The following is a 115343-nucleotide window of genomic DNA, read 5'->3' as shown; positions in this document are numbered from 1 at the left end:
ACAGACCGCATGCGGTCACCAGCGCGAACATGTACACCGCGACACCGGCAAGCACCGAGGAGAACTCGGCGGCGGACACGCTCATCGGCTGCAGGGTCATGGCGCCCGCGCGATCGACCCACACCTGCACTTCGTCGCCTGCACCCTCGGTACCGGTGATCTGCACGTCGCCGTGGTGCGAGACGCCGCGGAACTCCCAAGTGGCGGGGGCGGTCGAGGGCGCGATGTAGGAAAACTCTCCCCAGCCCGAGTCGGCCACCACGGGGTCGGCGTCGAGCGTGGCGGTGACCATGGTGCGTTCGGCAAGTTGCTGCTGCGCCATCGCAACCTGAGTGTTCTGGACGTTCGCGACGACGATCGCGGCGACGGGGATCATGAGGAGCATCGCGGCGACGAGCAACGAGAACAGACGGGCTTCGACGCGGTCGGTGCGGCGGACGAGAGGGCTGCGCCCACGCAGACTCCTACGTGTGCGTCGTAGATATCCTGCTGCGGACGTCATCTCGGTACCCCGATCCCTTCCCCCACTCGGCACTCCTACCCTCCAGAGTGCTCGCCGACCGGGTGAAATTCAAGGAGTGCCAACCGATCTCACATTGTGCGGTTGAACACAGCGCTACTATGCCCCGAGACCGACCGGGCAGCTCACACCGGTCGCGTGAACCGGGCAGTACCCGTTGGGATTCTTGGCGAGGTACTGCTGGTGGTAGTCCTCGGCATAGTAGAACTGGGTGAGGGGTGCGATTTCGGTGGTGATCTTGCCGAATCCCGCTTCCGCGAGGCGTGTCGCGAACGATTCTGCGGTGGCCTCGGCCGCCTCGATCTGCGATTCGTCGAACGTGTAGATGGCCGACCGGTACTGGGTTCCGTGGTCGTTGCCCTGTCGCATGCCCTGGGTGGGATCGTGGTTCTCCCAGAACTGCTTCAGAATCCCCTCGAAGTCGATCACGTCGGGATCGAAGACGACCAGCACGACCTCGGTGTGCCCGGTGCGACCGGAACACACTTCCTCGTACGTGGGGTTGGGGGTGTAGCCGCCTGCGTATCCCACAGCGGTCGAATACACGCCGTCGAGCTGCCAGAATTCCTTCTCGGCTCCCCAGAAGCACCCCATACCCACCACGGCGGTGGCGAGGCCTTCGGGGAAGGGCGGCACGATGCGGTGACCGTTGACGTGATGCGTCTCGGGAACCGGCATGGGCTCCGACCGTCCGGGCAGCGATGCTTCGGCTGCGACCATCTGGGACTTCGAGCCTGCATGGGCGAGGATGTCGTCGAACCAGGACATGACCCGATGCTACGCGTGTGTCCGCGCGGCGACCTTTTCCACGGCCGCGGGCCGCTTCGCGTGCAGCCACCTGCTGCCGATCCACCGGGCCGCAGGCACTTCGACGCCGCGATATACCAGCTCGGAGACCAGCGCGACCCCGATGATCAGGCAGATCACGGCACCTGTCATACCGACGAATCCGACGGTGTTCTCGTAGATCCGGTACATGACGAGCGTGTGCACGAGGTAGATCGCGTAGCTGCGGGTCGAGACCCAGTGCACGACGCGCAGACGACCGAGTCTGCCGTCGTACCGGGACAGCAGGACCACGACCGCGAATACCACGCTGATGGTCCACAGGTAGTGGCTGCCTGCCCAGTACACCTGCATGTCGGTGGCGAGAACGATCACCTGAACCTGGGCGATCAGAGCCACGAGCAGGCCGCGAACGGAGATCAGCCGCGCCCACGCGAGATAGGCGATCTGACCCAGGAACACGGTGGGCAGCGTCGCGGCGATCTTCGAGAGGAACGGCACCGTGTACGGCTCCGGGACGTACAGGTTGTAGATGATCACGAGCATGCACAGCGCGGCCCCGAGCAGCGGCATGACGATGGGCTTGGCCCGCAGCAGCGATCGCCCGCTCACGCAGAACAGGTAGAACATGATCTGCACCGCGAGCGTCCACGCGACTCCGAGCACCGCCACCTGCGGTTTCAGGAAGAAAGCACCGAGGAAGAAGCTGAGTGCGGCCTCGCCGTCGGTGACAGTGGTGTGGCCGCTGAACATACCGTTGATGCCGAAACGGACCAGCAGGATCGCGGCAAGGATGCACACCCAGAACGCGGGGACGAGCCGCGCCGCACGTGCGATGAGGAACTGCCCTGGCGGCTGGCGGATCGCAGAGCGCGTGATGAGCAGCCCCGTGAGCATCATGAACGCCGAGACACCGACGAACGACAGGTGCATGTTGAGACCCGCGCCCTGGGTCAACACGATGTGGGTGACGTCGATGAACCACCAGCCGGTGCCCAGATCGTCGATCAGGTAGAAGCAGATGTGCGAGTACACGACCGCGATCGCGGCGAGGAATCTCAGCAGGTCGAGCCCGGGCAGCTGGACACGTGGTGCCTCGGCTCCGCGTGCCTGAACGTCGAAGAGCGGCCGTGACACCCCGCAATGTTAAGGTCCCGTTCACCAACGCTCCCAATCGCACACCCGATCAGGAGAGTCGGCGCAGGTAGGAGCGATTCCGTTCGGTTTTCTGCGCATACCGTTCCCCTCACGTTCCCGGTAGGGCCCGATGTCCCGCGTGAGGCCGAATGTTGCGCAGCGTGTAGTTATGGGTTTGGGTGGATACCCATATAGGCACGGAAAAAATCGAACGGGCTCACAGGCCCGCAAAGAAGGGACCCTTCGTGGCTGAGTACACGCTTCCGGAACTGCCCTACGACTACGCAGCGCTCGAGCCGCACATCTCGGCGAAGATCATGGAGCTGCACCACGACAAGCACCACGCGACCTACGTCGCCGGCGCCAACACTGCACTCGAGAAGCTGGCCGAGGCCCGTGAGAACGGCACCATGGCCGCTCAGGCGACCAAGCTCGAGAAGGACCTCGCATTCCACCTCGGCGGCCACACCAACCACTCGGTGTTCTGGCAGAACCTCTCCCCCGAGGGCGGCGACAAGCCGACGGGTGAGCTCGCAGCAGCTATCGACGACGCATTCGGATCGTTCGACAAGTTCCGCGATCACTTCTCTGCGAACGCGAACTCCATTCAGGGCTCCGGCTGGTCGATCCTCGCGTGGGATTCGATCGGGCAGCGTCTGATCATCGTCCAGCTCTACGACCAGCAGGGCAACATCTCGATCGGTCTGACCCCGCTGCTCATGCTCGACATGTGGGAGCACGCGTTCTACCTGCAGTACCAGAACGTGAAGGCCGACTACGTCAAGGCGTTCTGGAACATCGTCAACTGGGCCGACGTGCAGGCTCGCTTCGAGCGCGCGCGCACCCAGACCGCAGGTCTGATCGTCTAGTCACCGGCACCATGTGGAAGAGGGTCACCCAGCGGGTGGCCCTCTTCAGCGTTGCGGGACACCGTTGCCTAGGGCCGACCGTTATCCTGTGCGGCCATGACGACTCCCTCGCTCGACACCGTGTGCTCCGGCCTGGCATTTCCCGAATGCCCACGTTGGCACGACGACCGGCTCTGGTTCTCCGATGTGTACGCGAACGACGTACATCGCCTGGATCCGTCCACAGGATCGTCCGAGATCATCGCCCACATCGACGGGCACCCAGCGGGGCTCGGGTTCCTTCCCGACGGGCGCCTGCTCATCGCCGTCGGCCACACCCGCACGGTGATGCGGCGCGAATCCGACGGCACGCTCACCCCGCACGCGGATCTGTCGGGGCTCGCGACCTGGCATCTGAACGACATGTACGTCGACGGTGCCGGTCGCGCATATGTGGGCAACTACGGCGATGCCAGCGCCCCACCCGACCCGGTCCGTCCCGCGGTGCTCACACTCGTCGAACCGGATGGAACCGTCCGGCCCGTCGCCGACGACCTGCTGTTCGCCAACGGGATGGTCGCGACCGCGGACGGTCGCACGCTCGTCGTCGCCGAGACCCGCGCGATTCCGGGCCGGCTCACCGCCTTCACGGTGGGCGACGACGGCTCCCTCACCGACCGTCGCACGCTGATCGAGTTCGATCGGTCGGTGTTCCCGGACGGGCTTGCCATCGACCGTGACGACGCCGTGTGGGTCGCATCGCCGTTCGGCAGCGAGGTGATCCGGGTGTCGCAGTCCGGGGTGATCACCGACCGGATGCCCGTCGCGAATCCGTATGCGGTGGCACTCGGCGGTCGTGACGGCCGCGACCTGTTCGTCTGCACCGCCGAGAACTGGCAGCCCGAGGTCGCGGCGCGTGAACGCACCGGGGCGATCGTGCGGCTGCGTGTCGACGTGCCGGGAGTCGACGTGCCGGGAGTCGACGTGTCGGGCCGACCACACGCTTAGCGCCGAACACACCGGGCACCGAATGCACCTGGCACTCGGCGCCTCTTGTGTGCCAGCGAGAAAAACGGGCATTCTTCCCTCATCGCCCGAGCGGGAGCGGAGGAACGCCATGAGGGATCAGATCGGGATTGCCGCGTTTCATTCCGGTGGGTCGCTGCGGGGATTCGTAGTGACGGGACGGTGGCCTTCGACCACGCGCGAATGGGCACAGCTGCTCGCACTGACGGTCCGTGTGGCATCACTGCCGGGACTGCTGCCGACCTCCACGGTGTTCGGGGTTCGTGAGGAACTTCCGGACGATCCGGAGCCGGGCACCGTCGGCCTGGTCCTCGCCGCCGGGCCGGTCCTCGGGGAGACCGCCGTGGAGCCGGGATGCTTCGCGCAGCATCAACCCCCGGCACTGATCATGCTGCATCCTCCGTCGGAGACCACGCCGTCGCTGCCAGAGAATGCGGGCGCCGCATCGGGGTGTGTGCTCCTACCCGGGTTGCCGTATCTCGGTCTCGATCATCGCGCCGCGTGGGTGGAGGCCGAAGCGGATGGAACCGTGACGTCGCTGGTCAGTAAGGTGAACGTGGATCCAGGCAGGGACCCCGACACCGCAGTTCTGGCCATGCTGCTCGCGGCATGAAGCTATGCCGTAAATGAGAGTTCGGTTCTACTTAACTTAGCATTACCTTTACACCGGGTACTTTCGCGCGCTAATGTCGTGGCAGCGAAGGGGAGTAGCCCCCAATCGCCCTGTCGACACACTGGCCGCCATCGGCCCGGCACGGCGAACCGGACGACCTCCGGTGGGCGAGACCTTCGGCCGTCGGCGCACCACGCGTCCGACGTCCGGAGGAAGCCCGATTCCTCCACAGACGAAGGAGGAAAAGCCGCTCATGTGGTCCGCAGTCGTTCTGAGTTTCGCAATCATCTTCATCGCCGAACTCGGCGACAAATCCCAGTTGATGGCCATGACGTTCGCGTTGCGCTACCGCTGGTGGGTGGTGTTGTCGGGGATCCTGTTCGCCACCACCGCCGTGCATCTCGTCTCAGTGGCGGTGGGCCACTATCTCGGTGTCGCGATCCCGACCGTGGCCATCTCACTCGTCGGTGGGGTCGCCTTCCTGTTGTTCGGCGCGTGGACGTTGCGTGGCGATTCCCTCGACGACAATGAGCAATCCAAGGCGGGCCGCGTCACCCGGTCGGCGTTCCTTGCCGTCACCTCGGCGTTCTTTCTCGCCGAGCTCGGCGACAAGACGATGCTCGCGACCATCACACTCGCGACCGACAACAACTGGATCGGCATCTGGGTGGGGTCGACGGTCGGCATGGTCGCTGCCGACGCGCTCGCCATCGTCGCGGGTGTCCTCCTCGGACGACACCTGCCGGACAATGCGATCCGCTTCGGGGCCGCGGCACTGTTCTTCGCATTCGGGGCGTGGATGCTCGCGGCCGGTATCGCTCCCGACTCCCCCGTGATCGGCCTCGGCGCCTGCGGTGTCACTCTCGTGATCTCTGCCCTGGTCATGTTCCTGTTCGCCCGTCGGACCAAGCGGACCGACCCCACCGAGGCGACTCCCGCCACGCACGTGTGACCTTCGACGCCGACCGGCGGCGCCACGGCGACCACAGGTATATGCTTGCCGATAGGCAAATACTTGGAGGTGCACACACCGGTGAGCAGAGAATCATTCGATCCCGATGAGGTCAACCGCCTTCGCATCGCACTCGGCCGCATCGCACGCCGCGTCTCACGACCGGCAGGAGACGGCAGCCTGACCCCGTCCCAGGCGTCCCTCCTCGGCACCGTCGCGCGACGGAAAACCGTCGGTGTACGCGAACTGGCCGACCTCGAAGGCCTCAATCCCACGATGTGCTCGCGCATGCTCGGCAAGCTCGAAGACGCCGGGCTCGTGTCGCGTTCGTCGGACACCGACGACAAACGCGTCGTCCTCGCCTACATCACCACCGACGGCGCCGCGCTCGCCGAAAAACTGCGGATCCGACGTACCGCCCTGTTCGCCGAACACCTCACCGAACTGAGCGAACACCACGTCGACGCACTGCACGACGCACTCCCCGCCCTCGAAGCACTCGCCGACAGCATGGGATGCGGCAGAAACGAGGCGCGCAATTGACAGTCCTCGCCGATATCCGTGGAAACACATTCGCCGCCCTGCGCGGCCCCAACTTCCGCCGCTACATCACGGGCCAGGCAATTTCCCTCGTCGGGACGTGGATGCAGACCGTCGCACAATCGTGGCTCGTCCTGCAACTGACCGGATCTGCCACAGCGATCGGCATCGTGCTGGCTCTGCAGACCGTCCCGATGCTGCTGCTCGGTCCGTACGGCGGTGTCGTCGCCGACCGCTCCGACAAACGCAAGCTCATGATCGGGCTGCAGTCGATGATGGGGCTGCTCGCGCTGATCCTCGGCCTGCTCGTCATCACCGACACCGTCCAGCTGTGGCACGTGTACGTCCTTGCCCTCGGACTCGGACTCAACCAGTGCTTCGAGAATCCGGCGCGCCAGTCGTTCATGCTCGAGATGGTCGGGCCCGAGGACCTGCGCAACGCGGTGAGCCTGCAGTCCACCCTGGCCGCGTGTTCGCGCATGATCGGCCCAGCGGTTGCCGGCATCGTCATCGCCGCAGGCGGCATCGGGATCTGCTTCCTGCTCAACGCCGCGAGCTTCGTCGCCGTGGTCACTTCGCTGCTCACCCTCGACGTGTCGAAACTGCGACCCTCTCCCCCGACCGCGCGGGCCCGCGGCCAATTACGTGAAGGACTCGCGTATGTGCGGCGGACACCAGATCTGGCTGTGCCCTTGGCGATGATGGCGCTCGTCGGCTGTCTCGCATACGAATTCCAGGTGGTGCTCCCCGTCTTGGCAGACCACACCTTCGAGGCGGGCGCCGGAGCGTACGGTTTTCTCACCGCCGCGATGGGTGCGGGCTCCGTGGTGGGCGGCCTCGTCGTCGCCACGTGGGGTCGCACGGGCATCAGACCACTCGTGCTCGCCGCACTCGCATTCGGCGTGGCCATGGCCGTCGCAGCCGCTGCACCGTCCCTGCCGGTCCTGATCGGGCTCATGGTGATCGTCGGCGCCCTGAGCGTCACGTTCACGACGAGCGCGAACAGCACACTGCAGCTCGCCTCCTCGCCGCAGATGCGGGGCCGGGTGATGGCACTGTGGGCGGTCGCATTCCTCGGATCCACAGCGATCGGCGGCCCCATCGCCGGATGGGTCGTCGAACAGTGGGGTGGGCGCGCCGGATTGCTTCTCGGTGCCGGTGCGTGCGTGGTGGCCGCGCTGATCGGCACCGCCGTACTGCGGCGACCGGCGCAGCAGAGCAGCGACACAGCGGATTCGGGGACGTTGTCGCGCTAAGGTTCGACGCGAAACGCGTGTCCCCCGGAACAGGAGCAAGACTGTGGAAATTCAAGGTTCTGCCGCGCTCGTCACCGGCGCCGCATCGGGTCTCGGTGCCGCCACCGCTCGCCGTCTCGCCGACGCCGGAGCCACGGTGTTCGGACTCGATCTCGAGCAGTCCATCGAACGGGTCGGCGACAACGCACCCGCGGGCGTCACCCTCATTCCCACCGACGTCACCAGCGGTGACGAAGTGCACGCCGCGATTGCGCGCATCACCGAGTCCGGAGTACCGCTGCGCATCGTCGTCAACTGCGCCGGTGTCGGCTGGGCAGGCCGGATCCTGTCCAAGAACGGCCCGCACGACCTCGAGCTGTTCCGGACGGTCATCACGGTCAATCTGCTCGGCACATTCAACGTCATGCGTCTCGCTGCCGACGCGATCTCCAAGACCGACACCGTCGACGATTCCGGCCAGCGGGGCGTCATCATCAACACCGCGTCCGTCGCCGCGTTCGAAGGCCAGATCGGCCAGATCGCGTACTCGGCGTCCAAGGGCGGCGTGCACGGCATGACGGTGCCCGCCGCACGCGACCTCGCGCAGTTCGGCATCCGCGTCAACACCATCGCCCCCGGTATCGTCGACACCCCGATGCTCGCCGGTGTCACCGAGGACTACCGCAAGGGTCTCGAAGCCGGTGTTCCGTTCCCGTCGCGGCTCGCACAGCCCACCGAGTACGCGCAGCTCGCGCAGATGATCGTCGAGCACGACTACCTCAACGGCGAGACCATCCGCATGGACGGTGCGCTCCGCATGGCACCGCGGTAACGCCGCTCCGCTGCCCGTGCGGATCGTGCTCGTAGTCGTACTCGTCGCCGTGATCGCCGGTGTCGCGGCGTGGACGCTGCAACGACGGTTGATCTATCTGCCCGACACATCGGTCCCGCCCGCTGCCGCGACCGTACTGCCGGGTGCCGAGGACGTGGTCCTGACGACATCGGACGGCCTCGAACTCGGAGCGTGGTTCGTGCCCGGCCGCAATCCGACCGGTCCGGGTGCCGACTTCACAGTGCTCCTCGCACCGGGTAACGGCGGGAACCGATTGGGGCGCGCGGAGACCGCCGCCGACCTCGCCGCCGCAGGATTCTCGACGCTGCTGTTCGACTACCGCGGGTACGGCGGTAACCCCGGCCGGCCGTCGGAAGACGGCGTGGCCCGCGACGCACGTGCGGCTTTGCAGTACCTGCGGGGCAGGCAGGACGTCGAACCGGATCGAGTGCTGTACTTCGGCGAGAGTCTGGGCTGCGCCGTCGTGACCGCACTCGCCGCCGAATCACCACCGGCCGGAATGCTTCTGCGGTCTCCTTTCACCGACCTCGGATCGGTCGCGCGGCACCACTACCGGATCGTGCCGGACATCCTCCTGAAGGACAGGTTCCCGGTCGCCGACATCGTCGCAGGACTCCATGTGCCCATCACCGTCGTCTACGGCACCGCCGACCGCATCGTGCCCGCCGCGCAGAGCGCTGCGGTTGCCGACAGTGCGCCGAATCTCGTCGAAATCGTCGAACTGCACGGTGTCGAGCACAACGACCCACCGATGTTCGGGGCACCCGTCGTCGACGCTCTGGGCAGACTCGCCGACGCCGTACGGTAGGCGAATCTCGCCGACCGTGGGCTCAGAGATCGTCGATATGCGGAATGTCGAGCACCGAACGGTCGCTCATCCACTCACGCAGCACCTTGGTGGCGATCACGTCGTCCTCGTTGTACTCGAGCAGGCGAGTCCGCTGGGACAGCACCGCCTCACCGCCGTCGTAGCCGACCGCCTCCCGGTACCAGGCCATCGATGCTTCCCCTCCGGCTTCGTCGTCGCGCCAGTGATGACCCGCGATCGGCGCTATCTTCTTCAGGCCCTTACCGTTCGGGCACACGAACTGGTCGGTCACCGCCTGATAGATGTCCACCCACTGCGGCGACGAGATGAACTCCTTGACCTCCGCCTCGGACGGCACCCCCGGATATCCATGGAAACGCCGGGCCGACGACAACAACCACTTGTCTTCCGCCGACCTCGAATAGCAGTAGGCAGCAAAGGTTTTCCCGCGGCGCTCTGCTGCGCGCCGCTCGGCCGACAACCACGTCCAGAACTCACCGAACGACCGGGCCTCGTCGGTCGTGGGCACCGGCTGCCAGGTCGAGAACGGTCTGTACGCCGACTGCACGTCGGTGTTGAGCAACGTGCCCCACAGGTATGCGCCGTGTTCGTGGTAGCTCTCCATGTCGATATCGATTTCGACATCGGCGCGCGCGACATGCACCTGCCGGTAGCGGCGCACCAGGGGCGCCCCCGCGAGCCATGCCTTCGCGATCACCACCGCATCCTCGAACGGTCCCTGCGGCCACACCTCGGGTTGTTCGCCGGTCCAGCCGGCCAGTCCCTCGATCGTGGTGACCCCGAGTTCGCGCAGCACGTCGGCGCGCTGCCCCGGCGCGACCAGCGACACGTCGCGCCGTTCGGCCAGCTCGGAACGGCACCTGTCCCACCACGGGCAGGTACGGCACTCCCCTATCTGCGACGGCACCGTCGGCACGTTGCCACGCGCGATGTCGAGGCGATCGGCGAGCCGCGCGTCGTAGTCGTCGAGGACGGCGCTCAGGTCGTGGACGAGCATGCAGTCGGCGTTGTATCCGATCGCTCCGGCCACCTGCGCGGGACTGGCCAGCCCGTGGCGTTCGAGCATCCGGTACAGGTGGGCGACACGCATCTGATCACCCGAATGCGCCCGCACCTTGCGGCTCTCATCGACCGCAGGCGCCCAGCCGAACAGATCGGTGGTGACAGCGCCCCGTCCCGGGTCGGTGACCTTGTGATTGACGACGATCACGGGAATGTAGCCGCCGCGTTCCGCGTCGCGGAGCAGGATCTCTGATCGTCCCCGCCTGCCCGTGTCGGGCTCGACAGGCAGGACCGCACCCCAGATGCGGTCGGCACCCGATCGGCACGCCTCGAGGGTCCGGTCGGCGCGCTGCGCCATGGTCCCCTCCGCAACGATGTGCACCCAGCCGTCGGGGTCGGCGTCGAACATCCGCTGCCGGATCGCCTCGCGGTGCGCTGCGGCGGCTTCCTGACGTTGGACAGCGCCCGGGTTCCTGGGAGCCGCGGACAGCTCCTCGGGAAACGTGGCGTCGAGAAACACCCGGTGGCGGCACCGCGTCAGCGCGCTCGCCTCGATCGAGACGGGCCTGCGTCGCTGCTCCCCGGTCTTGTCCACAACAGTCCAGGGTATTCGCTGGACGTGCGGCGCCTCGAAGCAGCACCGTCACGTTAGGCTGACGACGAGCGCGGGCGCGCTGCGGTCGTACCGAATGGAGGGTGCTGTTCGATGGGGTTGTTCACACGGCGGAAGCGGCGTGCCACCCGCAAAGCGGAGGCCAATGCTCTCAAGCACAAGGCGAAGCTCGAGGCAAAGCTCGGCGCGAAGAACCAGTACAAGAGTGATCGGCGCACAGCGAAGTCCCAGGAAAAGCTCGCCAACAAACTCGCGAAGTCGCAGGCCAAGCTCGACAAGGAGCTCGTGAAGTCGCAGGCCAAGGTAGAAAAAGAGCAGATCGCCACCCTCAAGGCTCAGAAGAAGGCTGCCGAGAATCAAGGCCTGACCGCGGCGAAGATCCGTCGCTACCTCGGAGTCGCCCGCCTGCTCGTGCCCGTGCTCGCGCCCCTCGTCTACCAGGCCGCGACTGCCGTACGCGGGCAACTCGACGTCCGCCGCGCCCACAAACTCGGTGTAGGTGTCGAACAGCTCGGCGAGTTCACCGGTCACGGAGCACGGCTCAGCGCCCGCATCGCGGCGGCTGAGCAGTCGGTCACGAAGACCGAGGAGCTGCATTCCAAGGACGCCGAGACGAAGAAGTTCGCGGAGGCCATCCGTGGTCGCCTCACCGACCTGACCGCTGCAGTGTCTGCCGCAGAGCAGATGCCTGCCGCGCGTCGTAAGGCCGCGCACACCGCTATCGGCAACGAGCTCGACGGAATCGAGGCGGACCTGCTGGCCCGTCTCGGCGTGCGCTGACACCCGAGTGACGACGAACCCGGCCCTGCTCGGCGGCACCGCGGGGGTTTCCACCGCGGCGCTCGCCGTCGCAGCGCATGGTGCGGCCGGAGGTTCGATACCGACGAACCCCGCCGTCGCGTTGCTGACGGCGGTTGCCGTCGGGGTCGGCATCGTGGGGGCCGGGCGACCGAGGACGTCACCGGCCGTGCTGCTTGCCGCCGGCCAGCTCGGAACCCACCTCGTCCTGTCGTCGCTGACGGACGGGCACCTGCATCTTTCTCCGGCGATGCTTGCCGCGCACGCGGTCGCCGTCGTCGGGTGCGCACTGCTGATCGGCATCGCCGACCGCCTCTACGCTGCGTGTACCTCGGTTGTTCGGCGCATGCGGGCGTGGCGTCCCGCGATCACCGCATCCACGGTTCTCGTACCGCGCATCGACACCGACAGCTACATCGTCAGGTCTTTCCCTTCCGGCATCTCTCGACGAGGTCCACCGGGCGCACGGTTCGCCGTGTCCTGATCCTCATTCGAGAAAGCAACCACATCTTCATGAAGAACACCCTCACCCGGACCGTCATCGGCTCCGGTGCCACCGCGGCGCTGCTCCTTGCCGGTTCCGGCATCGCCGCCGCCCACGTCACCGTCGTCGCTCCGGGCGCCGAGCAAGGCGGCTACTCGGTCCTGACATTCCGCGTCCCCACCGAGTCCGAGACGGCAGGCACCACCGCTCTCACCGTCGAGCTGCCCGATCTGCGGTCCGCTCGCACCGAGCCGCTGCCCGGCTGGACGGCGACAGTGGAGAAGAACCCCGAGACGCAGCTCGCAACGTCGGTCACCTGGACTGCCGACCCGGGAGTCGAAGTCGGACCGGGCCAGTTCCAGCAGTTCGTTCTCTCCGTCGGCCCGCTTCCCGAGGAAGACGAAGTCACGTTCGCAGCGACCCAGACCTACAGCGACGGGGAAGTCGTCGCCTGGGATCAGATCGCAACCGGCGACGAGGAACCGGAGAAGCCCGCACCCTCCCTCACGCTCGCAGCGAGTAGCGGTGACGGGCACGGGAGCAGCAGCACCGACACGCACAGCACCGAAACGACCGCCACCGCCGAATCGGACAGCAGCACCGACAACACCGCGCGGTGGCTCGGCGGCATCGGTCTGGTGCTCGGAGCGCTCGGCGCCGCGCTCGGCCTCGGTGCAGTGATCCGGGGACGGCGCGCATGAAAGCCACAGCACCCATGAGGAACACCGGCGGCATCGGACGTCTCGTCACCGTTCTCCTCGCGCTCGTCGGTGCGCTGACGCTCGCGGCAGGCCCCGCCGCGGCGCACTCGGTGGTCCTCGGCAGCTCTCCCGAGCAAGGCTCGGAGATCGCGGAAGCACCCGAGCAGGTCAGCGTGACGTTCAACGAAGCGTTGCAGGAGCAGTTCGCAGCGCTCACCGTGGTCGGGCCCGACGGGAACCTGTGGTCCAAGGGCGACCCGGTCGTCGACGGACCCACGGTCAGCGTCGAGATCGACGGCCTCGGCCCGGTCGGCGAATACACGATCGCCTACCGCGTGACGTCGGCCGACGGGCATCCCGTCAGCGGCACCCGCACGTTCACCCTCACGCAGGAGGGCACCGGCACCCCCGGTGAGGCCGCGGCCGGCGATGCCGCGCCTGCATCCGACACCGACACCGACAGCGGTGGGGGTCCCGCCGTGTGGTGGTTCGTCGTCGCAGGTGTGGTTGTGGTCGTCGCTGCGTTGTGGTTCGTGTTGCGCAGGCCGAAGGCCTGACACTCGTGCCGATCGTTCGCCGGCGGTGGCTCCTCGGGGCCGCCGCCGGCGCCGTCGCGGGGGTCGCGCTCGGCATGCTGCTGGCCGCGCCGGAGCTGTCGGCATGGATACGGGCGCTGTCGCTCGGGGTGGGCTCGACTGTGCTCGGTGTCGCCACGCTCGCGGCGATGATGCGCGGTCGACGGCGCCCCGATGTGTCCGGCGACGACGTGTGGCGCGCACTCACCGTGCTCGGCGGGGTGTGGTTGCTGCTCGAAACCGTCCAGCTCGTCCTCGAGGCCGCCGCGACCGTCGACGTGCCCGTGGTCCGGCTCAGCTCCGGACTCTTCGTCGAATATCTGGGCACCGCAGGGTCGGGGCGGGTCGCGGGAGCCGCGTGGGTCTGCGTCGCCGCCCTCACCGTCACCGCTGCCCTCGCCTTCCGGCTCGAAGCGTCGTGGTCGAGCGCGCCGGTGCTCGTCGCTGCAGCTCTCGCTCTCGTCGCGCGACCCGTCACGGGGCACATGTCGCAGCAGCCGTTCGGGTCGTTGCTCGACGCGGCGCACGTCCTCGCGGCCGGGGTCTGGCTGGGGGTGCTCACCGCGCTCGCTCTGCTGGTCCGGGGCCGCGGGGCCTGGTCCCGGCTACTGCCGCGCTATTCGAAGCTCGCGACGATATGCGTCGTCGTGCTCGGCGTGACCGGCGTGATCGACGCGGCGGTTCGCCTCGAATCGGTCGCCGCGCTCGTCGACACCGGCTACGGGCGCGTCCTGCTCGCCAAGGTGGTGGTGCTCGTGGCGTTGCTCGCGCTGGCGTGGATCTGGCGCCGCACATGGGTGCCCGCGGCCGAAGTCCACCGAGCCGCCGCCGATACCTCTCTGCGCAACGCCGTCATCGAAGTCTGCGCGATGTCGGTGGCGTTCGGGCTCGCAGCCGCACTCGCCACCACCGCATGATCGCTGCTCAGAGGAATCCGGCGGCACGCTGAAGATCGCGCACGAGTGATTCGAAGACGTCGTCGCGGTCCACGTGGGCGCGCAACGCCGCCGACGGATGGATCGTGGCCACCACCGCCGGGTCGATCGTGCCCCGCACCTGCTCGTCGAGCTGCAGCACCTCACCCCGATGCGCGGTGAGCTTGAAATCCTTGTCGATCAACGCGCGGGCAGCCGTCACACCGAGGCACACCACGACATCGGGTCGCACCACGTCGAGTTCCGCGACGAGCCATGGCCGGCACGCGATGATCTGCCCGCCCGACGGTTTCTTGTGGATGCGCCGCTTCCCGCCCGCCGCCCGGTCGAATCGGAAGTGTTTGACGGCATTGGTGACATAGACGGTGTCCCGTTCGACACCGGCCGCTACGAGCGCCTTGTCCAGCAGGCGGCCTGCGGGCCCGACGAACGGCTCCCCCTCCAGGTCTTCCTCGTTTCCCGGCTGTTCGCCGACGAGCATCAGACGAGCATCGGTGGGCCCGTCTCCGAAGACGGTCTGCTCTGCGGCCTTGAACAGGTCGCACCCGCGACACCCCCGGGCCGCTGTCTCGAGCGAGAGGATGTCGAGGGTGTCGGGGAGATAGTCCTCAGCCCCTGGATAGGTGACCATGGCGGTGGCATACCCCTATCGCAGCTGAGAAATCCAGGTCCGGGTGTGGGCAGGGTCGATGACGTCGTCGAGTTCGAATATCGTCGCCGCCTGCAGTGCCTTACCTCGCTGATAGGCAGCCGCGACCAATTGCCCGAACAGTTCCTCGCGGGCCTCCGCGGTGGGCGCTGCATCGAGTTCCTTGCGGAAGCCGAGCCGCACCGCGCCCTCTAGTCCCATTCCTCCGATCTCGCCGGTCGGCCACGCGATCGTGAACTGCGGTGAGTGGAACGATCCACCGGCCATCGCCATGGCACCCAGCCCGTAGCCCTTGCGGAGGATGATCGTGCCGAACGGCACCGTCAGCCGGGCGCCCGCGATGAAGAACCGGCCGAATCGCCGCACGGTCGCCTGTTTCTCCGATTCCGGTCCGACCATGAAACCGGGCGTGTCGCACAGAGTCACCACGGGGAGCCTGTGCTCTTCGCACAGTTCGAGGAAGTCAGCGGCCTTGTCGGCGGCTTCGGCGTCGATCGCGCCCCCGAGATGGTGGCTGCTGTTCGCGAGCACACCGTAGGCCCTGCCCTCGACCCGCACGAGTGCGGTGACGATACCGACTCCGTGGTCCGCACGCAGTTCGAGCACCGAATCGACGTCGGCGACAGCAGTGAGAGCGGCACGGACGTCGTAGGCGCGGAGGCGATTCTCGGGGACCACGTGTCGCGCGAGACGCGGATCGGGCGCCTCGAATCCGGTTGCCTCGACAGTGAAATACGACAGGTACTGCCGGGCAAGCGCGACGGCATGTTCCTCGTCGCGCGCGGCGAGGTGGACGACGCCATTGCGGCGTTGCACGTCGATCGGACCGATCTCTTCGGGCCGGTGCTCTCCGAGTCCGCCGCCCTCGATCATGGCCGGCCCGCCCATCCCGATGTTCGCGTCGGGCGTCGCGATGAGTACATCGCACACACCGGCGAGTGCGGCGTTGCCCGCGAAACACCGGCCGGACACCACCGCGACGGTGGGCACACGACCGTGCAGCGCCGCCATCGACCGGAAGGTCGACAGGTCCAGACCCGCGCCGTGCGCTACGTCGACATCGCCCGGCCGGCCGCCGCCGCCCTCGGCGAACAGCACCACCGGCACCTCACGGCGCGCGGCGAGTTCGAGGAGCCGATCGGTCTTGCTGTGGTTGTACCTGCCCTGGGTTCCGGCGAGCACGGTGTAGTCGTACGACATGACGACGACGTCGGCACCGTCGATACGTGCCGTGCCTCCTACAAGTCCGTCGGCGGGGGTGTTCGCGATGAGGTCTTCTTCGCTGCGGCGTGCGCGTTGCGCGGCGAGGACGAGACCGCCGTATTCGACGAAGCTGCCGACGTCGACGAGGTCGGTGATGTTCTCGCGCGCGGTGCGCCTGCCGCTGTGGTGCCTGCGGGCAACCGTATCGGGACGGGCGGCATCGAGGGTGGCAGCGTGGCGCGCGCGGATCTCGTCGAGATCGGTGCGCTCGCCATCGAGGTCGAATGCCTCTGCGATGGCGTCCGAACCGGGCTCGGCATCGAGGTGAACCACGGCGAGGACGGTTCCGGGTTGCACGGTCTGCCCGGGATGCACGAGCATCCGAGTCACGCAGGCGGTCCCCGGTGTAGTGACGGTGTGCTGCATCTTCATCGCGTCGAGGATCACGACGGGTGCGCCGGCCTGCACGGTGTCGCCCTCGGCAGCGGTTTCGACGACGGTGCCCACCATTTCGGCGCACACCGCACGCTCACCGGCGCTCAGTTCGGGTACTTGCTCCGGGCTTGCGGTGTCCACGTGCGGGGCGACGAACTCTGCAAGACGCTCACCGAGCCACGTCGTTGTGACCTGGCCGGACAGAAATTCCCTGTCGCTCAGAATCTTCCGGAGCACATCCCGGTTCGTGGCGACACCGTCGACGATGAACTCGCCGAGCGTGGCATCGAGTTTGCGGAACGCGGCGGCAGGATCGGAGACCCGCACGTGTGCGATGACCTTCGCGAGCAGCGAGTCGTAGCGGGCACCCACTTCGAGCCCCGGGCGGGCGTGGGTGTCGACGCGAATCCCGGGCCCGGAAGGCGGAGTGAATGCGGCCAGGGTTCCGGTCGCGGGGACGGTCTGCCCGTCCGGGCGCAGCGTTTCGGTGTTGATGCGCGCCTGCACAGCCACTCCCCTGGCACGGGTAGGTGCTCCGGTGACACCGTGGGAGTCCGCGGTGATGCCGTCGGGCAGGTCGAGTTCGTCGAACACGGCGCCGCGCGCGACCGCGATCTGCACGGTCACGAGATCGATGCCGGTGACTTCTTCGGTGACGGTGTGCTCGACCTGGATCCGCGGGTTCACCTCGAGGAACACCATCGTCGTCCCTGCCACCAGAAACTCGACGGTCGCCAGCCCGCGCAGGTGCGTGCCGACGCCGAGCCGGACGGCCGCGACGTGCAGGTCGCGGCGCAGCGCCGCGCTCAGCGCGGGGGCGGGAGCGATCTCGACGAGTTTCTGGTGGCGGCGCTGCACGCTGCAGTCACGGTCGCCGAGTGCGCGCGCGACGGTCCCGCCGACGCCGTCGGGTGCGCCCACGATCTGCACTTCGATGTGGCGGGCCGCCGTGATGAGCGCTTCGGCGTAGAGGCGGTCGTCACCGAAGGCACCCAGCGCTTCGGCTGCGGCCGAGCGGTGGGCGTCGATGAGGTCGTCGGCGTCGCGCACGATCCGCATTCCTCGGCCGCCGCCTCCTGCTCGAGCTTTGACGACGATGCCGTCGGGGTGCTGCGCACGGAATGTGCGCAGTTCTTCCGGGTCACCCGAACCCGACGCGGGCACCACGGGAATGCCCAGGCCTGCCGCAGCGTCGCGGGCGGTCTTCTTGTCGCCGAAGGTACGCAGCGAAGCCGGATCGGGTCCGACGAATGTCAGGCCCGCGTCGGCGCAGCGGTCGGCGAACGCGGCGTTCTCGCTGAGGAAGCCGTAGCCGGGATGAACGAACGCGCAGTCCGTGTCGCGGGCGATGCGAAGGATCGCATCCTGGTCGAGATATGCGGCGGGACCCGAGCCCGGAAGCGCAACTGCCCTGGTAGCGGCCGCGACATGCGGGCTTGCGGAGTCGTCATCGGCATAGATGGCAACGGTGTCGAGGCCCAGCTCGGTGGCCGTACGGATGATTCGCAACGCGATCTCACCGCGGTTGGCTACGAGCATCATCCCTGCGCACCTCCAGGTCGAATCGACATCGACCTCAATTCATACCGCAGCTCACTCCTGCACGACCGGACGCACCCGCAGACGTCCGAGACCGATCGCGAGGACCACCGCGGTGATCGATCCCGCCGCCATGATCGCCGCGAGCACCACCACCTGGAAGCGACCGGCCTCGAGGGGCGAGAGTCCGCCGAAGATCGCGCCGACGAAGGCTCCCGGCAGCGTCACCAGTCCGGTGGTCTTCGTCTGGTCGAGGGACGGGATCAGCGCTGCCCGCACCGCGAGCCGGGCGTGGCCGAGCGTTGCCTGCCGCATGGTCGCGCCGAGCGCGAGCCACCCTTCGACCTCGGTCCACCGGTCGTCGACGATCTCGGTGAATCTCCGGCCGGCAAGTCCGGCGACCGTCATCCCACCGCCGATCACAATCCCGCCGAGCGCGAGGGCGTATCGGGGCGTGAGCTCGATGGCACCGCTGACGAACACGATGACAAGGGCGGTACCGATTCCGAAGAACATGGCCACACCGACCATCACTGTCGTCCCGATTCCTCGCCCGACCCGCCGCGACGCAGTCCACAGCGCAACGCCGAACATGATCACGAGCACCAGCGCGACCCACCGAGCGTCGGCGATGACTCCCGTGAGCACGAGGGCAACGAATGCAAGTTGCACTGTGCCGCGCGCAATTGCGTACACCGGTGCAAACCGGTGGGGAACACCGAACGCCCACAGGACGGCGGTGGCCACGGAAGCGAGCGCGGTGACTCCCACCAGTGTCCGGATGAGTTCGAGCGGATCGTCGACCATCGCCGAGCAGCGTATCCCGCCGATCGACTCGACAAGACGTCGCAGGATACGGCCGCGTGGTGTTCATGCGCGATACGGTCGATGTATGTCTGCCCGCAAGATCGCCGCGCCCCGGCCCGCCCTCGAATCCGACGACTATCTGTACGAACACAGTGAGCGCAGGATCCGGGGGAAGTGGTTCGGGCGGACGGTCGTGGACAGCACCCGCGCGGTGCTGGTGTGGGCGCCGGGGAAACCCGTGCCGTTCTATGCGTTCCCGCGCGACGACGTGCGCTTCGATCTGCTGTCCGCATCCCTGTCACCGAGCCGCAGCCGCCCCGATGTGTGGCAGTGGTACGACATCGTCGTCGACGACCAGCGCGCGTATTCGCCGGTGTTCCAGCTGGACATCGACGGTCTCGACGATCGGTTGGCATTCGCATGGTTCCGGCAGGGCGAGCCCGAGCCGGGCGACACGGTCTACGTCGATGAGGACGAGCACTGGTTCGAGGAGGAGGCCGAGGTGTTCACCCATCCACGCGACCCGCATCATCGTGTCGACGCGCTTCCCAGTTCCCGGCACGTCCGTGTCACGGTGGACGACACGGTCGTCGCCGAGACGCGCAACCCGGTGCTGGTGTTCGAGACAGGATTACCGACGCGCTACTACGTCCCCCCTGCGGATGTGGATTTCTCTCAGCTCGAGGAGTCGGCGCTGCGCACGGGGTGCCCGTACAAGGGCACGGCGCACTACTGGTCGTTCACCGGGCAAGCGGCTGCCGAGAACGTGGCGTGGTCGTACGAGGAACCTCTCGCCGGGATGGAACCGATCGCGGGGCACGTGTGTTTCTACGACGACGCGGCGGACGTGTCCGTATCGGTATGAGAAGTCCTCTTCACAGACAATATTTTAGCGCTAAGATAGTCGGCGAACCGCGACCCGACCTCAGGAGCGATCACCGATGTCACTCACCTCCGTCAGCTCTCACCATCCGTACAGCCCCGCCTATGTCGCCGGCGGACTCGTCTTCGTCTCCGGCGCGCTGTCCATCGATCCCGAGGGCATCGCCGTCGAGGGTCGCACCGAAGCCCTCGACGCCGCGATCGACCGCATGACCGACCGGCTCGCCGTCGTCGGAGGAAAGCTCTCCGACGTCGTCAAACTCACCTACTTCGTCACCGACCTGTCGCTGAGAGAGGAAGCCAACCGCCAGTTCGAGCGGCTCTTCGCAGAACCGCGCCCGGCTCGGACCTTCGTCGAGGTGAGTGCACTTCCCTACGGCGCGACCGTCGAGATCGACGCAGTCGCCACTGCCACAGCACCACGCTGATCCCTGACATCCCCACGCGCCCCGCGCAGGCCGTATCGTGAACAATGCTTTGGCGCTCAACAATCGAGCGGCAAGCCGAAGACACGAGGAGGCCCGCGTGGGGCGCGACAACGTTCCCGACCATGACGCCGTCGACGACATCGTGAGTCAGTGGACTCGCGAATGGCCCGGCCTTGACGTCACGCCCCTCGAGGTACTCGGACGCCTTCACCGCACCTACCTGCGCTATCAGAGCACCATCGCGCGGATCTTCGACGAGTACGGCATCAACATGGCCTCGTTCGACGTCCTCGCTGCACTGCGCCGCGCAGGCGAGCCCTATCGCATGACCCCCGGACAACTGGCCGAAAGCTCGCTGGTGACCACCGGTGGCGTCACCCTCCGCATCGACCGTCTCGAGAAGGCGGGATTGGTGAGACGTGAACGCGACGCCGACGACCGGCGCATCGTGCATGCCGAGCTCACCGAGGCAGGAAAGAAACTCATCGACGAGGTCGCGGTTGCTCATTTCGAGAACGAAACCCGCATGCTCGCCGAGCTGTCGAAGGACGATCAGAGCGAGCTGGTGCAGTTGCTGCGAAAACTCGAGTATTCACTCGCCCGGCACCAGGGCGACTGAGACGTACAGCGGGTATACCGCAGCACAAGACAGAAACACCCTTTGCGGAAGGGTGTTTCTGTCTTTTCGTGCCGCGGCTGCCGGACACGCTGTCTATCCGGCCAGCTGCTTCGCCAACTCCTCGGCGCGACCCCGGTACAGGCGGCGCAACCGCATGACACCGAGGTCGTGCTGGTAGAGGTTCTCGGCCTGATCTGCGTCGGGCGCCATTGCCTCGAGCATGATCCGATCCTGTTCGAGTACCTCCCAGTGCCGCTCTTCGAGGACGGTCCGATACAGGAAGCGCCACACGTCGCGTTCCCAGCCTTCGACACGCCGGTATCGCCAGAAGAACACCGCGGTGGTCTCGGAGTCGATGGGGGTGCCCATACCGACGATCCCGAACGACCCTCCCGGCCCCGCGGTGGGCGGGTAGGGAATCTCGAGGTCCACCCAGTCGGCTCCGGTGCGACAGTATTCGACCCAGTCGAAGTTGACGCCGCGCTGGTCGGTCTTCTCGAAGAAGAACCCGCGGTCGGTCTCCCGGATGCGGAACTTCGCGGTCGTCTCACCGCCGAACATCGAGTGCGATTCGTGGTGCAGGAACGCTCCGTGCATCGGGTCGAGCAGGTTCTCGAGGGCGAAGCGCCACGGCGTCTCCCACTCGGCGTAGCAGAGAAACGCGGAGACCTTCTCGTCGACGAGCGGATCGGGGAGTTCGAGCGGGCCCGGCTCGGCTTCGGGGTCGGTGCCGAACCACGCGAGGATTGCACCGCCGGCCTCGCGCACGGGCAGCGACGTCACCAGCCGCTTCCCCTCGAGGTTGCAGCCCGGCATCCCCGGGACTTTCGCGACGGTGCCGGTTCCGTCGACCTCGACCCCGTGGTACTTGCAGGCGATGCGGTCGCCGAGGTGTACGCCCTGCGACAAGGGAGCACCGCGGTGGGGGCACCGGTCTGCGAGCATCCGCACCGTGCCGTCCGATCCTCGGTACAGGACCCAGTCGTCGCCGAGGCGACGCAACTTCTTGATGCCGCCGCGCTCGACGAAGTCGGACGGGCAGACCGCATGCCATTGGTCGCGCATGCCGGTCGCGAAGATCTCGTCGGCGGACAGTGGCGCGGTGCGAAGTCGATTCACCATGGTTACGCTCCGATCCGTTGCATTTCGGTGGTGAACGAGATGGGTGTCCAGGGCTGTCCGTCGGGCCCGTGAATTCCGGAACCGTTGAGGCCCTCGACAAGTCCTTCGAGGTCGTGAACTCCTGTACCGAAGACCTGCTCGATGGCCTTGGCCAGCTTGATCTCGTAGGGGGTGAGGTCGGCCGATCGGGCCTGATGAATCTCGAGATACCGAGTCATCGAATGATCCTTTCTACAGATCCAGCACCAGCTCGTCGGAGCGGGCACGGGAGACACAGAGCATGATGGTGGCGCCGGACTCCTGCTCGGAGGCTGTGAGCAGGGAGTCGCGGTGGTCGGGAGTGCCGCAGAGGACGCGGGTTTCGCACGTGCCGCAAATTCCCTCACGGCACGAATTGGGCACGTCGACACCGGATTCCTCGAGTGTTTCGAGAATCGTCTTGTCCGGCGAGACGGTCGCGGACACGCCGGACTGCTCGCATACGATCCGGAACGGCGCATCCCCTCCCGTCTCCGCGACGCGCTCTTTCGCTTTGAACCGTTCGAGGCGGATCGCGTCCTGCGGCCACACCTCGGAATACGATTCGATTGCCGTGAGCAATCCGTCGGGGCCGCACGCGTATACGAGTGTGTCGGGTCGCGCGGTACCGAGCAGGGACGCGAGATCGAGGATGCCGTCGGTTTTCTCGGTGACGATGTGGACGCGGTCGCCGTAGCATTCGAGTTCGTCGAGGAAGGCCATCGTGGTGCGATCCCGTCCGCCGTAGTGGAGTTCCCATGTGGCGCCTGCGCGCTCGGCCTCACCGATCATGGCGAGAATCGGCGTGATTCCGATGCCACCGGCGATGAACACGTAGCGCGACGACGGGAGCAGTTCGAAGTTGTTGCGCGGGGCGCTCACCGCGACCGAGTCGCCGGGACGAAGAGCCTCGTGCACTCGACGTGATCCGCCCCGCCCGGCGCGCTCGTGCAGGACGGCCACGCGGTATCCGGACTTGTCGTCGGGGTCGCCGCACAGCGAGTACTGGCGTACGAGCCCGCCTCCGAGGTGGAGGTCGAGGTGAGCACCCGGAGTCCACCGGTCGACGGCAGCGCCGTCGGGGTGCTCGAGACGGAGCGAGACGACGCCGGTGGACTCGACCCGCATCTGACGGACCATGAGGTCGACGGTGTCTGTAGTCATGATTCTCCTCGGAGACGCTTTACTTCAGTGCTCATTATCTTAGCGCTAAGATGTTATCTGCGCCACAGCCGGCGGAGAATTCTTTCCGCGTCAGGGTTCTCAGTCGGCCGGAACGGTGACCGGCGGGGTGAACGGCGTGGGCATCTCGCCGTACGACACGAGATCGACCTCGACGATCACGGGTGCCTGCAACGACGCCGCGTCCTCGAGCACCGCGTGCGCCTCGGACGCTCCACCGATCCGCCGGTACTCGACGCCGATGGCCCGGGCGAGCAGCGCGAAATCCGGTGTCGTCAGATCCACGGCATAGGTGCCGCGACCTGCACCGGACTGCATGTTACGGAGGACGCCGTAGCCGCCGTCGTTGCACACGAGCAGCACCAGCCAGGGCTTCTCCTGCGCCATCGTGAGGATCTCACCGAGGTGGACGGCCAATCCACCGTCGCCCACCAGGCCGAGCGTCGGCCGGGTCTCGTCTGCGAGGGCAGCACCGATCGCCATGCCGAGCCCCTGACCGATACCACCGCCGCGGGGAAAGATGTTCGAGCGTGGATCGAACATCGGCAGCAACCGGTTTCCCCACGAACTCGATGCAATCGTCACGTCGCGCGCGATCACGGCGTCCCTCGGCAGCACCGCGCGCACCGCGTCGCACAGGACAGCATGGTCGCCGAGTCCGGCACGCTGGTTCGCGCGGACTGCGGTTCGAGTATCCCGAGCTCGTTCGGTCCATGCGGTGTCCACCGATCCACCGAGTTTTTCGACGCCGGACGCCGCGTCGAGGAAGGCCGCGATCTCACCGACCACGGGCAGATCGGCAGGAAACACGCGGCCCGGTGCGGCCGGATCGAGATCGACCTGGATATGGTTGCGCGGCATCGGAATCGAATAGTCACCCGTCTCGTTGGAGCGGAAGTGCGTACCGAGGGAGAGCACGAGGTCCGCATCAGCGAGCAGTCCGCGTCCGAGCGGTGACGATGCATAGTTTCCGATGCACAGCGGATGATCCTCCGGAACCGCCCCCCGACCGGAATTGCTGGTCAGCAGTGGCACGCCCCATGTCTCGACCAGCGCGGTGAGCTCGCCCCCTGCGCGTGCCACACCACCCCCGGCCCAGATCACCGGTCGACGTGCCGCCACCATCGCAGCGAAAGCGGCCTCGAGCTGCGCCGGATCCAGGGCCTCGACCCGTTCTTCGATGACAGGAGCGGAATCGAATCGGCACTGCGCATACTGAAGGTCGATCGGCCACTCCACACTGACCGGACCGCCGGGTGTAGCCAGGGCCCGGGCGACGGCATCGCGCAACACCTTTCCTGCACTGTCCGCATCGCGCACGGTCTCCGCGTGCGACGACACCGCGTCCAGCATGCCCAACTGGTCCTTGGTCTCATGGATGAATCCGCGCCCCGAACCCAGGTACTGCGATTCGACCTGTCCGGTCACGTGCAGGACCGAAGTTCCGGCGCTGAGTGATTCGATGAGCGAACCTGCCGCGTTGCCCGCGCCGGTTCCGGTGCTCGTGAGCGCGCATCCGAGGCCGCCGGTGGCCCGGGCGTATCCGTCGGCCGCATTCACCGCGGTCGCTTCGTGCCGTACCGGCACGAACCGCAAGTGCTTGCTCACCGCCTCGACAAGAGGCTGGTTGTGCACGCTGACGATGCCGAACACGGTGTCGACACCCGCCTCGCGCAGCACCTGCACCAGAAGATCGCCACCGTTTCCGACCCGGTTTCCGATGGACATGTCGAAGGTCCTTTCAGACATAGCGCGCGACACCGCCGCACACATCGATGCTGGTGCCCGTCACATACGACGAGCGAGGAGAAAGAAGGGTGACGATCATGTGGGCCACTTCGTCCGCGCGGCCGAATCGTCCGAGGGCGATCCCGCGATCCGCTGCGATCTCGGCTTCCCACTGGTCGAAACTTCCTGCATATCCGGAAGTTTCGTAGCGGCGACGCCATTGCCCGGTGTCGACGAGTCCGAGCGCCACCGAGTTCACGCGAATGCCGTCGGCCGCCAGTTCCAGCGACAGCGACTTACTCAGGTTGAGCAGGCCCGCACGTGCCGCACTGGTGGTGACCAGTCGTGTCTCCGGCTGCCGCGCCAGCACGGCCGAGATGTTGACGATCGACGGCGCCGACGACTTCCGCAACGCGGGCAACGCGGTCTCGACGGTGTTGAGCACGCCCGCGAACTTGAGGTCGAATTCGTCGCGCCAATCGTCGAGCGTGGTTTCGGCGCGCGGCTTCATCCGCGACGCACCCGCATTGTTGACCAGCCCGTCGAGACCTCCGAACCTGTCCGTAGCAGCATGGACGAGCGCGGCGACACTGTCGCGGTCCCGGACGTCGCACGCGGCGGTCAGGACATGGTCGCGTCCCGGCAGCCCATCGAGTGCTGCGTCGAGCCGATCGACGTCGCGGGCGCAGGTTACGATCTGTGCACCTTCTTCGAGCAGCATCCCGACGGTCGCGAGACCAACGCCGGAACTGCCTCCGGTGACGAGATAAGTGCGGTTCTTCAGATTCAGGTCCACGACCCGGTCCTCTCAGGTGCTAGTGCAGGACGAAGCCGCCGTTGACGACGAGTTCTTGTCCGGTGATGTACGACGCCTCGTCACCCATCAGGAAGGCGACGGCACCGACGAGATCCGCGGGCCGCTGCGGTCGATCGAGGGCCCGGTTCAATCGGTACAGTTCGTGCCGGTGCTCCGGAACATGCTGTGCAGATTCACTTTCCGTCAGGCCGGGCGAGACCGTGTTGACGGTGATCCCGTAGAACCCCAGATCGCGTGCCATGGTGCGCGTCAGAGCCGACACGCCACCCTTGGACGCGATGTAGTGCGTCAATTTCGGCGAGCCGTACAGTGCCGCATCGGATCCGATGGAGATGACGCGCCCTGTACCGTTCTGTTCGCTGTGTTCGATGATCGAGGGAATCAGCGCGCGGCTGACGAGAAACGTTCCGCGTAAGTTCACGTTCAGCACGCGGTCCCACTCGTCGACAGTGAGTTCGTGCACGGCCCTGCCGCCCACTCCGTCGGCGAGCGCGGCATTGTTGACCAGGCCGTACACGGGCCCTTCGGCGGTGACGGCCGCGGCCATCTCCGCCACCGAATCCGCATCGGCGAGATCGACGCGCACGAATCGGGCGGTGATGCCGTCGGTCCGCAGTTTCTCAGCGCTGTCCTCACCGCGGCTGATGTCGATGTCGCAGAGCTGGATACGGGCACCGTCCATTCCGAGTCGGTGAGCGATGGCGAGACCGAGTCCGCGTGCCGCACCGGTGACGACGACGGTGCGGTCGTCGAGTGCCCCCACGGTCAGTCCCGGGAGATGCCGAAGACCGCGGACGTCTCCGGGTAGGTGGGCACCTGAGGCTTCTGCGTCCCGATGATCACGCAGAACAGCGCGTCGACGCTGCCGGTGTTCTTCAGACTGCGGGGCACACCGGCCGGGACGACGATCATGTCGCGATAGCCGAGGGTGCGCTTCTCGACGACACCGTCACGGTGGATGCCCACCTCCACCTCGCCTTCGAGGACGAAGAAGGCTTCCTCCGCATCGTGGTGTGTGTGTTCGGGGCCTTCCGCACCGGCGGGAAGAAGCATGTTCGAGAAGGTGAATCCCTGCGACGCGATGGTGCGGTTGTCGTTCTCGTGGTTGCCGGTGGCGCCGGATCCGACATAGCGGATCTGTGCGCGCCGGAAGCGATCTCCGGCCTTGGCCTGGAACCCGAGAGTATCCCAGTCCTCGTGGCGGGTGCCGCGGCTGAGGATCAGCGAGTCGGTGAATTCCTTCAGATCTGCGGCCTGGTAGTCGAGTGCCATGACGGTCTCCAATTCAGTGGGTAACGGCGGTGTGGTTGCGCAGTCGTTCGGTGATCTGCACGAATGATTCGGTCCAGGCGTTGAATGCCTCGGGCTGCTCCTGGTTGGCGAGGTGCCCGGCGCCTCGAAGGGTGACGAAGACTGCGCCCCGGATTCCACCGGCGAGCACCTGGCTCGCAGGAATCCCCGTCACGCGATCGGCGTCGCCGCACATGACCAGGGTCGGGACGTCGATCTTCTCGAGATCGTCGGTGTGGTCGGTTGCGGCCATCGATTCGGCGGCGTAGCCGTAGCCGGGCAGCCGAACCGCATCCGCCATGATTCCGGTGGCTTGTTGCACGAGGTCGCCGGAGGCTTCGGCCGAGAGCAGACGCGGTGCGCGGCGGACTGCGAAATCCTCGGGTCCGCTGCGGTCGAGGTCTGCGATCCGCGATCGCATGGCCGCGGCGCTGTCGGCGTCGGCACCCGAGCCGACGGTCGAAGCACCGAGAACGAGGCTGCGTACGAGCTCCGGGTGGCGAAGTGCCAGACGTGTCGCGATCACCCCTCCCCACGACATACCGAGTACGTGTGCTCCTGCATCCGAACACTTCTCACGAACGAGTTCGGCGGCGGCATCGGCGTAATCGTCGAGGTCGAGTGAGCGGACCGGATTCTCACTTCGGGCATATCCCGGTGCGTCCCAGGCGATCATCCGGAGCGAATCACCGAGACCTGCGATCTGCGGCGCGAAACTGTCGGAGCTACCGCCGATTCCGTGCAACATCACCACGGCAGGCCCGGTCCCGTAGTCGACGGCGTACGTCATGATGCCTGTTCCAGGTCGTGGCGTTCGAAAGCGCCCGGGTCGGGGATGCCCGCCATGTGCTCGCGCACCTGGCGCGACGGCGGACCGGCCGTTCCCCACAGGTCGGAGAGCTCCGGCACGCGCCGCCACACCCGGCACAGCCAGCGGTCTTCGTCGACCTGCGCGATACCGGAGGTGTATTCGCACACCAGACCGGCCGGATCGGCGAAGTACGAGAAGGTGTTGTCGCCGGGGCCGTGCTTACCCGGCCCCCAGAGCGGAAGCTGCCCGTGATGACGCAGCCGCCCGATGCCCCGCATGAAGTGGTCCACCGTCGGCATCTCGTAGGCCACGTGGTTGATCGACGTCCACTCCGCCTGATTGAACGCGATGCTGTGATGGTCGGAATTGCATCGCAGGAAGGCCATCTGATGCTCCGACCAGTCGGACACGCGCATTCCGAGGACGTCGCAGTAGAACTGCACCGCGGCGTCGATATCGATGGTGTTGAGCACGACGTGGGTCACACCCACCGGCACGGCGTCATCGCGACCGAGCGCCGGGACGGCGAGGGTGTCGGCGATGAGCTCGATGATGCGCCCCTCGGGGTCGACGATGCGCAGGCCGTATCCACCTCCGGCGTCGTCCACCGGGCCGGGTCCTTGCACGACGAGGATGCCGCGTTCCGCGACACGGCGTGCCGCTTCGTCGACGTCGGCCGGCGTGGCCACTGCGAAGCTGATGCGCCCGAGACCGTTTCGGTCCGCCTGGGTGAGCTGGAGAGCGTGGTGCTGGTCGCCGGTTCCGCGCAGCCAGGCACCTTCCCGGCCCGATTCGACGACACTCAGGCCCCAGACCTCGGAATAGAATTCGGCGGAGTCGGCGGCGGCGTGGGTGCGCAGTTCGACCGAGCGCAGGCGCCGCAGCCGGGCGATGGGTTGATTCATGAGAATTCCTCCGATGGAGTGATGCATATTATCTTAGCGCTAAGATATTTGGTTGTACAGACCCCCCGTGGCCGAACGTCACCTTCGGTCGATCCACATGACCGAAGGTGACATTCGGCCATACGTTGGTGTCAGTCGGCCCAGCAGTCCGGTTCGTCGTCGAGCCCGAGATACACGCTCTTCTGCCGCGAATACGCTGCGATGCCGGCACGCCCCTTCTCGGTACCGAGACCGCTCTCCTTGATACCGCCGAACGGGGTCGAGATGCTGAACCGCTTGTACGTATTGACCCACACGGTGCCCGCCTCGAGCTGTCGCGCCAGTCGCCAGGCCCGACGGTAGTCACGAGTCCAGATACCCGAAGCCAATCCGAACACCGAATCATTGGCCTGCGCAAGAAGATCCGATTCACCATCGAACGGCAGCGCAATGAGGACGGGGCCGAAGATCTCATCCTGGCACACCGTGGCGTCGTTGCTCAGACCGTCGATGACGGTAGGCAGGTAGTACGCGCCCTCTGCCAGCTCCGGGTCGTCAGGTGCAGTGCCGCCGCACAGCACGCGGCCACCCTCGCAACGGGCGAGGTCCACGTAGCGGGCGACGGAAGCGCGGTGCGTGTGATGCACGAGCGGCCCCACCTGGGTGTGCGGGTCGCGCCCGTTACCGATTCTGAGCGAGCGAGTCCGCTCGACCAGCCGCGCCATGAACGGCTCGTACAGCGACCGGTCGACGAACAACCTCGATCCGGCGATACAGCTCTGCCCCGTCGACGAGAAGATCCCGTACATCACACCGGCCACCGCGGCTTCGATATCGGCGTCGTCGAGCACGATGGTCGGCGACTTACCCCCGAGTTCTAGCGACACCGGCATCAGCTTCTCGGCACCGGCATGCGCGACGGCACGCCCGGTGCGGGTGCCGCCCGTGAAGGTCACCTTGCCGACGTGCGGATGCTGCACGATGGCATCTCCGACGATGGAGCCCTTGCCCGGCAACACCGACAGCAGCCCGGGTGGCAGCCCGGAGTCGTGGATCACGCGGGCGAGCGCCATCGATACCAATGGCGTCCATTCTGCGGGTTTGAGCACGACGGCGTTCCCGGCTGCCAGCGCAGGTGCGATCTTCTGCGCATCGCTGGCGATCGGCGAGTTCCACGGGGCGATCGCACCGATCACGCCGATCGGCTCGTGAATACTCATCGTCAGGTAGTTGCCGCGCTGCGTCGTGAGGTCGTCGTCGGAGGTTTCGAGAACCGCCGCGAAGTACCGGAAGGTGTTTGCGGCACTGCCGACCAAGGCGGTCGTCTCGGTGAGGGTCTTACCGGTGTTGTAGCTCTGGAGCAGCGCGAGTCGCGGTGCATGCTGCTCGATCGCATCCGCGATGCGATGCAGGTAGCGGGCGCGTTCGTGCGGAAGCATCCGGCGCCAGGCAGGGTCCGCTGCCGCTGCGTGTCCCGCCGCCACGGCCTCGTCGACATCGGCCGCCGTGGCCTGGTGGACGATCTGCAGGGTTTTGCCGTCGGCGGGGTCGGTGACGGCGAACGCTGGGCCTGCAGCCCGGCGCCAGGTGCCGCCCACCAGGATCTCGTCGGCAACCGGTACGAAGTCGATTGCGGTGTCGGTGCAAAGTGCCGCGTCGGCACGAAGTGCTGTGGTCACTGGGAGATCTCCTCGAGAGTCTTTTCGCGAGTCTCGACCGCGAAGAATCCGACTACGACGGCACCGATCAGCGCTACGACACCGAACATTCCGAACACGAGTGCCAGGGTTCCGCCGGCTCCGAGGATTCCGCCGACCACCAGGGGGCCGACGATGATGCCGAGCCGGCCGCTGGCTCCGCCGATCGCGCATCCGATCGCACGCATCCGGGTCGGGTAGAGCTCTGCGGTGTAGACATACAGGGCCATGTTGACTGCGAAGACGAACAGCGCGGCGCCGGCGGACCAGGCAAGCACTGCCAAGGCCGATCCGGTCCCCGTGGCAGCGAGCAGGAACAACAGTGTCGAGCAGAGCACCATCGAGGCCGTGATGCAGATGCGGCGACCGAGGTTGTCGATCAGGAACGCCACCACGAGACACCCGATGAGACCGGCCACCGTCGTGAAGATGCTGTAGTGCAGCGCCGTGTCGACGCTGACCTCGAAGACAGAGCGGTAGAGGGTCGGCAGCCATGACGCGATGCCGTAGTTGACGAAGTAGGCGCAGCCCCAGATCGCCGCGAGCATGAGTGTGCGGCGCAGATAGACGCCCTGGAATGCCTCACGGAAGCGCCCACGAGTCGTGTCGACGATGCCGGTGGCGAGAGGTGCCGGTTCTGGCAGAGTCTTCCCGGAGCGCTCGGTGATCTCGGTTTCGATCCGTCGCATGGCGGCATCGGCCTCGTCGTACTTCCCACGCGAGGCGAGCCAGCGCGGAGATTCGGGGAGCTTGAACAAGGCGGGCAGCAGAAGGATCGGAATGGCGCCGAGTGCGAAAAGGATCTGGTAGCCGAAGCGGGGTACCACCCACGCCGAGACGATCGCGGACATCACGAGTCCGACGGGGAAGATGACCTCGTAGAGCAGGACGAAGCGGCCTCGCTTGTGGGCCTTGGTGATCTCACCGATGTAGGTCGCCGCGACGGGCACCTCGGCTCCGAGTCCGATGCCTTGGACGAACCGGAACGCCAGGAACAGCATGAGCGAATCGGTGAACGCCATACCGAGGCTCATCACGGCGTACAGCGCGAGCGAGACGATGATGACGTTGAGACGACCCATTCGGTCTGCGAGCCAGCCACCGCCGAGCGCTCCGACCAGCATGCCGATGCCGCCGATGGCGATCACCCACGCGACGCCTGCCGGAGTGAGATTCCACTTGGGGATCAGGACGGGTAACGAGTAGGCGATCATCAGTTGGTCGAACCCGTCGAAGAACGTGACGGCGCCGACGATGACGCGAGCTTTGATGTGCCATCGGCTCATCGGCAACCGCTCGAGGCGGGCGCTGATCATCTCGGCACTAGTGGACATGGTGGTCGATACCGGTGTCATCGGGGTCCTCGGTGTCGGAGGCCATTACTTAAGCCCTAAAAGACTTACCGCTAAGATGTAACCTCGAACACTGGATCTCGTCAACCATTGACTTTGAGCCGAAGGTCGCATATAGGGACCGTAGACCACCGGGCATCAAAGCGCCTCGGCCGAGAGCACTGTCAGTGGATCCACTTTGCGAGATTCGAGAATCCGATTTGCATCCACCGGTAGTTGCCATAATGTAAATATTCATGACTGCAACCGATCAGGTATCGCATCGCGAGCGCAAGCGCGCCCGCACGTGGACGGCAATCCACCTCGCCGCCGCGAACGCAGCCGCGACGCACGACCACCTGTCGGACATCACCATCGAAGCGATCGCCGACGCCGCCTACGTCTCACCACGCACCTTCTTCAACTACTTCAAGTCGAAGGAAGACGCCGTGCTGGGTCTGCGCGCCGCCGTCATAAGCGACACGGTCGTCGACGAATTCTTCATCGAACCGGGTGACGACCTCGTCGAAAAGGTCGCGTTCCTACTCCTGACCGTCTTCCGCACCACCAACCACAAACAGATCACGCAGACCGAATACGCCGATCTGATGGAGCGCCATCCCGAACTCTCGCGCCGACGCTTCCGGTACATCGACGACGTGCAGGCGCTCGTCACCGAGTTCGTCACCGAACGCCTCGTCGCCTCCGGCGGCTGGACAGCGGCCCATCCCGACGAATCCCCTGAAGAGGCAGCGCAAATGGTCGTCACCGTCGCGGGCGCCGTGATGCGGGCGGCCATGCGCCCGATCCTCACCCGCGCAGACCTCGAGGAAACCGATGCCGATGCAGTTCTGCGTCGCAAATGCGCCCAGTTCAGAAACGTCACGCGATCGTGACCACGGAAACCTCGAAGTCCGAACAGGAATCGTCGGCACCCCCAGTCCGGATCGCCTTCATCTTCGCGGGGCTGCTCCTGGCGATGCTCTCGGCCTCGCTGAGCCAGACCGTCCTCAACCCCGCGCTGCCCACCATCGTCGGCGAACTGCACGGTGCCGACCTGATGCTGTGGGTCATCACCGCCTACATTCTCGCGTCGACGATCATGATGCCGATCTACGGCAAGCTCGGAGACCTCCTGGGACGCAAACCGATTCTCATGGTCGCCATCTCGGTCTTCGTGATCGGATCGGTTGTCAGCGCGACCGCTACGAACATCGTCTGGCTCATCGCAGGCAGAGCCATCCAGGGCCTCGGCGGCGGCGGGTTGATGATCCTGTCGCAGGCGACGATCGCCGACGTCATTCCCGCCCGCGAACGCGGCAAGTACATGGGCATCATGAGCAGTGTCTTCGCGCTGTCGTCGGTGAGCGGTCCGCTGCTGGGCGGATTCTTCACCGAAGGCCCCGGATGGCGATGGGTGTTCTGGATCAACATCCCGATCGGGCTACTCGCGCTGCTGGCCGCAGCCTTCTTCCTCCGCCTCCCGGAGCGTCGACGCTCGCGGCCCCGGATCGATGTCGCCGGGATGGCCGTGCTGTCCATCGCGACAACACTTCTCGTGTTGGTTGCGACGCTGGGCGGCGCGCAGTTCGCGTGGGCATCACCCACCATTGTCACAATGATCGCCGCGACCCTCGTGGCCGTAGTGCTGTTCCTGTTCATCGAATCCCGCACCGCGGAACCCGTCATCCCGCTGCACCTGTTCCGCGACCGCAACTTCAATCTGTGCACCCTCGCCGGGCTCCTCATCAGCGTCTCGCTGTTCGGTGTCGCGTCATACATGCCCACTTATCTGCAGATGGTGGCAGGCATGGGAGCGACCGCCGCAGGCCTGATGATGCTCCCGATGATGGGCACCCTGTTCGTCACTTCCACACTCCTCGGCCGCCACGTGACGCGCACGGGCCGCTACAAGAACTGGCCGATCGTCGGAGCGATTCTTGTGGCAGCCGCCATGGTCCTACTGTCGACACTCACCGTCGACAGCCCCCTGTGGCTGCTCGGATGTTTCGTGGCGCTCCTCGGCCTCGGCCTCGGCACCTCGATGCAGCTGCTGGTCCTCGTCGTGCAGAACTCCTTCTCCATCGATGAGGTCGGTACAGCAACGGCGAGCAACAACTACTTCCGCCAGATCGGCGCGACGCTCGGCGTCGGCGTGGTCGGCAGCGTGTTCACCACCCGGGTGGCAACGCTGATCACCGAACGAGTCCCCGACGCGGCCGACAACGGGATCCACGCGGATTCGCTCACACCGTCCATTGTTCATGCCCTGCCCGACTCACTGAACCTGGCGGTCATCGAGTCGTACAACGAGGCGCTCACCCCGATCTACCTTGCGATCGCGCCGCTCGCGCTCGTCGCGGCAGTGTGCCTGTTCTTCGTGATCGAGAAACCGCTCGCGACGACCATCGAGCGGAAGACTGTGACAGAGAGCTGACCTGTAGTCACGGCCCCTCGGGGTCCTGTCGATATTTCACCCGAACACCCTTGGATTGAACGTGAGGGCGTTCTACGATCGAATGGTGTCCACGGATACGTCCGCGACATCCGGCAGGTCCACCACTCGCCCCTACCGATCTCCGCGGCGTCAACTGCAGGCAGCCCGGACGCGAGCCGCCGTGCTGGCGACCGCCACTGAACTGTTCACCTCGCACCATGAATATCGTCCACAACGCACTCCGCCGCGACCTCACGCGCGCACAACACGCACTCGCGTCCGCTCCCCCGCCGAACGACGAACGCCGCGCCGCACTTTCCGACCATCTGGACTGGATGATGCACTTTCTGCACGTGCATCACGACGGTGAGGACCGCGGACTGTGGCCGATGGTGCGCCGACTGAACCCCGGCGCGGGGCCGCTGCTCGACCGGATGGACGCCGACCACCGGCTGGTCGCACCGGAGATCGCCGGGGTGACCGCGGCCGTCGCCGCCTACCGATCGAATGCCGTTTCCCAAAAACAACTTTCGCATTCACTCGAACGATTGTCGGAGGTCTTGATACCGCATCTGGGACGCGAGGAGAACGAGGCGATGCCCGTTGTGGCCCGGACGCTGTCACAGTCCCAGTTGGACGAATGGGAGGAACGGTTCTATCTCGCGCCGAAGTCGAAACAGGAACTGGGCGTGGAAGCGCACTGGTTGATCGACGGAGCAGACCGGCAGGACTACGACATCATGGCCCGCAAGGTCGGTCCCGTCACCCGTTTCATTCTGCTGCATGCGTTCGCGCGGTCGTATCGACGGGCATGCGCGTCCCGCTGGGGCGCCGACGTCGACATCCGCCCTCTGCACCGTCGGCCGGCCCGCACCGAGGGATCCGTCGACGTACACATAGATGCCCCGGCCCGATCGGCGTACGAGGCACTCGCGGACGTCACCCGCACCGGCGAGCGCAGTACCGAATGCGTCTCCTGCACACCACTGTCAGGAAAGCCCGCGGGAGAAGTGGGCGCCCGGTTCCGAGGGCACAACCGGTCGGGTCACATCCGTTGGTCGCGGCTCTGCGAAGTGACGGAAGCCCACCCTGGCAAGGCATTTGCGTTCCGCACTGTACCGAGTTCACGCAACCCCGCATACCGCGACTCGACGCTCTGGTCGTACGAGCTCACTCCCGACGGCCACGGCACCCGGGTGCGCCACTCCTACCGCGTGATCGAGAAGCCCTATCGTCCGTTCGAATGGATCTACCTTCGCCTTCATCCTCAGCACCACGACATGCGTCCGCAGATGCGCGACAATCTCGAGGCACTGCGGCGGCAGTTGGAAAGCGCCCCCTCGACCCCTACCTCCCCGGCACCCACTTCATCGCAGCGACGAACGGTGCCAGCACCTTCGCCCACACCTTCTTCGGCAACCCCCGAGGGCCGTCGAGGTTGAGTACCCGCGTGGATGAGTGCGGCGATTTCCTGACCTCGGCTTTGGTGCGCGCCCACACCGTGGCGTTGAGGCCGTATTCGGTGTCGTTCGCGCGACGGATCGCCTTGGTTCACCTGCACACGGTGGTGCCCCGCAATAGGAACGGGGCGGTCGACTCCGGTCAGCTGCAGGTGTCATTCAGCGGCTGGCCTGCGAAACGGTCGCTCACCCATTGCTGAATCTGGGGCTTGAAGCTCGGAACGCCGTGGGGTTCACCGGCAAACTCCTGATAGTCCACCGTCGCTCCGCTGGCACAGAGTTCGTCGCGAAGCTCGCGGCCGACGCGTACGGGCACGTCGGTGTCGGCTTCACCTTGAACCAGGGTGACCGGGATGGTCGATGCAACGGGAGTGAAAGCGTCGTTGGCTGCGAGCATGTCTCCCCAGGGATGGCCCGGTTGCAGAGCCTGCTCCTGAGCGAACGGACCGGGCCGTTGGGCCGATTCCTTCCAGGGCTCCCAGCACTCCCCGCCGAGGGTGTGCAGCAGTTCGAGGCCTGCGGGGGTGAGCACATCCTGTAGTGGAAGGTCCTTACCGACGCTGATACCGGCCAGTGCCGAGACGAGGTAGCCGCCTTGCCCCCAGTCTTCCCGGGTGTTCGGGGCGGTGGACTCGTAGATCGCCAGGTCGTGGTACTTGGCGGCGGCACCGATGCCGAGCACACCGACGATGTCCAGTTCCGGAGCGTACTCCGCGGCGATGTGGGCAGACCACAGACCGGTCTGGCCGCCTTGCGAATAGCCATATACAGCAATGCGATTGCCGAGGTCGTCGCCGAGGAATCCCTGTGCGGCGCGGGCCGCGTCCAGAGCGTTTCTCGCTTGCGCCTGGCCGTTCATGTACACGGTCTTTCCCGGTGTGCCCAGTCCCTCGTAGTCCGGCACCACCACAGCGTGTCCGTCGCGGAGGATCTCGGCTACGGACTCGCCTTCGTAGCGTTCGGCCAGGGTCGTGCGGGAGGGTGCGCAGTCATCCGCGGATCCGGCTGTTTCATGTGCCCATACCACCAGGCCGGGCTCGATGTCGCGGTCGGGAACGTAGAGGATGCCCGAGACGGGGGCCAGGCCACCGTGCACGCTCTCGGAGGCGTAGATGACGGTGTAGGCGGAGGCGCCCTCCGGGGCGTCCGTGCGGGGCTTTGCCCACACCACCGAGCCGGGCTCGGCTCCGTCGGGCAGTTCCGCAGCGTAGAAGTCGGCGACCGCATCAGGGCCTTCTTCCACTCCGAGTTCGGCGAGGCGGTTCTCGGACGCAGCAGAACTGTGGGCGGCCGGTTCTGCGGTATCTGTCGGTGTCCCGCATGCCGTCAGCATCGCTGCCGTTGTGAGCGTCAAGGCGGCCAAGAGCACCGGGGTCATGCCCCGCATAGAGCGGTACCGGGTTTCAATCATGGGGATCGTCATTCCTCACAAGATGTGATCTGCAACTCAGACCATCTGTCGATGTGTCGCGCTTCATGTAACCGGTAAGGCAGAATGCTCGTCAACGGCGTTGACATAAGGAGGAAAATGACCGGCAGGAAGACCGCAGAGGCCGATCGGCAACGTCGACGATCCACCAAGTCCGGCGTCGTACTCGACGAGCAGAAGATCGTGGACACAGCCCTTCGGATGCTCGAAGAACACGGATCGTCAGGACTGTCGGCGCGTCGTCTCGGCCGAGCTCTCGGCGCGGATCCGACCACCATCTACCGTTACTTTCAAGGGATGGACGATCTGGAATTGGCGGTTGCCGACGAGCTGATCGCCCGGGTCACGCGCGATTGGCATCGCACCGGGGACTGGAAGGCAGACCTTCAGCGCTGGGGAGTGAGCGCCTACACGGAATACCTGAAATATCCTCACGCGGCCCAGATCTCGGCCGCCCGAATATCCGGACGTCCCGCCGAGTTGGCAGGGGTGGAGGCGATTCTCGCCGCACTGCGCAGCGCGGGTTTCCCCGACCGTCTCGCCGTGCTGTACTACCGGAGCTTCATCGCTCAGATGCTCTCGTATGCGGCTCGGGACGGCGCCAAGAAACTCGTCTCGACGCTCCACCGAGGTGCCGATACCGAGCGATGGACGAGCGTCTACGCCGGCGTCTCTGCCGAGCAGTATCCGAACATCGCGGCCACCGCAGACCTGCTCGAGGAGTTCGGCACCCGCAACCTCTATCCGATCGCACTGCAGATCCTGCTCACCGATATGCAGACCGCTCTCGAACGACACCGAGACCGAGCCCCTGCACGCAGGCCCGCCTCGAACGAGACCCGGAGAACGTCGTCATCGACCTCAACGGTGCCGATATCTGGGACGCGTCGACCGTTGCGACCCTAGACGCGATCCGACACAAGTACGCAGCCAAAGCAAGACCGTCGAGATCATCGGGATCGACGGGGCCAGCCGCGAACGCCTCGAACGCCTCTCCGGGCAACTGCGTCAGGGCCACTGACCCTCCACCTCACGACGGGGCATGGGCAGCGGACGTCAGCCCTACCTTCCCGGCAGCCATTTCATCGCAGCCACGAACGGTGCCAGCACCTTCGCCCACACCTTCTTCGGCAACCCCCGAGGACCGTCGAGGTTGAGTACCCGCGTCGTCGCAATGGTCTGCGCCTCGGTGTACTTGAGCAGACCGTCCGGTCCGTGCCGCCGCCCCACACCGGAAATACCCATGCCGCCCATCGGGGCGTCGGTACTCCCCCACGCCGGTGCATATCCTTCGTCGACATTGACGGTGCCAGCGTGGATGCGCGCGGCGATCGCCTCACCCTCGGCCTTGGTGCGTGCCCACACCGAGGCGTTGAGTCCGTATTCGGTGTCGTTGGCGCGTCGGATCGCCTCTTCGACGTCGTCCACGGGGTACACCGACACGAGCGGACCGAATGTCTCCTCGGCGTAGCACTCTGCGTCCTCGGGGACGTCGGTCAGGACGGTGGGCTCATAGAACAGCGGACCGAGATCGGGGCGCGCTTTCCCACCTGCTACGACGGTCGCGCCCTTTGCGGTCGCGTCATCGACGTGCCCCGACACGGTCTTGACCTGGTCCTCGTTGATGAGTGATCCCATCTCGGTACCGAAGTCGTAGCTCGCACCGAGCGCGACCTTGCGCACTCGATCGCCGAACATGCGCAGGAACTCGGGTGCAATCGACTTCTCGACGTAGATCCGCTCGATGGAGATGCACAGCTGGCCGGAGTTCGAGAAGCACGCGCGCATCGCGGCCTCGGTGACTTCGCGCAGGTTTGCACCTTCGGTGACGATCATCGGATTCTTGCCGCCGAGTTCTGCGGAGAAACCGATGAGACGTCGTCCGGCCTGCTCCGCGAGCAGCCGACCGGTCTGTGAGGAACCCGTGAACATCAGATAGTCGGTGTTCTCGACGAGTGCGGTGCCCACCACCGAACCCGGCCCGGGGACGACCGCGAACACGTCACGCGGAAGTCCCGCCTCGTAGAGCAGGTCGGCGACCGCGAGTGCACAGTACGGGGTCTGACTGTCGGGTTTGAGCACCACCGCGTTGCCCGCGAGCAGCGCAGGGATGGCGTCGGAGACGGCGAGGGTCATCGGATAGTTCCACGGCGCGATCACCCCGACGACGCCTTTGGGATGGTGCCGCACGGTGGTCTTCGTCAGGATCGGGAGCATTCCCGTCGCATTGCGTGGGCGCAGCAGTTTCGCGGCGGTGCGCGCGTAGTAGCGCGCGGTCATCGCGATGTCGAGCACTTCTTCCTGCGCCGATGCCCGCGACTTGCCGGTTTCGGCCTGCGCCATGTCCATGAGCGACTCGCGCTTCGAGATCAGCAGGTCGCGATAGCGGTGAAAGATCTCGGCGCGCTCCGCAGCCGGCGTCTTCGCCCACGCGACCTGCGCCTTGCGTGCGCGGTCGATCGCGGCTTTCGCGTCGTCGGCGGTGCCGACGGGCACGGTCGCGATCTCGCGGCCGGTGAAGGCCTCGACGACGGGTCGCGTGGGTCGAGAGGAGATGTCCTCGATCGCGATGAGCTCTGCGAGCCTCGTGAAGGTCGCAGTGTTCGGAGCAGGCATATCGCACCCCTACCGGTGAGTAGAAATCGGAGTTACACCAAACTACCGCGCAGGGGTGGCCCTCGCCATGGGTCTCTCATTCCTGGATCAGGTGCCCGAGAAGAAGGCGATCGTTCGATCGGCTCGCGCGCGTGCCGCATCCGGCTCGGTTCCCGCGGCCACGTCGGCGTCGCACCAACCGTTCCCTGACTCCCGGACGTAGCCGAGGCCTTCAGGCGAGAGCGACCACTTCTCGAACTCGGCGGGATCGACCGCCGCACCCGAGTCGAGGTGCAGTCCGAGACCGAGGAGCGCCTGATCCCAGCCGATACCGACGGCTCCGGGACCGTACGTCTCCCAGTGGTCGCCCTCGGGATGGGCGATGTGCGCCAGTTCGAAGCGGGCATGACCGCCCGGTTCGGGGATCACCGCCACTTCGATCCAGCTCTTGCCGCCTCCGAACTCCCAGGTCGCGGAGAACGACTTCGGCGGGTTACAGGTGAGGATATCGCCTCCGGCGTTGCCTTCGAGCTGGTATCGGCCGCCGACGCGCAGCTCCCCGGTGACCGGCAGGAACCAGCGCGGGATCCGCTCGGGGTTGGTGCAGGCATCCCAGAGATCGTCGGCGTCGGTGGGGTAACTCTGCGACACCGTCACGACAGCGGCGTCCTTTCCGTCGACGACGCGATGCCCGATCGTGCGCCGCAGGGTCTCGGTCCTGGTCTTCACGTCCTTCATGGTGTTCTCCCTTGCTCGTCGGCAGGAGTGCCCGTGACTGAATTCTTCCCCCACTTGCACGAGTTTCCGTTGCCTCACGACCCACGGGAACCCGTGCAGACGGGGGAAAGTTGTCTCCCTATGTTGCCCGGAGAAGCGTGCCCGGAGAAGCGCTGCTCAGGACCGGGCGGACTCCTAGACTGGGGCAATGACCACGATGCGCGCGTCCGAAGAAAAGGTCGACCACGCCAAGATCGAGAAGCGGGCGCCGTCGGTCGCGCGCCTGTTCATCGATCGCGTCACCGCGACACCGGACGAAGAAGCCTTCCGCTACCCCGACGGTAAGGACGGGTGGACGAGCATCACGTGGGAAGAGACCGGCGAGAAGGTCCGGCTGCTCGCGGCCGGTCTGCTGTCGCTGGGCCTCGGTCTCGAAGACCGCGTCGCGCTGGCGTCGTCGACCCGTTTCGAGTGGGTGCTCGCCGATCTCGCGGTGATGTGCGCCGGCGGAGCGACCACCACGGTGTATCCCACCACCCACGCACCGGATGTCGCCTTCATCGTGGCCAACTCGGGAAGCCACATCGTCATCGCAGAAGACTCCGTACAGGTCGACAAACTCGCGGCGCATCGCGGCGAACTACCCGACGTCGCCAAGGTCGTCGTGATCCACGGACAGGGCGACGGCGACTGGGTGATCGGATTCGACGAGCTCCTGGAACTGGGCAGGGCGCAGCTCGCCGAGGACTCGAGCGCTGTGCTCGACCGAATCCACAGCATCGAGCCCCACCATCTGGCGACGGTCATCTACACCTCCGGCACCACCGGCAAGCCGAAGGGCGTGCGCCTGCCGCATTCGGCGTGGACGTATGAGGCGGCCGCGGTCGACTCCGTCGGTCTTCTCGGATCCGGCGATCTGCAATACCTGTGGCTTCCCCTGTCCCACGTGTTCGGCAAGGTGCTGCTGACGCTGCCGTTGCAGATGGGCTTCCCCACCGCGGTAGACGGGCGGGTCGACAAGATCGTCGAGAATCTCGCCGTCGTGCGCCCCACGTTCATGGGCGCGGCTCCTCGCATCTTCGAGAAAGCCCACGCGCGCGTCGAAGGGATGATGAACGAAGAGGGCGGCATCAAGAAGGTGCTCTTCGACTGGGCCATGGGCGTGGGCACCAACGTGTCGAAGGCACGCCAGGGCGGTCGTTCACCGGGCTTGCTCGACTCGGCCCAGCACAAGGTTGCCGACAAGCTGGTGCTCTCGACCATCCGCGAACGCTTCGGCGGTCGGCTCCGCTTCTTCATCTCCGGCTCGGCAGCACTGAATCCCGACGTGGCCCAGTGGTTCGACGCCGTCGGAATTCCCGTACTCGAGGGCTACGGACTGACGGAGACCTCGGCGGCGTCCTGCGTCAACCGCCCCCAGGCCAACCGGCTCGGCACGGTGGGCTGGCCACTCCCCGGCACCGAGGTGAAGATCGCCGACGACGGCGAAGTGCTCATCAAGGGCCCAGGCGTGATGACCGGCTACCACGACCGTCCCGACGCGACCGCCGAAGCGCTCGAGTCCGACGGGTGGTTCCACACGGGCGACATCGGCAGCCTCGACGACGACGGCTACCTGAAGATCACCGACCGGAAAAAGGACATGTTCAAGACGTCGCAGGGCAAGTACGTCGCGCCGTCGGCGATTGCCGCGACCTTCAAGGGCATCTCTCCCTACGCGGCGGAGATCATCGTCCACGGTGAAGGCAAGCCGTACTGCGTCGCACTGGTGGCGCTCGACGCCGAGGCCGTCACGGAATGGGCGAGCAAGAACGGCCTCGATGGCAGTTCGTTCTCCGAGATCACGCAACACGACAAGACGCGCGAACTGATCTCGAAGGACATCGACACGCTCAATCTGCAGCTCAATCGATGGGAGCAGATCAAGAAGTTCACGATCATCGAGCGCGAGCTCAGCGTCGAAGAAGGCGATCTCACGCCCAGTATGAAGCTGCGAAGGAAAGTGGTGGTCGATACATTCTCGGACAGCCTGACGCGCCTCTACGAGTGAGGCTCTATCCTGGGCAATATGAGTAGCGCGCGACCTAATTTGCCTCAGCGGATCGGTTACATGTTCGGTCGCACGCTGCCCACCGAGATGCGCGAGTGGGTGCGCGACGACATCGTCGGCCCGGGGGCAGCCCGACGATACCTGCTGCGGTGGAACCTTCCCCTCATCCCGTTCCTGCTGCTGTTCCTGCTCATCCCCGGCCCGGTCTGGATGCCGCTGTCGATGATGCTGCTCCTACTGCTGCCGTGGATCTACTTCTCCGTCGCACTCATGCCGATCTGGCAGCGTCATCGCCTTCAGCAGCACGGCTTCGATCCCGCGCTGCTCGGCGCGAAGGCCCGCGCCCGCGCGGACCGCGAACGCGCCGACTACGAGCGCCGGTTCGGCCGCTGAACACGACGCGCACAACGGCAACTCCGCGTCTGGCCGCACTCCTCGGCCCCGCCTTCGTCGCGGCCGTCGCCTACGTCGATCCCGGTAACGTCGCCGCCAACCTCACCGCGGGAGCCCGCTACGGCTACCTGCTGCTGTGGGTACTCGTCGTCGCGAACGCGATGGCGATCCTCGTCCAGTATCTGTCTGCCAAACTCGGTGTCGTCACCGGCCGCTCCCTCCCGGAACTACTCGGCGACCGGCTCCGCACCCCGTCGCGTCGCGCATTCTGGATCCAGGCCGAGGTCATGGCAGTCGCCACCGACGTCGCCGAAGTCATCGGCGGGGCGATCGCCCTGCACCTGCTGTTCGGGCTCCCGCTGTTCGTCGGCGGCCTGATCACCGGCGCCGTGTCGATGGTCATCCTGTCGGTGCACAACCGTCGAGGTCAGCGAACATTCGAGTACGTCGTGGTGAGCATGCTGGCCATCATCACCATCGGGTTCCTGTGCGGTCTGCTGTTCACCGACGTCTCCCCCGCCGATGCCGCCGCCGGGCTCGTGCCCCGATTCGCAGGCACCGACACCGTCCTGCTCGCCGCGTCGATGCTGGGCGCGACCGTGATGCCGCACGCGATCTATCTGCATTCGGCGCTGTCACGCGGACGGCACGGCAAAGTCGAACCAGGACCGAAACTCGACCGCGTCATACGCGCGACCCGATGGGATGTGGCCGGGGGCCTGTTCGTCGCGGGCAGCGTCAACATCGGCATGCTGCTGCTCGCAGCGTCCGCCCTGCGCGACACGCCCGGCACCGACACCATCGAGGGCGCACACGCTGCAATCACCGATACCCTCGGTCCCGCAGTCGCGACGGTGTTCGCGGTGGGCTTGCTCGCGTCGGGACTGGCGTCGACCGCGGTGGGCTCTGCCGCAGGCGCCGAGATCATGGCGGGTCTGCTCCACATCCGGATCCGCCCGTTCATCCGGCGCGTGGTCGTGATGATTCCCGCCCTGATCCTGCTCGCCGTCGGCGTGGATCCGACGTTCGCGCTCGTACTCAGTCAGGTGGTGCTGAGTATGTGCATCCCGTTCGCGGTGATTCCCCTCGTGCGGCTGACCTCCGACGCAACGGTGATGGGCGGGATGCGCAACGCCCGGGCGGTGACCGCAGCCGCGTGGCTCACCGCGGGCCTCATCGTTGCGCTGAACGTCGCACTGGTGTGGCTGACCGCGACCGGCAGCTGATCACGACAGCACTTCGACGAGAGTGGTTTCCGAGTCGCCGGTCATGTAGCGCTCGACGCTGTCCAGGTGACGACGCCAGAACGCCTCCGCTGCACCGGGTTCCCCTTTGCGCAACAATTCGACGAGTTTGTGGTTGGCGCGCAACGCGACAGCCGTCCCCGGGCTGTCCCGCTCCGTCCGCGTCGACAGGAACAGCGCGTTGTGCGCGTCCATGATGTCGAGCAGCATGCTCGCGAGCGTCGACATCGTCTGATTGCGGCCGAGTTCCATGATCGTGCGGTTGACATCGCTCACATATCTGACGAACGCGTGCGGGTCGTCGACCACGGCGTCGCCGCGGTCGACGACCTCGGCGAGTGTGTCGATGCGGTCGCCCGGGTCTGCGGCGATCAACCCGACGGCCGCGACCTCGAGTTCGGTGCGTGCGCGGTAAACGTCGGCGAGGGGAACACCGCGGTACTGCAGGAGCAAGCCCGTGTACCGGGCCGCCGTCGATCCGTCGGGTGCCTGGACGCGTGCGCCGCCGCGCGCACCGCGGAGCACGGTGATGATGCCTTCGGATTCGAGGATTCGGAAGGCTTCGCGCAGCGTAGGTCGCGACACCCCGAATCGCTCCATCAGAGCGGCCTCGTTGGGCAGCGGTTCGCCGGCCTCCAGCTCACCGGTGATGATCTGACGGCGCAGGCTCGCCGCGATCAGCTCACCGGCTTTCGGCACGCGAACAACGGCCGAGCGGGCGTCGAGAGGCATGTCACCGTCCTGTATCCGTCATGGGCGAAACCGGCCAGTAAGAATACAAGAATCTACCCATTTGCGGCGAAGTGGGCCCGTGGCCGTCGTCACCATCACCGAGGGGCGCCTGCACACGCATTATCCTCGCCCCATGAGCGAAGCCATCGAATTCACCGCGACCGCCGACCTCGCCGACGAGATCGGCCCCGACATCCGCAGCTGCGACACCCAGTTCATCCAGTTCGGAGGCCGCGCCGAGTTCGCCGGACCGATCACGACGATCCGCTGTTTCCAGGACAATCTGCTGGTCAAGCAGACATTGTCCGAGCCGGGCAACGGCGGTGTCCTGGTGGTGGACGGCGACGCGAGCATCCATACCGCCCTCGTGGGCGACATCATCGCCGGACGCGGCGTCGACAACGGCTGGTCCGGCGTGATCATCAACGGTGCCGTGCGCGACTCCGCAATCCTGCGCACCCTCGACATCGGTGTCAAAGCGCTGGGCACCAACCCGCGCAAGAGCACCCAGACCGGGTCGGGCGAGAAGAACGTGCCGGTCGAGATCGGCGGGGTGACGTTCAACCCGGGCGAGATCGTCTACAGCGATCATGACGGCGTGGTAGTCCGCGCGGCAGACTGACCGTTCACGCGTCGCGGGCCACCCGCGCGCTCACTCCACCGATCTCGACGACATCACCGGTGTGCAACTGCCTGCCTCTGCGCACCTCGATCTCACCGTTGACCGAGACGAGACCGTCGGCGATCACCTCTTTGGCCTCGGCGCCGGACTCGATCAGGCTCGCCAGTTTCAGGAACTGGCCGAGCCTGATCGTGTCGTCACGGATGGGAACTTCGAACGCATCGGCCATGTTCGCCATTGTCACCCATCCCCCTCCACGCACACTGGACGGGTGAGTACCACCGAAGTCGTCTGGTTCCGCCGCGATCTGCGGCTGAGCGATCTGCCCACCCTGTCGAGCGCCGCCGACGCCGACCATGTGGTCGCGCTGTTCGTGCTCGACGACACGTTCGCTGCCACCGGGCCCCGCCACACTTTTCTGCTGCGCTGTCTGCGCGCTCTCGACGACGACCTCGGCGGGCGGTTGCTGGTCGCCCACGGCGACCCGGCCACCGTGGTACCGAAGATCGCCCGCGAGTTCGATGCGGGTGCCGTGCGCATCAGTGCCGATCACGCGCCGTACGGGTCGCGCCGCGACCGAGCGGTCGAGACCGCGCTCGGTGAGGTGCCGCTGGTCCGGACCGGCTCGCCCTACGCCGTCTCACCCGGTCGCGTCCTCAAGAACGACGGCACACCGTATCGGGTGTTCACCCCGTTCCGGCGCGCCTGGCTCGACCACGGGTGGCGGTCCCCCGCGACCACCGACGTCTCCACCGTGTCGTGGCTGGACCCGGACGGGGCCGACCTGCGTGTCGACATCCCGGACGACGACACCGACATCACGCTCCCGCCGGCCGGTGAGCAGGCGGCACTGCGTCGCTGGCGGGAGTTCCGCGACGACGAGCTCGAAAGATACGACACCGACCGCGACCGGCCCGATCTCGACGGCACGAGCCGACTGTCCGCCGCCCTCAAATTCGGGTGCCTGCACCCGCGCACCCTGCTCCACGATCTGCGCGGCCGTTCGGACCCCGGCGCCGTGACCTTCCGCAGCGAACTGTGCTGGCGCGACTTCTACGCCGACGTCCTCCACCACCGCCCCGACACCGCATACCGCAACTACAACCCCCGGTTCGAGAGCATCCGCTACGACACAGGACCGGACGCCGAGCGTGCCTTCGCCGCGTGGCAGCAGGGCCGCACCGGATTCCCGATCGTCGATGCAGGAATGCGGCAACTACTCGCCGAAGGCTGGATGCACAATCGGCTCCGGATGATCGTCGCGTCGTTCCTCACCAAGGATCTGCACCTGCCGTGGTGGTGGGGCGCGAAGCACTTCATGACACACCTCGTGGACGGCGATCTCGCATCCAACCAGCACGGATGGCAGTGGACGGCCGGCTGCGGCACCGATGCCGCACCCTATTTCCGCGTCTTCAACCCGACCTCACAGGGCGAGAAGTTCGATCCGAAGGGTGACTACGTGCGCCGCTGGGTACCCGAGTTGGGCGACCTCGCGGGTAAAAGTGTCCATCGGCTGCCGGACGGCCCTCCGCCCGGATATCCCGAGCCGATGGTCGATCATGCCCACGAACGACAGGTGGCGTTGGCACGATACGGAGAGATCTCCGCCCGAGACTGAACCATCCGCCGAGCGACCGGCTCCGAATGGAACGCAGGCGGAACACGATCCACGGAGGCACGATGGGAATCGAGTACAGCAGCGTCGTCGATGCGTCCCGCGACGACGTCTTCGACTGGCACTCCCGGCGCGGCGCGATCCATCGCCTGCTGCCGCCGTGGCAGCCGATGAACGTCGTCTCCGAGGCCGGATCCCTCGCGGACGGACGTGCCGTCCTCGGGCTACCCGGGGGCTTGCGCTGGGTAGCGGACCACCAACGCGATGCCTACGATCCGCCGGCTCGCTTCGTCGACGAACTCGGCCGCAAGGGGGTGATGTCGCTACCGGCGGGGCTTGTGGGCTCGTGGCGCCACGAACACCGATTCGAGGAAGTCGACGGCCACCGCACCCGTGTGACCGATCGCGTCGACACCCCGATCCCGGAACGTCTGCTGCTGCCGACCTTCCGCTACCGGCACCGTCAGCTCGCCGAAGACCTCGCAAGCCACCGCTGGGCGCGTGAGCAGGGAGTGCGGCCCGCCACCGTCGCGGTGTCCGGCACGAGCGGGCTCGTCGGCACTGCACTGACCGCGTTCCTGAGCACGGGCGGCTACCGCGTGATCCACCTGGTGCGGCGAACGGCGCGCGGCGACGACGAGCGACGTTGGGATCCCGAGTCGCCTGCCGCCGACCTGTTCGAGGGCGTCGACGCCGTCGTCCACCTCGCAGGCGCGTCGATCGCCGGACGGTTCACCGACTCCCACAAGGCCGCGATACGCGAGAGCCGCATCGAACCGACGAGGCGGCTCGCCGAGCGCGCGGCCAGTACCGCGAACGGGCCGGCAACGTTCGTGTGTGCATCGGCGATCGGTCTGTACGGCTACAACCGAGGGGACGAACCACTCGACGAGCACTCCACGGGTGGAGGAGGTTTCCTCACCGATGTGGTGACCGACTGGGAGGCTGCCACCGCACCCGCCGCCGACGCAGGACTGCGCGTGGTCAATGTGCGTACCGGGGTGGTGCAGACCCCGCGCGGCGGCACTCTGCAGCTGATGCGGCCCCTGTTCACCGCGGGTCTCGGTGGGCGCCTCGGCAGCGGAAGGCAGTGGTTGTCGTGGATCGATCTCGACGACCTGCTCGACGTCTACCATCGCGCGCTCTACGACCCGGCGTTGGCGGGACCTGTCAATGCCGTTGCGCCGGAGCCTGTCCGAAACGAGGAATACACGCGAGTTCTGGCGGATGTATTGCATCGGCCTGCGTTGGTGCCGGTCCCGGGCTTCGGCCCGAAGTTGCTGCTCGGTGAGCAAGGTGCCCGCGAACTGGCGACCGCCGACCAGTACGTCGTACCCCGGCGTCTGCTCGATGCCGGGCACACATTCCGAAGGGCTTCCCTCGAGGACTGCCTGCGCCACCAACTCGGCCACCTCTTGGCGGCGTCATGACCGAAACGGGTCGCGTCGACTCGCCCGGTCGGTCGCTGCGCATCCTCGTGACGGGGGCGACCGGGTACATCGGAGGCAGGCTCGCACCTCGCCTGGTCGCAGCGGGCCATCGGGTGCGGGTTCTCGCGCGCAACCCCGACAAACTCCGCGACGTGCCATGGGCCGGCGATGTGGAGGTGGTACGCGGCGACCTCGGCGATCCCGAATCGCTCGAGCGAGCATTCCAGGATATCGACGTTGTCTATTATCTGGTGCATTCGATGGGAGGTCGCGGCGAATTCCTCGACGCAGAACGACGCGCGGCCGAACATGTCGCCGCAGCCGCGCGCAGCGCAGATGTCGGGAGGATCGTCTATCTCGGTGGCCTGCACCCGAAGTCCGCGGAGTTGTCGACGCACCTGGAGTCGCGAGCACAGGTCGGCCGGATCCTGCTCGAGTCCGGGGTGCCCACGTTGGTGCTTCAGGCGGGCGTGGTGATCGGTTCGGGTTCGGCATCATTCGAGATGATCCGGCATCTGAGCAATCGCCTGCCCGTCATGACGACACCCCGATGGGTGAACAACCGGATCCAGCCGATCGCGATCCGGGACGTGCTCCACTATCTGGTTGCCGCAGCGACCGCCCCGCTGCCGCGCAGCCGCACCTACGACATCGGCGGACCCGATGTGCTGCGGTACGGCGAGATGATGCAGGTCTACGCAGACGTGGCGGGATTGCACCGTCGCAGGATCCTGGTGCTTCCGGTTCTCACACCGAAACTGGCCGGCCTGTGGATCGGCCTGGTCACTCCGATCCCGCCGTCCCTGGGCCGCACCCTGATCGAATCGCTGGGAAACGATGCGGTGATGGACGATCACGATGTCGACGAAGTGATCGCGCCGCCGCGCGGCGGGCTCACCGGGTATCGCGACGCCGTCGCATTGGCATTGGGGCGTATCGAACGCGGCGAAGTGGAAACCACGTGGGCGAACGCGTCGCCTGTCGGCGCGCCTGCAGACCCGTTACCGTCGGATCCGGAGTGGGCCGGGGAGGTTGTCTACACGGATGAGCGCAGCCTCGACTGCGACACAGACGTGAACGCGGTGTGGGATGTCGTCGAAGGAATCGGCGGCGAGAACGGCTGGTATTCATTCCCGTTGGCGTGGACGATTCGCGGCTGGCTCGACCGCTTCGCGGGCGGAGTGGGACTGAACCGCGGACGGCGGAACCCCCGCACCCTGCACACCGGGGATGCACTCGATTTCTGGCGGGTCGAGCGCATCGACCGCCCGAAGTTGTTGCGACTGCGAGCGGAAATGCTTGCGCCGGGCGGCGCATGGCTCGAATGGCGGGTCGAACCCCTAGGCACCGACCGCACCCGCCTGTACCAGCGCGCCGTCTTCTTTCCCAAAGGCCTTGCCGGCCGCGTGTACTGGTACTCACTACTTCCGTTCCACGGAATCATCTTCGCCGGCATGCTCGAGAACATTGCCGGAACAGCGCGGAAAGACCGGTGACGCTGTGCGCCACCGGTCTTTCCGCATCGCTCATACAGTACAGAGCGGCTTGATCTCCTGAAGCCCTTCCGTCGTAGGAGAGGTGAGCATCAGGCACGAGTTGTAGCCTTCGCTCTCCACGACTGCACGGATCTCCTGCCAGCCCGCCGCGTCCACCACCGGGGACCGCGACAACACGAAACCGGAAAGCCTGCTCGGGTCACCGACCAGCGCCCACGAATAGTCGTCCGCGAGATGCGCGACGATGTAGTTGCTCGGCCCGTCCAATGAATCCTGTGTCGGCACGCCGGGGAACGACACATGAAGCGACGCAGTGTCGTTGACCCGCGCGTTGCCCACGATTCCTCGGCGTTCACCCGTGATCGTGGTGCACGAATTCTCCACGCGGATGTTCTGTTCGTCGATCAGTGAGTAGTTGGCGGTGGTGTCGCGCACACAATCGAGGTTGAACGGCGCCGGATTGGCCGCCAATTGGTACCAGCCGCCCAGGTAGCGGCTCACATCGAGTTGCGGAACGGGGTTCAGCGGTGCCGCCTGCGCGGGTGCTGCAACCAATGTCGAGCCCGCTGCGGCGAGGAGCGCCGCAGCGAGACCGATGATTGTTTTCCTCATGGGGTCTCCCTTCTGCTGGCCGAGGCAGTACTACTGCGGCATCAGGACGCCGTCGATCAGGTAGACCGTCGCGTTCGCTGTTTCGATGCCACCGCAGATCACGTTGGCGTCGTTGACCGTCCACTCGTCACCGGAGCCTGCGACCTCGACGGCGCCGCCCTGAACGGTGGTCTGCTCGCCGGCGATATCGGCGGGCGCGATCTGACCGGGGACCACGTGGTAGGTGAGGACATCGGTCAGCAGCGCCGAATCGGTCTTCAACGTCTCGATGGTCGCGGGATCGACCGCCGCGAAGGCGTCGTCCACCGGCGCGAACACCGTGAATTCACCGCCGTTGAGAGTGTCGACGAGATTCACGTCCGGGTTGAGCTGCCCGGAGACCGCCGCAGTGAGCGTGGTGAGCATCGGGTTGTTCGATGCCGCAGTGGTCACATTCTCCTGCGCCATGCCTTCGACCGAACCGGGGCCCGTCGGCACCTGTTCTGCGTAGGCGGCGCAGCCGGGCCCGACGAGGCCTGCCGGCATTGCTGCGGCGGACTCTGTCGTTTCCATCGGTGCGGTGGTTTCGGTCATGGTGGTGGTCGTATCCATCGTGGTGTCGGAGCTGTCGTCCGACGTGCAGGCGGAGATGCTCAGTACCGCCGCAGCGCCGATACCGATAAGCGCCAAGCTCTTACGTGTCCGATTCGCCATCGTCTCGTTCCCTTCGGTACGCGCGGTCCTCGAACCGCGTCGATGAGGTGTGTCGGAGAGTCATTCGCCGCTGCGGGTCAGGGGGATGGGTGCGATCGGAAGAAAAATTTTCCGGCGCCGGTGACCCATCCGGAATCGCCTCCGCACCGAAGCCCGAGCATGGATTCCACTTCACCTCGGGGACGCGCGCACGTCCTCGTACTGCCCGGTGGCAAACCCTCGAGCCATGCGGGGACACGACCGTGGCATCTGACGAGCGTGCGAATGGCCCTGCTGACCGAGGCGTTACGTTCGAGGCTGACGGGTCACGGCATCACGGTGGGCCAGGTGCAGTACGGAGTGCGCGGCTGGAACGGCGACCGGATGAGCCCGGTGCACGACGCATTGCGTGCACTCGACGCGACACTCGATCGGCGTCCCGACACCCGCATCGGCCTCGTGGGGCATTCGATGGGCGGGCGGGTCGCGGCACATCTCGCCGCGCAGAACGGTGTCGAAGCAGTGGTCGCGCTGGCCCCCTGGTGGCCCGACAACGACGCCGCACTCATCCCTGCGGGACGCCGGCTCCTGGTGGCGCACGGAACCGGAGACCGCTGGACGGATCCCGCGTCGGCCGAATCCCAGACCGCGGCGGCCCTGCGGCGCGGAGTCGACGCAACATGGTGTCCGCTGCCCGGCGCGGGACATTTCATGCTGACGCGGCCCGGCTGGTGGCACTCCGTCACCGCCGACTTCCTCATCGATGCCTTGACACCCGAGACGAGCTCTACCGGAGGAAACCATGACGCGTGAACCGTCCCGTTCCATCGCCGTGGTGGGCAGCGGCGTCGCCGGGCTCAGCGCCGCCCACGTATTGTCCCGGCGCGACCGTGTGACCCTGTTCGAGGCGGACTCACGCCTTGGTGGCCATGCCCACACCCATCACCTCACGCTCGAGGACGGGCAGGAAGTCTCGGTCGACACGGGCTTCATCGTGCACAACGACCGAACCTACCCCACACTGTTACGCCTGTTCGACGAGCTCGGTGTCGCCACTCAGGAGAGCGACATGTCGATGTCGATCCGATCCGACCCGACCGGAGTCGAATATGCGGGAGCGAAGGGTCTTCCGGGGCTCTTTCCCACTTGGCGGTCGTTCACGAAGCCGCGTTACCTCCGGATGCTGGTTGAGATACTGCGTTTCCACCGCGCCGCGCTGGCCCTACTCGAATCGGGCGACGACGGGAAGGACGAGCCGCTAGAGGCTTTTCTGGAACGGAATGGCTTCTCCCCGTTCTTCATCGATCATTTCATGACCCCTCTCGTCGCCGCGGTGTGGTCGTGCGACCCGGCGCTGGCCACCCGCTATCCCGCTCGCTACCTCTTCCGGTTCCTCGACCACCATGGCATGCTCACCGTCTTCGGTTCGCCCACCTGGCGCACCGTGACCGGCGGCTCGAGCACCTACGTCGACACACTCGCGAGCCGGCTCGACGAGGTGCTCGTGGACACTCCGGTGCACAGCGTCGAGCGGACGGATGACGGAGTGTGCATGATCGTCGGCGACGGAGATGTCCGGTGGTTCGACGCGGCCGTCATCGCCGTGCATCCATCTGCGGCTCTTGCGATGCTCGCCCACCCGACTCCGCAGGAGAGCCGGATACTCAGCGCGCTACCGTATTCGACGAATCATGCGCAGCTGCACACCGACACGTCGCTGCTGCCCCGTAACGAGCGCGCCCGCGCGTCGTGGAACTATCTGACGCCCGCCGACACCGGGCCCGAGGGCGTGATCGTCACTTACGACATGTCCAGATTGATGCGGCTGACCACGGTCACGGATCGGCGATTCCTCGTCACCCTCGGCGGTGCGCATCTCGTCGACCCCCGCAAGGTGATCGCGGAGATGACGTACGAGCACCCGCTGTACACGCCCGAATCGACTGCAGCACAGGCGCGTCTGCCCGAGATCGGCGACAGCAGAATCGTATTCGCCGGCGCGTACCACGGGTGGGGATTCCACGAAGACGGCGCCCGGTCCGGCGTGGAGGCCGCTCGGCGGCTCGGCGTCGAGTGGAGTGCACCTTCCTACATCAGGGCGGAGGTGTCCCCGTGACCACGGCGTGGCTCTACCGCACCAGAATCGGACACGTTCGGCGCGCACCGATCCGGCACGCATTCGAATACCGAAGCTACAGCTGGTACATCGACCTCGACGACCTTCCGGTGCTGCCGTGGTGGTTGCGTCCGTTCGCCCGGTTCGACCCCGCCGATCACTTCGACGGCACCCGCCCGGACGCGACGCTCCGAGAGCGGATCGACGCGTATCTCGCGGGCGAGGGAATCGACCTCGACGGCGGACGTATCACCGCGCTGCTGAACGCGCGGGTCCTCGGTCACGTCTTCGATCCGCTGACGCTGTTCTGGTGTCACGATCCCGGCGGCGCGCTCGCGTGCGTTGTCGCCGAGGTGCACAACACCTACGGGGGGCGGCACTGTTATCTGCTGAGGCCGGATGCCTCGGGCTACGCGGAGGCCGACAAGGTCTTCTACGTCTCCCCGTTCAATGAGGTCACCGGCAGTTACACCCTGCGGGTCGCGGAGCCAGGCCCCTTTCTCGATGTCGAGGTGTCGCTACACCGCGAGGGACAGCCGCCTTTCACGGCCACGATGCGCGGGTCCGGCCGACCCGCCACTCTCGGGGTGATCGCCCTGACTCAGTTCATCCATCCGCTTGCACCTCAAATGGTTTCGGCTCGCATCCGAAGGCAGGGCATCGGGCTGTGGCTGCGGGGGCTGCCCCTCGTCCCGCGTCCGGCCGCGCCCTCGGCCCCCAGACATCTACAGGAGATCTCTCGATGAGCACACCCGAACTCGAACTGCCGACCCCGCATGTGAGCGTCGACGCGACGAGATGGCCCGGGCTGGCATCCGTCCAAGGAGGACTCCGCACCCGCGTCGCCGCGGTGGTCGCCGACCGGTTGTTCCGCAATGCTGCTGCGCGCCTGGACGTGCGGGTGGAGTACCCCGACGGGACCGTACTCGGAGGCAGCGGAGCGGCGGGAAGCAGCAATGGCGCTGATTCTCGGATTCTGCCCAGGATGATCATCCGCCGTCCGGAGTCGTTCGCCCGACGGCTCGGCCGCGGTGGACTCGTCGGTTTCGGTGAGGCCTACATGGCGGGCGACTGGACCGCGTCCGACCCTGTCGCAGTACTCACCCCGTTCGCCGCCGAGATCGGGTCGCTGATCCCGTTGCCGCTCCGGCGTCTGCGCCGGCTCGTCGTCGCGGCGCAACCCACTGGGGAACGGAACACCGAGGAGAACACCCGCTCCAACATCTCCCGCCACTACGACCTGTCGAACGCCTTGTTCGAAACGTTTCTGGACGGGTCCATGACCTACTCGAGTGCGCTGTTCGACGAGCTCCCCGCACGGTGGGATGCTCTCGAGACGTCCCAGCACCGCAAGATCGACCGGTTGCTCGATGCCGCGGGCGTGCGCGCTGGAACGCGTCTTCTCGAAATCGGTACCGGCTGGGGTGAACTGAGCGTGCGTGCCGCGAAGCGTGGTGCCACCGTGCGCTCGGTGACGCTCTCGACCGAGCAACAGGCGCTGGCCCGGAGGCGGGTGGCGGAGGCCGGTCTGTCGGACCGCGTACAGATCGATCTCCTCGACTACCGGGCAGTGGACGGCGAATACGACGCGGTCGTCTCGGTGGAAATGATCGAGGCGGTGGGATACGACTACTGGCCCACATATTTCCGCAGTCTCGATCGACTCCTACGACCCGGTGGTCTCGTCGCACTGCAGGCCATCACGATGCCGCACGACCGGATGGCCGAGACGCGCGACAGCTACACGTGGATCCACAAGTACATCTTTCCGGGCGGGTTGCTGCCGTCGACCGAATCGATCGACGTGATCACGCGCTCGCTGACGTCGCTGCGCACCGTCGATCGTCTGCGTTTCGGCGACCACTACGCCGAGACCCTGCGATTGTGGCGGGAACGTTTCACCACGCGCACGGACCGGGTCGCGGATCTCGGATTCGATGCCGTGTTCCGGCGGATGTGGGAGTTCTATCTCGCGTACTCGGAGGCCGGGTTCCGGTCGGGTTATCTCGACGTCCAGCAGATCGTGTTCCGGAAGGAGGGCGCGCGATGAACGCCTGGTCGGAGTTCGTGCTCATCACGGTGTCTGCGGTGGTGTTGCTCGCGGTGATCCAGGCGGTCACCTTCGCGATCGGGCACCGCATCGGCCGGTACAACGTGGTGGATGTGTCGTGGGGTCTCGGTTTCGTGGCGGTGGCCGCCGCCTCGGCACTGCTCGGCAGCGGTGACGTCTCGCGTCGGTTCCTCCTGCTGGTGCTTGTGACGGTGTGGGGACTTCGGTTGACATGGCACATGTACCGCAAGTCGCTCGGCAAAGGTGAAGACCCCCGCTACACGGACATGCTCGAACGCGCGGGTGACCACTCGATCGCCACGATCATCCGCAAGGTCTTCGTGACCCAGGGCGCGGCCCAATGGTTCGTGTCGCTGCCGATCCAGGTCTCGGCGGTGCTCGGGCCCACCCGCGGCTTCGGCACACTGGTGCTCTGGGTCGGTGTCGCCGCGTGGATCGTCGGTGTGTCGTTCGAGGCGATCGGAGACCTGCAACTGCGCCGGTTCAAGGCCGACCCCGCGAACCGTGGCCGGATCATGGACCGCGGGCTGTGGGCGTGGACGCGTCATCCCAACTATTTCGGTGACGCCACCGTGTGGTGGGGAGTATGGCTGATCGCGGCGAGTGTATGGCCCGGAGCAGTCACTGTGGCCTCACCCGCGATCATGACGTACTTCCTCGTCTACGCGACAGGTGCGCGGCTGCTCGAACAGTCCATGTCGAAACGACCCGGCTATCCCGAGTACCAGCAGCGAACGTCGTATTTCCTTCCGCGACCCCCGCGGTCGCGCGTCCACAGGAGATGATCGGCGTGCTCGATGCGTCGCTGCCACTCGTGACCGGGCCACATCCAGGTGGGTGCAGGTTGAGCGGCCCGATTCGTCCGGCTAGTGTTTCGTCCGATGAGCGGACACGGACCATGACCGACGTCGGTGGCGGAACCGACACACTCGAAGCGTTGCTCGATCGAGTCGCGGCGGAGGATTCGGCTGCCTTCGCGCAGTTCTACGACCTGACGCGAGCTCGGGCGTACGGCATGGTGTTGCGGGTACTGCGCGATCCCGGCTACAGCGAAGAAACACTGCAGGAGGTCTACCTGCAGGTGTGGCGGACCGCGACGGGATTCGACCGCACGCAGGGATCGGCGCTGTCGTGGCTGATCACGCTGGCGCACCGCAGGGCGGTAGACCGGGTGCGCTCCGAACAGTCGGGGGCCGAGCGAGAGGCCCGCTACGGCGCGTTGTCCACGAGCACGGAGTTCGACAGTGTCAGCGACGAAGCACTCCGTCGCGACGACACACGCCAGGTCCTCGACTGTCTGGGCACGCTCACCGATCTGCAACGCCAGTCCGTCGAGCTCGCGTACTACGGCGGACTCACCTATCGCGAGGTGTCGGAACGACTGGCCTCGACGCTGCCGACCATCAAATCGAGAATCAGGGACGGCCTGATCCGCTTGAAGAACTGTCTGGGGGTGACCAGCGATGACGAGTAGCCCTCTCGACTTCGACGACAACCATCTGCTCGACCTCGCCGCTGTGTACGCCCTGGATGCGGTCTCGGACGACGAACGCCGCGAAATCGAACTGCGAGTGGCCGAGGCCGACTCCGACGTCGCCGCAGCATTCCGGCGCGAGGTCCGCGAGGTTCGCGAGACGATGGCGCAGGTTTCGCATGCGACAGTCGCCGAGCCGCCGGCCCACGTACGTCACCGTCTGCTCGAAACCATCGGCACTGCTCCGGATACCTCTGCGCCCGATTCCCCGATCGACCTGTCGGCCCGCCGGAACCGGCGACGCTATTTCCTGCTGGCGGCAGCGGCGGCGGTGGTGATCGCCATCGCAGGTATCGGCGTGGCAACCCAGATCGGCCAGGGCACTCCCCCCACCTCGGCGCAGGTTCTCGCTGCCGAGGACGTGCGCACCACCTCGGGTTCGATCGAGGGGGGCGGCACGGCAACGGTCGTGTATTCGAAGGACGTCGACGCCGGTGTGCTGGTGATGAACAACGTCGCGCCGCCGACCGACGGCACCGTCTACCAGATGTGGCTGATCGGACCCGACGGCGCGACTGCCGCAGGCACCATGACACCCGCCGACGTCGCACCGTCGACCACGGCTGTGCTCGAAGGCATCTCGGATGCGACCGCATTGGGATTCAGTGTGGAGCCGGAAGGCGGATCAACCCAGCCGACAAGCATTTTCGCTGAGTTGCCGCTCGGCTGATCTGTCCCGGACCGAAGCTCATGTGGGCGACAGACCAGCGCTGCGCTGTCCGGACACACGGATCAGTTTCTCGTTGACGAACTCGCCCACGCCCCACTGCGCCAGCTCGCGGCCGTAGCCGGAACGGCCGACACCGCCGAAAGGCAGGCCGGCTGCGGTGACCGCATGCTCGTTGACGAACGTCATGCCGTCCTTGAGCCGCGCAGCCACCTCGTGCGCCTTGTCGACGTCCGAGGACCATACAGAGCTGGACAGTCCGTACTCGGATTCCTCGTTGGCAATGCGCACGGCCTCGTCCACCCCGTCCGCCTTGTACACGATCGCGACCGGACCGAAGATCTCGTTGCACCCCACATCTGCGGACGGATCCACATCGGTGAGCAGGGTCGGCTCCATGTACGCGCCGTCACGGTCGATCTTCTTCCCGCCCACCCGGATCGTGGCGGTCCCCTCGCGTGCCGCGGTGGCGAGGCGGTCGACGATCTCGTCGCGGGCACCGATCGAGCTGAGCGGGCCTACTTCGGCATCCGGATCGTCATAGGCACCCACCGTGAGCGCGCCGATCGCCTTTTCCAGGTAGGACACCGTGCGATCGTAGAATTCCGGCTGCACGATGAGCCGCTTCGGCGCATTGCATGCCTGGCCCGTTGCAAACATCCGGATGTCTACGTATCGGTCCAGTACCCACTCCAGGTTCTCCGCATCCAACACGAGGAAGGGATCGTTTCCGCCTAGTTCGAGCAGCGACTTCTTGTAGTGCTCCCCGGCTGTCTTCGCCACTGCCGAGCCCGCGCCTTCGGATCCGGTGAGGGAGACACCCCGGATCCGCTTGTCTGCGATGAAGGGTTCCATCTGGGAGCCGGAAGCGTAGATGTTCTGGAACACGCCACGCGGCAGCCCGGCCTCTATCAGGAGGTCCTCGCACGCCTGGGAGGAGAGCGGGCAGATCCCCGCGTGCTTGAGCACCAGCGCATTTCCGAGCAGCAGGTTAGGGGCCGCCCACCGCGCGACCTGGTAGTACGGAAAGTTCCACGGCATGATTCCCAGGATCACTCCGAGCGGCCGCTTGACCACGTACGAACGGTCCGCGCCCTGCGCCGGGAGTTCCTCGGGCGCGAGCAGCTGGTGGGCGTTGTCTGCGTACCAGCGGTAGATGCCCACCACGATGTCCAGTTCGGCCGCGCCCCACGGTCGGAGCTTGCCCATCTCTCGGCCCATGTGCTCGATCAGCTGATCCTTGTGCTGTTCATAGAGATCGGCGACGGCGCGGAGAACATCCGCGCGCTGGTCGACGGAGGTCTCCTGCCAACTGCGCTGCGCTTCGGTGGCGCGATCGAGGATCGCATCTCGGTCTGTGTCGTCGATTCGTTCGAATTGCTCTTCTTCGGTACCGGTGTTCGGGTTCTGGAGTGCAAATGTGACCATACTTCGGTCTACCCGCGTCCGATCTCCTTACACCCTGGTCGCGATCTGCGGGGAACGCCGACGACCACGGTGGCATCGAATTCGTCCGACCGGTGAACGACCGTTGCCAGTCCCTCCGCAGCGAGGATCCCGGTTGCTGCCTCGACCTGCCGGAGACCGGCTTCCATCAGCAGGTGGCCCCCGGGCGCAAGCCACTCCGACGCGGACACCGCCAGGCGACGATGCATGTCGAGTCCGTCGGCACCGCCGTCCAACGCGACACGCGGCTCGTGCAGTCGTGCCTCCGACGGCATTGTCGCGATCGCCGCCGTCGGCACGTAGGGGGCATTGGCGACGATCACATCGATGCGGCCTCGCATCGTGTCGGGCAGCGCCGCATAGAGATCGCCGCAGTGGGCGTCGCCGCCGCATCGTTCGAGGTTGCGCCGCGCGCAACGGACCGCCGCGGGATCGACGTCCGCGGCGTGCAGCCGGATCGCGGGTTCGGCAGCGGCGAGCGCAGCCCCGACCGCACCGCAGCCGCAGCACATGTCGACGACGAACGAACCCGGAGCAACGACTTCGGCGGCGCAGTGCACAAGAAACTCCGTGCGACGGCGTGGAACGAAGACATCTGCGTCGACGCTGATCCGCAGACCGCAGAATTCGGCCCATCCCAGCACGTGCTCGAGAGGTCGGCCGTCGATCCGCTGCTGTACGAGGTCTTCCAGATCGGACGGGCTGCGCGCTGCATCGGTGAGCAGGCGGGCTTCGTCTTCCGCGAAGACACACCCGGCAGACCTCAGCCGTACGGTCAGTGTCGCGAGGGTCGGCGCCGCGCTCGGACTTCCTCCGATTTCGGTCACAGTCCACCCTAAACCGCGCATGTGCCGACCTGGGCAATACCTTGTCGGTGGGGTGGTCTATACAGTTCTGTTGGACTCGAGCGAGCAGGACAGGCAGGTAGCGGTACCCGTGATCACCGGTGACATCAAGAACAAGGTCGATGCAGTCTGGGACGCATTCTGGACGGGCGGCATCTCCAATCCGCTGGAGGTGATGGAACAGATCACGTACCTGCTGTTCATCCGCCGGCTGGACGACGAGCAGACGCGGGCACTCGAGAAGGCGAACCTGTTCGGCGACCCGATCGAGGGCAACCCGTTCCCGGAGGGCGACGACGAGGAGGGTCGGCCGTTCAACGACCTGCGCTGGTCGGTGTTCAAAGACCGGCATGCCGACGAGATGTTCGACATCGTCGCGAACCGGGTGTTCCCGTTCATCAAGAACATGCGCGGCGAGGAGTCCACGTACGCGCATTTCATGAAGGACGCGCGGCTCAGCATCCCGAACGCGGGGATGTTGCAGCGGGTGGTGGACCGGCTGGACAAGGTGCCGATGGAGAACCGCGACACCAAGGGCGACATCTACGAGTACCTGCTCGCGAAGATCGCAGCCGCCGGACAAAACGGCCAGTTCCGCACGCCACGGCACATCATCGAGCTGATGGTGCACATGACGGCACCGAAGCCGGGCGACACGATTGTGGACCCGGCGTCCGGTACGTGCGGCTTCCTCGTCGGCGCGTCGGAGTACATGCGCAGCTATCACGCAGACGCCATCAATTCAGGTGTCGGCAAGCAGCAGTATCACCACGAGATGTTCCACGGCTTCGACTTCGACAACACCATGCTCCGCATCGGGTCGATGAACATGCTGCTGCACGGCATCGAGCAACCCGACATCCGGTACCGCGATTCACTTGCCGAAGCGAACACCGGTGATGCCGAAGCGTATTCGCTGATCCTCGCTAACCCGCCGTTCGCGGGCAGCCTCGACTACGAGAACACCGCGAAGGATCTGCAGCAGATCGCGAAGACGAAGAAGACAGAGCTGCTGTTCCTGGCGCTGTTCCTGCGTCTGCTCAAGCCGGGTGGCCGTGCGGCGGTGATCGTGCCGGACGGTGTGTTGTTCGGATCATCCAAGGCACACAAGGAACTTCGCAGGATTCTTGTCGAGGAGCAGAAGCTCGATGCCGTCGTGAAGCTGCCGTCCGGTGTGTTCAAGCCGTATGCGGGTGTGTCGACGGCGATTCTGTTCTTCACGAAGACCAACTCCGGCGGCACCGACAATGTGTGGTTCTACGACGTGCAGGCCGACGGATTCTCGTTGGACGACAAGCGCAATCCGCTGTTGGACGAGGGCAAGCTCGGTGTGCTCGCGGAGGTGAGCGAGGACGAGCACGCGAAGAACAACCTGCCGGACGTGCTGCGGCGCTGGAACGAACGTGACGGTTCGGAGCTGGAGCGAGCACGAACAGAGCAGAGCTTCTGCGTGCCGCGTGAGGACATCGCCGCGCAGGGGTACGACCTGTCGCTGAACCGGTACAAGGAGATCGTGCACGAGGAGGTCGAGCACCGGGCGCCAACCGAGATCCTCGACGAACTGGATCAGCTCGAGAAAGACATCATCGACGGTATGGCGCAGCTGCGGGAGATGCTTGCGGGTGATGTGGCATGAGTGAGTGGCCGACACTACCGCTGGGGGATGTGGCTACTCTCCAACGCGGATATGACCTGCCAGTCCAGAATCGAGTTGCTGGGCCGATCCCTGTATTCGCAGCGAACGGCCCCGTCGGATTTCACAGTGTCACAAAGGTTGATGGCCCCGGGGTCGTTACAGGCCGTAGCGGAAGCATCGGGAAGGTTCACCATGTCGATGGTGGCTTTTGGCCGTTGAACACATCGCTCTTCGTCAAAGATTTCCACGGAAACGACACGAGGTATATCTACTATCTATTGGGAGCAATGCGGCTCGAACAGTACTGCACCGGAACGGGTGTGCCCACCCTGAACAGGAACATCGTTCATGAAGTCTCTGTTCCAGTACCACCTGTTGCAGCGCAGCGGCGGATCGCGGCGATCCTCGACCACGCCGACGCCCTCCGCACCAAGCGCCGCGAAGCCCTCGCGCGCCTCGACGAGCTGACCCAGTCGATCTTCATCGACATGTTCGGTGATCCAATTTCAAATGACCGTGGCTGGCCGGTCGGGTTCGTGAGTGACTTTGTCGACGGATTCGAAGGTGGTCGCAATATTGTTGGCTCGGACGATCAGGGTGATGGGTACCGAGTTCTCAAAGTCAGTGCCGTGACGTCTCTTGCGTATCGAGAGTCCGAAAGCAAGCCGCTTCCCTCCGACTACGTCCCTCCGTCGAATCATCTTGTTCGAGAGGGTGATTTGCTGTTCAGTCGCGCCAATACGTCAGAGTTGGTTGGTGCGACCGCGATCGTCACTGCGACAGACGGTAAGACCGCACTTCCGGACAAGCTGTGGCGCTTCAAGTGGCACGACGAATCCGCGGCAGTACCGCGCTACATCGAGTCGCTCTTCCAGCGTCCGTCCTTTCGACGGAGATTGTCTGAGCGGGCAACAGGGTCAAGCGGATCTATGAAGAACATCTCTCAGGCAAAGGTGCTGACAATTTCGATTGGTCTTCCTCCGCTGGAGTTGCAGTGCGCCTTCGCGCAACGAAAGGAGGCGATTGAGCTGATGAAGGAGAACGAGCGCACCGCCCTAACCGAACTCGACGCCCTCTTCTCCTCCCTCCAAGCCCGCGCCTTCCGGGGCGAGCTGTGACGGCGCCGGGCCCGGTGTCGGCGATGCCGGTGTGGTCCGGCTTTCTTACTCCAGTGCTGGAGGTGCTCGCTGACGGCGCAACGTGGCGGAAGCGAGAGTTGCACGAAGCAGTCGCAGATCATGTCGGCCTCACGGCCGAGCAGCGGGCTGAGGCGCTGGCGTCCGGACAGAGCCGTTTCGACAATCGCGTCGGCTGGGCACTGAGCGGACTCTTCCGTGCGCAACTCGTCGACAAACCGGCACGCGCCACGTTCACCATCACCGACGCCGGCCGCGCCCTGCTCGCGCAGCACCCAGACGGAATCACCGAGAAAACGCTGAAAGCTATTCCTGCGTACCAGGACTACGTTCCCGTCGTCCGGAGTACATCGGAAACCGAACCCGGCCAGATCAGTACTGCCGCACAGGACGAGAGTGAAGCTGACCCTCTCGAACAGATCGAGAGTGGCGTCACTCGGTTGCATTCGGAGGTCGCGACAGACTTGCTGACACGGCTGCGCGGGCAGCATCCCGACTTCCTGGAGCAGTCCGTGCTCGATGTGCTCGTCGCCATGGGCTACGGCGGCACCGAGGGTAAGGCCGCCAGGATCGGTGGTTCCGGTGACGGCGGTGTGGACGGTGTCATCGATCAGGACCCGCTCGGACTCGAACGCATCTACGTGCAGGCCAAGCGCTACGCCGCCGACAACACCGTCGGCCGACCCGAAATTCAGGCGTTCGTCGGTGCCCTGCACGGCGTCGGCGCGGCCCGCGGTGTATTCATCACCACCAGCTCCTTCACCTCCGGTGCCCGCGAGTACGCGCAGAGCATCGGCACCCGCATCATCCTCATCGATGGTGGTCGCTTGGCGTCGTTGATGATCCGATACGGAGTGGCCGTGCAGACCCGGCAGACCTTCACTGTCGTCGAGGTCGATGAGGACTACTTCGAGTAGCGGTGCGCGGCTACCACAACCGTGCGTTCGCGGCGCATGTCCTCGGGCGAGCCACCGACGCCTGACGATCGCTGCAAACGCACGCACACAACCTCAGGTAGCGCGCGCCGCGCTACGACCGCCGCCAGTAGTACCTCCGAGCGAGCTGGGTCGACTTACGACCGGACCAGTAACCTTCGGTGCTGCGCTCGTGGCTCGATACCCGCAAAGCATTGTGGCGGGAATTCAGTGTGCTGATCACGGGTCAAGTCCAAACGCGTAGTGGACAACCGACTCGACCACGTATCGCACAGGACGGATGTGATCACGATGCAGATACAGGTGGCGAGATGTTGGCGTATCGGCCTTCTACGTGCAAGTTCAGGCCAGCCCTTTTCGTATTACACTATTGAGTGTGGCTGGTGAGACGATCGACGGAACCCCCGTCACCGACGAGATGATCGAAGGCTGGGCCGACGAAGCCGAGGCAGGCTACGACGTCCCCACCTTACGTAAGCGTGGTCGCCCGACCATCGGAGACGGCCCCGCAACAGTGGTCCCGGTCCGCATGGACGAAGCGTTGCTGCAGGCACTGAACGCGCGGGCAGAGAAAGAGCATGTGTCCAGGTCTGAGGCGATTCGAGAAGCGATCCGCGCCTGGGTTCAGGTCGCGTGAAGGCACATAAATCCGCATTCGAGCACGGAATCGACGGGGTCGACAGTCTCCACGCAGCTCAGCATCACGTCTATGCAGCCGACCTGGTCGTACTGCGTTTCGACAGTAGAAACGAACTTCTTATCCACGCAATGAAGGCCCGTCCGCAGTACTTCGATCTCCTGCCTTGATTTCGATCCCCCTGCGGATGTGCACGAGACCAGTCCAGGGGGTGGAGTCCGGCCGGGAACTCGATGGGGTTCTGCCCGGACTCGGTGGCCTGGCCATCGGGTTCGAGGGGGAGGTCCCTACGCACTGAAGTCATGCGCAAGCCGATGTCTCCGAAGTCCCTCCTGCGGATAGCTTCATCTGCCTGCCGAGTGACGGATCGCAATCGCTGCTTCGCGCGGCACGTACTCGAGCGACAGTCACGTGAGGAGAAGAAAAGCGGGCGCCCTGCGGGCGGCTGCACCCAACCGTACGGAGACCCTACGGGTCCCTGAGCTTGCCTTCGGCCCCTTCCCCACAGCTGCCCGGTCGCCATATCCCGATAGACCATCTCGGCCAACGCTTCTGGCCCCACGTCGTAGATGACGTGCGGCTTACGCTGGACCCGGTCGTTCGTGTCGACCCTCACGAGCGGGTGCTCCACCGCCAGCTGTGGAGACGAAGGTACTGGCGCCCAGTCGGTTTCACGCACGGGAATGGCACCCCTGCGCGCAGCGCCTTCTGCGCTGACGTCGGACCTGAGGAGATGAGCGACGAATGCCCGACGTGTCGCGGCTACCGGACCGGCCCACGCACACGTCGCAGCGAAACACCTCGAGCCTCTCGACGGAGGAGTCGAGAGGCTCGTGAAGTCAGGACGTCAGTGAAGACCCCGGCGGGGTGAGAAGAAGAGAGTCGGTATCGAAGACCGAACCATGAGAAGCGCCCCCTGGGGGCGTGTGGATAGACTCCACCCTACGGTGCATGACAGCTCTTTTCTGTCGTGTGCCCAGACCCCGGTTGGTGTTCCACCACCTTCCGGGGTCGACCTGTATTCAGGCCGGTTCAGGGATGATCCCATGCGCGACGATGAGCGTCAACACAAAAGTGCTCTCCAGATCGGAAGCACCGCCCGAATTTCCGCTTCTTGTTGACTTCCACCTCTGTTGGAGGGTCTGGCTACACGTCGAACATGCTTTGACTGCGCGGTGAAACCATTAGCTCTGGGGAGAGACATAGTGCGACGTGCGGCGACTCCCGCGGAGCGCAAGTAGGCCCTTACGTGCCATGCTCCGAAGCAGCGTGCTGGCGGCGGTCGGGGTGATCAGGCATAGTTCAGCGGCCTGTGCACGGGTAATGGATCCGTAGGTCGACACGTACTGGAGAACCATCTGTTCGCGCTGGATGACGTCAGTGCCGCGAGCCCTCACGTACGCGGATTGATTGTCGAGCGCCTGGTACACGGCTGATGACAGGTGATAGGTGCGGCCGCGGCCGGTTCCACGCATCTCCGTCAATCCCGCGTCGACCATGCGGGCGATTCCCGAGCGCGCCTCACCCTCGGTGATACGAAGATACCGGGCGATCTCCGGGATCGACAGCTGAGGTTCGACCCGCAGTTCATGCAGGATCTGGAGTCCGAACAGGTTCAACGGTGTGCCGGACTTGCTTTCCTGCTGCGCAATGAGCCGAGCCAGCGCGAGGTCGGCATCACCGAGCGGAACAACGGCGACGACCGACGACTCGCTCGACCTGCTGTAATCGGGCGCATCCCGGCCGATACGCAGAAGCGATGCATACATTTTGTTGATGCCACGCCCCGAGCGATCGACGATGCCAGCTCTGCGGAAGGCATCCGCGAGAATCGGGCTGCGCGGTTGGGACATGGTCAGGAGGTTGTCCAGCCGGACCCCAGGCGGGAACCCTCCAGGGCTGGTGACCGTGAACGCCTCGTCGGTGATTTCCACCCGAACGGCCCCCATTGCGGTGTAGTCGCGATGCACGAAGGCGTTAGCGATGGCCTCGCGCGCTGCAGTTTCCGGTACCAGCGGAATCGCCACACGAAGCAGTCCGAACTCGACTTCTTCTTCGCGGTTCCATGTTTGAAACCGCGACATCAGGTCTTCCGCGGACTTGAACAACGGATCGCGGGTAAACGTGTTCACCTCGAGCGCCAATCCGTTCAGCAACTGGAAGGCCGTCTCATGATTGGGAATGAACCGGCTGATGGCATCGGACTTGCCGAACAGCAGGACAGCTCCGAGAGAGGGACGGACGGTACCGTCGGCCTGGATATGCACCACGCCGAGCGCTCGGCAGATGTCCATACCTTCCAGCTCGGCGATAGCAAGGTCGGCGTTGGATGCCGTGGCGAGGCGGCGGAACCGTTCGAATTCAAGCGGATCGAGATCGGACCAATCCGCACCGTGAGCCGGAAGCGATGCGTAGTCGATTGCGCCGCGGTCGATTTCGCGAGCCAACATCTCGTGAGCAGCGAACGGGACACATTCAGGCGTTCCGTCCACTTTCATAGCGCGACGTAGGTACTTACCGTCTGCGGTTCCCGTGACCCGGGCCGAACGAGGAACCTCAACGACGATCACCTCGTTGCCGTCCATGTCGACGACGCTGGTGCGTGTCTGCACGATCGGAGAGGTCTTGTTCGTGATGAGCGCATCGATGCGGTCCGGGTGGGTGACAGGATCGTGCCGAGGATCTGCGCCAGTGACCCGCCCATCGTCCTCTACGCCTATGAGTAATGTGCCGCCGCTGCCGTTGGCCAGGCACACCACAGCCTCGACCAGGTCGGTGTCGTTGAACTTGTTCCGCTTCCCCCGCTTGAACTCAGTTGTCATCGACTCGCCCGCGGCAATGAGTGCACGGACATCTGCTGTATCCACAGCGCAATGATACGCAATACTTTGCAAAAATTATGCAACTTAATTTTAAGATGCGTTGTCAATGCATAAAGTTTGCATCCTCGGTCCCAGAGTGTCGACGCAAGGGAGGATTCTGCAGGGTGGCGCCGGGGTGAAAGACGAGACCCAGGACGTGACTCGAACTCGGATTCTTGTCGGAGGGTCCAGCTACACTCCGAACATGCTTTCGAATGATGGCGTCGACGGGCTCGGTCGAGTGGGAAACCACCTGGTCGCCCTCGACGCTGCCATCGAGGGTCTACTCACCGAGCCGCTGACGGGCCTGTCCGAATCCGATGTCGTCGAAGCGCTGCAACGGATGGAAGTCTCCCTGCGGAAGGCCGCTGCCGTCGGGCACCGGCTGATCGTCGAATCCGTCGAACGGTCGATCCCCGCACACCTCGCCTGCCGCTCCATCAACGACTTCCTCGTCTCCACTCTCCGCATCTCGGGAGCCGATGCCGCGAAACGCGTGAAGGGCGCCACCAAGACCGGCACCTGGCACACCCTCAGCGGCGAGCCCATGGACGCCACTCTGCCCGCCACCGCGGCGGCCGGCCGCGAAGGCGCCATCGGCCCCGACCACGTTGCCGCCATCGCCAGAACCATGCGCCAACTCCCAAACGGCACTACCCCGGACGAAATCGACGCCGCAGAGCAGATCCTCGCCGACGCCGCCCGCTCCACCACCCCTGAAGACGTCACAAAGATCGGCATCCACCTGCTCGCTCACCTCAACCCCGACGGCAACGCCCCCGACGAACGCGAACGGAAGCGGCGCCGCGGCCTGCGGCTCGGCAAGCAAGGGACCGACCTGATGACCCCGATCTCCGGACTGCTCGACCCGGAGACGCGGGCACTCCTCGAACCGGTGCTCGCCAAACTCGCCCGCCCGGGCATGAACAACCCCGACGATCCCGAATCACCCTCTGGAGATGTCGATTCCCCGAATCTGGACCGTACGGCGATGGCGAAGGCCGCCGCACGCGACACCCGCACAGCGGTACAGCGCAACCACGACGCACTGAAGGCCGGGCTGCGGCAGATGCTGTCGTCCGGCGTGCTGGGCAGTCATCGCGGCCTACCGGTGACGGCGATCATGACAATGTCGGTACACCAACTCGAGAAGGCGTCCGGCGTGGCGACTACCGCCACCGGCGGCATCGTTCCCATCAGGGATGCACTGCGCATGGCGCAGAACGCCCACCCGGTGCTCGCCATTTTCGACCACAACGGCCGCCCCCTTCACCTCGGTCGCGCCCGGCGCCTCGCCTCGGCGGATCAGCGACTCGCCCTCATCGCAGCGTCTCGCGGGTGCACGCGTCCCGGTTGCGATGCTCCTGCGTCCCTCACAGCCGTGCACCACGTGAACGAGTGGCAGCACGGCGGCGCCACCGACATCACCAACGAGGATCTCGCCTGCGACAGCTGCCATGCCCTCGTTCACGACGGTCCCGGAGGCTGGAAAACCCGCGTCGCACCGCCCGGTGCCGCGCATCCAGGCCGTGTCGAATGGATCGCGCCACCTCACATCGACCCCGACCGGCGCCCCCGAGTCAATCACCGGCACCACCTGGATCATTTCGTCGCCGGCGCCCTCACCCGGCACCGATACCGTCGGGAACGGCCGAGCCGGAGAGATACATCCCGCGACGCCCGGAGCGATGACAACGCCCCGCCACATCCTTGATACCGAGACACGTCTCTCGGAAACAGTCGATCAGGTCGAGGACGTCGCGTGCGACGTACCCTGTGGTGCCGCGTTCGACGCTCTTGCGGGACAGGACTCCGGCGTCCGCGAGTTCCTCGAGCGCGGCTCGCGCTGCGGGGAACGAGACCCCGAGGATACGTTGCACAGTGCGCGCGGTCATGATCGGCGCCTCGGTGAGCACCGGAAGGATGCGTGCTGTCGCAGACCCCGCTCGGGGCTCCCCTCGAAGCCCTTGCGCCTCGCGGTGGCCGGCAAGGCGGCCAACCCACTCGAGCGCCAGCTCGTCGATGTCCCGTGCCAAACGTTGCGCGTGCTCCGATGCGATGCCAGCGGACTCGATAAACGTCGAGAGCCAATCGTTCACGCCAGCGACGGCGTCGGGATCGACCGGGTTGCCCACATACCGGTAGGCGCTCAACCCGTCGACGTAGCGGTCGCTGAGAGTCGACAGCACGAGACTGATCGGGAGCACCGCTTCCGGTGCCAGACCGCGCCTGGCAAGAACGGTGTGGATCAACGCGCGCCCGACCCTACCGTTGCCGTCGGTGAACGGATGGATCGTTTCGAACTGGGCGTGCACGATCCCGGCTTGAATCAGCGGTCCGTGCAGGGATCCGTTGAGGTAGTCGACGAGGTCGGTCATCAACGGTCCGACATCCTCGGGCGAGGGCGGGACGAAATCCGCTTCGAGCGGATGCCAATTCGAGCCTCCGATCCAGTTCTGAACCTGCCGGAGGCCGTGATGCCGTTCGTCGGGCAGTAGTGCTGCGTGCAGCATGACGATGTCATCCACGGTGACGGCGTCGGTGTCGACCAGACTGCTCGACGCGTGCCGGAGGACCGAGATGTTGTTGGCTACGAGGCGCGCCTGGTCGCTGAACCCGCGGATGTCCTCATCCTGCGCCAATTCGGCCAGGGCGACCTGCTGAGGTGACGGGGCGATCCCCTCGATCATCGAGCTGGCGATCGCCTCCGACCGCAGCAGAAATCGAGCGATCGACTGCAGTCCGCCCGAACCAGGACCTGTTCCGAGTCTCCGGATGTCGCGCTCTGCGGACGCGGCACGCGCAGCAAGGTCGGGAGGCATGATCAGTGGTCGGTCCGTCACCAGGTCGGGAAGGTAACGGTCGTAATGACCGCCACGACGATCGCGCGCAACCAGACCGGAACCGGGATCCGGCTTCCAATACGCGCGATACAGCTCGGCCACTGTGCGAATCCCTTCATTCTGCCCGATACAATCAAAGTTTAGTATCTCAACCTTTAATGCGCGACGATCGTATTGAAGGTTGTCGGCATTCGGCCCCGGACGGTCGTGTCAGACCCGGCCAGTAGTGTTCGTCGGCTCCGGACAACTCGGATGCCTGTGCCAAGATCGAGCACAGAACGACACGTCACTGCGCGGGCGCGCACACGAGCGAAGAGAGGACCACGGTCCATGGTGGGGAACTTCGACTTCCTACAGGCCGAATGGCCGCAGCTGCACGCCGAGGCAAAGAAGGCCGAGCGCGACGCACTCTTCGACCCGCGCACCACCTGCTTCTACGCCCGTCGCGTCGTCGAGCACGCCGTCAAATGGATCTACCGCACCCAGAGCCTGCCCGAGCCGTACAAGTCCGACCTCGCGGCCCGGCTACACGACGGCAAGTTCGTCGCCGTCGTCGGGCACTCTCTCGTCGCGAAAATGGATCTCATCCGCCGACTCGGCAACACCGCCGTCCACGAGACCAGGCCCGTCCCGAAGGACGCAGGCACGAAGATGCTCGCGGAACTATTCCACATCCTGTCCTGGCTGGCCCGCAACTATGCGACGCAGCCGTCGAGCAAGCCGTCGCCACAGCAGCAGTTCGACCCGGCGCGACTGCCCAAGCCCGGCGGCGGGGCAGTCGTCGCGAAGACCGTCGCACAGCTCGGCAAACTCGAAGCCGAGTTGGCCACCAAAGACGCGAAGCTCGAGAAGTCCGAGGCCGAGAAGCAAGACCTCATCGCGCAGGTCAAGGCCCGCGACGAGGCTGCCGAGACGGCAGACCTGGAGAAAGCGAGCCTCGAGCAGCTCATCGCGGAGCTGCGCGCCCAGATCGAGGCGGCCCACCAGGCCAGCGCCGCAGCCCCCGACACCCATGACTACGACGAAGCGCAGACCCGCCGCGACCTCGTCGACCTGATGCTCCGCGAATCCGGGTGGCTGCTCGACCAGCCGCGAGACCGCGAGTACCCGGTCACCGGAATGCCCGACAGCAAGAGCGGATTCGCCGACTACGTGCTGTGGAGCGCCGACGGGCGCCCGCTTGCCGTGGTGGAGGCGAAACGGACGTCCGTGGATCCGTTCGCCGGGAAGCAGCAGGCGAAGCTGTACGCCGACTGCCTCGAACAGATGACGGGGCACCGCCCGGTCATCTATTACACCAACGGTTTCGAACACCACTTCTGGGACGACCTGCGCTATCCGGTGCGGCAGGTGGCCGGGTTCCACACCCGCGACGAACTCGAACTTCTCGTCGCGCGCCGAGCCTCGATCAGGCCGCTGGCCGACATCCCGGTACCGCAGGAGATCGCAGGCCGGCCGTATCAGGAGAAGGCGATCCGCTCGGTCATCGAACGGTTCGAGCACGAGAATCAGCGGGCTGCATTGCTGGTGATGGCCACCGGATCCGGAAAGACCCGCACCGTCGTCGCACTCGCCGACATGCTGATGCGTGCCAACTGGGTGAAGCGCGTGCTGTTCCTGGCCGACCGCAAGGCCCTCGTCAAACAGGCAGTCGGCGCGTTCAAGACGCATCTACCCGATTCGTCGCCGGTGAACCTGCTGACCGACAAGAACACCGAGGGTCGCGTCTACGTCTCCACCTATCCGACGATGATGGGCCTTATCGACGAAACTGATAGTGGTGCAAAACGATTCGGTCCTGGTTACTTCGACCTCATCGTCATCGACGAGGCGCATCGTTCGGTGTACCAGAAGTACCGGCACATCTTCGGCTATTTCGACTCGCTGCTGCTCGGACTCACCGCCACCCCCAAGGACGAGGTGGACTACAACACCTATCAGTTGTTCCAGCTCGAAACCGGTGTCCCCACCGACAACTACTCGCTCGATCAGGCAATCAACGACAGGTTCCTCGTACCGCCGCGCGCGGTGACGGTGCCACTGACGTTCCCGCTGCACGGTATCCGGTACGCCGACCTCAGCGACGAGGAGAAGAAGCGGTACGAGGGGATCGACTGGGGCGACGACGTCCCCGACGACGAGATCCCCGACGTCGTCCAGGCCGAGGCCGTCAACAAGTGGCTGTTCAACATCGATACCGTCGACAAGGTCCTCGAAACGCTCATGACGCACGGGCATCGCGTCGCGGGAGGCGACAGGCTCGGCAAGACCATCGTCTTCGCGAAGAATGAGCGGCACGCCCAGTTCATCGCGGATCGGTTCGATGTCAACTACCCCGAGTTCAAGGGCTCCTTCGCGCGCGTCATCACACACTCGGTGACCTACGGTCAGGACCTCATCGACAAGTTCTCACAACCCGACCAGGAACCGCACATCGCCATCTCCGTCGACATGCTCGACACCGGCATCGACGTCCCTGAGGTCGTGAACCTGGTGTTCTTCAAACCCGTGCGGTCGAAGTCGAAGTTCTGGCAGATGGTCGGCCGCGGCACCCGTCTGCGACCTGACCTGTATGGTCCCGGCCAGGACAAGACGGACTTCTTCATCTTCGACGTGTGCGGCAACTTCGACTATTTCGATCAGCACCCGGATGCCTCCGAGGGTGCGCTCTCGCCCTCGCTGTCGCAGCGGCTGTTCACCGTACGCACCGAACTCGTGGCGGCACTGGACCGTTCCGGCGCGGCGACGGAGCTGCGCAAGGCGACTGCGGACACACTGCACACCCAGGTTGCCGGCATGCGGCTCGACAACTTCATCGTCCGCACTCGCCGTCGTGAGGTAGAGAAGTACGCCGACCGCGCCGCGTGGGACTCGCTGACAGAGCAGCAGGCCGCCGAGATCGTCGAGAGTCTCGCCGGGCTGCCGACCACCGTGCGCGACAGCGACGAGATGGCCAAGCGGTTCGATCTCGTCGTCCTGCGTGGCCAACTCGCCGTCATCATCGACGACGGCACTCTTCCGAAACACGAGGGCACCATCCGCGGTGTCGCCGACGGGCTGCTCGAGGAAGGGCTGACGATCCCGAAGGTCAAAGCCAAGGAAGAATTGCTCCGCGAGGTCGCGAGCGACGAATGGTGGCAGGACGTCACCCCGGAAATGCTCGAACACGCTCGGCGGGAACTGCGATCGGTCGTCGGGCTGCTGGAGAAGAAGAAGCGGGCCATCGTCTACACCGACTTCACTGATACCCGCGGCGAGGTCGTCGAAAGGAACATGCCGGAGATGTCGTCCGGTACCGATGTAGAGCGCTACACCGCGAAAGTGCGCGACTATCTGCGTCGCCAGCCCCACAACCTGGCCCTGCAGAAGCTGCGCTCCGGCAAATCGCTGACCCCGGCCGACTTGGAATCCCTCGAAGAGCTGCTGGCACGCAGCGGCGCCGGCGACTCCGAGGACATGGAACGGGCCATCGCAAACGCACAGGGGCTCGGGCGATTCATCCGCTCCCTGGTCGGTCTCGACCAGCAGGCCGTGCAGGAAGCTTTCGCGGAGTTCCTCGGTGAGCGGACCGCGTCGTCCAGCCAGATCGACTTCGTCAACCTCGTGATCAGTCACCTCACCCGGCACGGTGAGATGGACCCGAAGCTGCTGTTCGAGGCGCCGTTCACCGATACCGCGCCGCAGGGGCCGACCCAACTGTTCGCACCCGAGCAGACGAAACGGCTCGTCGGCGTCATCCGTTCGATAAGTGACTCCGCAGGAGCAGCCACCGCCTGACTCATCCGTGCGGGCAGGCACTCCGAATCCTGAGCGACCGGCACGCTCGAGGCAACATGGTGCCTGCACGTTCCGTGCCGGCCCGACCAGGAGGAGCTCTTGAGCACCACGACGACATCGAAACCCCACCGCTCTCGTCTGCGATGGCTGATACCCGCCGTGCTCCTTCTGGTGTGGCTCGGAATCGCGGGCGGCGGCGGGCCGTTCGCAGGCAAGCTCAGCGAAGTCGCCTCGACCGACGCGAGTTCCTTCCTGCCCGCCTCGGCGGAATCGACCCGCGCCGACGAGATCTACGCCGAGTTCCGCGACAGCGACGCGATTCCTGCGATTGTCGTCGCCGAGCGCGACGGCGGGATCACCCAGGACGACATCGCCTTCCTCGCCACGGAATCGGCGGGACCGCCGCCCATCCCCTCCGAGGACGGGCAGGCAGTGCAGATGATCGTCCCGATCGACAGCAACGTCGAGGTCAAGGATGCCGTCGAAGAGCTGCGTACCGCGCTCGAAGGCGCACCGGAAGGCCTGACCGTCCACGTGACCGGACCCGCGGGTCAGGCGGCGGATCTCTCGGCTGCGTTCGCCGGGATCGACGGACTGCTGTTGCTCGTCGCGGGCGGTGTGGTGCTGCTCATCTTGATCGTCGTCTACCGCAGTCCACTGCTGCCGTTCGTCGTCATCATCTCGGCCGTGTTCGCACTCGCGCTCGCCAGTGCGCTCGTCTACCTGCTCGCCGACGCAGGCACCATCGCGCTCAACGGGCAGAGCCAGGGCATCATGTTCATCCTGGTATTCGGTGCAGCCACCGACTATGCGTTGTTGCTTGTGGCCCGCTTCAGAGAAGAATTGCGCATCCAGGAAGACAAGTACGCTGCCATGCGCACAGCGTGGCGCGCCTCGCTCGAACCCATCGCAGCATCGGCGGGCACCGTCATCCTCGGTGTGCTCTGCTTGCTGCTGTCCGATCTGAACTCCAACCGCGGTCTCGGACCGGTCGCCGCGATCGGTATTGCCGCGTCGTTCGTCGCCTCCATGACATTCCTGCCCGCCGCCCTCGTCCTACTCGGGCGAGTCGCCTTCTGGCCCACCCGGCCGCGGTACGAACCGAATTTCGACAGCGACAACCTCGAACAGGCGCACCGCTTCTGGAACCGAATCGCCCAGTGGGTGGGATCGAAACCGCGACCCATCTGGATCGTGTGCAGTCTCGTACTCGTCGCCTTCGCGCTGCTGCTGCCGCAATTCAAGGCTGCCGGTGTGGCATCGTCCGATCTGTTCCTCCTGCAGACCGATTCCAAGTCCGGACAGCAGATCCTCGGCGAGCACTTCGACGCAGGCAGCGGTTCGCCGACCGTGATCATCGCAAACGAACCGTCACGCGACGCAGTTACCGACGCCGCCCGGATCGAGGGCGTCACGACCGTCGAACCTGTCACCGGCCCGGACGGTGCCCCCACCGTCGTCGACGGGCAGATCGCTCTCCAGGCCACCCTGTCCGACGCGGCCGACTCGCTCGAGGCGGAGGCGACAGTCGAACGCATCCGCGAGGCCGTGCACGCGGTGCCCGGCTCCGACGCCCTCGTCGGCGGGCCCACCGCGGTCGACCTCGATACCAAGGACACCGCTACCCGCGACCGCACACTGATCATCCCGGTCGTCGCACTCGTGGTGCTGCTGGTGCTCATCGTGCTGCTGCGGGCGATCGTCGCGCCGATTCTGCTGATGCTCACCGTCATCGTGTCGTTCGCGGCCACTCTCGGTGTGTCGTCGCTGCTGTTCAACCACGTGTTCAACTTCCCCGGCTCGGATCCGGTGGTGCCGCTCTTCGCATTCGTGTTCCTCGTTGCGCTCGGCGTCGACTACAACATCTTCCTCATGACCCGGGTGCGCGAGGAAACGAAGAAGGTGGGCACGCGCACCGGCACGCTCCGTGCGCTCACGGTCACCGGCGGGGTTATCACGTCGGCGGGAATCGTGCTTGCCGCCACGTTCTCGGCGCTGGCGGTCATTCCGCTGCTGTTCCTTGCGCAACTCGCGTTCATCGTCGCGTTCGGTGTACTGCTCGATGCGCTTCTGGTGCGGTCGCTGGTGGTTCCGGCACTGACGATCGACATCGGCCGCAAGGTCTGGTGGCCGAGCGCACTGTCGCGTAGCGAGCCCGATACCGCGGCCGAGACCGACACGAAGGCAGTGTCCTAGCGCGTACCGTTCGCAACGGAGGCCCGACAACGATACGGTCGGGACATGTCTGCGGATCTCACCGCGAGGCCGGATCCACCGTCCCCGGTGACGGTTCCGTCTCCCACAGCGCCCACACGCTTCCACGCCCGCATGACGGCGGTTCCACACTTCTTCGGAGTGGCGCTCGCCGTGTATGCGGGCGTGGTCGCGTTGTGGTCGCTGTCGCCCACATTGCGCGTCTGGCTTCACACGCCGCGCGAGTACATCGACGAGTACTACTTCGACGCCCCCGATACGAGTCTGTCGTTCGCGCTCGTCGTCGCGGTGCTCGCCGCCGCGATCGCGGGGCGCAAGCGCATCGCCTGGTGGATCCTCACGATCTACCTCGGCGGGTTCGCGCTCACGAATCTGATGCTCGCGATCGTGGACCGCGATCCGAGCCACCTCGGGGCGTTGATCGTGCATCTGCTGCTCGTGGGGGTGCTGCTGCTCTCGTTCGGCGAATTCGACACGCGTGTGCGGCCGGGTTCGATTCCGTGGTCGCTGGTGGTCCTCGTGGGAGGACTCGTCACCGCGACATTGATCGGCTGGGGGCTCGTCGAACTGTTTCCCGGAACTCTGCCTCCCGAGGACCGCTTGTGGTGGGCAGTCAATCGCGTCACCGCCCTGACCTTCATCGACAACGACCAGTTCAGCGGGCACACACACTGGCTCGTCAGCACCGCCCTCGGGTTCCTCGGCGCACTTGCGTTGCTTGCCGCACTGTTCGTACTGTTCCGATCCCAACGCTCGTCGAATGCGCTCACCGGGACAGACGAATCCGCAATCCGGCGACTGCTCGATCAGCACGGCGACGACTCGCTCGGTTACTTCGCGACGCGACGCGACAAGGCCGTGGTGTTCGCACCGAGTGGTAAGGCTGCCGTCACCTATCGCGTCGAGATCGGTGTGTGCCTTGCCTCGGGCGATCCGGTGGGCGATCCCGAGGCGTGGCCGCACGCGATCGACGAATGGCTGGGCCTTGCCCGCGCGTACGGATGGACACCTGCCGTGATGGGCGCGAGCGAGGACGGCGCCCGGGCGTATCACCGTGCCGGACTGTCGGTCCTGCAGCTCGGCGACGAGGCGGTATTGCACACGCAGGGATTCTCTCTCACCGGCCACGACATGAAGCCGGTGCGACAGGCCGTCAACCGGGCACGCAAGCACGGTGTGTCCGTACGGATTCGACGACACTTCGATGTCGGCACCGGCGAGATGGCCAACGTGATCCGGCTCGCCGACGCCTGGCGCGACACCGACACCGAACGCGGATTCTCAATGGCACTCGGCCGGCTGGGCGATCCACTCGACGCGAACTGTCTTCTCGTCGAGGCGATCGTCGACGGCACACCGGTCGCGATGCTGTCACTCGCGCCCTGGGGTGAAAACAGCGTGTCGCTCGATCTGATGCGTCGTGACCCGGCGGCACCGAACGGTGTCGTCGAGTTCATGGTCACCGAGCTCGCCACCCACGCATCGATTTTCGGAATCGACCGAATCTCACTGAACTTCGCGGTCTTCCGCTCCGCGTTCGAAGAGGGCTCTCGCATCGGGGCCGGGCCGGTCATGCGGTTGTGGCGATCGATACTGCTGTTCTTCTCCCGGTGGTGGCAACTCGAAGCTCTCTACCGATCCAACGTCAAGTACCACCCCGAATGGGTGCCGCGCTTCCTGTGTTTCCGCGACAACCGCGAGATTCCGCGTATCGCACTGGCTTCGTCGGTTGCCGAGGGTTTTCTCACGGTGCCCAGTTTCGGTCGCCGGAAACTCCTGAAGCACACCGGTACCCATTCGATGCTGCCGGTCGACCCCGACGCGGTGCCCGAGCACGGAAGTATCCCGGAGGCCGACTCCGCCCCATCGCGATCGGCACACTCCGGCGGTAATCGCCGAGGCCCTGAGCAGGACCGCGTACGGATGAATACGTTGGAGAGGATCGTCGAGTACGGCGTCGACCCCTATCCGGTCGCCGACGCACCGACCCATACCGTTGCCGAAGCCCGCGAGACGACCCGCGGGGGGCCGGTTCAGGTCGCCGGCCGGATATTACGGATCCGCGATTTCGGTGGAGTCCTGTTCGCCGTCGTGCGTGACTGGTCCGGTGATGTGCAGATCCTCGTCGATCGCGAACGGGTCGGTGGCCGCCAATTCCTGTTCGACCTCGGCGATCTCGTTGAAGTCTCCGGCGAGATGGGTCGCAGTCGGACCGGGGAGGTCTCCTTGCTGGCCGACTCGTGGCGAATCAACGGTAAGTGTCTGCATCCGCTGCCCGACAAGTGGCGCGGTCTTGTCGATCCGGAGGCGAAAGTTCGCCAGCGGTACGTGGATCTGGCGATCGACCGCAACGCCCAGCGGCTACTGGCTGCCCGCAGTGCCGTGGTGCGGTCCCTGCGCGACCAGCTGCAGGACGTCGGATACCTCGAGGTCGAGACACCGATCCTGCAGTCCGTACACGGCGGGGCGAATGCAGCACCGTTCACCACGCACATCAACGCCTACGACACCGACCTGTATCTGCGGATCGCACCCGAGTTGTATCTCAAACGCCTGTGCGTGGCCGGGATGGAGAAAGTGTTCGAGATCGGACGCGTATTCCGCAACGAAGGTACAGATTTCAAGCATAATCCGGAATTCACGATCCTCGAGGCGTACGAGGCGCACAGCGACTACGAAAAAATGCTCACACTCGCCCGCACCCTGATCCAGCGGGCGGCGGTCGCCGCGCACGGACGCGAGATCATCGTTCGCCGCGACGACCACGGCACGCCGGTGGAGATCGACATTTCGGGTGAGTGGCCGATCAAGACCTTCCACGACGCGTTGTCCGAGGCCCTGGGCACGTTCGTCGACGCAGAGACCCCGGCCGAGGTACTACGCCGGATGTGCGACGAACGCTCGATCGCCTACGACCCGGCGTGGGACGCAGGCGCGACTGCACAGGAACTCTACGAGCACCTCGTCGAATCCCGTACCGAATTTCCGACGTTCTACACCGACTTCCCCACGTCCGTCTCGCCTCTGACCAGACCGCACCCGCGCAAACGTGGTGTCGCGGCGAAGTGGGACCTGGTCGCGTGGGGTGTCGAACTCGGCACCGCCTACAGCGAATTGACCGATCCGATCGATCAGCGGGCGCGGCTCACCGAGCAGTCACTTCTCGCCGCGGGCGGCGACGAGGAAGCGATGGAGCTCGACGACGATTTCCTGCACGCACTCGAGTACGCGATGCCGCCGACAGGTGGTCTCGGTATGGGCGTCGACCGAATCGTGATGTTGATCCTCGGTGGGAGTATCCGCGAATCACTCGCATTCCCGTTCGTAAAGCCGCGGCATTCGCAAAGCTGACGTCGAATACACATTCCCCCTGCACCGGACGGTTGACACCCTTCACAGCAGGCAGATCACGCTTCGGGTCTTTACCCGAACTTTGGGTGGAGATTTGTACAATATCACCCTCAAGGGGTAGAACGTATTCCAGCGCACTTTCTCACGCGCCGAAATAGCCCTGTGTGGAAGGAAAACCGAGCGTGAAACTCCGCCGCAGCAGCATCTTCCAGCTCGGCAACTGGCAGCTGAGATACAAACTCGGTGTCGTCGTCGCCGTGCCCCTCCTCGCAGCAATGCTGCTCGGTGGTCTCCGCATCAGCACTCAGCTCGAGGAATCGAGCCGGTACGACGCCCTCTCCGACCAGATTGCCGTCGCACCGGCACTGCTCGAGTACTCGACCGCCCTCGTGAGCATGGTGACCGTGACCGGCCTCGGAATCCCACCGACGCTGGCGACCTCGGAAGACGTCACCACAACGATGCGACAGGTGGTCGATACGGCAGACGAGAGCGGACTCGGCCCGGCCATCCACAAGGAACTCGACGCACTCCTCACCGACGGCGCAATCCTTCACGACGGCGTGATGAATTCGGGCATGTCTGCGGAGGAACGAGAGCGACGCACCACCGATTTCCTGGTCAGATGCAAGAAAATCTTCCGCGACATCTTCGACCTTCTCGAAGACAACGACGCACTCGTCGACGCCTCCAATCTGATCACCGTGTGGGACGCACAGCTCAATCTGCTCAGCGAGATGGAAACGCTCGGCATGCTTGCAACCAATCCCGAAGCGGCACAGGCCGCTGCATTGAAGGCCATCAACAACGAGGAGTCGACTCTACGGCTGCTACTCGGCTCGCGGCTCGACACCGGCCAGATCGAAGGAATGCTCGGCGACATCGCAGCACGCCGGACGCTGATCCAGAACTACACACCCACCCGCCAATTCGGCGAGCAACTACGCGGTTCGATGGTGGCGGCTTCTGCGCCGTACGCCGACACCATCGTCCATGCCAGCGATCAGATCACGACGACACTCGACCGCCTCACCTCCGACGCCCGATCCGACGCCATCCGCGACTCGATCCTGATCGGCACGCTACTCGTGGTCGCGCTCGGACTCGGCCTGCTCGTCGCGCGATCTCTTGGCCTCCCACTCCGTCGGCTCCGCAAGGAAACCCTGGCCGCCGCCGAGACCGAACTTCCCAACGCAATCGCAGCGGTGAAGGACGGCGCCGACGTCGAGAGCGTCCGCCTCGCACCGATCGGCATCGAGACCACCGAAGAGATCGGCCAGGTGTCGCGAGCTGTGGATTCGATGAAGAACGAAGCTCTCCGGCTCGCGGGCGAGCAGGCACACCTGCGGCAGCAAGTGAACGTCATGTTCGAAACCCTCGCACGACGAAACAAGACTCTTGTCGAACAGCAGCTCTCGCTCATCGATTCGCTCGAATACCAGGAGAAGGACCCCGCCCGCCTGCAAAGCCTGTTCTCCCTCGACCATCTTGCAGCGCGCATGCGTCGCACCGGCGAGTCGTTGCTCGTGCTCGCGGGCACCCGGCCTCGCACCCGCACATCACCGGCGCCGCTCACCGACGTGTTGCGGGGCGCGGTCTCCCAGGTCGAGAACTACCAGCGGGTCCACATCGGGCGCACGCCGCACGGCTATCTCGTCGGAAAAGCCGTCGACGACGTGGTGCATATGGTTGCCGAGCTCGTCGACAATGCGCTGCGCGCGTCTCCTCCCAACAGCCCGGTAAGACTCGAATTCGCATCCGCAGAGGGTGGCGGGCTTCTGCTCGAGATTGCGGATGTGGGGATCGGTATCCCGCGCGATGCACTCGAGCAGATCAACCTGCGTCTCTCCGCGTGGGACGAGGCCGACGTCAACGCGCCTCGGCAGATGGGCTTGTTCGTGGTGGGTCGCCTCGCTGCGCGCAACGGCATGAACGTCCGGCTTCGCCCCACGTTCGACTCGGACACCAATGCCGGTGTGACCGCATCGGTCTACTTCCCCTCGTCCTTGCTCGCCGAAATCCAGGCACCGAGCACCACCGCGATCACCGAACGCCCGCGTCGGCTCTCCCCAGAGAACGACCCGTCGCAGCACATGCAAGGAGGACGCTGAGGGCGCGCATGTTTCACGTGAAACGGGGGCGTTTACGCCTGCCCGCGCACGCCTGGCATGGTGGACACCGTGCAGCTTCTCCTGATCCGCCACGCCCAACCGGAATACGCCCGCGTGAACCTGGGGCGCGCTGATCCGTCCCTGACCGAACAGGGACTGGTTCAAGCCGGACGGCTGGTGGAAGCGCTCGCGCCCTACCGGATCGCGCGGTTGTTCTCGAGCCCGCAGCTCCGGGCGCTCCAAACAGCCCAGCCACTCGCCGACCGGCTGACGCTGCCGGTCGAGCAGATCGCGGGCCTCGCGGAGTACGACTACGAGCTCGATCACTACATTCCGTTCGAAACCGCGAAAGAACTCGGATCCGACGCCTATCAGCGCATCCTTGCTGGTCACCTTCCCGATTTCGTCGATGCGGAACTTTTCCGCACGCGGGTGCTGACGTCGGTCGAGCAGGTCGTTTCCTCGTGTACGCATGAGGAGACCGCGGTGGTCGTCGCGCACGGCGGGGTCATCAACATCGTGCTGCAAGACCTCCTCGGGCTCGAGTTGCCGCTGGCATTCCCGATCGAATACGCATCGGTCACGCGCCTTCTCGTCTCCCGCGCGGGTCGGCGGCGGGTGGCGTCGATCAACGAGACAGGGCATGTGCGCGACACATTGCGCGTGTGAAACCGGCACACGGGCCGAGCGCAGCTCCTACGCTGAGGGGCCATGCGCACCTTCAGCCGAACAGTGTCCATAGTTGCTCTGGCCGGCGCTGCGGTGCTCGGCACCGCAGGCACCGCAGCTGCCGACGAGTGGCCCTCCGACAACGGCGCGGTGACCGTCGTCGAACAGCCCGACTTCCTCGTTCCGAGCGACGGCGAGTTCTGGAATCCGCTGGTCGCGAAAAACCGGCTCACCTCACCGTTCGGTGAGTCGACGCGAATCGAATGTACGCAATTCCACGGCGTACTCCTCGACTGCTGGCAGGCCGACCAGAACGGAAATCCGCACAAGCTCACCGCACTCCCGTTCAACTTCCCCGCGGTCACCGGTTCCTCGGAGCCGGGTGGAGGTCCGTCGCACTTCGTGTATCTCGGCTGATATCGGAAGCCGCGTCGTCCACTGCCGCACCGGCTCACCCATCCGCTTCATGTTCGGTACCGAAGTCCTCCCCGACATGACGGAAGGACAGGTGCATGACGACGAACGAGGAGAGCACGCACGAGGGCAACCCGGAAACGGGGAATCGCAGACCGCATGCGCGGCCCGTGCTCGCGGCGCGGGCGCTCGCCGGCATACTGGCCGCTGCGGTCACCCTGGGAGTGGGCGAACTCGTAGCGGTGCCGTTCGGATCGTCCGCGTCCCCGTTCTTCGCAGTCGGATCCACGACCGTCGACCGAAGTCCTTCGTGGGCGCGTGAGATCGCGATCACCACCTTCGGCACCAATGACAAGACAGCGCTGTTCATCGGGATGAGCATCCTGATCGCGGTGTTCGCCGCGCTCGCCGGGATCGTCGAGCGGCCCGGGCGCCCCTACGGCAGTCTCGTTCTCGTTGGCCTCGGCCTCGTCGGGGTATATGCAGCCACGACCCGGCCCGATGCGACCGCCGTCGCTGCCGTTCCGACAATCGTGGGTGTCGCCGCAGGGGTCGCAACCTTGACGACTCTCACCCGGTGCGCGCTCGGGATCGACAAGGCAGCACACGCAGGCTCAGGGTTTCCCCGCCGACGATTTCTCGTACTGGCAGGCGCCGCTGCTGCCGTCGCAGTGTCCGCCGGTATGGCAGGCCGTCACCTCGCAGGCTCGATCGCCGGTGCCGTCCGCAACCGCATGGCCTTCGTTGCACCACTCGTGAAGACGGGCGATCGTGCGCCGGCGGTCGCACCCGGCTCCGAGATCACAGTCCCCGGAGCGACACCGTTCATCACCGGTAACAACAGCTTCTACCGCATCGACACCGCTTTGCAGGTGCCGATGCTCACCACCGACGACTGGGCACTGCGGATACATGGCATGGTCGATCGGGAGATCACGTTGAACTGGGACGATCTCACGGCTCGCACACCGGTCGAACGCACCATCACTCTGACCTGCGTGTCCAACGAGGTCGGCGGATCTCTCGCAGGCACCGCCACCTGGATCGGCTACCCGATCAAAGACCTACTCGACGAGGTAGGCATCTCGCCCGACGCCGACATGCTGTTGTCGACCAGTGTCGACGGATTCACCGTCGGCACGCCGACAGCACTCGTGCGTGACGGCCGCGACGCGCTGCTCGCGGTGACGATGAACGGTGAGCCGCTGCCTTTCGAGCACGGCTATCCGGTCCGGCAGGTGATCCCCGGCCTGTACGGATTCGTCTCGGCCACAAAGTGGGTCGTGGACTGGGAGGTGACACGGTTCGACCGGGCACAGGCGTATTGGACGCGTCGCGGTTGGGCCGAGCAGGCACCGATCAAGACAGCGTCCCGGATCGATGTTCCGGCGCCGTTCGCACGTGTCACCGGAGGCGAGGTCCTGGTCGCGGGTACGGCATGGGCCCAGCACCGCGGTATCGCCCGGGTCGAAGTGCGGGTGGACGGAGGCCCGTGGGACGACGCGACCCTAGCCGAGGAATACTCCATCGACACCTGGCGTCAATGGCATTGGAAGTGGCAGGCCGTTCCCGGCACGCACACCCTTCAGGTACGGGCGACCGATCGAGGCGGCGAGGTCCAGACCGAACTGCGCGTCGAGCCGATCCCCGACGGCGCCAGCGGATGGCACACCCGCTCGATCACCGTCGTGTGAGCACCGTCGTGTGAGCACTGTGAGCCGGACACATGCGGTTTCGTCGTGTTGGATGGAAGCATGCCCACTCGGTACGCGCAGATCCGACGATGGCGAGCCGGAACCTCTATCCGCGCCCGCCTCCACGACCTGACCGGCACGCTGGTCGTGGTCACCGGCGGCGCAAGCGGAATCGGTCGCGCCGCCGCTCGCGCCTTCTCGGCCGCGGGCGCGATCGTTGTGGTGGCGGACAAAGATCTCGATGGTGCGCTCGAAACAGTGCACCTGATCGACAATCCCGGATCTGCAGGTGGTTCGACCGCCGTCTTCGGCGGCGGCGCACATGCCTACGAGCTCGATGTCGCAGACGAGGCGCAGGTCCGTGAGTTCGCGAAGACTGTCCGGTCACGGCACGGAATTCCCGACGTGCTCGTCAACAACGCCGGGTTCGGAGTCATCGGCGCATTCGTCGACACACCGCAGTCGGTCTTCGAAGATGTCATGAACACCAACTTCTGGGGTGCGGTGTACGGGTGCCGCTCGTTCACCACGCAGATGATCGAACGCGGTACCGGGGGACACATCGTGAATGTGTCGTCGGCAGCAGCATTCATGACGCAGCGGAACCTGACGGCCTACTCGACGAGCAAAGCCGCAGTTTTCATGCTTTCGGAATGCCTACGCGCCGAGCTGATCGAACACGGTATCGGTGTGACCGTGGTGTGCCCGGATCTGGTGAACACGAATCTGACCCGGAACTCCGAATACGTCGCTCCGAGCCGGGAGAAGCGCGCCGCTCGCCGCGAGCACGCGCTGTCGCTCCACCGCAGATTGCACGTCGAACCCGAGCGCGTCGCCGATGCGATCGTCTCCGCGGTGCGCCACAACCGGCCCATCGTCACCGTCGCTCCGGGTGCGAAGGCCAGGAAGTGGCTGAGCCGCTTGGCTCCACGGGTAGTGAGGGTGGGCTCGCGTTTCGATCTCGATTGATCGCGCGCCCCGCGGCCTCATACCTTCGACGCGAGCCAGTCGTTGAGCCAGATCGTTGCCGTCGTACCGCGGTCGTCGACCGCATAGTTCGAGTAGTCCTGGTGGACCTGGGAGCCGTAGAACTCGCGGATCTGTGTCTCCCGTTCGAAGTTCGCCTCGGGGCTGATCTGCAGTTGCAACATCGGTACCCCGCCCGCGGCCATGATGTCGTTGTAGAGAATGGTGGCCTCGTCGCGATAGTGCTCGAATTGGTCGGGGCCGGTTCCCGCTGTGATAGCCATGAACCCGGCGAGGCGCGTCACGTAGTCCTCGCGGGAGGTCGAGCAGTACAGGTCTCCGACGGCGCAGATAGTGCGGACGTTGGGGCTCACCAATCCGAACCCACCGACGCGTGAGCCACCTGCGCCGTTGCCGGGCACAGGAGGTCCGACGAGCGAATCGGTTTCGGAGCGACGCGGATCGGAGATCAGGCCGACCGCGGTGAGCCGGTGTGGCGGGATCACACCGAGTCCGGTGCCGATCTCGGCGGCGAGATCGCCCGCGGCGTCGGCACCCTGGCTGTACCCGACAAGCGCGAAATCGGTGCCGGGGCAGTGCGCCGCGGTACCGGCGATCAGATCCCTGGCGTTGTCGACCGCCCGGTTGCGGGAGATGCCGTACATGTCGCCCTCCCACGGGAAGGCAGTGGCCGGGTACTGCACATAATCGACCCGGGCTCCGGCGGGAAGCCCGGCCGTGACCTGGGCCAGCATGCCGTTACCACGTTCGGGGTCGGGGGTGCTCGACGTCTCCCACGTCCCAGGGACGGCGATCACGTTCAACGTCGGACAGCCACCCGGAACAGCTTGCGCTGCAGGCGCTGCCACCATCGCACCTGCGACTGCGGCTACTGCCGCCAACATTGCCGATGCCTTACCGAACCCCATGGAAGATCCCCCGCCCCGTTTCGTCACATCACGCCGCGCCCAAGTTTCCATCACGAATATGACACATCGGTGAACTCGGCGTGATTCGAGTCGGTATTTTCGGCAGAACGGAACCTATCCGCGCACGACGGTGACGGCGCCGCCCCCGATGTTGGTGACGAATACGTTGCTGGTGCCGTGGTCGAGAGCAGTAACCGGATCGGGCTTCTCGACAACCCTCGAGACCGGTCCTCCGGCACGATCGACCACGGTCACCGCGGGTCCGAAGAAGTTGGTGACGTAGACGTTGCCGGTGATCGGGTCGGTCACCACCATGCCCGGCGGGGCCGGAATCTCCGCGGGCAGAGGACCCCTCGCGTGGTCCCAATCGATCACCTCGACCGAACCCGTCCCGATGTTGGTGACGAACACGCCGTCGCTGCCCGCATCGAGTTCCATCTGCGGCAACAGCTCGGGCTCGCTCGCTGCCGGCTGCGGCCTCGGCGCGACCGCGTGGCGGTCGACGGTCACGCCACCGGTGCCTAGATTCGTGACCGCGACGTTGCCGATACCCCCGTCGACGCGCATCTCGAGCGGGGCGTCGGTCACATGGGTGCGTCCCGGTTCGCGTCCTTCCGGATGTGTCACATTCACCGTGCCCGGTCCGACGTTGGTGATGCAGGAATTACCGGTACCACCATCGACGCCCAGCAGCATGAGGCCGTCGAACCCGAAAACCGGTGCTACCGGCGAGGCCCCGTCGACGGTGACGATGCCCCCGGCGTTGCGAACGCAGTCGCTCAACGGATCGGCCGCCGCCGTGTGCGCTGCCGATACGGCTATCGCGGTAGCGCCCGCGCCGACCGCGACCGCCGTCAGTGCCCGCCTCGTGACACTCCCGGATGCAGTCATGCGCAGAACGATAACCGCTCCGGCACCGCGCGGCAGCGGAACACACCGGGCCGCCCACCGGAGTCCGGTGAGCGGCCCTGTGTGAGTGGGTCAGCGCTGCGGCACTGTCCGCGTGGTGATCGGGACGGGCAGTGCCGTTGCTCCCTCGAGGTACTGATCGACCGCGGCCGCGCACGAGCGTCCTTCGGCGATGGCCCACACGATCAGCGACTGCCCGCGACCCATGTCGCCTGCGACGAACACACCGTCGACATTCGTGTTCCACTCCGACGAGCGGGCGACGTTGCCGCGCTGGTCGAAATCGACACCCAGATCGGTGAGCAGGCCGGGCTTCTCGGCTCCGGTGAAGCCCATCGCGAGCAGCACGAGGTCTGCCTCGAGCTCGAAGTCGCTGCCCTCGACCTTCTCGAACTTGCCGTTCACCATCTGCACTTCGTGTGCCTTCAGTGCGGTGACCTTGCCGTCCTTGCCGACGAACTCCTCGGTGTTGACCGAGAAAACCCGCTCGCCGCCTTCCTCGTGCGCAGACGAGACCCGGTACATGAGGGGGTAGGTCGGCCACGGAGTCGAGTCGGCACGCGCCTCCGGCGGACGCGGCATGATCTCGAACTGGTGAACGCTCTCGGCGCCCTGCCGGTGCGAGGTGCCCAGGCAGTCCGCCCCGGTGTCACCGCCACCGATGATGACGACCTTCTTGCCCGCGGCCGTGATCGTGGGTGCGGGCAGATCGCCGAGCTGGACCCGGTTCGCGATCGGCAGGAACTCCATCGCCTGGTGGATGCCGTGGAGTTCCCGCCCCGGGATCGGCAGGTCGCGTGCGACCGTGGCGCCGCCTGCGAGGACGACCGCGTCGAACTGCTCACGCAGCTGCTCAGCGGTGATGTCCACGCCCACGTTCACGCCGGTGCGGAAGACGGTGCCCTCGGCCTCCATCTGCGCGAGACGACGGTCGATGAACCGCTTCTCCATCTTGAACTCGGGAATGCCGTAGCGGAGCAGACCACCGATGCGGTCAGCACGCTCGAACACCGTGACGCTGTGGCCGGCGCGGGTGAGCTGCTGCGCTGCAGCAAGCCCGGCCGGACCCGACCCCACGACCGCGACCTTTCGTCCGGTGAGCTTCGACGGCGGGATCGGGGTGACCTTGCCTTCGTCGAATGCCTTCTCGACGAGTTCCACCTCGACCTGTTTGATGGTGACCGGGTCCTGGTTGATGCCCAGCACGCACGATGCCTCGCACGGGGCGGGGCACAGCCTGCCCGTGAACTCCGGGAAGTTGTTCGTGGCGTGGAGTCGCTCGATGCCGTCGTCCCACTTGCCCTTGTAGGCAAGGTCGTTCCACTCGGGGATCAGATTTCCGAGGGGACAACCGTTGTGGCAGAAAGGGATTCCACAGTCCATGCAGCGGCTCGCCTGGATCTGGAGGGACTCGAGCGGGAACGGCTCGTAGACCTCCTTCCAGTCGAGCAGCCGAAGGGGAACCGGACGACGGACCGGTGTTTCGCGAGAACCGTGCTTCAGGAAGCCGTTCGGATCAGCCACGAGCCGCCTCCATGATCGCTTCGTCAACGTTCGCACCACGAATGGTGGCGTCCTTGATAGCCATGAGAACCTTCTTGTAATCGCGAGGCATCACCTTCGCGAAGTGGCCGACCTGCTGTGACCAGTCGGCCAGAATACGGGCTGCAACCTCGGAGCCCGTCTCGTCACGATGTCGCTCGACGGCACCCTTGAGCCAGACGAAGTCCTCGCCTTCGAGGTCTTCGAGATCGACCAGCTCGGTGTTCAGGTTGTCTTCGAATTCCTTGTCCGGGTTGTACACGAACGCGACACCACCCGACATACCTGCGCCGAAGTTGCGTCCTGTCCTGCCGAGGATGACGACCTTGCCGCCCGTCATGTACTCGCAACCGTGGTCGCCGACGCCCTCGACGACAGCCGTGGCGCCCGAGTTACGCACCGCGAAGCGCTCACCGGCGATACCGCGGATGAGTGCTTCACCGCCGGTGGCGCCGAACAAGATCACGTTGCCTGCGACGATGTTGTCCTCGGCGACGAATCCGGGCGCCACGTCCTCCGGCGGACGCACCACGATGCGACCACCCGACAGGCCCTTGCCGACGAAGTCGTTGGCGTCGCCGAGAAGCTTCAACGTGATGCCCTTGGGGACGTACGCGCCGAAGCTGTTACCCGCCGAACCGGTCAAGGTGATGTCGATCGTGTTGTCCGGCAGCCCCTCCGCACCGTAGCGCTTCGTGAGCTCGTGACCGAGCATCGTGCCCACCGTGCGGTTGACGTTGGTGACGGTGGTGTCGATCGACACCGGGGTGCCCGACTCCAGAGCGGCCTGCGCCTTGACGATCAGTTCGTTGTCGAGCGCCTTGTCGAGAGCGTGGTACTGCTCCTTGGTGCAGTACATGTCCTGATCGGTGAAGATCGGCGACGTCACCTTCTCGAGCAGCGGCGACAGATCGAGCTTCGATGCTCGATAGTGCTCGACGGCTTTGACGGTGTCGAGGCAGTCGACCTGACCGATCGCTTCGTCGAGGCTGCGGAATCCGAGCTCGGCAAGGTACTCGCGCACCTCCTCGGCGATGTACAGCATGAAGTTCTCGACGAACTCCGGCTTGCCCGTGAACCGCTTGCGCAGCACCGGGTTCTGGGTCGCAACACCCACCGGGCACGTGTCGAGATGGCACACGCGCATCATGATGCAGCCCGACACGACGAGCGGTGCGGTCGCGAAGCCGAACTCCTCGCCACCGAGCAGCGCCGCGACCATGACGTCACGACCGGTCTTCATCTGACCGTCGACCTGCACGACGATGCGGTCGCGCAGACCGTTGAGCATCAGGGTCTGCTGAGTCTCGGCGAGACCGATCTCCCACGGAGCACCCGCGTGCTTGAGCGACGTCAGCGGCGACGCACCCGTGCCACCGTCGTGGCCCGAGATGAGCACGACGTCGGCGTGCGCCTTCGACACGCCCGCCGCGACCGTGCCCACACCGAGCTCGGAGACGAGCTTGACGTGGATGCGAGCCTGCGGATTCGCATTCTTCAGATCGTGGATCAACTGCGCGAGATCCTCGATCGAGTAGATGTCGTGGTGCGGCGGCGGCGAGATGAGGCCGACGCCCGGCGTCGAACCACGCACCTCCGCGACCCACGGGTACACCTTGTGCGGCGGCAGCTGGCCGCCCTCACCGGGCTTGGCACCCTGCGCCATCTTGATCTGGATGTCGGTGCAGTTCGACAGGTAGTGCGACGACACACCGAAGCGGCCGGACGCCACCTGCTTGATCGCCGAGCGGCGGAAGTCACCGTTCGCGTCGGGGGTGAAACGCGACGGGTGCTCGCCGCCCTCACCGGAATTGGAGCGGCCGCCGAGGCGGTTCATGGCGATCGCGAGGGTCTCGTGGGCCTCCGCCGAGATCGAGCCGTAGCTCATCGCACCGGTGGAGAACCGCTTGACGATCTCGCTGGCCGGCTCGACCTCCTCGATCGGAACCGACGGGCGCAGGCCCGTCTTGAACTCGAAGAGTCCACGCAGTGACGCGAGCCGCTCCGACTGGTCGTCGACCAGCTTCGTGTACTCCTTGAAGATCTTGTACTGGCCGGTGCGAGTGGCGTGCTGGAGCTTGAACACCGTGTCCGGATTGAACAGGTGGTATTCGCCCTCGCGACGCCACTGGTACTCGCCGCCCACCTCGAGCTCGCGGTGCGCATGCTCGGACGGGCGATCGAGGAACGCCATCCGGTGCCGCGCAGCGACATCCGCCGCGATCTCCTCGAGGCCGATGCCGCCGAGCTGGCTCTGCAATCCGGTGAAGTACTCGTCGACGAGCTCCTGCGACAGGCCGATGACTTGGAACAGCTGCGCGCCGGTGTAGGACGCGAGCGTGGAGATGCCCATCTTGGACATCACCTTGAGCACGCCCTTCGACGCCGCCTTGATGTAGTTGGCGATCGCCTTGTCGAGGGTCATGCCTTCGGGCAGGTCACCGTTCTGGAGCAGTTCGTCGATGCTCTCGAACGCCATGTACGGATTGACCACGGCCGCACCGAAACCACACAGAGCGGCGATGTGGTGCACCTCGCGGGCGTCGCCGGCCTCGACGAGCAGCCCGACCTTGGTGCGGGTCTTCTCGCGCACGAGGTGGTGGTGCACCGCGGAGGTGAGCAGCAGCGACGGGATCGGCGCGAGCTTCTCGTCGGACTCGCGGTCGGACAAAACGATCAGGCGAGCACCCTTGTCGATCGCCTGCGAGACCTGCTCGCGGATGCTCTCCAGCGCGGTGTGGAGACCGCGCGCACCCTCCGCGACCGGGTAGAGGCCGCGCACGATGACGCTGTTGAATCCGGGGTACTGCTTCTTGTCGTTGACGTGGATGAGCTTCTGCAGGTCGTCGTTGTCGATGACCGGCGCCGACAACAGGATCTGCCTGCACGACTCCGCGGTGGGCCGCAGCACGTCGCCCTCGGGGCCGAGCATGCCACCGAGACTCGTGACGATCTCCTCGCGGATGGCGTCGAGCGGCGGATTGGTGACCTGGGCGAAGAGCTGCGAGAAGAAATCGAACAGCGTCCGCGGACGCGACGAGAGCACCGCGATGGGGGTGTCGGTACCCATCGAGCCGAGTGCCTCACCGCCGGTCGCTGCCATCGGCTTGATCAGCAGGTCCACTTCTTCGCGGGTGTATCCGAACACCTGCTGGCGCAGCACCACCCGCTCGTGCGACATGTAGGTGTATCGGGACGGCGGCAGGTCTTCGAGGCGTGAAACGCCCTTGGAGATCCACTCCTCGTACGGGTGCTCAGCGGCGAGCTCCGACTTGATCTCCTCGTCTTCGACGATCCGCCCCTTTGCGGTGTCGACGAGGAACATGCGCCCCGGCTGGAGCCGTCGCTTGCTGATGATCTTCTCGGCAGGGATGTCGAGCACACCGACCTCGGAGGCCATGACGACCAGGCCGTCGTCGGTGACCCATGCGCGCGACGGACGCAGGCCGTTGCGGTCGAGGACCGCACCGATGACCGTGCCGTCGGTGAAGCACACCGATGCAGGCCCGTCCCACGGTTCCATGAGCGCCGAGTGGTACTCGTAGAACGCGCGGCGGGCAGGATCCATCGCCTCGTTCCGCTCCCACGCCTCGGGGATCATCATGAGCACGGCGTGCGGAAGGCTGCGGCCACCGAGGTGCAGCAGCTCGAGCACCTCGTCGAAACGTGCGGTATCGGATGCATCCGGGGTGACGACGGGGAAGATCTTCTCGAGCTTGCCGCGCCCGCCGAAGACGTCGGTGTCGATGAGTGCCTCGCGGGCACGCATCCAGTTCGAGTTACCGATGACCGTGTTGATCTCGCCGTTGTGCGCGACGCGGCGGAACGGGTGCGCGAGCGGCCACGACGGGAACGTGTTGGTGGAGAAGCGCGAGTGCACGAGGCCGAGCGCCGACTCGACACGGTCGTCCTGCAGGTCGAGGAAGAAGCCCTTGAGCTGCGGCGTCGTGAGCATGCCCTTGTAAACGAACGTCGACGACGACAGGCTCGGGAAGTACACGGTCTCGCTGCCGGGGCCGTCCTGGCCCGGGCCGCTGTGGCCGAGTTCGTGTTCGGTGCGCTTGCGCACCACGTACGCACGTCGCTCGAGGTCGAGGCCCGTGAGGGCTCGTGCGCCCGAGGCGATGAAGATCTGCCGGAACGTCGGCATGGCGTCCTTGGCCATGGAGCCGAGGTCGGAGGTGTCGATCGGCACCTCGCGCCAGCCGAGGACCTCGAGGCCCTCCTCCTCGACGATCCGATCCACCGCTTCCTGCGCCTGACCCGCGGCATCGGCGCCCTTGGGCAGGAATGCCATGCCGGTGGCGTAGGCGCCGGCGGGGGGCAGATCGAAGTCCACGACGGCGCGGAAGTACGCGTCGGGCACCTGGATCAGAATGCCTGCACCGTCGCCGGTGTTCTGTTCTGCGCCCGCGGCACCGCGGTGTTCGAGGTTGACCAGCGCGGTGATCGCCTTCTCGACGATGTCGCGGCTGCGTCGACCATGCATGTCCACGACAAACGCGACGCCACAGGAATCGTGCTCGTTTGCCGGGTGGTAGAGCCCTCGAGGCCCGGGAAGATGAGTCATACCTAGCCTTCGTTGCGGTGATGGCAACTGACGACCAGCAACACTGATGGCCATCTACTGCTGTAGATGGGTATCGACCCGGGTGTGCCGATACCTTGTCCTCGTCAGTATCCGCCCATCCGCGACGGTGCGGGTGCCTTTTTCGGCAGCGCGGGATCGAACCTGACGATCGGTGGGACGTCGTGGGCCCACCGCCTCGCAGCAAACGATATGCCAGGCCACGGGGGGTTACGCAAGCAAGGCTGCCCTACTTTGCACGTGAGCAGCGGAAATATGCCGGTAACCGGCCCGTAGCGGGGGCTTCATCGTGACTACCGCGCTTACAAGATCGCTTCGAGGATGCGGCGGATTCCTGGGCGCGGGTCCGGATGGGAACCGGACGTGAGTCGATGCAGGATCACGCCGTCGAGGTAGTCGACGAGAAGCCGCGCACCCGCGTCGGATTCACCTGGACCTTCTACTCCGAGTCCCGCCAGCATCTCCGCTCCCCACGCCCTCAGCTCGCCGCGTCTGATCTCCACCGCGCCGCGGAGTTCCGGAGCAGCCATGGCCTCGACGAACATCGCGAAGCGCGCCCGGGTCCGCACGACGTCGCTCTCGGTCGCGACCAGGACGTATCCACACAGCAGATCTTCGAGTGCTTGTGCGTCACGCGGCGCTGCGACGCCGGCGAGTGCGGCCACATCGAGCCGGTCGCGCTCGAGCAGGCGGTCGAGGACGCCCTCGACGAGGGTCTGCCTGGTGCGGAAGTAGTTGCTGGTCGACCCCGCAGGCAAGTCGGCGATCGAGTCGACGCGCCGATGTGTGAGTGCCCGCAGACCTTCGGATCCGAGCAGTTCGATCGCGGCGTCGAGCGCGACGGTGCGTTTGTCGGTCACATCCCGATCCTACGACGAGCACTACGCCCGTAGTGACAATTCACTACAGGCGTAGTACGTTGCGTGCATGACCACGACATTCGCAGGAAAGGCCGCCGTACTCGGTGGAGGCATCGGCGGACTCACCGCTGCGAACGCCCTCATCGCCCGCGGCTGGCACGTGGACGTCTTCGAACGCGCAGCGTCACCACCCGGCACCGGAACCGCACTTGGACTGTGGCCCGCAGCCGCCCGGGCACTCGAACTCGCGGGCGTGGGCGGGCAGGCACAGCGCCTCGGCGTGCTGCAAGAATCCGGCGCGCTCATGAGATGGGACGGAAAGATCCTCGGACGCTTCAGCGACATCCGTACGCCGGCGATCCTGCTGTCGCGTCCCGTCCTGCTCGGGCTCCTCATCGGGGCCCTCCCCACCGGCACCGTCAGGTTCGGTTCCACCGCCCCTCCACTCGCCGACCTCAGGGAATACGACGTGGTGGTGGGCGCCGACGGCCTCGGCAGTGCAGTACGTGAACAACTCTTCGGGCCGTCGTATCGTCCTGCCCACTCCGGCTACGCGGCGTGGCGCGGCTGGGCACCCGGAGCCACCACCGCGATGAGCGAGACATGGGGGCCGGGCGCACTGTTCGGGATCACCCCGCGCGACGGCAACCTCACCAACTGGTTCGCGGCCGTGCGCGCACCTGCGGGTGGAGCGGGCACGGTCGACGAACTCCGCACACGCTTCGGCGATTGGCACCCTGCCGTGCGCGACGTCCTGGACCGCCTCGATCCCGACGAGGTGCTGCACCACGATCTATACGAGTCGCCGCGGTTGCCGTCGTACGTTCGGGGAAACGTCGCACTGATCGGCGACGCCGCACACGCGATGACTCCCAATCTCGGCCGAGGCGCATGCGAAGCAATGATCGATGGTGCGACACTCGCGTCCTTGCTGACCGAACATCCGGTCGTCGATGCCCTCGGTCTCTACGACCGGGCACGACGCCGCCGCACCCAACTGCTGGTACGTGCGTCCCGGATGGTCGCCCGCGTAGCAACGGCGACCCGGCTCACCGGCGTGCGCAACACCGTGATGGGGACGGTCATCCGCTTCGCCTGAGATTCGGTGGAACCGATCGGCCGGCTGCTGCGTCCAACCCTGGTGGGACGGCCTCGAGATCAGGAGTTGGTTGCGGATGACATCGTTGCAAGTCGACATCGATGCCTTGAAAGCCTTGGCAGCAGCCTTGACGACGGAGGCCGACACCATCGGCGAGCTGAAGCCGGAAGCCCCGCTCGCCGGGGCGACCGGCGCGATGACGTCCTCAGCGGTCGGTAGCGCACTCACGCGCGCCGAAGCTCCACTGCGCACCGCGTACCACGCCATGTCCGTCTGCCTGCATCGCATGGCCGAAGCAACATCCGTCGGCGCGAGGAACTACGAGACCACCGAGGACGAATTCAGACGGCAGGTCGAGGCGGTAGGAAGTAGCTTCGAAAGCACCGTGCCCTTCGAAAGCACCGTGTCGTAGGTGCCGACACTCTCGCAGATCCGAGCACTCGACCCCGCTGCGCTCACAACGGCAGCCGACGCCACCGAGACCGCGAACATCGCATTCGGTAAAGCAACCGATCAGGTCGATCGTCACGTCGACCACGCATTCAGCACGTGGCACGGCGACGCTGCCGTAGCCGCAGCCGCGCGGGCGTGGAGCGATCGCGTCGTCGGCCGTGGCATTGCCAACGCGGTGACAGAGCACGTCGACGCCCTTCGTGTCGCATCGGCGGCACTGATTCCCGCGCGCGACACCGTCGTCCGCACCGCAGACAATGCAACCGCTGCAGGCTTCACGGTCCACGACGACGGCACTGTCGTCCCACCCCGGTGCGACACGGGCGATGCCCGCGCCGACGTCGTCGGGCAGGCCTGCCTCGACGACGAAGCCCTCACGTTCGAAGTGCAATTGAAATCTGCACTGAGCTCCTTCGACCAACTCGACCGCGACGCCGCCGACACGATCGACCAGATCACCATCCGGCTGTCGACGTTCGGAGGAGACTTCCGCACCCAGGGACTCTGGGCGTTGGAGGGACCGGACGGCCACGAAGACGCCGATATCGTCATGTCCGGCCGTGCCCGCGACTCCGACCTCGAACGTATCGGACGGGCCTTGTCCTCCGACAGTGGCGTGAGCATCGAATACCTCGATGCCTTCTACAACGGGCTCGGGCAGGACGAGCTGACAGAGCTCTTCGCGACCTTCAAGGAATGGGAGGACGACGGCGATCCGAGTGCGGCAGGGTGGGCCGACGCAGTGGGCAACGGTCTCCTCACGTTGTCGAACCCCGACTACGGCGGCGGTTGGGACCGAGTGCCACAGGACATCCGCGACACCCTCCACTACGGATACGAGCCTGGTCCACGCGAACCGGGTTCCGCTATCCGGTTGGAACGTCTCGACGCACTCGGGGCGATGCTCGGCGAAGCGAATCCCGAGTATCGGCCCGGTACCCAGATGGGGGTCGAGCTGAACAGGGTCGCGGGATACATGGCGGGTGTGCCGACCTATGCCGACCCGCACGTGGTTCCCACGCCCGATCCTTCCTATTACGACAAGACTGCGCGGACGTTCCTCGACATCGGCACACGCAATCCCGATGCGTCGTACCACCTGTTGTCGGGTACCGGTGTCGACGGTTCCCCGGCACAATTCGACCGCGACGAAGTCCTTGTGCCCCTGTTCACCCGCGAGTGGGAGGACGATGGGTCCACCCTCGCCGGTCTCACCGACTGGATCGCCGCAGACGCAATCCCGCCCGACCCGACCGACCCCGTCGACGTCGCCCGGGCCGAGCGGGCAGGGCAGGCGGCCTTCGGCCTGGCCGAGACGCTGTCGTCGCCCAAATCGGGATGGGACGGCAGCAACAACTTCGACCGCTTCCTGCACATGCCCGAGACAGACGGACACCCTTCCGACCGCACGATCGGAAGTGTCAACCCTACTGCAGTACAGTCGTTCTCGGAAGCACTCGCGCCGTATGCATCCGACATGGTCGGAGCTGACGCGGACGCCACACCCACCCACGGCTTCGGCGACCTCGGCCCTGTCCCCGCCACCCGGGTGTTCACTCTCCTCGACACCGACCCCGCAGCCGGTGCGCTCGTCAACGGCGCAGCACTCGCGCAGGCCACCGACTTCGATCGGCGGTTTGCGCTGGATCAGGTGGGCGGTGAGGGGAAGTACAGCTACGGAACGTATTCGGGCCGGTTGCAGAGTCTCGTCGAGGTGGGATTGAGCAGTGCGTACGAGAACGAGAAGGCCATCGAGCAGGCTGCTATCGACACCCGAAATCAGTACCGTTCGGACGCGTATGCGGTGGCACAGACTCTTGTCACCGGTGCTCTGACAGCGCTTCCGGGTGGGGTGGTGGCCGGGCCGATGGCCTATTCGACCGGGGTCCTCCTGGACTCCGAAATCATCAATGCTGAAGGACGATACGTGGGTCACGCATCAGGAATAGAGGGTCTGGATACCTCGATGTATCTGACGGAGACAAGCGCGCGAAGCACCACAAATTACAACATGTTCAGCGCGCTCATTGAATCAGGAACAGTAGACAGGAACACTCTGCCCGCAGATTGGATAGACAGCGGTGGCCTCAAACAACAAAATGCCTTTGCTGGAAATGTGCTGACCGACCAAGTACCCGACCTCCTGGCCAACGCCGGTGTCCCAAAGGATGTCCAGGCGTACTACCTGGGTGTATCTGCAGCAGGCCAACAAGACCTCCTCGACATCGTCTACGCAGATCGAAGAGATGGTTCGTCCGGCTTCCGCGAGGTATTACTGGGCGACGTAGTCCCGTCCGGTGGCGAGCGTTGGGACTACTCACAGTGAAATCCACTTACAGATCGATCCTTCGAGCTTCTTGGATTGCGGTGAGCATTCTTGTGTTTTCCTCCTGCTCGCAGGACACACAGGAGCAACCGACGACCGAACCCGAGCCGACGATCCCTCGCGAGTATCAGCCTCCCACGCAAGTTCTCAACGCCACCTACGTGTGGTCCGCAGAACCTGAGATCGATCTGTTCGACGAGCGCGGCCGACTCATCCGCGCAGCAGAAGAAGCGAAGACCATCGCGCACTACGGCGGACTCGATGTCACCTACCCAGGTTTTGCCGACGTTCTCAGCTATGAGTACGCGAGCCGCATCGACGCACGTCCCTATCATGCTCTCGCTGGTACCGCACGCGCCCACATCCTCCAAGTTACCGAGACCGAAACCGGGTTCGACGCCACAGTGTGCACACAACCGTCTCATCTCGGAATTCGTTGGGACGACGGTGAATATCGGATCACCACGCTCTCAGGCCGAGAGAGCTACGTTCAGTTCACTCGCATCGTCGACAGTGCAGAGCACCCACAGCTCGAACTCGAACCACGATGGCCCCCCATCGATCGAACAGATCCATATCCTGCATTGCAGGATATGCCGGTATCCGCAAACCAATGGTCCGCCCCCACCGAAGACCTCTTCACCGACACCGGCTACACCATCACCTTCGGCGCAGACCTCGGCGAAACCATGCACCGCTGTCAAGACTGGGGACGCAGCATCGAACCCGACGTCCCGGCCGAAGGTTCCGAAACCATCCGCTCCCCCATCCCACCCAGAACCCTGCCCGCCTACCCAGGCTGGTGACACAAAGGAGAACGCCGTGACCCGAACCGAAGAGTTCTCGTCGAAGGTCCGCAGGATCCAGAACGAGATCGACATGATCAGAGGCAACGGAACCTCGCACGGGATACAAATGACCGTGTCCCCCACGGGCCGGATTCTGGGTCTGGAGATCCCTCCCCACGCATACGACCTGTCGCCTCGGGCTCTCTCCGACCACATCGCGAGGGCGCACGCGTTTGCCTATTCCGACGCGAATGAGAGGGCACGGAACGTCAGGGCGGAACTCGCCGAGGACCCGAGGGTTCGGCGCATCCTCGCCGAGACCTGAGGCTCGCCGTCGCGTCACCCTCGGGCGAAGGCGGAGAAGCAGGTTACTCCGGCGACACGTGCGTCACCTTCTTGAAGCCGCTCGCGGTGGCCCGGTCCACGCCTGCCTTCACAATGCCGAAGATGAGCCCTTGAACTGCCGCCGCAACGAGCACGTCGCGGGTCTTCTGCGACAAGTCCTGCGGTTCGGGCTTCTCACCACTACCGATCCGCTTCCATACCTGATTGAAGACCGCACCTGCGAGCAGTCCGCCGCCGACACTTGCTGCAAGGGCGAGTGGTTTGTAGAAGATCACGCGTGCGTCGGCCATGGGTTGCTTCCTCCTCCATTGCGGCACCGGCCGGTGCCGCCGTCTTCGTCCGAACTACCCGCCGCGTCTCAGCCGCAAACAGGCCATTGATCGCAGGGTTTCCGACGAGGCCTCTCCGGGTACTCCTGTCCGGGCCTCGATACGGGGCAAATGCGACTCGTAGGCGGAGGTCACGGACGTGGGAGCAACATGAGGACAGGCGAAGTCGGTCGTGGTGCCCGAAGAGCCGCACGCAGCCGAGGATTCGAACGCGGCGCACGATTCGGCCATGTCGTCAGTGGAGTACTCCATCTGCTGATCGGCATGCTCGCGGTCGCGGTCGCTTTCGGTTCGAGGGAGAACATCGATCAGTCGGGCGCGCTGGCCACACTGGCCGACAAACCCGGAGGTCGCATCGCGCTGTGGGTTCTTTCGGTGGGATTCGTCGCGATGGCACTGTGGCGGGTGGTCGAGGCGGTGTGGGGCGGGCAAAGCGAACACGCGAGGTCGAATTCACCGCTGGACCGCGTCAAAGCCATGGGGATCGCCGCCGTGTACGTTGGATTGTCTTACTCGACAATTGGTTTCGCTCTGGGATCCGGAAAGTCCAGCGGCGAACAGAATGCCGCGCTCAGTGCCCGGCTGATGCAATCGTTGCCGGGCAAAGCGCTGTTGATCGTCGCTGCGCTGGTCCTCTTGGGCGTCGGGGGCTATCACGTGTACAAGGGCGTCACACGGGGATTCCGCGACGACCTGACTACCTATGACCGGACCGGGGCGGGCAGGTGGATCGAGCCACTCGCCGTGGTGGGTTACGTCGCGAAAGGGATCACGATCGTCGGAGTGGGAATCCTCGTGGTCATCGCCACGGTGCGGAGCGACCCCAGCCAGGCGACCGGACTGGATGGAGCATTGAAGACGCTGGGGGCGCAGCCGTTCGGCGCTGTGCTGCTCACCTGCGCCGGGGCCGGTGTGGCGATCTACGGTCTGTACTGCTTTGCGATGGCCCGCTACGCCAAGATGTAGAAGAGCGGCCGCCGTCACCCGCGTCGAGGGCGGAGTCGTCTCCTGCGCGGCAGACGCTTCCCGGGTAACAGGGGGCGCTGACTGCCCCGGGGATCGACGGCGAGCAACACCATTACCGCACCGAGTGCGATATGGAGCCAATTGTCGGCGTTGTTGACCGGGAGGACGTTGGCGACACTGTGGTGATCGATGAGCATCCCGTACACCGCCAACGCCACGTAGATACAGCCGCCGGCTACAAGATAAATGCGCGACCAGACCAAGCGGCGCGCAGCGAGCACACCGGCCACGCCGAAGATCAGGTGCACGACGTTGTGCACTACCGACACCTGGAAGAAGCCGAGCAGATGCGCCTGCGAATCGGCTCCCACGTGCAGGATCGTGCCGTAGTTGGACGTCAGTCCGGGGACGAAGCCGAGGACGCCGATGATCAGGAAGACGAAGGCGACGACGAGCGCGTAGCCCTGCACTCGGCGCCGAGACGCGAAAATCGGATCGTCGACACTCATCGCTGCCTCGGTATCGTGCACTGAAACGGTCGGGGAAAAGGGAGATACCCACTTAACGGTGGTGCCAAACGGGGGTGCAGGATCGGCGGATCGGGTCCGCCGCGACCACGAAGATGAAGAGGCCGTGAATAACAACTGGCCGCAGCGAGAATATCAGCTGCGGCCAGAGGTAACGAAAGAATAACTTGGGGTTCCCGAACTTGAAACCCCAGGTTCCGGTGAGGTCTGTCACACGGTGTCGCGCTCCCATACCCGGTGCGACCCGAGGAGTTCGAGCACCTGGGAAACCAGCGTCTGGGGATCGTTTGCCGTAGCGACACCGGGTGCCGCGGTGTCCCCGAGCGCGCCGGTCCCGCTCCCCCACGCTCCGAGCGCCTTCTGATGCCGAAACATCTCGTCGACGAGCACGTTCACGCGAGGATCTGCGGGCGACGCCGCGAAGAGCACGGCGTCGAACTCGATCGACCTTGCGGTCAGGAAGGTGCGCGAGATCGGTACCGCGCCTGCGCCCAACGTTCCACCGTGCGGCGCGATGACAAGCGGAACTACGCCTGCGGCGTCGAGTGCTTGGACCGCTGCCTGCAGTTCACCGACATCGGTGGCATCGTCGGCCACGATCCCCACGACACGCCCGTCCACGGGCCACGTCGATCCGACCTGCGACAGTGCCGGGCTCGGCGTGGGATCACCGAGGGGCACGGTCGGCTCCGGAGCAGGAAGCCCGAGTCCGGCGGCCACCGTCGCACACAGGTCGCGATCGATGTTCGCGAGCTCCTGCAGGCCACGTTCCTTGATCGCCTGTTCGTAGCACTTTCCGAGTTCGAACGTGTAGGCGCCGGCCACATGCTGCTTCTCGACCTCGGACAGACTCACGTAGAACAAGCGGACCTGCGAAAAGTGGTCGTCGAACGACCGCGCCGCCGCGCGTTCCTTCTTCGCAGCCGGAAGCTCGTGCGGGAAGTCGATGAATGCCCCATCCTCGAGCGCCGCCGTGAACGGGCACCCTCCGTCGAGCGAGTTCGGCCGATACGGCGCAACTCCCGTGTGCACCGCATGCTGGTGGAAACCGTCGCGGAGCATGTCGTTGACCGGGGCGTGGGTGCGGTTGATGGGGATCTGGGCGAAGTTCGGGCCGCCGAGCCGTGTGATCTGCGTGTCGAGATAGGAGAACAGGCGCCCCTGCAGCAGCGGATCGTCGGTGACGTCGATACCCGGCACGAGATGCCCGGGGTGGAACGCGACCTGCTCGGTCTCGGCGAAGAAGTTGCTCGGATTCGCGTTGAGCACCATGGTGCCGATGATCTGCACCGGCGCGAGTTCCTCGGGAACGATCTTGGTGGGGTCGAGCAGGTCGATGCCCTCGAACATCTGCTCGGGAGAATCCGGGAACACCTGCACACCGAGATCCCACTCCGGATACGCACCCGCCTCGATTGCATCGGCGAGGTCACGCCGATGGAAGTCGGGGTCGAAGCCGTTGATCAACTGGGCTTCCTCCCACACCACCGAGTGCACTCCGAGGCGCGGCTTCCAGTGGAACTTGACGAGCGAGGTCTCCCCCGACTCGTTGATCAACCGGAACGTGTGGATACCGAAGCCCTCCATCATGCGGAACGACCGCGGGATTCCCCGATCGGACATGTTCCACATCGTGTGCGCGGCCGCTTCGGTGTGAAGGGTGACGAAATCCCAGAACGTGTCGTGGGCACTCTGGGCCTGCGGGATCTCACGATCAGGGTGGGGCTTACCCGCATGGATGATGTCGGGGAACTTGATGGCGTCCTGGATGAAGAACACGGGGATGTTGTTTCCCACGAGGTCGAAGACGCCCTCATCGGTGTAGAACTTGGTCGCGAATCCGCGAGTATCGCGCACCGCGTCGGCCGAGCCTCGCGAACCGAGCACCGTCGAGAAGCGTACGAAGACCGGAGTTTCCACACCCTTGCCGAGGAAACCGGCCCTGGTCAGGCTCGTCGCGGCACCGTTGCCGCGAAACACTCCGTGTGCCGCGGCACCGCGCGCGTGCACGACGCGCTCGGGGATGCGCTCGTGATCGAAATGCGTGATCTTCTCGCGGAGATGGTGGTCCTGCAGCAGGGTGGGACCGCGTTCCCCTGCCTTGAGGGAATGATCGGTGTCGGTGAGACGCGCCCCTTGCGCGGTGGTCAGATAGCGGCCCTGCTGTGCGCGCTTGCGCTCCGCGTCGACCGGAGCGCCGGATGCGGTCACCCCGGCCGGTTCGGACTGGTCGGGTTTGGCTTCGGGCGGGTCCACCGGCGTCGTGGGCTCCTCGACGCCCGGTTCTATCGATGACGGTGTACCTGGAACCTTGGGAGTCTCGCCGGGCATGTGGTCACTCCGATCCAAGAGGAGGTGGGCTGTACATGACTCCCCTGCGGACTACCCTCCGGCTCGGCGACCAAACGTCGTCAGCGGATCCCGTTCCACAACAGACGCAGTTCGGGCTCGGCATCGTCGACCGTCTCACAGGTCTCACCGAAGACCATCTCGGTACGCTGCCGTCCATACGGCTCCCACCCGGCCGCACCGGTCGTCACGAAGGTCACCCACGCCTGATGCATTCGTTGCGCGAGTTCGTGAGGAGGCGTGGGCCCTGCCAGTGCGCTGTTGCCCGGGACGTGGAGGTTGTCGAACGCGAAGCCGATGTCCAGCGCGTGCGTCGCACCGAGCCGGCCATCGAATACGGGTGTTTTCCAGTCGAACCGATACACGTAGGTGGCGGCGTCATGCGCGGCGCGCGCCTCGGCGATGCGCACGGCCGGAATCCGGTACATCCAGTCACGCAGCACATGCATGAGCACCTGCCCCGGTGTCGTGTCCGGCCGGGCAGACCGGTAGGCCTCGAGGGAGGCGGGTTCAGTGAGCCCGTACGGGGCCGCGAGTATGCGAAGACTGTTGTCGTCGATCATCGAATCGACCCCTGAGGGCACGAAGAACAAGGTCATCTCGTCCTCGTTGTGACCGATCAGGAGATCGACGTCGGAACAGGCCCCGGCAGCGAGACGGTCGATGGGCAGCTCCGGCAGCACCGTGCCGTCGATACACGGTTCGAATGCCATTGCATGAGTGGGTATCTCACCCCATTTCGCGGCGTCCTTGTCGCCACGGATACGCACGGTCAGCTCTTCCTGCGCCGTGATGAGACGGTCCGGGTCGACAGTCGAGAAACCCGCGCGAGTGGGTTCGATGTCGAGCGCCTCGGCGAGCGCACGCGACACTGTGCGCGCCGTGTCGGCCGACAGCGCCGAATGTCCCGCTCCGCTCTGGGCTATCGCCCTATGGAACAGGCCTTGCGCCGCGGGCATCGCGAGCAGCGCCCCGACGCTCATCCCACCCGCCGACTCGCCGACGATCGTTACCGAATGGGGATTGCCGCCGAACTTCGCGATGTTGTCGCGGACCCATTCGAGCGCCGCCACTTGGTCGAGCAAGCCCCGGTTGGCCGGGGCGTCGTCCACGAGCGCGAAGCCCTCAGCCCCGAGCCGGTAGTTGATGCTGACGAAAACCACGCCGTCGCGTGCAAAGTTCGCTCCATCGTAGATCGGTATCGCACTGCTGCCGTGGACGAATGCGCCGCCGTGGATCCACACGAGCACCGGAAGCGAAGCCTCGAGGTCGGGGGCCCAGACATTCAGGTTCAGCGGGTTCTCACCCGGAATCATCACCTCGTCGAGCAGCTTGTCGAGCGGTGGCCCGTAGAGCGGTTGAGGTGCGGTAGGACCGAATTCGCTCGCGTCGCGCACGTCGTCCCAGTGGGGTACAGGTTCCGGCGCAGCGAACCGGCGGTCGCCGGAAGGCGTGGCCGCGTACGGAATACCTTTGAACACTGCAGTGCCGTCCACGACCGTTCCCCGTACCCGGCCACGTGTGGTCTCGACGACGGGATTCATTCGCTCTCCTCATGTTCGGGCCGTTGGATCGTCAGCATCGCATGCCAGACCCGCCGTGTGTAGGGAACCAACAGCAGAAACCATGCCGTGGCCCATTCACAGGGTCGGTCGAGAGGACATCAGCAGCGCGTTCACTTCCTCACGGGAAAGGCGGGAACCCTCCTCGCAGTACGTGTCGAAGCCGTCGGTGAGCGACGCCGCTGCCATCGCCGCATCTTCCTCAGCGCTGTACGGGTCGAGGAGGTCTGCCTGCACCCCTACCCGCTCACCATGCGCCCGAGCGGCACCCAGCACACGCGCCGCGTCGGCAGTGCGCCCCGACTGCGCGAGCGCCGCTGCCACAGTGTGCATGGTGACGATCCACCCGGTCACTTCGGATTCTGCTTCGAGAATCGGGAGGCTCTCGCGTGCAAGTTCGAGTGCCCTGCCGTGATCGCGAGAATCCACGGCGATCTTGACCAACGCCCACAGCGAACAGATCGATACCCATTGGTAGCCGCACCGACGCGCGAGATCGACGGACTTCCTCAGCGTTGCTGCTGCCGCCCTATCGCCGCTGTTACGTTGCGCGATTCCCATGACCATCAGAATCGATGCCTCGATCCAGTGGACGCCCATCCGGCGAGCGTCGACGAGAATGCGCTGGGTGATCTCCGCGGCACTGTCGTGGTCTCCGCACACCGTGCGGTAGTAGGCACGCAACGAGTCCGCATACACGATCTCGGCAGCGTCGCCGGCTTCGAGCAGTACCTCCCGCGCACGATCACTGTGCCGCATTGCCGCTCGGGAGTCTCCGGTCAGGTCGGTCAGGAGTGCCATCCCGACAAGCGCCCGGCCCAGGTCTACGGGCTTCGGCTGGACAGGATGGTGCTCGACGCCCTCGATTGCGGCTCGCAGGAAGCGCAGGCCCTCCGACACGTTTCCATCGCGGTACCAGAACCAGTACAAGGCACCGGACAATTCGAGTAGGAAATGTGAATCACCATGTTCGAGCGCCGCGGTGAGGGCTGCCCGATGCTCTGCGCGGTCAGCAGTCAGTTCGGACACCGCTTCTCGTGCACTGGCTCCTCGTAACTCCGCAGCCAGGGTGACAGCACGCCGGACAACGTGGTCGCGATAGGCCGCCGCAATGTGCGCCCCCTCGTCCGTAGTTTTCTGCTGGGCAGCGAAATGCTTGATGGTGTTCAGCATCGTGAACCTTCTCGGTGCAGTTCCGGGCACCACCGAGAGCAACGAGCGCCTCACCAGCGCGCGGATCGGCTGAGCCGCACGAATCGGGTCTTGCTCACCGAGCACGGCAGCGGCACCGTAGATGTCGAAGCTGCCTGCAAACACCGATGTGGATCGCAGAGCCCACGACGTCGGGGCATCGAGCATCCGGTAGCTCCACTCGACGGTATCGATGAGGTGTCGTTGACGCGCACCGGCAAAGCGTTGTCCTGCACTGAGTATCGCGAACCGGTCGGTGAGTCCGTCGGCGATCTGAGTTTCGGAGAGCACACAGAGTTGGGCAGCGGCGAGCTCGAGCGCGAGCGGAAGCCCGTCCAGGTCTTCACAGATTCTGCGCACCGAGCCGCGATCCGAGTTCGTCAGCGTCCATTCCGGATCGAATCGAACAGCGCGATCAGCGAACAGCTCTTCAGCAGCACCGTGATCTAGGGGCCGGACCTCGTATCCGATTTCACTGTCCACGTCCAACAGCTCACGACTCGTGGCGAGAATACACACGTGCGGACAACGCGCGAGAAGCACTCCCACAAGGTGCGCCGCTGCGTCGACGAGGTGTTCACAGTTGTCCAGGACGAGGAACATCGTGCGCAGGCCGATCAGTCCGGCGAGACGCTCAGCGGTGTCCACACTCGGAAGACCGAGGGTCTGCGCGACGGTCACGACGAGCGACAATCCCTCCGTCACTCCACTCGAGTCGACGAACCAGGGGCCGTCCCCGGTTCGGACACCGCCTGCCACCTCGAGAGCGAGGCGTGTCTTCCCTACTCCGCCGGGACCGAAAAGGGTCACCAGACCGTGATCGGCCAGCAGCACCGAAACTCGCGTCAGATCGGCCGCGCGTCCGATCAACCGTGTGCGGGAAGTCGGGAGAGCCGGGGCCGAGCTGGACACGCCATCCAAGATCACGGCGGCCACGGGTGTCTGCGCGGAGGGTGTCGGGTGCCCAGCGTCCACGACCTCGTGCGAGAGGATTCTTCGCTCGAGGTCCTGTATCGCGGCGCCGGGCTCGACCCCGAGTTCTTCCATCAGTGTGCGCCGTAGCTTCCGGATCGCAGCAAGGGAATCGGCCTGACGACCACTCAGATACATGGCCCGTACCAACAGCTCCCACGCGTTCTCGTCGAGCGGATACCGATCGGTAAGAGCCTCCGCAGCCTGGAGGGCCTCCCGCGGATACCCGCGCGCGAGATCGAGGTCGACGAGTGCACTCGATCCGTCGCGGTACCTTTCGTCCAGTCGTGCTCGTTCGAGGACGACGCCGGTGAGGTCCGCGACGTCCTGGTATGGATCGCCACGCCACAAGTCGAGCGCCTCACGAAGAAGCACTGCTGCATCGTCGAGAGCAGACGGTGCCGAGTCGGCGCGAACCTCGTGGGCTTTTCTGACGAGCGCTTCGAATCGGGCCGAATCCAATCCTGCGACCTGCAGGGAATAGCCATGTCCGCTGCGCACGACCGGGCCCTGTTGCCCACGTTCACGCCGAGGATCGAGGTGACGACGCAGTTTCGACACGGCGAAATGCAGTGCGTTGGCCGTCGGAGCGCACACGTCACGCCACACCTCGCCGAGAAGCTGTTCCGCACTCACTGCATGCGGCGATGCGACGGCAAGGGCAGCGAGCAGGGCACGTTGACGCGGCCCTCCGAGGTCGACCGGCGCACCGTCACGGTACGCCGTGACAGGACCGAGAACACAGACGGTGATCTGTGCAGGTGCCGAGCCCACGTGGCATCCCCCGAAACGGTCACGGCCCCACTCCCCGGGACCTCCAGACCTCGAGGTTACCGCGCTGATTCGGCACACAGACCTGCATAGATTCCCTGTTTCGCGAGCAACTGCGCGTGGCTGCCGCGTTCGACGATCCTGCCTGCCTCGAGCACCAAGATCAGGTCGGCGGTGCGCACCGTCGACAAACGATGAGCGATGACGATTCGGGTCTGGCGCAGCTGCCCGAGTCCGGTTACGACCGCAGCTTCGGTCATGGAATCCAAGGCACTCGTCGCCTCGTCGAACAACAACACGCGAGGCCGCGTCAAGAGTGCACGAGCTATCGCCACGCGCTGTTGCTGCCCACCGGAGAGACCACCGCCCTCGCGGAGAACCGTGTCGTAGCCCATCGGCAGCGCAGCAATCTCCTCGTGGATCTGTGCAAGAGAGGCCGCGTGCACGATATCCACGAACGGCGCTTCGGGATTGCCTGTAGCAATGTTGTCGGCGATGCTCCCGGTGAACAGTGCACTGCCCTGCGTCACCACGCCGAACTGTGCACGCAGTGACCGCGCCTCCAAGCACCGCGCGTCGAGACCGTCGTAGAGAACGGTGCCTTCCTCTGGGCCGTACAACCCGAGCAGTAGGCGCGCGAGCGTGCTCTTCCCCGAACCCGACCGCCCCACCAACGCAACTGTGGCACCCGCCGGAATATCGCACTCGATGCCGCGGAGTACCCACGGGGACCTCGGACCATAACGAAACCCGACACCCCGAAGCCGGATCGCTCCCGAAAGTTGCGGCGCCGTATTTACGTCGAGGCCTTCCTGTTCCACATCCGATTCGAGGATGTCCTGAAGGCGCCGTGCATATGCCGCGGCAGACTGCAGATACTGCACGAGTGTGAGCAACGACGTCACGCATCCGAGCGCCACCACTGCCATCCCGTTGACCGCAATCAGCTGACCGAGAGAAAGCCTGCCGCTCACCACATGAAACGCCCCGACAAACAGGAGCACCGCAGGCGCAACCGCACGCAAAGCCGCCTGTGCGGCGTCGACCAGCCCCGACACGAGCGAACTGCGGACCGACACGGCGAGAGCATGTTCGAACAATCGCTTCCACCGGGCAATCACCACAGCCTCGGTTCCGGACGCCTTCACCGTCTCGATCCCGCGGATGCTCTCGATGAGAGTGCCCTCCGCTTCGGCCGCCGTCGCAGCCTCACGTTGCAACAGGTCGACAACTCGTCGATGCACAACGCCGATCAGCAACGCCTGCACCACGGTCAGTGCCAGCAGTCCGACCCCGACGCTCGGTGCCCACCACATCACGATTGCGACATAGGTGAGGGCAAGTGGACCGTCGAGCAGAGCAGCTACAACCCTCTCGGTGAACAGATCACGAATTGTACTGATACCGCCGATGCGTTGAGCAACGTCGTTGGTACCCCGTCGCATGAAGTACGTGAACGGCAGTGCGAACAGTCGCTCGACCGAATATCCGGTGAGCACGGCATCGACCCGCCGGCGGATCCGAGCGATGACCACGGTACGCAGTGCCCCCAGAGCAAGGAGCACGAAGGCGATACCCGCCACCGCAACCGCAAGCATGCCCAAGAGCCCGAAATCGGACTCGGGAACGACCCTGTCGACGAACAATGCGGTGAGCAAAGGGACTATGACACCGACGATCTGCAGAATCACCGCCGCACTCAGGACCCCCGCAAACGATGCGCGGTTACCCCGCCACACGAGGTCGAGGAAGTCTCGCCGCCAGCGGGTATCGCGGTGCCGTACCTGCCGCGTCTTCGACGATATGTCGCCCGCACCGAACTCGAGCACAACACCCGAGTACCGCTCCGCGAAATCAGTGTGCGTCAGGCGCTGCCGTCCCCGACTCGGATCCACCACCGCCACGTATCGCGCCGTCGCACGGTCGACGACGACGAAGTGGTTGTGATCCCAATGCACCACGGCCGGCAACCTCGTGTGTCCGTCGGCGATCGACTCGGCGGGCCGGCCGAACGCACGCACGTCCAGCCCATAGTCGCGGGCAACCTGAACCAGCGTGAGTGCCGTCGTCCCGTCGCGCCCCACCGCAAGGTCGTCCGCCACGTCGTTGACCGGCATCGGTGCACCGTAGAAGTCGAGAATCATGGCCAGGCATGCTGCACCGCAGTCCGAGATCCCCGACTGGTGTCGCAACCGAACCCTCCGCGTCATGACGCCATGCCCGCCGTCACGCGATCGGTCTTCTCGGCCTCTCCCCAGAACCACTCGACACGCGCGGCGCGCCTGCGCTCGGCAAGCCACTCACCGAACAGTCGACGCTCGACGATGTGCAGTGCAGTTGCGTCGAGCCGGCTTCGATACACGGCGAGGACCTGCACAACTTCGCATTCGCCATCACCCGTCTCGGCAGCTATCACAGTCCCCGGCGCCGCAGCGAAAACCGAATTCGCGAGTTCGCCGTGGAGATCACTACGTTTGACGTCGCAGAATTCCGCCTGTCCGCGACCGTCGGCCACAGCAAGCCCCAGTTCGCCGGCGAAGTAGCGGATTGCGTCATCCGCATCGAAGGAATCAACATCCGCAACCCGTGCTGCGAACTCGCGTGCCTCTGCACGGCTGGGAAACACTGCGCGCGTGATACGCGCACGGTCGAGGGTCTCTCCATGCTCACGTAGCCACGCACACGCACGATCGCCGACCACGCGGCGACGAAGGATCGCAAGCTCGGCTTCGTGCCGGACGGTTCGTTCGAACATGTTCGGGCTCAGATGATTCTGTGCCATCCATGCCTCGGTAGCGTCGCGAGTGAGCAGACCTCGCGCCCGGCGGAACGCGTCGAGAGCTTCCTGCATCTGTGCGTCGGTCAACTCGACAGGGTCTTCCTCGAGCTCGATACGTATCACGCAAGCATCGATGAGTCCGGTGAGGAGGTCCGGACGGTCCCACATCCCGTCGAGATGCAGAATGGCGTCACCGACCGTGAGCGTCTCCCCGTCGACGGACAACAGGGTTGATTCACCGGCCCGCCGCGCCCCGCGAAGCGGCCACGGCACAGTCGAGGGCGGCGACCACGACACCGTTGTCACGTTTCCCTCCGTGTCGGTGATGAGCAGTGCGCTTTGAGACGACCCGTCGAAAGGCTCCACGTGCCGTATCAACCGAATCCGCAAATCACTGTTGCTCTCGCGCAGCAAACGGAGGGATTCCGACGAATCAGTGTGCCCAGCACTGTTCTCCAACAGGATCACGTCCAGAGCATCGGACACCACGCCCGGGTCGAATGAATGCCGCCGCTGCGGGATCGTGAGAGTCATCGAAGGGCTCCGTTCATCAAGGATCGTGAGGACCGGTCGCCGGTGGACAGCAGCAGATCTGCGACCGCGTCCGCGATCGGGGCGCCGGTCGCGGATTCGAGCCACAGCCATTGGCCGGCCGGATTGATTTCGAGAAAGACATAGCGCCCGTCGGGTGTCAGGATCAGATCCAAGGCGCCATAGTTCAAGTCCAGCTCGGTCACGAGCCGAATGCAGCGCTCGGCCGTCTCATCCGGCAGCGAGTGGAGTGCGTACATGCCCGGGGCGGCATCGTAGTTTCGCCAGTCCCGTCGAGCATGATTACTTCGCTGACTGCGTATTTCGACCGCGAACACGCGGTCACCGACGACGGTCACCCTCAGTTCCACATCCTTGGGCACATACGCCTGCGCAATGACAGGGCAGAATCTCACAGCGTCCGCTGCGGCGAGATCGAGGATGGTCGGGATCTCGGAATATCGGCCGGATACCTCTCCGTCCACTCCGATGCTGAGGCCATCCAACGGTTTCGTGATGACCTGCCCAGCATGACTACCCCAGAACTCCAGAAACTCCTCAGGATCAGTAGTGATGATTGTTGGAGGCAATTCGAACCCGAGGCGACCGGCGCGCGCGAGTTGCGCCGGCTTGCACGATGCCTCTCGGATGGCCCTCATCGTCCCTGGCACAGCCAAGCAGTCGAGGTTGTCCCACATATATCGCGAGAGAGCACGGATTTCCTCGCGGACGCAGTCACGAGCACCGGGATGGTCGATCTCCGGATGTGGTTCGGGCACATTGGGCCGCCGAAACCAGACGCTGCCGATGGCACCGAGATCAAGACGTCCTGCCGAGCCTATGAGGGTGCGTTCGATGAGTCCGGATCGGGAGTAAGAGACTGAAAGTACTGCGGTGACGGGGAAATCTCCCGGATCGATAACGGCGAAGTCTGCCCCGCGCTGGCACAACCGCTCTATGACAGCTTCTGCATGCACGTCGCCGGAACAGGTGAGGACAAGGACATCTGGCATTACGAAGACCTCCGGAGGCGGCCCGGGGCGCAGCATCACGCCCCGGGCTACGGATCGGCGCGATCTCCCCGGTGAGAGACGCACAGATGGGTCGACAACCCTTCAACTAGCCCTGGACGATGCGATCCGGGCCCTCTGGTTGGCATGTCTCCTGGTTGATGATGATCTCGCACCTTTCCTTGGTCTTCGCCTTGCCGCCCACGATCCGGGCTAGGTGTGACTCGTCCAGTTCGGCGCCGGTCGCGGAAATCGTGTCGATTGCGAACTTGCTCATTCGGCTCTCCTCGTGTGTTCCGTGCCGGACCTCCCGGCAGCACGGATATAGTCACGAGGGCCGCTGTGCAGACTCTGAGCAATGAATTAGCGCAGCAAATACACAGCCACCGAACACTGCTGCTGGACACAACTCGGCGAGGGACGCAACTGTGCGTCCCTCGCCGAGTCGAGTGACCGGCATTCCGGGCTCAGTGCAGGATTGGATCGTCCCCTCGGATAGGGCTATCGGGGGTGCAGCCGGTCCGCTCCCTGTCACCCCGGCTCTTGGGCAAGCCTCCGACAATCCGAGCAAGCCGTGATTCGTCCAGTTCCACGCCCTCCACCGGAATTGTGTCGATGACGAATGTGCGCATGTCAGATCTCCTCGCGTCGCGTGCGTGCCGGACGTTCCGGCACAGGGTCACGTTCGCGGAAGGCACTGTGCGGATTCTGAGCAGCTTCGTCTGTCAGAAGTCCTCGCCGTACGTGCAGGCGTTGGCATCGGTGTCTGTCGGGAAACCGAACGCGTCGGCGGACGTACCGGGCGCGGGAGGCGGGCAGGGTGGTGGTCGGGGTAGGGGTGGCAGGGGGCATCTCGACGGTCTCCTCGTTGCCGGAAGTGTCGTTACTGCATCCCGCGATGACCAGCACCGAAAGTGACACTCCTGCAATGAGGGTTGAGGTTCGTGCTATTTCTCCTGCTCGGCAATAATCGCGGCAAGCGCTTCGGCGACGTGCGCTTCTGCCTTCGACTTGTCGACACCGGCCGACGACAACGCTCCCGTGCCGTTCTCCAGTTCGAGGAGCGCCAGGAGAATGTGCTCGGTACCCACGTAGTTGTGGCCGAGCCGCAGGGCCTCGCGGAAAGTCAGTTCCAGAGCTTTTCGAGCGCGCGCGTCGTATGGAATCAGCTCGGGAACCTGGCCGGTCGTCTTCGCCGGAAGCGCAGCAAGAACGGTACGTCGCAGTTCGTCCTGCGCGACGCCCTGCGCGACCATCGCGCGGGCCGCAAGACCCTCTGGTTCCGCGAACAACCCGAGAACGAGGTGCTCGGGGGTGATCTCGTCATTGCCTGCGGCGCGTGCCTCGTTCATCGAGGCCATCACCACGTTCCTCGCGCGCGGAGTGAAGCGGTTGAATCCCTCGTTCGGGTCGAGATCGTTGTCGGCCTTGGAGACGAATCGCTTCTGGGCAGCCTGTTTGGAGACTCCCATGCGCCGACCGATCTCCGACCACGACGCACCGGAGCGTCGGGCCTGGTCGACGAAATGGCCGATGAGGTGGTCGGCGACCTCCCCGAGGTGTTCGGCGGCGAGCATGGCGTCCTGGAGTTGATCGAGGGCGTCGGGATGGACTTTTTTAATCGCCTCGATGAGGTCGTCGAGGCGAACCGGATGGGTGCTACGCGTTGGTTCAGTCATACGTCAACCATAGGTTGACGTATGACGAACGTCAACCATGGATTGACGCAATGTGCGCCAGTTGATCAGCCTCCGAAGACCGGGCCTCCCCCGAATACGCTCCGATGCGAATCCGGCTGGTTTCCTTCGATGTCCACAACGCCGTAATCCAACGCGACCTCGGCCGTGATCAGCGTGGATCCACTGCGTTCGTTCACCTTCGGATCGGCAGCCAACGCAGCGATGACCCGTCCGATGAACTCTGGGGTCTCGGCGTTGGCGAGTGGGAATCCCTGGAAGTTGTCGAGGCCGCGTGCCAGCATCGCTTCGTTCTTCACCAGTCCCGGCCACAACGACAATGCGGTCACGCCGGTGCCGCGCAGGTCGACGGCCATGTCGGCCACCATCTTGTCCAGACCCGCCTTCGACATCCCGTACAGCACTGAATGCAGGTACCCACGAGTGCCGAACGAGGAGATGTTGACGATCATGCCCCTTCCACGAGGCACCATGAGCTGGGCAGCCTCGACCGACGCGACGTAGTGGGCTCTCAGACCCACACCGATGAGGCTGTCCCAGTCGTCCACCGGCCGCTTCCAGAATGGATCACTGAAGCCGGCAAACCCTTTCGGGCTCGCCCATACGTTGTTCACCAGCAGGTCGAGACGGTCGCCCTGCTCGTCCGCGATCCGCGCAAACAGATCGTGGATCTGCTTGTCGTCCAGGTGATCGCACTGTACAGCGATACCGCTTCCGCCTCGTTCGGTGACCATCGCGGCGGTCCGGTCGAGCGGGCCATCCACGCCGACGGACCCGCGGGCCGTGACGTAGACCGTCCACCCGGCCGAACCGAGCGCACACGCAACGCCTCTACCCACGCTGCGGCTCGCTCCGGTAACGAGGGCAACCTTGCGCTCTGGCATGCTACTGAACCACTTTCACATCGTCTGTCAGGAGACGTTCGATCGACCACAGCACCTTGACGTGGCACCTGGCGACCTTCCATTCGCCGTTCTCGACCGCGTAGTCGTCGTCGTAGTCGAGGGCGGTGACCCGTTCGGTGCGGGCGTTCAGATCCACCTGCCGGAAACGCAGCGTCCACGCGCCGGTCGCGGTAGTCGGGCCGGTGAGCTGGATGCTGGGGTGCATGCCGTGGTGCATGTCGAGGATGACGTACCGATCATCGACGCGCTGCAGGGCGATTCTGGAGTAGATGTCGACCAGCCCGTCCGCGTCGTCGAAGCTACCGAGCGCAGGACCGTAGTAGATGTCGGCTCCCCGCTCGACGAAACACGCGCGCATGGCTTCAGGATCCTTGGCGTCGCACGCCCGGAAATATCGATGCTTGAGCATCTTGATCTGTTCGAGAGCTTCGAGGCGATCGAGGCGCTCTTCGACGGTCGGCATATCACTGTTCCTTCCGCGTGGATCCGATGCGCCGGACACTAACCGCGCGCGCCGATCGGGCATACGAAGGCTCCCGCTGGACAGGATCCGTCACCAGATGACGGCGATCCCGGCGTTGAGTATCGAAAGGACG

General features: G+C 65.3%; 100 protein-coding genes and 3 pseudogenes (2 of these 103 cut by a window edge). 55 read left to right on the top strand and 48 right to left on the bottom strand.

Going from position 1 to position 115343, the window contains the following annotated elements:
- The 3 genes from ACTDXD_RS11835 to ACTDXD_RS11825 form a co-directional block, all read right to left on the bottom strand.
- Positions 1-502, bottom strand: partial view of an Rv1733c family protein gene (locus tag ACTDXD_RS11835; protein WP_440127198.1) — the 5' portion only. The gene continues 92 nt to the left of window position 1, outside the view; 502 of the gene's 594 nt are visible here — the first part of the coding sequence; the start codon lies at positions 500-502; the stop codon falls past the left edge of the window.
- Positions 503-619: 117 nt separating this feature from the next.
- Entirely contained in the window at positions 620-1288 is a 669-nt protein-coding gene (gene msrA, locus ACTDXD_RS11830) for a peptide-methionine (S)-S-oxide reductase MsrA (RefSeq protein WP_440127197.1), read from the bottom strand.
- Positions 1289-1297: 9 nt separating this feature from the next.
- On the bottom strand, positions 1298-2443 hold the full coding sequence (locus ACTDXD_RS11825; RefSeq protein ID WP_440127196.1) for an acyltransferase family protein: 1146 nt from the start codon (positions 2441-2443) through the stop codon (positions 1298-1300).
- Between the two features lie 245 nt (positions 2444-2688).
- On the opposite strand from ACTDXD_RS11825, the gene ACTDXD_RS11820 reads away from it, so the two are divergent.
- The 8 genes from ACTDXD_RS11820 to ACTDXD_RS11785 all read left to right on the top strand — a co-directional run bounded on the left by ACTDXD_RS11820 (position 2689) and on the right by ACTDXD_RS11785 (position 9318).
- The gene (locus tag ACTDXD_RS11820) at positions 2689-3312 is read left to right on the top strand and encodes a superoxide dismutase (protein WP_440127195.1); all 624 of its coding nucleotides are present in this window, start codon (positions 2689-2691) and stop codon (positions 3310-3312) included.
- 96 nt (positions 3313-3408) lie between these two features.
- Positions 3409-4299: an SMP-30/gluconolactonase/LRE family protein gene (locus ACTDXD_RS11815; RefSeq protein WP_440127194.1), complete on the top strand. Its 891-nt coding sequence runs from the start codon at positions 3409-3411 to the stop codon at positions 4297-4299.
- Positions 4300-4408: 109 nt separating this feature from the next.
- Positions 4409-4930 (top strand): peptidase, encoded by a 522-nt coding sequence (locus ACTDXD_RS11810; RefSeq protein ID WP_330133353.1) that lies wholly within the window; start codon positions 4409-4411, stop codon positions 4928-4930.
- 253 nt (positions 4931-5183) lie between these two features.
- Complete coding sequence (locus ACTDXD_RS11805) at positions 5184-5882, top strand: TMEM165/GDT1 family protein (RefSeq protein WP_440127193.1); 699 nt, start codon at positions 5184-5186, stop codon at positions 5880-5882.
- A 126-nt stretch (positions 5883-6008) separates the two neighbouring features.
- Positions 6009-6425 carry a MarR family winged helix-turn-helix transcriptional regulator gene (locus tag ACTDXD_RS11800; protein ID WP_440127620.1) on the top strand — a complete coding sequence of 139 codons (417 nt, stop codon included), beginning with the start codon at positions 6009-6011 and terminating at the stop codon, positions 6423-6425.
- Complete coding sequence (locus tag ACTDXD_RS11795) at positions 6422-7678, top strand: MFS transporter (protein WP_440127619.1); 1257 nt, start codon at positions 6422-6424, stop codon at positions 7676-7678. The genes ACTDXD_RS11800 and ACTDXD_RS11795 overlap by 4 nt, the downstream gene beginning before the upstream one ends.
- A gap of 43 nt (positions 7679-7721) precedes the next feature.
- Positions 7722-8489, top strand: coding sequence for an SDR family NAD(P)-dependent oxidoreductase (locus tag ACTDXD_RS11790; protein WP_440127192.1), 768 nt, complete (start codon positions 7722-7724; stop codon positions 8487-8489).
- A gap of 16 nt (positions 8490-8505) precedes the next feature.
- Positions 8506-9318 (top strand): alpha/beta hydrolase, encoded by an 813-nt coding sequence (locus tag ACTDXD_RS11785; RefSeq protein WP_440127618.1) that lies wholly within the window; start codon positions 8506-8508, stop codon positions 9316-9318.
- 22 nt (positions 9319-9340) lie between these two features.
- Here ACTDXD_RS11785 and ACTDXD_RS11780 read toward each other — a convergent pair whose 3' ends face one another.
- Entirely contained in the window at positions 9341-10936 is a 1596-nt protein-coding gene (locus tag ACTDXD_RS11780; RefSeq protein ID WP_440127191.1) for a TM0106 family RecB-like putative nuclease, read from the bottom strand.
- Positions 10937-11047: 111 nt separating this feature from the next.
- On the opposite strand from ACTDXD_RS11780, the gene ACTDXD_RS11775 reads away from it, so the two are divergent.
- The 5 genes from ACTDXD_RS11775 to ACTDXD_RS11755 are packed head-to-tail and all read left to right on the top strand — an operon-like array spanning position 11048 to position 14429.
- A complete protein-coding gene (locus tag ACTDXD_RS11775; protein WP_440127190.1) occupies positions 11048-11734 on the top strand; it encodes a DUF6474 family protein in 687 nt (228 codons plus the stop codon).
- 7 nt (positions 11735-11741) lie between these two features.
- Positions 11742-12236 carry a hypothetical protein gene (locus tag ACTDXD_RS11770; protein ID WP_440127189.1) on the top strand — a complete coding sequence of 165 codons (495 nt, stop codon included), beginning with the start codon at positions 11742-11744 and terminating at the stop codon, positions 12234-12236.
- Between the two features lie 29 nt (positions 12237-12265).
- Positions 12266-12937 carry a YcnI family copper-binding membrane protein gene (locus ACTDXD_RS11765; protein ID WP_440127188.1) on the top strand — a complete coding sequence of 224 codons (672 nt, stop codon included), beginning with the start codon at positions 12266-12268 and terminating at the stop codon, positions 12935-12937.
- Between the two features lie 14 nt (positions 12938-12951).
- Positions 12952-13494: a copper resistance CopC family protein gene (locus ACTDXD_RS11760; protein WP_440127617.1), complete on the top strand. Its 543-nt coding sequence runs from the start codon at positions 12952-12954 to the stop codon at positions 13492-13494.
- 5 nt (positions 13495-13499) lie between these two features.
- Positions 13500-14429 (top strand): CopD family protein, encoded by a 930-nt coding sequence (locus tag ACTDXD_RS11755; RefSeq protein ID WP_440127187.1) that lies wholly within the window; start codon positions 13500-13502, stop codon positions 14427-14429.
- Between the two features lie 7 nt (positions 14430-14436).
- Here ACTDXD_RS11755 and ACTDXD_RS11750 read toward each other — a convergent pair whose 3' ends face one another.
- The 3 genes from ACTDXD_RS11750 to ACTDXD_RS11740 are packed head-to-tail and all read right to left on the bottom strand — an operon-like array spanning position 14437 to position 19080.
- Positions 14437-15078 carry a UdgX family uracil-DNA binding protein gene (locus ACTDXD_RS11750; RefSeq protein ID WP_440127186.1) on the bottom strand — a complete coding sequence of 214 codons (642 nt, stop codon included), beginning with the start codon at positions 15076-15078 and terminating at the stop codon, positions 14437-14439.
- 15 nt (positions 15079-15093) lie between these two features.
- Entirely contained in the window at positions 15094-18276 is a 3183-nt protein-coding gene (locus tag ACTDXD_RS11745) for a carboxyl transferase domain-containing protein (protein WP_440127185.1), read from the bottom strand.
- 51 nt (positions 18277-18327) lie between these two features.
- Positions 18328-19080 carry an ABC transporter permease gene (locus ACTDXD_RS11740; protein WP_440127184.1) on the bottom strand — a complete coding sequence of 251 codons (753 nt, stop codon included), beginning with the start codon at positions 19078-19080 and terminating at the stop codon, positions 18328-18330.
- A gap of 85 nt (positions 19081-19165) precedes the next feature.
- Here ACTDXD_RS11740 and ACTDXD_RS11735 point away from each other — a divergent pair, with 85 nt between their 5' ends.
- From ACTDXD_RS11735 to ACTDXD_RS11725, 3 genes are all read left to right on the top strand, one after another.
- Positions 19166-19945 carry a DUF427 domain-containing protein gene (locus tag ACTDXD_RS11735; RefSeq protein ID WP_440127183.1) on the top strand — a complete coding sequence of 260 codons (780 nt, stop codon included), beginning with the start codon at positions 19166-19168 and terminating at the stop codon, positions 19943-19945.
- A gap of 76 nt (positions 19946-20021) precedes the next feature.
- Positions 20022-20390, top strand: a complete 369-nt coding sequence (locus ACTDXD_RS11730; RefSeq protein WP_440127182.1) for a RidA family protein — start codon at positions 20022-20024, stop codon at positions 20388-20390.
- Positions 20391-20487: 97 nt separating this feature from the next.
- Positions 20488-21009 (top strand): MarR family winged helix-turn-helix transcriptional regulator, encoded by a 522-nt coding sequence (locus ACTDXD_RS11725; RefSeq protein WP_440127181.1) that lies wholly within the window; start codon positions 20488-20490, stop codon positions 21007-21009.
- A gap of 93 nt (positions 21010-21102) precedes the next feature.
- Here ACTDXD_RS11725 and ACTDXD_RS11720 read toward each other — a convergent pair whose 3' ends face one another.
- The 11 genes from ACTDXD_RS11720 to ACTDXD_RS11670 all read right to left on the bottom strand — a co-directional run bounded on the left by ACTDXD_RS11720 (position 21103) and on the right by ACTDXD_RS11670 (position 31913).
- On the bottom strand, positions 21103-22131 hold the full coding sequence (locus tag ACTDXD_RS11720; RefSeq protein WP_440127180.1) for a Rieske 2Fe-2S domain-containing protein: 1029 nt from the start codon (positions 22129-22131) through the stop codon (positions 21103-21105).
- 2 nt (positions 22132-22133) lie between these two features.
- Positions 22134-22349 carry a recombinase-like helix-turn-helix domain-containing protein gene (locus ACTDXD_RS11715; RefSeq protein WP_440127179.1) on the bottom strand — a complete coding sequence of 72 codons (216 nt, stop codon included), beginning with the start codon at positions 22347-22349 and terminating at the stop codon, positions 22134-22136.
- Between the two features lie 13 nt (positions 22350-22362).
- Positions 22363-23313 (bottom strand): PDR/VanB family oxidoreductase, encoded by a 951-nt coding sequence (locus ACTDXD_RS11710; protein WP_440127178.1) that lies wholly within the window; start codon positions 23311-23313, stop codon positions 22363-22365.
- Between the two features lie 99 nt (positions 23314-23412).
- Positions 23413-25080 (bottom strand): thiamine pyrophosphate-binding protein, encoded by a 1668-nt coding sequence (locus ACTDXD_RS11705; protein WP_440127177.1) that lies wholly within the window; start codon positions 25078-25080, stop codon positions 23413-23415.
- On the bottom strand, positions 25073-25855 hold the full coding sequence (locus ACTDXD_RS11700) for an SDR family oxidoreductase (protein ID WP_440127176.1): 783 nt from the start codon (positions 25853-25855) through the stop codon (positions 25073-25075). Before ACTDXD_RS11700 ends, ACTDXD_RS11705 begins: the two co-directional genes overlap by 8 nt.
- 19 nt (positions 25856-25874) lie before the next feature.
- Entirely contained in the window at positions 25875-26639 is a 765-nt protein-coding gene (locus ACTDXD_RS11695) for a 3-oxoacyl-ACP reductase family protein (protein WP_440127175.1), read from the bottom strand.
- Positions 26640-26641: 2 nt separating this feature from the next.
- Entirely contained in the window at positions 26642-27148 is a 507-nt protein-coding gene (locus ACTDXD_RS11690) for a cupin domain-containing protein (RefSeq protein ID WP_440127174.1), read from the bottom strand.
- Positions 27149-27161: 13 nt separating this feature from the next.
- Entirely contained in the window at positions 27162-27956 is a 795-nt protein-coding gene (locus ACTDXD_RS11685) for an alpha/beta fold hydrolase (RefSeq protein ID WP_440127173.1), read from the bottom strand.
- Positions 27953-28882, bottom strand: coding sequence for a VOC family protein (locus tag ACTDXD_RS11680; protein WP_440127172.1), 930 nt, complete (start codon positions 28880-28882; stop codon positions 27953-27955). The genes ACTDXD_RS11685 and ACTDXD_RS11680 overlap by 4 nt, the downstream gene beginning before the upstream one ends.
- Before the next feature lie 131 nt (positions 28883-29013).
- Complete coding sequence (locus ACTDXD_RS11675) at positions 29014-30540, bottom strand: aldehyde dehydrogenase (protein WP_440127171.1); 1527 nt, start codon at positions 30538-30540, stop codon at positions 29014-29016.
- Entirely contained in the window at positions 30537-31913 is a 1377-nt protein-coding gene (locus ACTDXD_RS11670; protein WP_440127170.1) for an MFS transporter, read from the bottom strand. Before ACTDXD_RS11670 ends, ACTDXD_RS11675 begins: the two co-directional genes overlap by 4 nt.
- Positions 31914-32146: 233 nt before the next feature.
- Here ACTDXD_RS11670 and ACTDXD_RS11665 point away from each other — a divergent pair, with 233 nt between their 5' ends.
- From ACTDXD_RS11665 to ACTDXD_RS11655, 3 genes and pseudogenes are all read left to right on the top strand, one after another.
- Positions 32147-32785, top strand: a complete 639-nt coding sequence (locus ACTDXD_RS11665) for a TetR/AcrR family transcriptional regulator (RefSeq protein ID WP_440127169.1) — start codon at positions 32147-32149, stop codon at positions 32783-32785.
- Positions 32752-34326, top strand: a complete 1575-nt coding sequence (locus ACTDXD_RS11660; RefSeq protein ID WP_440127168.1) for an MDR family MFS transporter — start codon at positions 32752-32754, stop codon at positions 34324-34326. Before ACTDXD_RS11665 ends, ACTDXD_RS11660 begins: the two co-directional genes overlap by 34 nt.
- A gap of 218 nt (positions 34327-34544) precedes the next feature.
- A pseudogene (locus tag ACTDXD_RS11655) lies at positions 34545-35645 on the top strand (hemerythrin domain-containing protein); the annotation flags it as partial.
- A 283-nt stretch (positions 35646-35928) separates the two neighbouring features.
- Here the strand turns inward: ACTDXD_RS11655 and ACTDXD_RS11650 are convergent.
- Positions 35929-37164, bottom strand: coding sequence for a lipase family protein (locus ACTDXD_RS11650; protein WP_440127167.1), 1236 nt, complete (start codon positions 37162-37164; stop codon positions 35929-35931).
- Between the two features lie 150 nt (positions 37165-37314).
- On the opposite strand from ACTDXD_RS11650, the gene ACTDXD_RS11645 reads away from it, so the two are divergent.
- Positions 37315-38121: a TetR/AcrR family transcriptional regulator gene (locus ACTDXD_RS11645; protein ID WP_440127166.1), complete on the top strand. Its 807-nt coding sequence runs from the start codon at positions 37315-37317 to the stop codon at positions 38119-38121.
- Positions 38052-38236: pseudogene (locus ACTDXD_RS11640) on the top strand (STAS domain-containing protein); the annotation flags it as partial. The gene ACTDXD_RS11645 and the pseudogene ACTDXD_RS11640, both read left to right, overlap by 70 nt.
- Positions 38237-38277: 41 nt before the next feature.
- Here the strand turns inward: ACTDXD_RS11640 and ACTDXD_RS11635 are convergent.
- Both ACTDXD_RS11635 and ACTDXD_RS11630 read right to left on the bottom strand, forming a co-directional pair.
- On the bottom strand, positions 38278-39831 hold the full coding sequence (locus ACTDXD_RS11635; RefSeq protein ID WP_440127165.1) for a succinic semialdehyde dehydrogenase: 1554 nt from the start codon (positions 39829-39831) through the stop codon (positions 38278-38280).
- Between the two features lie 87 nt (positions 39832-39918).
- On the bottom strand, positions 39919-40548 hold the full coding sequence (locus tag ACTDXD_RS11630) for an SRPBCC family protein (RefSeq protein WP_440127164.1): 630 nt from the start codon (positions 40546-40548) through the stop codon (positions 39919-39921).
- Positions 40549-40735: 187 nt separating this feature from the next.
- Here ACTDXD_RS11630 and ACTDXD_RS11625 point away from each other — a divergent pair, with 187 nt between their 5' ends.
- Genes ACTDXD_RS11625 through ACTDXD_RS11615 form a run of 3 tightly spaced genes read left to right on the top strand, consistent with a single transcriptional unit; the run spans position 40736 to position 44196 of the window.
- Positions 40736-42577, top strand: a complete 1842-nt coding sequence (locus tag ACTDXD_RS11625; protein WP_440127163.1) for an AMP-dependent synthetase/ligase — start codon at positions 40736-40738, stop codon at positions 42575-42577.
- An 18-nt stretch (positions 42578-42595) separates the two neighbouring features.
- Entirely contained in the window at positions 42596-42970 is a 375-nt protein-coding gene (locus ACTDXD_RS11620; protein ID WP_169689182.1) for a DUF5313 family protein, read from the top strand.
- Positions 42967-44196, top strand: a complete 1230-nt coding sequence (locus ACTDXD_RS11615) for an Nramp family divalent metal transporter (RefSeq protein ID WP_440127616.1) — start codon at positions 42967-42969, stop codon at positions 44194-44196. The genes ACTDXD_RS11620 and ACTDXD_RS11615 overlap by 4 nt, the downstream gene beginning before the upstream one ends.
- Here ACTDXD_RS11615 and ACTDXD_RS11610 read toward each other — a convergent pair whose 3' ends face one another.
- Positions 44197-44946 (bottom strand): FadR/GntR family transcriptional regulator, encoded by a 750-nt coding sequence (locus ACTDXD_RS11610; RefSeq protein ID WP_440127162.1) that lies wholly within the window; start codon positions 44944-44946, stop codon positions 44197-44199.
- 133 nt (positions 44947-45079) lie between these two features.
- Between ACTDXD_RS11610 and rraA the strand changes: the two genes are divergently transcribed.
- Positions 45080-45568 carry a ribonuclease E activity regulator RraA gene (gene rraA, locus ACTDXD_RS11605; RefSeq protein WP_169689180.1) on the top strand — a complete coding sequence of 163 codons (489 nt, stop codon included), beginning with the start codon at positions 45080-45082 and terminating at the stop codon, positions 45566-45568.
- A gap of 4 nt (positions 45569-45572) precedes the next feature.
- Here the strand turns inward: rraA and ACTDXD_RS11600 are convergent, their stop codons facing one another.
- Positions 45573-45806 carry an RNA-binding S4 domain-containing protein gene (locus tag ACTDXD_RS11600; protein ID WP_226437032.1) on the bottom strand — a complete coding sequence of 78 codons (234 nt, stop codon included), beginning with the start codon at positions 45804-45806 and terminating at the stop codon, positions 45573-45575.
- A 33-nt stretch (positions 45807-45839) separates the two neighbouring features.
- Here ACTDXD_RS11600 and ACTDXD_RS11595 point away from each other — a divergent pair, with 33 nt between their 5' ends.
- From ACTDXD_RS11595 to ACTDXD_RS11585, 3 genes are all read left to right on the top strand, one after another.
- Positions 45840-47189 (top strand): cryptochrome/photolyase family protein, encoded by a 1350-nt coding sequence (locus tag ACTDXD_RS11595; RefSeq protein WP_440127161.1) that lies wholly within the window; start codon positions 45840-45842, stop codon positions 47187-47189.
- A 62-nt stretch (positions 47190-47251) separates the two neighbouring features.
- Positions 47252-48616: a TIGR01777 family oxidoreductase gene (locus tag ACTDXD_RS11590; RefSeq protein WP_440127160.1), complete on the top strand. Its 1365-nt coding sequence runs from the start codon at positions 47252-47254 to the stop codon at positions 48614-48616.
- The gene (locus tag ACTDXD_RS11585) at positions 48613-50112 is read left to right on the top strand and encodes an SDR family oxidoreductase (protein WP_440127159.1); all 1500 of its coding nucleotides are present in this window, start codon (positions 48613-48615) and stop codon (positions 50110-50112) included. Before ACTDXD_RS11590 ends, ACTDXD_RS11585 begins: the two co-directional genes overlap by 4 nt.
- A gap of 30 nt (positions 50113-50142) precedes the next feature.
- Here the strand turns inward: ACTDXD_RS11585 and ACTDXD_RS11580 are convergent, their stop codons facing one another.
- A complete protein-coding gene (locus ACTDXD_RS11580) occupies positions 50143-50724 on the bottom strand; it encodes a lipocalin family protein (protein WP_440127158.1) in 582 nt (193 codons plus the stop codon).
- A gap of 30 nt (positions 50725-50754) precedes the next feature.
- On the bottom strand, positions 50755-51417 hold the full coding sequence (locus tag ACTDXD_RS11575; RefSeq protein WP_435278217.1) for a fasciclin domain-containing protein: 663 nt from the start codon (positions 51415-51417) through the stop codon (positions 50755-50757).
- Between the two features lie 159 nt (positions 51418-51576).
- On the opposite strand from ACTDXD_RS11575, the gene ACTDXD_RS11570 reads away from it, so the two are divergent.
- The 7 genes from ACTDXD_RS11570 to ACTDXD_RS11540 all read left to right on the top strand — a co-directional run bounded on the left by ACTDXD_RS11570 (position 51577) and on the right by ACTDXD_RS11540 (position 57787).
- Positions 51577-52209 (top strand): alpha/beta hydrolase, encoded by a 633-nt coding sequence (locus tag ACTDXD_RS11570; RefSeq protein ID WP_226437007.1) that lies wholly within the window; start codon positions 51577-51579, stop codon positions 52207-52209.
- Positions 52199-53512 (top strand): NAD(P)/FAD-dependent oxidoreductase, encoded by a 1314-nt coding sequence (locus tag ACTDXD_RS11565; RefSeq protein ID WP_440127157.1) that lies wholly within the window; start codon positions 52199-52201, stop codon positions 53510-53512. Before ACTDXD_RS11570 ends, ACTDXD_RS11565 begins: the two co-directional genes overlap by 11 nt.
- The gene (locus tag ACTDXD_RS11560; protein ID WP_440127156.1) at positions 53509-54258 is read left to right on the top strand and encodes a DUF1365 domain-containing protein; all 750 of its coding nucleotides are present in this window, start codon (positions 53509-53511) and stop codon (positions 54256-54258) included. Before ACTDXD_RS11565 ends, ACTDXD_RS11560 begins: the two co-directional genes overlap by 4 nt.
- Positions 54255-55562: a class I SAM-dependent methyltransferase gene (locus ACTDXD_RS11555; RefSeq protein ID WP_440127155.1), complete on the top strand. Its 1308-nt coding sequence runs from the start codon at positions 54255-54257 to the stop codon at positions 55560-55562. Before ACTDXD_RS11560 ends, ACTDXD_RS11555 begins: the two co-directional genes overlap by 4 nt.
- A complete protein-coding gene (locus ACTDXD_RS11550; protein ID WP_440127154.1) occupies positions 55559-56368 on the top strand; it encodes a DUF1295 domain-containing protein in 810 nt (269 codons plus the stop codon). Before ACTDXD_RS11555 ends, ACTDXD_RS11550 begins: the two co-directional genes overlap by 4 nt.
- 113 nt (positions 56369-56481) lie before the next feature.
- Positions 56482-57057 carry a sigma-70 family RNA polymerase sigma factor gene (locus tag ACTDXD_RS11545; RefSeq protein WP_440127153.1) on the top strand — a complete coding sequence of 192 codons (576 nt, stop codon included), beginning with the start codon at positions 56482-56484 and terminating at the stop codon, positions 57055-57057.
- Positions 57047-57787, top strand: coding sequence for an anti-sigma factor (locus ACTDXD_RS11540; RefSeq protein WP_435278224.1), 741 nt, complete (start codon positions 57047-57049; stop codon positions 57785-57787). The genes ACTDXD_RS11545 and ACTDXD_RS11540 overlap by 11 nt, the downstream gene beginning before the upstream one ends.
- An 18-nt stretch (positions 57788-57805) precedes the next feature.
- Here ACTDXD_RS11540 and ACTDXD_RS11535 read toward each other — a convergent pair whose 3' ends face one another.
- Entirely contained in the window at positions 57806-59212 is a 1407-nt protein-coding gene (locus tag ACTDXD_RS11535; RefSeq protein ID WP_440127152.1) for an aldehyde dehydrogenase family protein, read from the bottom strand.
- An 8-nt stretch (positions 59213-59220) separates the two neighbouring features.
- On the bottom strand, positions 59221-60057 hold the full coding sequence (locus tag ACTDXD_RS11530) for a putative protein N(5)-glutamine methyltransferase (RefSeq protein ID WP_440127151.1): 837 nt from the start codon (positions 60055-60057) through the stop codon (positions 59221-59223).
- A 109-nt stretch (positions 60058-60166) separates the two neighbouring features.
- Here ACTDXD_RS11530 and ACTDXD_RS11525 point away from each other — a divergent pair, with 109 nt between their 5' ends.
- From ACTDXD_RS11525 to ACTDXD_RS11505, 5 genes are all read left to right on the top strand, one after another.
- On the top strand, positions 60167-61711 hold the full coding sequence (locus tag ACTDXD_RS11525) for a type I restriction-modification system subunit M (RefSeq protein ID WP_440127615.1): 1545 nt from the start codon (positions 60167-60169) through the stop codon (positions 61709-61711).
- Entirely contained in the window at positions 61708-62829 is a 1122-nt protein-coding gene (locus tag ACTDXD_RS11520) for a restriction endonuclease subunit S (RefSeq protein WP_440127150.1), read from the top strand. Before ACTDXD_RS11525 ends, ACTDXD_RS11520 begins: the two co-directional genes overlap by 4 nt.
- Positions 62826-63764 (top strand): restriction endonuclease, encoded by a 939-nt coding sequence (locus tag ACTDXD_RS11515; RefSeq protein WP_440127149.1) that lies wholly within the window; start codon positions 62826-62828, stop codon positions 63762-63764. The genes ACTDXD_RS11520 and ACTDXD_RS11515 overlap by 4 nt, the downstream gene beginning before the upstream one ends.
- Before the next feature lie 394 nt (positions 63765-64158).
- Entirely contained in the window at positions 64159-64419 is a 261-nt protein-coding gene (locus ACTDXD_RS11510; RefSeq protein ID WP_132475249.1) for a ribbon-helix-helix domain-containing protein, read from the top strand.
- On the top strand, positions 64416-64589 hold the full coding sequence (locus tag ACTDXD_RS11505; protein ID WP_440127148.1) for a toxin: 174 nt from the start codon (positions 64416-64418) through the stop codon (positions 64587-64589). The genes ACTDXD_RS11510 and ACTDXD_RS11505 overlap by 4 nt, the downstream gene beginning before the upstream one ends.
- A gap of 1014 nt (positions 64590-65603) precedes the next feature.
- Here the strand turns inward: ACTDXD_RS11505 and ACTDXD_RS11500 are convergent.
- Positions 65604-67286: an RNA-binding domain-containing protein gene (locus ACTDXD_RS11500; protein ID WP_440127147.1), complete on the bottom strand. Its 1683-nt coding sequence runs from the start codon at positions 67284-67286 to the stop codon at positions 65604-65606.
- A 199-nt stretch (positions 67287-67485) separates the two neighbouring features.
- Here ACTDXD_RS11500 and ACTDXD_RS11495 point away from each other — a divergent pair, with 199 nt between their 5' ends.
- Positions 67486-68994 carry a DUF222 domain-containing protein gene (locus ACTDXD_RS11495; RefSeq protein WP_440127146.1) on the top strand — a complete coding sequence of 503 codons (1509 nt, stop codon included), beginning with the start codon at positions 67486-67488 and terminating at the stop codon, positions 68992-68994.
- On the opposite strand, the gene ACTDXD_RS11490 is transcribed toward ACTDXD_RS11495, so the two are convergent.
- Positions 68903-70225 (bottom strand): Fic family protein, encoded by a 1323-nt coding sequence (locus ACTDXD_RS11490; protein ID WP_440127145.1) that lies wholly within the window; start codon positions 70223-70225, stop codon positions 68903-68905. The two genes, ACTDXD_RS11495 and ACTDXD_RS11490, sit on opposite strands and share 92 nt — an antisense overlap.
- 228 nt (positions 70226-70453) lie before the next feature.
- On the opposite strand from ACTDXD_RS11490, the gene ACTDXD_RS11485 reads away from it, so the two are divergent.
- The 8 genes from ACTDXD_RS11485 to ACTDXD_RS11450 all read left to right on the top strand — a co-directional run bounded on the left by ACTDXD_RS11485 (position 70454) and on the right by ACTDXD_RS11450 (position 85322).
- The gene (locus ACTDXD_RS11485; RefSeq protein WP_440127144.1) at positions 70454-73900 is read left to right on the top strand and encodes a DEAD/DEAH box helicase family protein; all 3447 of its coding nucleotides are present in this window, start codon (positions 70454-70456) and stop codon (positions 73898-73900) included.
- A gap of 99 nt (positions 73901-73999) precedes the next feature.
- Positions 74000-76096: an MMPL family transporter gene (locus ACTDXD_RS11480; RefSeq protein ID WP_440127143.1), complete on the top strand. Its 2097-nt coding sequence runs from the start codon at positions 74000-74002 to the stop codon at positions 76094-76096.
- 45 nt (positions 76097-76141) lie between these two features.
- Positions 76142-79465 carry a bifunctional lysylphosphatidylglycerol synthetase/lysine--tRNA ligase LysX gene (gene lysX / locus ACTDXD_RS11475; protein ID WP_440127142.1) on the top strand — a complete coding sequence of 1108 codons (3324 nt, stop codon included), beginning with the start codon at positions 76142-76144 and terminating at the stop codon, positions 79463-79465.
- A gap of 182 nt (positions 79466-79647) precedes the next feature.
- Positions 79648-81576 (top strand): sensor histidine kinase, encoded by a 1929-nt coding sequence (locus tag ACTDXD_RS11470; protein WP_440127141.1) that lies wholly within the window; start codon positions 79648-79650, stop codon positions 81574-81576.
- Between the two features lie 69 nt (positions 81577-81645).
- Positions 81646-82245, top strand: coding sequence for a histidine phosphatase family protein (locus ACTDXD_RS11465; protein WP_440127140.1), 600 nt, complete (start codon positions 81646-81648; stop codon positions 82243-82245).
- Between the two features lie 42 nt (positions 82246-82287).
- A complete protein-coding gene (locus tag ACTDXD_RS11460) occupies positions 82288-82662 on the top strand; it encodes a hypothetical protein (RefSeq protein WP_440127139.1) in 375 nt (124 codons plus the stop codon).
- 95 nt (positions 82663-82757) lie between these two features.
- The gene (locus ACTDXD_RS11455) at positions 82758-84353 is read left to right on the top strand and encodes a molybdopterin-dependent oxidoreductase (protein WP_440127138.1); all 1596 of its coding nucleotides are present in this window, start codon (positions 82758-82760) and stop codon (positions 84351-84353) included.
- Positions 84354-84413: 60 nt separating this feature from the next.
- Complete coding sequence (locus ACTDXD_RS11450; protein ID WP_440127137.1) at positions 84414-85322, top strand: SDR family NAD(P)-dependent oxidoreductase; 909 nt, start codon at positions 84414-84416, stop codon at positions 85320-85322.
- Positions 85323-85339: 17 nt separating this feature from the next.
- Here the strand turns inward: ACTDXD_RS11450 and ACTDXD_RS11445 are convergent, their stop codons facing one another.
- The 5 genes from ACTDXD_RS11445 to ACTDXD_RS11425 form a co-directional block, all read right to left on the bottom strand.
- On the bottom strand, positions 85340-86248 hold the full coding sequence (locus ACTDXD_RS11445) for a cutinase family protein (protein WP_440127136.1): 909 nt from the start codon (positions 86246-86248) through the stop codon (positions 85340-85342).
- A 114-nt stretch (positions 86249-86362) separates the two neighbouring features.
- On the bottom strand, positions 86363-87139 hold the full coding sequence (locus ACTDXD_RS11440; protein ID WP_440127135.1) for a YncE family protein: 777 nt from the start codon (positions 87137-87139) through the stop codon (positions 86363-86365).
- A 90-nt stretch (positions 87140-87229) separates the two neighbouring features.
- Entirely contained in the window at positions 87230-88681 is a 1452-nt protein-coding gene (locus tag ACTDXD_RS11435; protein WP_440127134.1) for a glutamate synthase subunit beta, read from the bottom strand.
- Positions 88674-93269, bottom strand: a complete 4596-nt coding sequence (gene gltB / locus ACTDXD_RS11430) for a glutamate synthase large subunit (protein ID WP_440127133.1) — start codon at positions 93267-93269, stop codon at positions 88674-88676. The genes ACTDXD_RS11435 and gltB overlap by 8 nt, the downstream gene beginning before the upstream one ends.
- A gap of 320 nt (positions 93270-93589) precedes the next feature.
- Complete coding sequence (locus tag ACTDXD_RS11425) at positions 93590-94147, bottom strand: TetR/AcrR family transcriptional regulator (RefSeq protein ID WP_440127132.1); 558 nt, start codon at positions 94145-94147, stop codon at positions 93590-93592.
- A 67-nt stretch (positions 94148-94214) separates the two neighbouring features.
- On the opposite strand from ACTDXD_RS11425, the gene ACTDXD_RS11420 reads away from it, so the two are divergent.
- The 5 genes from ACTDXD_RS11420 to ACTDXD_RS11400 all read left to right on the top strand — a co-directional run bounded on the left by ACTDXD_RS11420 (position 94215) and on the right by ACTDXD_RS11400 (position 99138).
- Positions 94215-95246: an FAD-dependent monooxygenase gene (locus ACTDXD_RS11420; RefSeq protein ID WP_440127131.1), complete on the top strand. Its 1032-nt coding sequence runs from the start codon at positions 94215-94217 to the stop codon at positions 95244-95246.
- A 76-nt stretch (positions 95247-95322) separates the two neighbouring features.
- Entirely contained in the window at positions 95323-95658 is a 336-nt protein-coding gene (locus ACTDXD_RS11415) for a hypothetical protein (RefSeq protein WP_440127130.1), read from the top strand.
- Positions 95659-98025: a TPR repeat region-containing protein gene (locus ACTDXD_RS11410; protein ID WP_440127129.1), complete on the top strand. Its 2367-nt coding sequence runs from the start codon at positions 95659-95661 to the stop codon at positions 98023-98025.
- Positions 98026-98066: 41 nt separating this feature from the next.
- The gene (locus ACTDXD_RS11405; protein ID WP_440127128.1) at positions 98067-98831 is read left to right on the top strand and encodes a hypothetical protein; all 765 of its coding nucleotides are present in this window, start codon (positions 98067-98069) and stop codon (positions 98829-98831) included.
- Positions 98832-98847: 16 nt separating this feature from the next.
- On the top strand, positions 98848-99138 hold the full coding sequence (locus ACTDXD_RS11400; RefSeq protein ID WP_440127127.1) for a YbaB/EbfC family nucleoid-associated protein: 291 nt from the start codon (positions 98848-98850) through the stop codon (positions 99136-99138).
- 43 nt (positions 99139-99181) lie between these two features.
- Here the strand turns inward: ACTDXD_RS11400 and ACTDXD_RS11395 are convergent, their stop codons facing one another.
- Positions 99182-99448 (bottom strand): DUF4235 domain-containing protein, encoded by a 267-nt coding sequence (locus ACTDXD_RS11395; protein WP_169689147.1) that lies wholly within the window; start codon positions 99446-99448, stop codon positions 99182-99184.
- A gap of 189 nt (positions 99449-99637) precedes the next feature.
- On the opposite strand from ACTDXD_RS11395, the gene ACTDXD_RS11390 reads away from it, so the two are divergent.
- The gene (locus ACTDXD_RS11390) at positions 99638-100453 is read left to right on the top strand and encodes a DUF1206 domain-containing protein (RefSeq protein WP_440127126.1); all 816 of its coding nucleotides are present in this window, start codon (positions 99638-99640) and stop codon (positions 100451-100453) included.
- A gap of 14 nt (positions 100454-100467) precedes the next feature.
- Here the strand turns inward: ACTDXD_RS11390 and ACTDXD_RS11385 are convergent, their stop codons facing one another.
- The 13 genes and pseudogenes from ACTDXD_RS11385 to ACTDXD_RS11325 all read right to left on the bottom strand — a co-directional run.
- Positions 100468-100962, bottom strand: coding sequence for a DUF4383 domain-containing protein (locus ACTDXD_RS11385; protein WP_440127125.1), 495 nt, complete (start codon positions 100960-100962; stop codon positions 100468-100470).
- Positions 100963-101190: 228 nt separating this feature from the next.
- Positions 101191-103311, bottom strand: coding sequence for a catalase (locus tag ACTDXD_RS11380; RefSeq protein WP_440127124.1), 2121 nt, complete (start codon positions 103309-103311; stop codon positions 101191-101193).
- Between the two features lie 80 nt (positions 103312-103391).
- Positions 103392-104873: a carboxylesterase/lipase family protein gene (locus tag ACTDXD_RS11375; protein WP_440127123.1), complete on the bottom strand. Its 1482-nt coding sequence runs from the start codon at positions 104871-104873 to the stop codon at positions 103392-103394.
- Between the two features lie 96 nt (positions 104874-104969).
- Entirely contained in the window at positions 104970-107828 is a 2859-nt protein-coding gene (locus tag ACTDXD_RS11370; RefSeq protein ID WP_440127122.1) for a BTAD domain-containing putative transcriptional regulator, read from the bottom strand.
- Positions 107829-107884: 56 nt separating this feature from the next.
- Positions 107885-110035 carry a peptidase domain-containing ABC transporter gene (locus tag ACTDXD_RS11365; protein WP_440127121.1) on the bottom strand — a complete coding sequence of 717 codons (2151 nt, stop codon included), beginning with the start codon at positions 110033-110035 and terminating at the stop codon, positions 107885-107887.
- Complete coding sequence (locus ACTDXD_RS11360) at positions 110032-111138, bottom strand: TIGR04500 family putative peptide maturation system protein (protein WP_440127120.1); 1107 nt, start codon at positions 111136-111138, stop codon at positions 110032-110034. Before ACTDXD_RS11360 ends, ACTDXD_RS11365 begins: the two co-directional genes overlap by 4 nt.
- Complete coding sequence (locus ACTDXD_RS11355) at positions 111135-111812, bottom strand: hypothetical protein (RefSeq protein ID WP_440127833.1); 678 nt, start codon at positions 111810-111812, stop codon at positions 111135-111137. The genes ACTDXD_RS11360 and ACTDXD_RS11355 overlap by 4 nt, the downstream gene beginning before the upstream one ends.
- Before the next feature lie 9 nt (positions 111813-111821).
- Positions 111822-112148, bottom strand: a pseudogene (locus ACTDXD_RS11350) (MvdC/MvdD family ATP grasp protein); the annotation flags it as partial.
- Between the two features lie 106 nt (positions 112149-112254).
- Entirely contained in the window at positions 112255-112422 is a 168-nt protein-coding gene (locus ACTDXD_RS11345; RefSeq protein ID WP_440127119.1) for a putative ATP-grasp target RiPP, read from the bottom strand.
- Positions 112423-113092: 670 nt separating this feature from the next.
- Positions 113093-113824: a Clp protease N-terminal domain-containing protein gene (locus ACTDXD_RS11340; protein ID WP_440127118.1), complete on the bottom strand. Its 732-nt coding sequence runs from the start codon at positions 113822-113824 to the stop codon at positions 113093-113095.
- Between the two features lie 65 nt (positions 113825-113889).
- The gene (locus tag ACTDXD_RS11335) at positions 113890-114726 is read right to left on the bottom strand and encodes an SDR family NAD(P)-dependent oxidoreductase (RefSeq protein WP_440127117.1); all 837 of its coding nucleotides are present in this window, start codon (positions 114724-114726) and stop codon (positions 113890-113892) included.
- 1 nt (position 114727) lies between these two features.
- Positions 114728-115210 carry a nuclear transport factor 2 family protein gene (locus tag ACTDXD_RS11330; RefSeq protein WP_440127116.1) on the bottom strand — a complete coding sequence of 161 codons (483 nt, stop codon included), beginning with the start codon at positions 115208-115210 and terminating at the stop codon, positions 114728-114730.
- Positions 115211-115300: 90 nt separating this feature from the next.
- A protein-coding gene (locus tag ACTDXD_RS11325) for a Fe-S protein (RefSeq protein WP_440127115.1) crosses the window boundary here: on the bottom strand, positions 115301-115343 show its end. 311 nt of this gene lie beyond the right edge of the window; only the last 43 of its 354 coding nucleotides appear in the window; its start codon lies beyond the right edge, outside the window — the gene reads right to left on this strand; it ends in the stop codon at positions 115301-115303.

It is taken from the genome of Rhodococcus sp. SJ-3, from assembly GCF_051918125.1.
Classification (GTDB): Bacteria; Actinomycetota; Actinomycetes; order Mycobacteriales; family Mycobacteriaceae; genus Rhodococcus.
This window is presented reverse-complemented; position numbering and strand designations above follow the sequence as displayed.

Excerpts from the sequence above, each read along its gene's own strand:
- ACTDXD_RS11535 (WP_440127152.1), bottom strand. The coding sequence starts at position 59,212 with ATGGTCACATTTGCACTCCAGAACCCGAACACCGGTACCGAAGAAGAG.
- ACTDXD_RS11540 (WP_435278224.1), top strand. The coding sequence starts at position 57,047 with ATGACGAGTAGCCCTCTCGACTTCGACGACAACCATCTGCTCGACCTC.
- ACTDXD_RS11660 (WP_440127168.1), top strand. The coding sequence starts at position 32,752 with ATGCGCCCAGTTCAGAAACGTCACGCGATCGTGACCACGGAAACCTCG.
- ACTDXD_RS11365 (WP_440127121.1), bottom strand. The coding sequence starts at position 110,035 with ATGACGCGGAGGGTTCGGTTGCGACACCAGTCGGGGATCTCGGACTGC.
- ACTDXD_RS11390 (WP_440127126.1), top strand. The coding sequence starts at position 99,638 with ATGAGGACAGGCGAAGTCGGTCGTGGTGCCCGAAGAGCCGCACGCAGC.
- ACTDXD_RS11385 (WP_440127125.1), bottom strand. The coding sequence starts at position 100,962 with ATGAGTGTCGACGATCCGATTTTCGCGTCTCGGCGCCGAGTGCAGGGC.
- ACTDXD_RS11650 (WP_440127167.1), bottom strand. The coding sequence starts at position 37,164 with ATGACCCCGGTGCTCTTGGCCGCCTTGACGCTCACAACGGCAGCGATG.
- ACTDXD_RS11580 (WP_440127158.1), bottom strand. The coding sequence starts at position 50,724 with ATGAGGAAAACAATCATCGGTCTCGCTGCGGCGCTCCTCGCCGCAGCG.
- ACTDXD_RS11485 (WP_440127144.1), top strand. The coding sequence starts at position 70,454 with ATGGTGGGGAACTTCGACTTCCTACAGGCCGAATGGCCGCAGCTGCAC.
- ACTDXD_RS11555 (WP_440127155.1), top strand. The coding sequence starts at position 54,255 with ATGAGCACACCCGAACTCGAACTGCCGACCCCGCATGTGAGCGTCGAC.
- ACTDXD_RS11720 (WP_440127180.1), bottom strand. The coding sequence starts at position 22,131 with ATGGTGAATCGACTTCGCACCGCGCCACTGTCCGCCGACGAGATCTTC.
- ACTDXD_RS11565 (WP_440127157.1), top strand. The coding sequence starts at position 52,199 with ATGACGCGTGAACCGTCCCGTTCCATCGCCGTGGTGGGCAGCGGCGTC.
- ACTDXD_RS11750 (WP_440127186.1), bottom strand. The coding sequence starts at position 15,078 with ATGGTCACCTATCCAGGGGCTGAGGACTATCTCCCCGACACCCTCGAC.
- ACTDXD_RS11420 (WP_440127131.1), top strand. The coding sequence starts at position 94,215 with ATGACCACGACATTCGCAGGAAAGGCCGCCGTACTCGGTGGAGGCATC.
- ACTDXD_RS11710 (WP_440127178.1), bottom strand. The coding sequence starts at position 23,313 with ATGACTACAGACACCGTCGACCTCATGGTCCGTCAGATGCGGGTCGAG.
- ACTDXD_RS11665 (WP_440127169.1), top strand. The coding sequence starts at position 32,147 with ATGACTGCAACCGATCAGGTATCGCATCGCGAGCGCAAGCGCGCCCGC.
- ACTDXD_RS11690 (WP_440127174.1), bottom strand. The coding sequence starts at position 27,148 with ATGGCACTCGACTACCAGGCCGCAGATCTGAAGGAATTCACCGACTCG.
- ACTDXD_RS11495 (WP_440127146.1), top strand. The coding sequence starts at position 67,486 with ATGCTTTCGAATGATGGCGTCGACGGGCTCGGTCGAGTGGGAAACCAC.
- ACTDXD_RS11625 (WP_440127163.1), top strand. The coding sequence starts at position 40,736 with ATGACCACGATGCGCGCGTCCGAAGAAAAGGTCGACCACGCCAAGATC.
- ACTDXD_RS11395 (WP_169689147.1), bottom strand. The coding sequence starts at position 99,448 with ATGGCCGACGCACGCGTGATCTTCTACAAACCACTCGCCCTTGCAGCA.
- ACTDXD_RS11585 (WP_440127159.1), top strand. The coding sequence starts at position 48,613 with ATGACCGAAACGGGTCGCGTCGACTCGCCCGGTCGGTCGCTGCGCATC.
- lysX (WP_440127142.1), top strand. The coding sequence starts at position 76,142 with ATGTCTGCGGATCTCACCGCGAGGCCGGATCCACCGTCCCCGGTGACG.
- ACTDXD_RS11375 (WP_440127123.1), bottom strand. The coding sequence starts at position 104,873 with ATGAATCCCGTCGTCGAGACCACACGTGGCCGGGTACGGGGAACGGTC.
- ACTDXD_RS11415 (WP_440127130.1), top strand. The coding sequence starts at position 95,323 with ATGACATCGTTGCAAGTCGACATCGATGCCTTGAAAGCCTTGGCAGCA.
- ACTDXD_RS11765 (WP_440127188.1), top strand. The coding sequence starts at position 12,266 with ATGAAGAACACCCTCACCCGGACCGTCATCGGCTCCGGTGCCACCGCG.
- ACTDXD_RS11590 (WP_440127160.1), top strand. The coding sequence starts at position 47,252 with ATGGGAATCGAGTACAGCAGCGTCGTCGATGCGTCCCGCGACGACGTC.
- ACTDXD_RS11520 (WP_440127150.1), top strand. The coding sequence starts at position 61,708 with ATGAGTGAGTGGCCGACACTACCGCTGGGGGATGTGGCTACTCTCCAA.
- ACTDXD_RS11680 (WP_440127172.1), bottom strand. The coding sequence starts at position 28,882 with ATGAATCAACCCATCGCCCGGCTGCGGCGCCTGCGCTCGGTCGAACTG.
- ACTDXD_RS11685 (WP_440127173.1), bottom strand. The coding sequence starts at position 27,956 with ATGACGTACGCCGTCGACTACGGGACCGGGCCTGCCGTGGTGATGTTG.
- ACTDXD_RS11360 (WP_440127120.1), bottom strand. The coding sequence starts at position 111,138 with ATGACTCTCACGATCCCGCAGCGGCGGCATTCATTCGACCCGGGCGTG.
- ACTDXD_RS11550 (WP_440127154.1), top strand. The coding sequence starts at position 55,559 with ATGAACGCCTGGTCGGAGTTCGTGCTCATCACGGTGTCTGCGGTGGTG.
- ACTDXD_RS11440 (WP_440127135.1), bottom strand. The coding sequence starts at position 87,139 with ATGACTGCATCCGGGAGTGTCACGAGGCGGGCACTGACGGCGGTCGCG.
- ACTDXD_RS11340 (WP_440127118.1), bottom strand. The coding sequence starts at position 113,824 with ATGACTGAACCAACGCGTAGCACCCATCCGGTTCGCCTCGACGACCTC.
- ACTDXD_RS11735 (WP_440127183.1), top strand. The coding sequence starts at position 19,166 with ATGTCTGCCCGCAAGATCGCCGCGCCCCGGCCCGCCCTCGAATCCGAC.
- ACTDXD_RS11335 (WP_440127117.1), bottom strand. The coding sequence starts at position 114,726 with ATGCCAGAGCGCAAGGTTGCCCTCGTTACCGGAGCGAGCCGCAGCGTG.
- ACTDXD_RS11645 (WP_440127166.1), top strand. The coding sequence starts at position 37,315 with ATGACCGGCAGGAAGACCGCAGAGGCCGATCGGCAACGTCGACGATCC.
- ACTDXD_RS11545 (WP_440127153.1), top strand. The coding sequence starts at position 56,482 with ATGACCGACGTCGGTGGCGGAACCGACACACTCGAAGCGTTGCTCGAT.
- ACTDXD_RS11730 (WP_440127182.1), top strand. The coding sequence starts at position 20,022 with ATGTCACTCACCTCCGTCAGCTCTCACCATCCGTACAGCCCCGCCTAT.
- ACTDXD_RS11445 (WP_440127136.1), bottom strand. The coding sequence starts at position 86,248 with ATGGGGTTCGGTAAGGCATCGGCAATGTTGGCGGCAGTAGCCGCAGTC.
- gltB (WP_440127133.1), bottom strand. The coding sequence starts at position 93,269 with ATGACTCATCTTCCCGGGCCTCGAGGGCTCTACCACCCGGCAAACGAG.
- ACTDXD_RS11450 (WP_440127137.1), top strand. The coding sequence starts at position 84,414 with ATGCCCACTCGGTACGCGCAGATCCGACGATGGCGAGCCGGAACCTCT.
- ACTDXD_RS11600 (WP_226437032.1), bottom strand. The coding sequence starts at position 45,806 with ATGGCGAACATGGCCGATGCGTTCGAAGTTCCCATCCGTGACGACACG.
- ACTDXD_RS11745 (WP_440127185.1), bottom strand. The coding sequence starts at position 18,276 with ATGATGCTCGTAGCCAACCGCGGTGAGATCGCGTTGCGAATCATCCGT.
- ACTDXD_RS11705 (WP_440127177.1), bottom strand. The coding sequence starts at position 25,080 with ATGTCTGAAAGGACCTTCGACATGTCCATCGGAAACCGGGTCGGAAAC.
- ACTDXD_RS11330 (WP_440127116.1), bottom strand. The coding sequence starts at position 115,210 with ATGCCGACCGTCGAAGAGCGCCTCGATCGCCTCGAAGCTCTCGAACAG.
- ACTDXD_RS11460 (WP_440127139.1), top strand. The coding sequence starts at position 82,288 with ATGCGCACCTTCAGCCGAACAGTGTCCATAGTTGCTCTGGCCGGCGCT.
- ACTDXD_RS11455 (WP_440127138.1), top strand. The coding sequence starts at position 82,758 with ATGACGACGAACGAGGAGAGCACGCACGAGGGCAACCCGGAAACGGGG.
- ACTDXD_RS11760 (WP_440127617.1), top strand. The coding sequence starts at position 12,952 with ATGAGGAACACCGGCGGCATCGGACGTCTCGTCACCGTTCTCCTCGCG.
- ACTDXD_RS11630 (WP_440127164.1), bottom strand. The coding sequence starts at position 40,548 with ATGAAGGACGTGAAGACCAGGACCGAGACCCTGCGGCGCACGATCGGG.
- rraA (WP_169689180.1), top strand. The coding sequence starts at position 45,080 with ATGAGCGAAGCCATCGAATTCACCGCGACCGCCGACCTCGCCGACGAG.
- ACTDXD_RS11670 (WP_440127170.1), bottom strand. The coding sequence starts at position 31,913 with ATGACACCGGTATCGACCACCATGTCCACTAGTGCCGAGATGATCAGC.
- ACTDXD_RS11620 (WP_169689182.1), top strand. The coding sequence starts at position 42,596 with ATGAGTAGCGCGCGACCTAATTTGCCTCAGCGGATCGGTTACATGTTC.
- ACTDXD_RS11805 (WP_440127193.1), top strand. The coding sequence starts at position 5,184 with ATGTGGTCCGCAGTCGTTCTGAGTTTCGCAATCATCTTCATCGCCGAA.
- ACTDXD_RS11345 (WP_440127119.1), bottom strand. The coding sequence starts at position 112,422 with ATGAGCAAGTTCGCAATCGACACGATTTCCGCGACCGGCGCCGAACTG.
- ACTDXD_RS11575 (WP_435278217.1), bottom strand. The coding sequence starts at position 51,417 with ATGGCGAATCGGACACGTAAGAGCTTGGCGCTTATCGGTATCGGCGCT.
- ACTDXD_RS11570 (WP_226437007.1), top strand. The coding sequence starts at position 51,577 with ATGGATTCCACTTCACCTCGGGGACGCGCGCACGTCCTCGTACTGCCC.
- ACTDXD_RS11740 (WP_440127184.1), bottom strand. The coding sequence starts at position 19,080 with ATGGTCGACGATCCGCTCGAACTCATCCGGACACTGGTGGGAGTCACC.
- ACTDXD_RS11610 (WP_440127162.1), bottom strand. The coding sequence starts at position 44,946 with ATGCCTCTCGACGCCCGCTCGGCCGTTGTTCGCGTGCCGAAAGCCGGT.
- ACTDXD_RS11715 (WP_440127179.1), bottom strand. The coding sequence starts at position 22,349 with ATGACTCGGTATCTCGAGATTCATCAGGCCCGATCGGCCGACCTCACC.
- msrA (WP_440127197.1), bottom strand. The coding sequence starts at position 1,288 with ATGTCCTGGTTCGACGACATCCTCGCCCATGCAGGCTCGAAGTCCCAG.
- ACTDXD_RS11775 (WP_440127190.1), top strand. The coding sequence starts at position 11,048 with ATGGGGTTGTTCACACGGCGGAAGCGGCGTGCCACCCGCAAAGCGGAG.
- ACTDXD_RS11810 (WP_330133353.1), top strand. The coding sequence starts at position 4,409 with ATGAGGGATCAGATCGGGATTGCCGCGTTTCATTCCGGTGGGTCGCTG.
- ACTDXD_RS11380 (WP_440127124.1), bottom strand. The coding sequence starts at position 103,311 with ATGCCCGGCGAGACTCCCAAGGTTCCAGGTACACCGTCATCGATAGAA.
- ACTDXD_RS11635 (WP_440127165.1), bottom strand. The coding sequence starts at position 39,831 with ATGCCTGCTCCGAACACTGCGACCTTCACGAGGCTCGCAGAGCTCATC.
- ACTDXD_RS11815 (WP_440127194.1), top strand. The coding sequence starts at position 3,409 with ATGACGACTCCCTCGCTCGACACCGTGTGCTCCGGCCTGGCATTTCCC.